This window comes from Rhizobium sp. BK008 (genome assembly GCF_014197345.1).
GTDB classification, from domain to species: Bacteria; Pseudomonadota; Alphaproteobacteria; order Rhizobiales; family Rhizobiaceae; genus Rhizobium; species Rhizobium anhuiense.
On the sequence record NZ_JACIFK010000001.1, the window covers coordinates 566,127 to 681,469 of the forward strand.

Below are 115,343 nucleotides of genomic sequence, written 5' to 3' on the forward strand. Positions count from 1 at the left end.
ATCCGAACGCCAAGTCCGACGATATCGACACGCACACCAAGACCTCCGTGATCCGTCTGCACACGGCCGAAACCGGCGCGGACGGCAAGTTCATCCGGCCAGACCAGGATATGAGGATGACCGGCGAGCCCGGCCATCAGGCGCTCTGTGACCTGGAACAGGCCTTCATGCTGAGGGCGATCCGCGAGGATCTGAACCTCGACCGCCACATGGCGGATGCGGTGGCATCGCTGCGCATCTGCCTTGCCGCCGACGAGAGCGTGCGTACCGGCCAGCCGGTCAGATTGTAAGGGAAAGACAGTGGGATCGCTTCAACTCAAATCCATCCGCAAGACCTACGGCACGCATGAAGTGCTGAAAGGCATCGACCTCGAAGTCAAGGACGGTGAATTCGTCATCTTCGTCGGTCCGTCGGGCTGCGGGAAGTCGACGCTGCTGCGCAGCATTGCCGGTCTCGAGGACGTCACGTCGGGCGCCGTCGTCATCAATGGCCGCGACGAGACGCTGACGCCGCCGGCCAGGCGCGGAATCGCCATGGTGTTCCAGTCCTACGCGCTCTATCCGCATCTGACGGTCAAGGACAATATGGGGCTCGGCCTCAAGCAGGCCGGCACCGCAAAGGACGAGATCGAAAAGCGTGTCAGCAAGGCATCCGGCATGCTGTCGCTGGAGCCATATCTGGCGCGGCGGCCGGCCGAGCTCTCCGGCGGCCAGCGCCAGCGTGTCGCGATCGGCCGCGCCATCGTGCGCGAACCGGAACTCTTCCTATTCGACGAACCGTTGTCGAACCTCGATGCGGCGCTACGCGTCCAGACCCGCCTCGAAATCGCCCGGCTGCACCGCAGCCTGAAGGCGACGATGATCTATGTGACCCACGACCAGGTCGAGGCGATGACGCTTGCCGACAAGATCGTCGTGTTGAATGCCGGCGCGATCGAACAGATCGGTTCGCCGATGGAGCTTTACAACCGTCCGGCCAATGTCTTCGTCGCCGGCTTCATCGGCTCGCCGCAGATGAATTTCATCGCGGCCGAGAAGGTCGGCGATCACAGCGCCAAGACGATCGGCGTGCGGCCCGAACACATGACGCTGTCGCGTGAGCAGGGGAGTTGGGCGGCGAAGGTCGTGCATGTCGAGCATCTCGGCGCCGATACGATCATCTATCTGGAGTCCGACCAGTGCGGTCTGCTGACGGCACGCCTGTTCGGCGAGCATCAGTACGAGCCCGACGAGATCGTCTATGCGACGCCGGATCAGGCGCGTGTCCACCGCTTCGATGTCGACGACCAGGCGATCCGCTGAGGGCATGATAGAACGAAAAAGCCCCGTGTTGCGAGGCTTTTCACTTCCCGTTGGCGTGCAGGAGTTCGATCAGCCAAGCACGGGCCGCATGAAGCTACGTTCATAGCTGACGATACTGCGGTTGCGTTTGTCGAGTTCGAAAGCGGCCTGACATTCCGGATCATTCGCCATGCGCGTGCGATAGTCCTCATAGGCGGCAAGGCTCGGGAAGGAAAACAAGGCAACGGCAATGTTGTTGGCGCCTTCGGATGGCAGGAAATAACCATGATGGGTGCCGCCCATCCTGTTGACGATCGGAATCCAGAGACGGGCATATTCCTCGAATTCGGCAAGCTTGTACGGATCGATCACATAACGCAGGTGGCAGGTAATCATTGACATATCCCATTGCGTAAAACACCGAGCGGAGGGCTGCGGCTCATTTGGTTTGCTCACCTTCTGGCATCGCGTTGAGAGAGTTCAAGTGCTTTGCAGTGATGACAGCATCACGATTGCTGACGTGTCGGCCAGCCTGAAATGAAAAAGGCGCCGTTTCGCGGCGCCTTTTGCGTGAACGGTATCGGCGAAATCAGTCGCGGATGATCAGCAGGTCGGCCGCCATGAAGCGCAGCGTCACCGTTTCGCCGGCCTGCGGCGGGGTGATGCCCGGGCTGTTGAACATGTCGAAGGAGATGACGTTGCCGCCGACATTCATACGGGTGCGGATGACCGATCCGAGGAAGTGGGCCGAGACGACCTGGCCGGTTAGCGCCGTATCGCTTTTGACGTTGTCAGAGAGGGAACCGGCTTCCGGACGCAGCGCCAGCGAAATGGTTTCGCCAGCCTTGTGGGCGGCGACCGACTGCTTGAGCGTCACGCCCTGATCGCCGATCTGGATGCGGTTGGCGCCGGGGTCGATGACCTTGGCCTCGATGAGGTTCAACGTGCCGACGAAGGAGGCGACGAAGCGTGTCGCCGGCGTGTTGTAGATCTCGAAGGGCGAACCGATCTGGTCAGCCTTGCCGGCATTCATGACGACAATGCGGTCGGAGATCGACAGAGCTTCTTCCTGGTCGTGGGTGACGAAGACCGTGGTGATGCCGAGCTGCTGCTGGATCTGGCGGATTTCCTCGCGCAGCGACACGCGGATCTTGGCGTCGAGCGCGGAGAGCGGCTCGTCGAGCAACAGCACCTGCGGCTTGACGGCAAGCGCGCGGGCAAGGGCGACACGCTGCTGCTGGCCGCCCGATAGCTGATAGGGGAAGCGGTCGGCCAGGTGATCGAGTTTGATCAGGCCGAGCATTTCTTTGACGCGGGCGTCAATCTCAGGCTTCGGCGCGGCGGCGACCTTGAGGCCGAAGGCGACATTGTCGTGCACGGTCATGTTGGGGAACAATGCATAGGCCTGGAAGACCATACCGATATTGCGCTGGTTCGGCTTCAGGGCGCTCTGGTCCTTGCCGTTGATGGTCAGCGTGCCGCCGGTCGGTGTCTCGAAGCCGGCGATCATGCGCAGAACAGTCGTCTTGCCGCAGCCTGACGGGCCGAGGAAGGAGATGAACTCACCCCTCTCGATGTTCATGTTGAAGTTCTTGACGACCTGAACCGGGCCGAAGGATTTCTGAATGTTGGTCAGTGTGAGAAAGGACATGAGCCAGTTACCTTAAGCCTTTGCCGGGCGGGCTTTACCGAAGCGGGAAACGAGGTTGAGCAGGCCCATGCTGAGCCAGGTGATAGAGAAGGCGATGACGGCGAGCGCCGAAGGCTCATAGGCCTTGTTTGCACCGACGAGCTGCAGATAGGGACCGAAGGCCGGACGGTTGAGCAGCGCGGCGAAGGTGAATTCGCCCATGACGATTGCCAGCGTGATGAAGGCGCCGGAGAGCACGCCGCTCATGACGTTGGGGAAAATGCATCTGAACATGATGGTCGTCCAGCGGGCGCCGAGACTTTCGGCGGCTTCCGTCAGCGTGCGGACGTCGATGGCGCGCATGGCGGTATCGACGGCGCGGTACATGTAGGGCAGGGATAGCGTGATATAGGAGAAGACCAGCAGGGCGTTGGTGCCGGTCGTCGAACCCGTCAGGGGCAGGTAGGACGACGAATTATACATCCTGAGGTAACCGAAGACGATGACGATCGCCGGAATGACAAGCGGCAGCAGCGTGATGAATTCGACGACGGGACGCATCTGCGGCAGGCGCAGCCGCACCCAATAGGCCGTCGGCACGACGAGCAGCATGCCGAAGACGATGGTGAATAACGCCATCAGCATGGAATAGCCGAAGGTCTCGCGGAACTGAATGTCTGAGAAGACCGACTCATAGGCATCGAGGCTGTATTCGCCGCGGCGCATGCGCAGCGAAAATTCGATCGTGCCGATCAACGGAATGACAAAATAGGATGCGCCCAGGATGACGGCGATCCAGGCCCCAAGACGTTGAGCTTTCATTTCTGCCACCGTTCGGCGCGCATGCGCAGCATGAGATAAAGGACGTTGGAGACGCCTGTAATGACGATCATGCCGAGCGCGATGGCGTAGCCGAGGTTGGCATTGTGCAGAACGTCGCCGCGGATCTGCGCATAAAGCAGGATCGGCACGATGTTCAGCGAGCTGCCGGTCAGCGCAAAGGCGGTGGCGATGGCACCGAAGGCATTGGCGAAAAGCAGCAGCGTCGTGCCGAGCAGGCTCGGCCAGAGGATCGGAAGGGCAACCATCGTCCAATATTGGCGGTTGGTGGCGCCGAGGATCTGCGATGCCTCGCGCCATTCCTTCTTCATGCCGTCGAGGGCCGGCGTCAGGATCAGCACCATCAGCGGGATCTGGAAATACATGTAGGTGATGGTGAGGCCAAAGAAGGACAGCAGGTTGAAACCGGTGCCGTAGAGATTGAAGCCGAACCATTCGCGCAGGAAGATCGTCACAAGACCGGTACGGCCGAGCGTTGCGAGAAAGGCGAATGCGAGCGGCACGCCGGCGAAATTCGAGGCGACGCCGGAGAAGGTCAGCAGCGTCGAGCGCACGGAGGCGGGCAGGCCGCCGAGCACGACGGCCCAGGCGAGGAAGAAGCCGATCAGCGCGCCGCCGAGAGCGGAGGCGACCGAGACGCGGATACTGATCCAGTAAGCGCTCATGATCGATGGCGTAAAGAGATCGCCGATATTCTTCAGGGTGAAATCGCCCTCGGGCGTCAGGAATGCGCCCGCCACAAGATAAAGCGTGGGGATGATCAGGAATAGCAGGGAGAAAATGATGAAGGGTGCAATGCCCAGCCAGTCGATCACACGGTCTTTGTTGATCAAGGGGACACTGCTCGCCATCGGCGTTGAAACGGTGCTCATGGAAAAGCTCATCCTGGGGCGTCGGAGTAACAAAACCTCCCCGCCTTGCGGCGGGGAGGCAGGAGCAGAGATTACTTGACGTTGGCGCCGACGACGGAATCCCAGTTCTTGGTGATGGCTTCCTTGCCGGCGGCCTGCTCTTCGAGCGTCGGGAAGACGGCCTTTTCGTAGGCCGCTGCCGGCGGCAGCTTGTCGAGCAATTCCTTCGGGATCTTGTTGTTCTTGGCAAGATCGTTGAAGCGGATCGGGTGGCAATAGCCCTTCAGCCAGCCGAGCTGACCTTCGTCGGAATAGAGGTATTCCATCCAGAGCTTGGCAGCGTTCGGGTGCGGAGCGAAGGCAGAAATCGCCTGAACGTAAACGCCGGCAACGACGCCGGTCTTGGGAACGACAACCTCGAACGGAGGATTGCCCTTCAGACCTTCGCCCCAGGACATCGCGTTGTAGTCCCAGGCGACGATGATCGGCGTGGAGCCCTGCGCGAAGGGAGCGGCCTTGCCGACGACCGGCACGAAATTGCCGTTCTTGTTGAGCTCGGCGAAGAACTTCAGACCTTCTTCACCTGCCTTGGCTGCGTCACCGCCAGATGCGGAAAGACCGGCGGCATAGACGCCCTGGACGGCCTGGTTGGCCGTGCGCGGGTCGCCTGCCAGCGCGACGCTGTTTGCGTAGTCGCTCTTTTTCAGATCGGGCCAATCGGCCGGCGATTCCTTGACGAGATCCTTGTTCACGAGGAACGAGAGAACGCCGTAATAGTCGCCATACCAATAGCCTTCGGCATCCTTGGCGGTATCCGGGATGGAATCCCAGGTGGAGACCTTATAAGGCTGGATCAGGCCGTCTTTCTTGGCGGACGGGCCGAAGGAGAGGCCGACGTCGATGACGTCAGGAGCCTGTGGGCCGGTATTGCCCTTGTTGGCCTTGATCGCTTCGATTTCGTCGCCGGAGCCGGCATCCGGGTTCAGTTCGTTGACCTCAAGACCGTATTTGGCCTTGAAGCCGGCAATGACGTCGCCATAGCCGCACCAGTCGTGCGGAAGTGCGATGGTCGTCAGGGTGCCTTCCTTCTTGGCGGCGGCGATGAGTTCAGCGCTCGGCTCAGCGGCGGCAATCGCGGTCGAAGCCACGATCATCGCAGTAGAAAGCGACAGCAGTCGAGAAATGTTAGAGATCACTGTTGTTCTCCTTCGGGTTTTCAGTGTCTGGCGATGCTGTTAATGAGCTTACATGAAGCTTGTATGACGTTTGGATGACGTTCATTTCACCCTGAATATCAGGCCTTTGCGACAAACATTCTATTTGCGACAGCGCGGTCTGTTTCCGTGAAAATCCGTCATTGTCTTTCTTCTGTTTAGTCTTGTCCTCCTAACCCGGTTTACGGAAAAGCCTGGTCTGCTCGAACAGGCCTTCCAGCGTCTTCATGCGCTCCTTCGTTTCGTCCCAGGTCGAATTCTGAACGGCCTCGATCAGCGCTTCGACGATGAACAGGGTGACGACGGAGGAATCCCAGGCCGATGGCGCTTCGATCCGGACGCGGAAGGTATGTCTGGCGAGCTTGGCCGCGGGCGAGCCCCACTGGTCGGTGAAGACGACGATCTCGGCGCCGCGTTTGCGGGCGGCGGTGGCAAGGCTCACCATTTCCTGCTCGTAGCGGCGGATGTCGAAGATGATCAGGATGTCGCCGGCATTCATGTTGAGGACATATTGCGGCCAGCTGCTGGAGTTCGACGACAGCAGGGTCGTTGCCGGCCGGATCACCTGCATGTGGGTGAAGAAATACTCGGCAAGCGCGCCGGTGATGCGGCCGCCGACGAAATAGAGGCCGCGTTTGCGGTCGGAGAGCAGCGAGGCGACGCTGTCGAAAGTCGCGGTGTCGAGATCGGTCAGCGTCTGGCGCAGATTGCCCATGATGGCATCGGCAAAGCGATTGAGGATATGGGTGCCCGGCGCGTTCTGCGCCCAGCGATCATGCTTGGCGATCGGATTCGAGATCGTCGCCTCGACCTCCTGATGCAGATGCGCCTGAAAGTCTGGATAGCCCTTGAAGCCGAGTTTCTGCACCATGCGCACGACCGTCGGAGTCGAGACGCCGGCATTCTCGGCGATCGTGGTGATGCTTCCGAGACCGGAAACCGGATAATTGTCGAGAAGGCTTTCGGCCAACTGCTTCTCGGCGCGCGTCAGCACCCCCAAATGCGAATGTATGACGTCCGAAACCGTCTTCGACGCAACTGTCACGTAACTATGCTCCCCGGGATGGTCTGGCGCCACTTTCCCACTCAAAGTTAACAACGCTGTCATAATCCATGTCAACTACTGTCATGAAAAGAAATTTTCAGTCGACGCTTGACAGTCATCGAAACCTGAAGAATTCTTTTCTTATAAGAATTTATTAATGGATAAGGAGTGGCGCTTTTGGTGCTGGCTCGACCGAACATCCTCAGCGAAGCGGACGGCGACTGCGTCGGGATCGAGCGCATCCGTGGCGGGAGCCCGGTGCTCTTCGTCTGTGAGCATGCCTCCAGCACTCTTCCTGAACGTTTCGGTGATCTCGGTCTTTCGCGTGAAGCGCTCTCCAGCCATATTGCTTGGGATCCAGGCGCACTTGCGGTTGCCCGCATCCTATCCGACGCCCTTGACGCGACGCTCATCTATCAGCGGTTTTCACGGTTGATCTATGATTGCAACCGCCCACCCAGCTCGCCGGGGGCGATGCCCGAGACAAGCGAGATCTATGCCATTCCCGGTAACAAGGATTTGACCCCGGAAGAGCGGCTGGCGCGCACCGGGGCGCTCTACGTGCCTTTTCACGATGCCGTTCGTGGATTGATCCGTGACCGTCGGGCGCGGGGCCAAGACAGCATCATCGTGACGATGCACAGTTTCACGCCGGTCTATCACGGCCGCGAGCGGGCCGTCGAACTCGGCATATTGCACGACAAGGACAGTCGGCTGGCCGACGGCATGCTGAAAGCTGCCGCTGAGGCACCGCTCTTCAGGACGGAACGCAACGAGCCTTACGGACCCGAGGATGGCGTGACCCATACGCTGATCCTGCACGGGATTTCGAACGGCTTGCGCAATGTGATGATCGAGGTCCGCAACGACCTCATCGCAGACGATATCGGCCAAGGGGTCATGGCCGACTATCTAAAGGGGCTGCTCCAGCAAAGCCTGGACGCCCAATAAAAAGACCCGAGGGAGCAGTCTAACTGCGAACGTCTGTACGGCGCAAATGCCGCGGACAATTGGCACTGAACCGGCCCGCAATCCCGCGGCCGATCGTGAACAGGGGGAAGTCATGTCGGATTATACCGAACTGGACAAGAAGCAGGATGTGCACATCCTGCATTCCATGGGCTATGCCCAGGAACTCGAACGACGCATGAGCTCGTTCTCGAATTTTGCCGTATCATTCTCCATCATCTGCATTCTGTCCGGCGGCATCAATTCGCTGGCACAGGCGACCTCCGGTGCCGGCGGAGCGGCCATCGGCATCGGCTGGCCGGTCGGGTGCTTCATCTCGCTGGTCTTCGCCGTTGCCATGGCGCAGATCAGCTCCGCCTATCCGACGGCCGGTGGGCTCTATCACTGGGGCTCGATCCTCGGCAACCGCTTCACCGGCTGGCTGACCGCCTGGTTCAACCTGCTCGGTCTCGTCACCGTGCTCGGCGCCATCAATGTCGGCACCTATTATTTCTTCATGGGTTCGTTCGGCACCAGCTATCTCGGGCTGACGGATACCACGACGGTTCGCATCGTCTTCCTTGTCATCATCACCGGTGCGCAGGCGCTCGTGAACCACATGGGTATCGGACTGACGGCGAAGCTGACCGACTTTTCGGGTTATCTCATCTTCGCGACCTCGATCGCACTTGCAGTCGTCTGCCTTCTCGCGGCACCCTCGTATGAATTCGGCCGTCTCTTCACCTTCGCCAACTATTCCGGCGAAGCCGGCGGCAATGTCTGGCCGTCCACCTCGGGCGCCTGGGTCTTCCTCGTCGGCCTGCTGCTGCCGATCTACACCATCACCGGCTATGACGCCTCGGCACATACGTCGGAAGAAACCGTCAAAGCCGCCGAGTCGGTTCCGCGCGGCATGGTCGCATCGGTGCTGTGGTCGGCGCTTTTCGGCTATATCATGCTGTGCGCCTTCGTCCTGATGCTGCCGAATATGGACGATGCGGCAAAGCAGGGCTGGAACGTGTTCTTCTGGGCGATGGACAGCCAGGTCAACCCGATCGTCAAGGACATTCTCTATCTCGCCATCCTGGTCAGCCAGTGGCTGTGCGGTCTTGCGACCGTCACCTCGGTCTCGCGCATGATCTTCGCCTTCTCGCGTGACGGCGGTCTTCCGGCGTCGAAGGCGCTGTCGAAGGTCAGCCCGCAGTATCGCACGCCGGTGGCTGCGATCTGGACCGGTTCGATCCTGTCGGTGCTTTTCGTTTGGTTCACCTCGCTCGATTTCATGAAAATCGGTGAGACGCCGGTTTATACGATCGTTGTTTCGTGCACCGTCATCTTCCTGTTCTTCTCCTTCGCGATCCCGATCACGCTCGGCCTGTTCGCCTGGGGCACATCGAAGTGGGACAAGATGGGTCCGTGGAATCTCGGCGAAGGCGCCTTCAAGCTCTTTGCCGTGCTCACGATCATCTCGATGGTCCTGATCTTCATTCTCGGCATTCAGCCGCCGAACGGTGCTGCGCTTTACGTTACCGTTGGCTTCCTCGTGCTGACCGGGATCGTCTGGTTCGGCTTCGAAAGCCGGCGCTTCAAGGGACCGCCGATCGGCGCCGAAGTGGCAAAGCGCCAGGCCGAGATCGCGGCCGCCGAAGCGGCGGTCGGCGAGAGCGGCGAAAAATAAGCATCGAGGCTTCCCTCTCAAATGGCGGGGCCGCATCCTGCGGCCCCATCACCGGTTCAACGAAAAGGCATCAGGTCATCATCCGGCCGAGCGCATGCGATTTCGTTGCCCCGATTTCTCAATCCCAATTCAGGCGGATCAATCATGAGCAGCTACACAATCGACGATCTCAGGAAGGATGTTGCCGAAGGGCGCATCGATACGGTTCTGGCCTGCCAGGTGGATATGCAGGGCCGGCTGATGGGCAAGCGTTTCCAGGCGGAATATTTCGTCGAGAGCGCCTGGAAGGAAACGCACAGCTGCAACTACCTGCAAGCGACTGATATGGAGATGGAGACCGTCTCCGGCTACAAGGCGACGAGCTGGGAGAAGGGGTACGGCGACTATACGATGAAGCCGGATCTGGCGACGTTGCGCCGCATTCCCTGGCTCGACGGCACGGCGCTGGTGCTCTGCGACGTGCTCGACCATCATACGCACGAGGAGGTCGCCCATTCGCCGCGCGCGATCCTGAAGAAGCAGGTGAAGCGCCTCGAGGATATGGGCATGAAGGCCTATATGGCCTCCGAACTCGAATTCTTCCTGTTCGACCAGACCTACGAGGCGGCGCAGGCGTCCGGCTACCGCAACCTCAAGCTCGCCAGCGCCTATAACGAGGACTACCACATCTTCCAGACCACCAAGGAGGAAGAGGTGATGCGGGCGATCCGCACCGGGCTGCAAGGCGCCGGCATCCCGGTCGAGAACTCCAAGGGCGAGGCTTCGGCCGGCCAGGAGGAGATCAACGTGCGCTACGCCGATGCGCTCGCCATGGCCGACCGGCACGCGATCATCAAGAACGGCTGCAAGGAGATCGCCTGGTCGAAGGGCAAGGCCATCACATTCCTCGCCAAATGGAACTACAACGCCGCCGGCAGTTCCTCGCACATCCACCAGTCGCTTTGGAGCCTGGAGGAGAAGCCGCTTTTCTTCGACCATACCGGCAAATATGGCATGTCGCCGCTTATGCACAATTACGTCGCCGGGCTTCTCGCCCATGCCAGCGAGATCACCTATTTCCTGGCGCCCTACATCAACTCCTACAAGCGCTTCATGGCCGGTACCTTTGCGCCGACCAAGGCGATCTGGAGCAAGGACAACCGTACCGCCGGCTACCGGCTCTGCGGCGAGGAGACCAAGGCAATCCGTATCGAGTGCCGCGTCGGCGGCTCCGATCTCAATCCCTATCTCGCCTTCGCCGCGCTGCTTGCGGCCGGCATTGACGGCATCGAGAACAAGCTGGAGCTCGAAGCCCCCTTCGTCGGCGACGCCTATGGCGGCAAGGGTGTCCGCGAAATCCCGCGCACGCTGCGCGCAGCCACGATTGAGATGACGGAATCGGCAATGCTGCGCAAAGCCTTCGGCGACGACGTGATCGACCATTACACCCGCGCTGCCGAATGGGAGCAGGAAGAATACGATCGCCGCATCACCGACTGGGAAGTGGCGCGCGGTTTCGAAAGAGCTTAATAGGCATTCAGAGGCGGCTTGCCCCTCACCCTAACCCTTGCCGGGGTCGAGCCACTGGTCTCGACCCTCCTTCGGACCCCCGCGCTTGCGGGGAGAGGGGGACGTGCCCTGTGCGGGGTTTGCGGTTGGGGGAAACGGTGCTGTGTATTCCCTTCTCCCCGCGAGCGGGGAGAAGGTGCCGGCAGGCGGATGAGGGGCTATGGCCCTCGACGAGATTTTTGATCAATACGAGGACGGAAATCGATCATGGCAATGATCCAATGCATTTCACCGGTTGACGGGTCGGTCTATGCCGAACGCGCCGCACTTTCTCTCGATGCCGCGAAGGATGTGGTGGCGCGCGCCCGCAAGGCGCAGAAAGCCTGGGCGAAACGGCCGCTCGAAGAGCGTGTGCAGCTGGTGCTGAAGGGTGCTGCGCGGCTGAATGAGATGTCTGATGTCGTCGTCCCGGAGCTTGCCTGGCAGATGGGCCGGCCGGTCAAGTATGGCGGCGAATACAAAGGCTTTAACGAGCGCTCCAACTATGTCGCCTCGATCGCGGCGGATGCGCTGGCGCCTCTCGTCGTCGAGGAGAGCGAGCGTTTCGAGCGCCGCATCGAGCGCCAAGCCCATGGCGTCGTCTTCGTCGTCGCGCCGTGGAACTATCCCTATATGACGGCGATCAACACGATCGCGCCGGCGTTGATGGCCGGCAATACCGTGGTGCTGAAACATGCCTCGCAGACGCTTCTTGTCGGCGAACGGCTGGTGCAGGCTTTCATCGAGGCAGGCGTTCCCGAGGATGTGTTCCAGAACGTCTTTCTCGACCATGAGACCACATCGGCGCTAATTGCCGCCGGCAGCTTCAATTTCGTCAATTTCACCGGATCGGTCGAAGGCGGGCGGTCGATGGAGCGGGCGGCCGCCGGCACCTTCACCGGCCTCGGTCTCGAACTCGGCGGCAAGGATCCGGGTTATGTCATGGAAGACGCCGATCTCGATGCGGCCGTCGATACGCTGATGGACGGCGCGACCTACAATTCCGGCCAGTGCTGCTGCGGCATCGAGCGCATCTATGTGCATGAATCGCTCTATGACGCCTTCGTCGAGAAATCGGTTGCCTGGGTGTCGAACTACAAGCTCGGCAATCCGCTCGATCCCGATACGTCGCTCGGGCCGATGGCAAATAAGCGCTTCGCCAAGGTGGTGCGCGAGCAGATTGCTGACGCGGTTTCCAAGGGCGCCAAGGCGCTTGTCGATTCCAAGCTTTTCCCTCAGGATGACGGCGGCGCCTATCTCGCACCGCAGATCCTCGTCAATGTCGACCACTCCATGGCCTTCATGCGCGAAGAGACGTTCGGTCCGGCAGTCGGCATCATGAAGGTGAAGAGCGACGATGAGGCACTCGCTTTAATGAACGACAGCCAATACGGGCTGACGGCCTCGCTCTGGACCGGGGATGTCGAGCGGGCAGCGCGGCTCGGCCGCGAAATCGAAACCGGCACCGTTTTCATGAACCGCGCGGATTATCTCGACCCGGCGCTTTGCTGGACCGGCGTCAAGGAGACCGGCCGCGGTGGCTCGCTGTCGATCATCGGCTTCCAAAATCTGACGCGTCCGAAATCCTTCCATCTCAAGAAAGTCACAGCATGAGCAGCAACATCACCGCAAACTGGAGCTATCCGACATCGGTCAAGCTCGGCCGGGGCCGCATCACGGAACTGGCCGACGCCTGCAAGAGCCTCGGCATCAAGAAGCCACTGCTCGTCACCGACCGCGGCCTCGCCTCAATGGCGATCACCAAGACTGCGCTCGATATCCTCGAAGATGCCGGTCTCGGCCGGGCGATCTTCGCCGATGTCGATCCGAACCCCAATGAGAAGAACCTCGACGCTGGCGTCAAGGCTTTCAAGGACGGCGGACATGACGGTGTCGTCGCCTTCGGCGGCGGCTCCGGCCTCGATCTCGGCAAGTGCGTCGCCTTCATGGCCGGTCAGACGCGGCCGGTCTGGGACTTCGAAGATATTGGCGACTGGTGGACGCGTGCGAGCCTCGAGGGCATCGCCCCGATCGTCGCGGTGCCGACAACGGCCGGCACCGGTTCGGAAGTTGGGCGCGCCAGCGTCATCACCAATTCCGAAACCCATGTGAAGAAGATCATCTTCCATCCGAAGTTCCTACCTGGCGTCGTCATCTCCGATCCGGAACTGACGGTCGGCATGCCGAAGATCATCACGGCCGGCACCGGCATGGACGCCTTCGCCCATTGCCTGGAGGCCTATTCCTCGCCCTTCTATCACCCGATGTCGGCCGGCATCGCGCTTGAAGGCATGCGGCTCGTCAAGGAGTTCCTGCCGCGCGCCTATAGGGAAGGCACAGACCTGGAAGCCCGTGCCAATATGATGTCTGCGGCCGCCATGGGCGCGGTTGCCTTCCAGAAGGGGCTCGGCGCCATCCACGCGCTGTCGCACCCGATCGGCGCCGTCTACAACACCCATCATGGCATGACCAATGCAGTCGTGATGCCGGCAGTGCTGCGCTTCAATCGCAAGGCGATCGAGGAGAAGATCGGCCGCGCCGCCGCCTATCTCGGCATTTCGGGCGGTTTCGACGGCTTTTACGACTATGTGCTGAAGCTCCGCTCCGAACTCGGGGTGCCGGAGACGCTGTCGGCGATGGGAATCGCGCCTGATCGTATCGATGAATTGTCGGCCATGGCGATCGAAGATCCGAGCGCTGGCGGCAACCCGGTCGCAATGACGCTCGAAAATACCAAAACTCTGTTCAAGGACTGCTTCTGACAATATGAGCGGACCAACTGACTGGCCGGAAAACCTTGGTTTTCCGGCCTTTTTTCATTCCGGCGGCATCCCCAATTTTAGGGATGTGAAAAATACCGGCTGCAATTTCGCCGCGCGTGTTTGGAATTTGTTAACCATGATTAGAAAGGATGGATTAACCGCACGATGCTCCCGAGGGTGCGTAAAAGAGCGATTCCGGCTCGCACCATCTCCTTCCGAGGACCGAACATGCCTGTCATCACATTCGCAAATACCAAGGGCGGCGCCGGCAAGACGACCGCTGTTCTTCTGCTCGCCACCGAGCTTGCCCGTAAAGGCTATCGCGTCACCATTCTCGACGCCGATCCGCAGCACTGGATTTCGCGCTGGCACGAAATATCGGGTCATGTACCCAATCTTTCGGTGATCGATTTCGTGACCACCGCCTCGCTGCCGCAGCATATCAGCGAGAACAAGCACAATACCGACTATTTCATCGTCGACCTGCCGGGTGCGCGCAATCCGCTGCTTGCGACAGCCGTCGGCCTTTCCGACCATGTGCTGATCCCGATCCAGGGCTGTGCGATGGATGCGCGCGGTGGCGCGCAGGTGCTCGAGCTGCTGCAATATCTGGACGAGAAGGCCGGCATCAAGATCGGCCATTCGGTGGTGCTCACCCGCGTCAACTCGATGGTGACGACGCGGGCGCTGCAACTCGTCAAGTCGCTGCTCAGCGAACGGCATGTGCCGGTGCTGGACACCGCAATTATCGAACGCTCCGCCTTCCGCGACATCTTCGACTGTGGCGGCACGCTGCACACGATCGACTCCACGCGCGTCAGCAATCTCGACAAGGCGCGTGAAAACGCCACCTGTTTTGCCGAGGAAATGATGCGCAAGCTGCCGGTCAGGCTGACCGCCTCCGCCCGTATGGGAAACCCGCTGGTCCGCTCGGCGGCCTGATTTCCCCGTGATGAAACGAAAAGGCCGCCGGAGCGATCCGGCGGCCTTTTCTATCAGCGAAATGAAGCGGCTCAATCGACGAATTCGACCGTGACGCCCGGCTTGACCATCTTGGCCAGCTCGGTGGCATCCCAGTTGGTCAGCCGGATGCAGCCGTGGCTCTGGGTGCGGCCGATCTTCGAAGGCTCGGGCGTGCCGTGGATGCCGTAGGTGGGCTTGGAAAGCGCCATCCAGACGGTGCCGACGGGGCCGTTCGGGCCGGGCGGGATGTTGAGGATCTTGTCGTTTGCGCCCTGTTGGAAATTGATCTTCGGATTATAGGTGTAACCGGGATTGAGGGCGACACGCTCGACATTTACCAAGCCCGACGGAGAGGGAGTGTCGGTGGAGCCGATCGATGCCGGATAGGCGGCGAGGAGATTGCCGGCGCCGTCATAGGCGAAGACCTGCTTGCGGCCCTTGTCGGCGATGATGCGAGCGACTTCACCGGTCTTCGGCTCGCCGGGATTGACGACCTTGATCACCGTGCCTGGAACGCTGAAATCGGCGCCGGGGTTCATCTCCTTGAGGAAGGCTTCATCCATATGGAAGCGCTCGGCCAGCATTTCGGTGGTCGAGGTATAGGCAAGCGACGGCAGCAGCGCCTTCTGCGAATAATCTTCCGGGATCTCTGCGACGAAGGGACCGGCGGCATCGGCCGGCGTGATCGTGTAGCTGACGACGGGCAGGCCGCCGTTCAAGCGCAGCTCTTCGAGAATGGCATCGGTGTCGTTGGGATCGAGCTTCGACCCGGTCATCTGGTCATAGGCATAGATGCCCTTGGTGACGTTCGAGCCCATATGGCCGTCGATGACGCCGGGGGAGATGCCGGCGCGATCGAGGAAGACCTGCAGCGCGACGATCTCCGGCTTCGACTTGTTCTTCAGCGTGATGACGGGCTCTTCGGGTGCGGCCTTCGGCTGATCGGCAGGCGGGATCTGCTGGTCGGGGTCGATCGAGGCGTAGTCGTCGCCGGGCTGCGGATTGCCGATGCTGTTGTCATCAGGATAGGGCTGGTCGTCGAGCGGCTGCCGTTCGATCGCGGCATCGCGTGGAACGCCGCCGGTCACGGCGCCGCGCTCGGAATAACGCGTATCGCCATAGGGATTGTTGTCGGAATAATAGGGGTCGTTGCCGCCCTGGTCGTTATAGACTTCGCGCGGGCCGGGTCGCGGCGGATAATAGCCGCGGGCGCGCATCTCGGTGGCAACGACGTTGCCGTAGTCGTCGATCAACACACGATTGCCGCTGCGGTCGCGAGCATAGATATAACCTGCTGGTACATAGTCGAGGATTTCGCCGGTCGGCGTCACGAGCACGATATCGCTCTGGCGGCGATCGCGGAATTGCTGCGCGCCTGCCTCCGGCGCTGCAGCTGCAAGCGCAGCCAGGACGGCCGTAAGGCAAAATGCCGATCTCAAAAAGCGATTCACGTCTCACACCTCGAACAGTGACTGGGCAGACACACACCTGCGAATTTTGACGCTAGTGTGGAATTTATGAAAGCGTACTGAACAAAATATGAAAATCACTAAGATTTCCTTTTACTCATAAACGTTTGCGCCCTTCTGTCCGTTCCGCAAAATCCACGGTTGCTGCAAAAACACAAGATGAGAGCGGCGGCGATTGACGAATGGAGGCGTGAAACCTAACGCTACAGGCCGATAATTCCCTCAAGGAGACCGTGATGATCGAATTTGCCGCCGCAAGCGGGCCGCGCCTGATGCTGGACCAAACATCGGTGCTGGATATCGGCGGATGCATCGTCGACGGCGTCGATATCGCGCCGAAACGCGCCATTCCCGACGACGGCGATCCGCGAATCGATCACTCGCTCGAAGGCTTCCTCTTTACCTGCGGGCCGGATCACATCCGCCACCGTCAGCCGATTCCCGACCGGGGCGACGGCAAAGTCTATCCGCTGCACGGATCGGCCTCTGGCCATGCGGCAAAGGTGCTGTGGACGAAATTCGAGAACGGCAATGCCGAATGTCGCGCCGATATCGACATCACCACTGTCGAAGGACTGCCGCAGCGCATCGAACGGCTGTGGCGGATCGACGGGGCGACGGGCGAGGTGCTGCTCGAAGACCGGGTCGTCAATACCAGCGATCGGACGGTGCCGACCTTCCTGATGTATCACATGAACGTTGGCGGCAAATGGCTGGACGACGGCACGCGGCTCGAAGGCCGGATGCTGGAGAATGGTGGTTTCCCCTGGGCATTCGGCGAGGAGCCGGGCGGCATCTTCTGCGTCGCGGCGCCGGCGGTGGAGGAAGGTTTCGCGGAGGTCCGCCTCGGGCCGATCGCCGCAATCGGCGGCAGGACGCTCAGCGTGCGTTTCCGCGCCGACACGCTGCCCTATCTTCAGGTCTGGCGGAACCAGAAGCCGCCGGCCCATATCATCGGCATCGAGCCGGTGTCGCATCGCTGGGTGCTGCGCGACGAGCTCGAGGCAGCCGGTGAGTTCAACATGCTGGCGCCAGGCGAGAGCCGCAGCTATGCGCTGACCTTTACCTTTCTGTGAGCGAAGTGTTGTTGACGCTGGCAGACCTCCGTCGTAGACCTTCACCCCACGATTTTTGAGGAGACAAGACGATGGATATTCGCCAGATCGACGATGAATATTCGGTTTCGGGCCAGATCACGCTCGAGGAACTCGACGAGATCAAGGCGCTGGGGTTCAAATCGATCGTCTGCCACCGTCCCGACCACGAAAGTCCCGACCAGACGTCGTTTTCCGTCATCGAGGCGCGCGCCAAGGAGATCGGCCTCGAGATCGCCCACGTGCCTGTCGGGCCGATGGGCGTGACCGAAGAAGCCGTGCAGGGCATGGTCGACGCGCTCGACGAATTCCCGCGGCCGATGTTGGGCTATTGCCGTTCCGGCGCACGCTCGACGGCGATTTACCAGAAGACCCACCATATCCGTAACTGAGCCCCATTCCCGGGCGCAGATTTTCCGGCGCTGACCTTCAGCGCCGCCACCTTCCATTCACTCAGGAGACTATGATGAGCATTAAGCGTATCGACGTCGGCGCGCGCATGAGCGGCGCCGTCATTCACGGCAACACGGTCTATCTCGCGGGCCAGGTCGGCGAGGGCGAAAGCGTCACCGATCAGTGCAAGTCCTCGCTTGCCGAAGTCGACCGCCTGCTGGCTGCATCAGGCAGCAACAAGTCGAAAATCCTGCAGACGATCATCTACCTTGCCGACATCGCCGATTTCGCCGAGATGAACGCCGTCTGGGAAGGCTGGATCGATCCTGCCAATCCGCCGGCCCGCGCCACCAGCGAAGCCAAGCTCGCTGCGCCGAAATACAAGGTCGAGTTCATCGTCACGGCGGCCATCGACTGAAGTCGCAGCGTCCCTATCCTTCAAGGCCGGTGAGTTTTCTCACCGGCTTTTTGTTTGCGCGATTTCCGAGAGCGTACGCGTCGGCGTGATCGCCTCAGGATCGAGCTTGACTTCGATGATCGAGGGTTTGCCGCTGGCGCGCGCCCGCTCGAAGGCCGGGGCGAATTCGTCCGTCCTTTCCACCGTCTCGCCATGGCCGCCATAGGCGCGGGCAAGGGCTGCGAAGTCGGGATTGGTCAGATCGGTGCTGCTGACACGACCCGGATATTCACGCTCCTGGTGCATGCGGATGGTGCCGTAGATGCCGTTGTTGACGACCACCGCGATGATCGGCAGATCGTGGCGGATGGCGGTGGCGAATTCCTGGCCGTGCATCAGGAAGCAGCCGTCGCCGGCAAAGCAGATGACCTCGCGCTCGGGAAAGAGACGCTTGGCGGCAACGGCGGCCGGCAGGCCGTACCCCATCGAGCCGGAGGTGGGGGCGGCTTGAGTGTTGAAGCGCCGGAAACGATGGAAGCGATGCACCCAGGTGGCGTAGTTGCCCGCACCATTGGTGAAAATCGTCTCCGGCTTCGTATTGGCCTCCAGCCATTCCATGATCGGCCCCATGTGGACGGCACCTGGCCCGGTCGCCGGCGGGGTCGACCAGGTGAGATAGGCCTGGTGCAGGCGCGCGGTGCGCTCGGTCCAGTGCGGTTCGGCCGGCGCTTCCAGGTCGGCGAGTGCTGCGACGAAATCGGCCGGCGCGGCGCAGATGGCAAGATCCGGGCGGTAGATGCGGCCAAGCTCGGAAGCGTCGGGATGGATGTGCACCAGCGATTGCTGGGGGTAGGGGATATCGATCAGCGTATAGGACGAGGACGGCATTTCCGACATGCGGCCGCCGAGGAGGATCAGCAGGTCGCTCTCCTTAATCTCCTTTGCCAATGCCGGATTGATGCCGATGCCGACATCGCCGGCATAAGAGGGATGGAGGTGATCGAACAGCATCTGCCGGCGGAAGGAGCAGCCGACGGGGAGCTGGAAACGCTCGGCGAAGCTCTGAAAATCGGCGACGGCATCGGCATCCCAGCGCGTGCCGCCAAGGATCACCATCGGCCGCTCGGCCTTCAGCAGCCTTATATAGAAATCGTCGATCTGCCGGCGGCCGGGATGGGCCTCGACATTGGCATAGTGCCTGGCGCGGGGTGCCTCGACCTCGTCGCGCAGCATGTCTTCCGGCAGCGTCAGCACGACCGGGCCGGGACGGCCGGAGGTGGCGACCGCAAAGGCGCGGGTGACGAATTCGGGAATACGGGCGGCATCGTCGATCTCGCCCACCCACTTGGCGAATTCGGTGAAGGCGCGGCGGAACTCGACCTCCTGGAAGGCCTCGCGCTCGCGTGCTTCCCGCTGCACCTGGCCGATGAACAAGATCATCGGGATCGAGTCCTGCTTGGCGATGTGCAGGCCGGCGGAAGCGTTGGTGGCGCCGGGGCCGCGAGTCACCATGCAGATGCCGGGTTCGCCGGTCAGCCTGCCCCAGCAATCCGCCATCATCGCCGCGCCCCCCTCCTGGCGGCAGACGAGAACGTCGATATCGCTGTCACGCAGCGCATCGAGAACGGCGAGGAAGCTCTCGCCGGGAACGCAGGAAAGCCGCTTGACGCCATTCGCCTTCAGCGCCTCGACGATCAGTTCTCCGCCGGTCTTCTTCATGACAATGCCTTCTTCATGATGATCTCTCCCCATCACGCTCAGCGAGTTCCGCCAGAATTTCCGCCTGGTGTTCGCCGAGGCGCGGGCTCGGCCTGTCATAACGCAGCGGCGTCTCCGACAGTACGACAGGCGTCCTCACTCCGGGGATCACGGTGCCGGCGGCGTCCGCAAGATCGATGCGCAGGCCGCGGGCCTGCACCTGCGGATCGGCGAACATTTCCTCGATCGTGTTGATTGCGCCTGATGGAACGGCATTCTCCTCGCAGGCCTTCAAGAGATCCGCCTTCTGCCATTTCAGCGTTTCGGTGGAGATGAGGCGGCGCACCTCGCCGCGATTGCCGACCCGAGCCTTGTTGGTGGCGAAACGCTCGTCGCAGGCCACGGTCTCCAGGCCGAGGAGGGTGCAGAGGCGACGGAACTGGCCGTCATTGCCGACCGCGAGGATGAGATAACCGTCCGCCGTCGGCACGACCTCATAGGGCGAGATATTGGGATGGGCATTGCCAAGGCGGGTCGGTGCGGCGCCGGAGACGAGGTAATTCATGTTCTGATTGGCGAGCACGGCCGATTGCACATCGAGCAGGGCCATGTCGATCAATTGGCCTTCGCCCGATTTGAGGGCGTGGATCAGGGCGGCTTCGATTGCCGAGACGGCATAGATGCCGGTGAAGATATCGGCGATGGCGACACCCGCCTTCATCGGCTGGCCGCCCGGTTCGCCGGTGATCGACATGAAGCCCGACATGCCCTGGACGATGTAATCATAGCCGGCGAGGCTGGCATAGGGGCCGGTCTGGCCGAAGCCGGTGATCGAACAATAGACGAGCTTCGGGTTGATCTTGCGCAGGCTGTCGTAATCGAGCCCGTATTTGACGAGGCCGCCGAGCTTGAAATTCTCGATCAACACATCGGCGGTGGAAACGAGGCGGCGGACGAGATCCTGGCCTTCGGGGCTTTTCAGGTCGGCGGTGACGGAGCGCTTGCCGCGATTGGCGGCGTGGTAATAGGCGGCCGAGAGGTTCTCGCCATCGGCGCCCTCGACGAAGGGCGGCCCCCATTGGCGCGTGTCGTCGCCGCCCTCGGGATTTTCGACCTTGATGACGTCGGCGCCGAGATCGGCGAGCATCTGTCCCGCCCAGGGGCCGGCGAGCACGCGGGCAAGCTCGATCACCCGGATTCCGACAAGCGGCGGCTTCTTCGTCACGGTCTCTGTCATGTTCCTCCCGGCAATGTCTACGGCGCCATCGTCACCTCAGATGTATCGGATACTGGCTTTGAAGCAAAGCGGCGCTCGCGCCAGAGGATGTAGATGCCCGATGCCACGATGATGGCAATGCCGAGCCATTTGACGGCATCCGGAAAGTCGCCGAAGACCAGCCAGGCGAAGATCGTCGCCGAGACGATCTCGAAATATTGCAGCGGCGCCAGCGTCGAGGCCGGTGCTGCGCGATAGGCGTAGACGCCGACGATGCCGGTGATTGCGGCCATGGCGCCGACGCCGGCGACATAGAACCAGGCGCGGCCTTCCGGCATGACGGGATCGAAGAGGTCGGAACCGGTTCCCTGACCGAGGAAAAGCAGGAGGACGCAGAAGAGCAGGCCCCAGATGCTCATCTGGAACTGCATCGACCAGGGGTCTTCCCTGCGCGAGAGGGCGCGGGTCATCAGCACGAAGATGGCGATGCAGAGCGCGCTGACGACAGGCAGAAGCGCGATGTAGCCGACCTCTTCGAAACTTGGCTGAATGATCAGCATCGCCCCGAAGAAGCCGACGCCGCAGGCGGTATAACGTCGCCAGCCAATCGTCTCCTTCAGGAAGATGCCGCCGAGGATCGTCACCATGATCGGCTCGACGAAGAAGATCGCGATCGCGTCGGCGACCGCCATATATTTCAGCGTGGTGACGAAGGAGATCATCGAGATGGTGATGATCGCGCCGCGGATGGCATGGAAGAGGCTCTGGCGCCAGGCGAAATCGGCGAAGCTGCGCCGCCATATCACAAGCGGCAGCATGCAGAGCGCCTGGACGACGAAACGGCCGGCGGTGATCTCCCCGGATGGCACGGTGGTGATGGCAAGCTTGGCGAAGATATCGATGAGCGGCGAGACCATCACCGAAAGAACCATCAGCGCAAGCCCCGTCGTCACGTCGGAGGCGGACGAAACGGGGCGGGCGGAGGTGCTGCTCATGATGAAATCCCCGTACTCAGCATATTGGTCGCTCAGGATCTTGCGACCACCTCGTCGCACCAGTCGGCGAAAGCTGCGATCGCCGCATCCGCGCCGATCTCATTCAGCGTCTCGTGTCGCAAGTCCTGATATATCTGAGTGCTGATACGGGAGAAGCCCAGGCCTTTCAAATGGTTTGACAGCCAGAGCACGGCTTTTCCCCGCTCCGTCGCCGGGTCTTCTCCGCCGCCGACCAGATGAACCGGCATATCGCGCGGCAGCCGGTCGAGATGGATTTTCTGCGGTCCGCGGAAGGTCAGCTCGAAGAGATCGAGCCAGAGAGAGACCGACGCGTCGAAGCCGCAAAGCGGATCGGCGACATATTTGTCGACTTCATCAGGTCTGTGCGACAGCCAGTCGAACTCGGTGCGGCGGCCGGGAATGGATTTGCCCCAGGCGCCGAAGGTGAGCTTCGGCAGCAGGCCGCTCGGCACGTCGGAGCCCTTCAGCATGCGCTCGGCCAGCAGGATCGCCTGGGCGGCGCGGCCGGCGAGGCCGACGGCGAAATTCGAATTCCAGACGGCGACGGCGTCGAAGTCGGCCGGAGCGGTGACGGCTGCATTGAGGGCGATGAGGCCGCCCATCGAATGGCCGAAGAGGATGATCGGCAGGCCGGGATGGCGGGATGCCGCATGGCCGCGCATGGCGATGAGGTCGCCGATCACCCTTTCGACGCCACCTCGTCGGGCGAAGCGGCCGATCGGCGCATCGGGCGCCGTCGTTTCGCCGTGGCCGCGGTGATCATGGGCATAGACATGATAGCGGCGCGCCGCCATCGTCTCGGCAAAGGCGCGATAGCGTTTCGAATGTTCGGCGAGGCCATGCGATATCAACAGGATGCCGCGGGCCGGACCAGCAGCTTCAGCATGGTGATAAGCCAGCGACGCCCCCGCTACGGCGAGCTTCTGCGTTTCAGCAAACATATGGATCCTCCCTGCGGCAACAGACCAGATTGCCTGATAAAAGCAACATGGGGGTTTGGTTTATCCGATAACAAAATACGACGTTGCTGCGATTCAGGGTTGCGCCCGTTTGAGCTTCATGCTTATTTGTTCCCGTATTGTTCTTTTGGGGGTTGAAATGAGCAGCATGCAATTGCGTACCCTGGCGTTTGCCTTGTCGATGGTTGTTTCCGGCGCCGCTACGGCCCAGGAGGGCGGTGGGCGCACCCGTTTCATTCTGGCGGCGAGCTGGCAGCCCACCTTCTGCCAGACGAACCAGAAAAAGGCCGAATGCGCGACGCAGGCCGTGGAGCGCCATGATGCGACGAACTTCTCGTTGCACGGGCTCTGGCCGATGCGCCAGGATTATTGCGGTGTCAGCGCCGACCAGAAGGCCGCCGATAAGGATGGCAACTGGAACACATTGCCGGAGGTCGTGCTTTCGGCCGAGACGAAGACGGCTCTGGCAAAAGCGATGCCCGGCACGCAATCCGGCCTGGAACGGCATGAATGGACGAAGCACGGCACCTGCACGAAAATGAGCGCGGACGACTATTTCGGCGTCGGCGTGCATCTGGTCGGCGCGCTCAACGCCTCGGCGGTGCGCGAGCTCTTCGCCGCCAATATCGGCAAGCCTGTCAAGGCCGAGGCGATCAAGGCGGCTTTCGACAAGAGCTTCGGGCCTGGCGCCGGCGACCGCGTTAAGATGAGCTGCCGGCGGGCCGGCAATATCCGGATGATCAGCGAGCTGACGATCGGGCTTTCGGAAGCCGCCGGGGCGGTATCGGCGAAAAGTGCCGGGCTTGCCGATCTGATCCAGGGCGCGGGAAAAACCTCCTTCGGCTGCGACGAAGGTGTGGTCGACGCTGCGGGCTTTTGACCGGAAATCCGGAGTAAACCGGGTTTCGGCGTTGCCCGCAGGCGCTGTTTCGCCTACATAGCGGCACAATCGAAGTTTCCCGCCCGGAGCAGCGCAGTATGGCACGTCAGTTCATCTATCATATGTCCGGCCTCAACAAGGCCTATGGCAACAAGAAGATCCTGGAGAACATCCATCTTTCTTTCTACCCCGATGCCAAGATCGGTATCCTCGGACCGAACGGCGCGGGTAAATCCACCGTGTTGCGCATCATCGCGGGCCAGGACAAGGAGTATACCGGCGAAGCCTGGCTCGCCGAAGGTGCGACGGTCGGCTACCTCGAGCAGGAGCCGCACCTCGATCCCAACAAGACGGTGTTCGAGAACGTCATGGAGGGCGTTGCCTCGAAGACGGCGATCGTGGATCGCTACAATGAATTGATGATGAACTATTCCGACGAGACCGCGGAAGAGGGCGCCAAGCTTCAGGACGTCATCGACAGCCAGAACCTCTGGGACCTGGAAAGCCAGGTCGAAATGGCGATGGAAGCGCTGCGCTGCCCGCCGCGCGATTCCGATGTCACCAGCCTATCCGGTGGTGAGCGCCGCCGCGTCGCGCTCTGCCGCCTGCTGCTGTCGCAGCCGGATCTGCTGCTGCTCGACGAACCGACCAACCATCTCGACGCCGAAACCATCGCCTGGCTCGAAAAGCATCTGCGCGACTATCCGGGCGCCGTGATGATGATTACCCACGATCGCTACTTCCTGGACAACGTCACCGGCTGGATCCTCGAACTCGACCGTGGCCGCGGCATTCCCTACGAAGGCAACTACTCGGCCTATCTGCAGGCGAAAGCCAAGCGCATGCTGCAGGAAAATCGCGAAGAAGCATCCCGCCAGAAGGCGATCAGCCGCGAGCAGGAATGGATCGCTTCCAGCCCGAAGGCCCGCCAGGCCAAGTCCAAGGCGCGTATCAAGTCCTACGAGCAGCTGGTGGATGCCGCCGAAAAACAGCGTCCCGGCGATGCACAGATCATCATCCCGGTCAGCGAGCGCCTCGGCCAGGTGGTCATCGAGATGGAAGGCATCACCAAGGGCTTCGAGGGCCGGACGCTGATCAATGACCTGTCGATCAAGCTGCCGCCGGGCGGCATCGTCGGCATCATCGGCCCGAACGGCGCCGGCAAGACGACGCTGTTCAGGATGATCACCGGCCAGGAAAAGCCGGATGGCGGCTCGATCCGCATCGGCGAGACCGTGCATCTCGGCTATGTCGACCAGAGCCGCGACGCGCTCGCGGCCGACAAGACGGTCTGGGAGGAAATCTCCGGTGGCGCCGAAATCATCAAGCTCGGCAAGTTCGACATGAACTCCCGCGCCTATTGCGGCGCGTTCAACTTCAAGGGTGGCGATCAGCAGCAGAAGGTCGGCAATCTCTCCGGTGGTCAGCGCAACCGCGTTCACCTCGCCAAGATGCTGAAGGCCGGCGGCAACGTTCTGCTGCTCGACGAACCGACCAACGACCTCGATACCGAAACGCTGGGTGCGTTGGAAAACGCGCTGGAGAATTTCGCCGGCTGCGCCATCATCATCAGCCACGATCGCATGTTCCTCGACCGTCTGGCGACGCATATTCTCGCTTTCGAAGGCGATGGCCATGTCGAATGGTTCGAAGGCAACTTCGAGGATTATGAACAGGACAAGGTGCGCCGCCTTGGTCCCGATGCCCTCAACCCGGGCAGCCAGGCCCATAAGCGCCTGACGCGCTGATCCATCTTTTTTCCTTGCGAAAGCCCCGGTTCGGCCGGGGCTTTTTCATGTCGATCTCTGTCGCAATTTGAGCAGGCAATTTCGCGGAGAGTGCGAATTGTCGCTTGCCACGGCATTTCAAATCACATAAAGATATCTTTATATCTTGATTGGATCGAAGATGAGCGAACCTCTGAAGCTTGGACTGGATGCGCTGGTAGACGTCTTGAAGGCGGCTGGCGAACCCACGCGCCTGCGTCTTCTGGCTCTTCTTGACGGTGGCGATCTGACGGTGACCGATCTTACCGAAATTCTCGGCCAATCCCAACCGCGCATCTCCCGTCACCTGAAGCTGCTCGGCGAGGCCGAACTGATCGAACGATACCAGGAGGGTGCCTGGGCCTATTTCCGTCTCAAGCAGGACGGCAAGGCGGCCTTGCTGGTGCGGGCGCTGCTGAAGCATGTCTCCGAGAACGATCCGACCATCCTTCGCGACGGCGAGCGGCTGTCGCAGGTCAAGCGCCAGCGGGCCGAGCGGGCGCAGGCCTATTTCAGTCGCAACGCGGCCGAATGGGACGAGCTTCGCCGCCTACATGCCGCCGATGAGGAAGTCGACGCCGCCGTCATCCGGCTGCTCGGCAACCAGCCGATCGATTCGCTGCTCGATCTCGGCACCGGCACGGGCCGCATCCTCGAACTGCTGTCCGGGCTTTACCGCCGCGCCATCGGTGTCGATGCCAGCCGCGACATGCTGAGCGTGGCGCGCGCCAATCTCGACAAGTCCCGCATCACCAAGGCCACCGTGCGCCATGCCGATATCCTGAACCTGCCGTTCGAGGGGCAGGATTTCGACCTGGTGACGATCCACCAGGTGCTGCATTTCTTCGATCAGCCGGAAATTGCCATCGCGGAAGCGGCGCGCATGCTTCGGCCGGGCGGCCGGCTGGTGGTCATCGACCTGGCGCCGCACACGCTCGAATATCTCCGCGACGAACATGCGCATGTCCGTCTCGGCTTTTCGCACCAGGCGATGTCCGACTGGCTGCGCAAGGCCGGGCTCGACGTCGAGCAGGCCGTCGATCTTCATCCGGGTCAGCAAAGCGGGCAGGGCTTGACGGTCACCGTCTGGCTCGCGCGCGATCCGAGGCGCCTCATGGCTTCGCAGACGAACGAAGGCGCCGAACCTACATTTGCCGGGAGGATATGACATGGCTTTGAAAAACGAAGCACGCGGCCGCAACATCAGGATCTCGTTCGAATTCTTCCCGCCGAAATCGGAAGAGATGGAAGGGCAGCTCTGGCATACTGTCAGCCAGTTGCAGGATTGGGACGCGGATTTCGTGTCGGTGACCTATGGCGCCGGCGGCACCACCAAGGCGCCGACGCTGTCGACCGTCACGCGTTTCCTGTCGCAGACGCCGTTTGCCACCGCCTCTCATCTCACCTGCGTCGGCGCGACGAAGGAGGAGACGCATCAGGTGGTCGACACCTTCCGCAAAGTCGGCGTGACGCATTTCGTGGCGCTGCGTGGCGATGCGCCCGGCGGCGCCGGCGCGCCCTACCAGCCGCATCCCGGCGGTTACGCCAATGCGGCGGAGCTGGTGGCCGGCCTCAGGGAAATCGGCGATTTCGAGATTTCGGTCTCCGCCTATCCGGAAAAACACCCGGAAAGCCGCGATACGGCCGCCGATATCGACATGCTGAAGCGCAAGGCCGACAATGGCGCCAACCGGGCGCTGACGCAGTTCTTCTTCGACAACGACAATTTCGAGCGTTACCTGGAGCGGGTGCGCGGCGCCGGCATCTCGATCCCTGTTGTGCCCGGCATCATGCCGATCCAGAACCTGACGCAGTTGAAGCGTTTTGCTGGGGCCTGCGGCACGATCATCCCCGCCTTTCTCGACGAGCGCTTCGCCGGCTTTGACGACAAGCCCGAGGAGCGGGCGAAGGTGGCAGCCGATGTCGCTGCCGAGCAGATCGAGGATCTCGTCCGGCGTGGCATCCATGATTTCCATCTCTATACGATGAACCGTGCGCCGCTGGTTTCCGCCGTGCTCGACAATCTCGGCGTGTCGCGCCGGGAAACAAAAAGTGCGGGCGCAGCCGCCTGATCCTTTCGGGATGTTCAAAAGTAAAAGCGCATGTCGGGCGGGACATGCGCTTTTTCGTTGGCGGATTGATCAGCTACTGGGGAGTTTAGGCACTATCAGTCGTTACGCTTTCGTCGGCCGGCTCAGATGAAGAGCATGGACAAAACGAAAGCAAACGCTGCACTGACCAACAGAACATTCAAGGATTGCGTGAGTCCCATGTCTGTCTCCTCGCGTTAACCGGCCAATAATATGTCTGAAATATGTCGGTTGGAAAGCGGATTTTATGCTGCGCTGCAGAAGGGATCAGTGGATAAGTCGAGTGCAGTTTCGGTAAGCCTCTGAAATAAATCGATAATTTTCGATGAATTTTTGTTCACAGATTTTAACATGCCGTTAAATCAGGCGATTTCGGATTTACTTATGCGCCCAAAACATGGCGGACCGGCAACCGGTTGAAAACATGCGGAATTCGCAACCGGTTCAGGCGGTTCTCAGCAGCAGGCGATAGGCGCGGCCGTCGAGAATGACGAGGCCGAAACCGATCAGCGCCATACCGGCAAATTCGCCAAGTGCAAGCCTTTCGCCAAGGAAAAGCACGCCGAGCAAGATGGCGCTCGGCGGCACCAACAGGGTGACAAGCGAGGCGTTGGTGGCGCCGGCCGCCGCCATGATCCGGAAATAGAGGATATAGCCGAAGGCGGTCGACAACAGCGCCAGCGCCAGGATGGCAAGCAGCGCTTCAAGCGGCGGTGCGGCCAGCGCCCAGGGGCGATCGGTGAGCAGCGACAGCGGCAGTGCAATCAGCGAGGACGCGGTCAACTGGCCGGCTGCGGTGACAGGGGCTGGAACATCCCTGAAGCGTTTGCCATAGGTGGCGGCGAAGCCATAGGAGATGGCGGCAAGCACGGGAAGCATCAGCGCCCAGAGCGGCGCTTCGCCACCAGCCGAGATGCCGGGGCCGATCAGCACGATCGTGCCGAGGAGGCCGACGAGGCAGCCGACGATCTTTGCCGGGGACAGTTTCTCGTCCGAGGTGAAGTGGTTGGCGATGAGCACGGTCCAGATCGGCGTCGTCGCATTCAGGATCGCCGCAAGGCCGGCGCCGATGCGGGTCTGGCCGAAGAAGATCAGCGCGTGCGGCAGAGCATTGTTGATGAGCCCGAGGATCAGGAACTCGCGCCATCGGGCCTTCAGGATCGCATAGAGGTCGAAACGGCCGGCGACATAGACATGCAGCGCCAGCGCTGCCAGCAGCAGCCTGAGGAAGACGAGGGTCAGGGGCGGCACGTGCTGGACGGCAATGCGGGCAAAGAAGAAGGAGGCGCCCCAGATCAGGCCGAGCAGGACCAGCAGGCCCCAGGTCCAGGCATTCATTCTGCTGTCCACGCCGGTTCCTCCACCGCAAGCCGTTCGTTTCGCCGAAAACCGGCACCGGTTTTCGGCGTGAAGCTTTAGCGCAGCAGGCGGATCGCGCCACCCGTTTCTTGCGAAACGGGCGGCAAGGTGTCAGCGGGGATCAGAGGGCGTTGAGAAGGGCAGGCGTCGCCCAGCCGTCGGCCGGCATGCCGAGGCGCTGCTGTTCCTTCTGGATCGCGACACGCGTGCCGGAGCCGAGGATGCCGTCGATCTCGCCGACATCATGGCCGAGCGACTGCAGCTTGGTCTGCAGCGCCTTCATCTGGTCGCTGGCGAGCCCCTGTTCCGGCACGCCCTTGAGATAGGGCTCGGCGCCGGAAAGACGCGTGCCGAAATAGGCGGCAGACGTCGTGTAGATAAACGACTTGTTCCATTCGAGATAGATTTTGAAATTCGGATAGGCGATGAAGGCCGGCCCCATGCGGCCCTGCGGCAGGACGAGGTCGCCTTCGAGGTTGCCGAAGGCGGTATTGCCGTCACGCGGCTTGACGCCGAGCGCAAACCATTCTCCCGCTTTCATCGTGCCGCCGAGGCCGGATTTCTCCCAGGGCAGGTTATCGGGCAGGGTCACTTCCTGCAGCCAGGGCTGGCCGCGCTCGAAGCCGAGATGCTGGATGAATTTGGCCGCCGTCAGAATGGCGTCCGGGCTGCTCTGCTTCAGGCGGATATGGCCATCACCATCGCCGTCCATGCCATAGGCGATGATGTCGCGCGGCAGCATCTGCACCTGGCCGATCTCGCCGGCCCAAGCGCCGGTATTGGTGGCGGGGTCGAGGTCGCCGTGTTGAACCATCTCGACCAGGGCGATCAGCTGCGGGCGAAAGAGTTCCGGGCGGCGGCAGTCATGCGCCAGCGTCACCAGGGCGTTGCGGGTGTTGAAATCGCCTTGGACGGCGCCGAAATCGGTCTCCATCGCCCAGAAAGCGGTGATGACGCCCGGGGGAACGCCGAATTCCTGCTCGGCGCGGGCAAAGACGTCGGCATATTGCTTCATCTTCTGGCGGCCGATGTCGAGGCGGCCCTGGCTGACGGTGCGCTGGGAGAATTCGAGGAAGGTCTGCTTGAAGACGCCCTGGGCGCGATCCCGGCTCAGCACCTTGGGGTCGATCTCGGCGCCGGCAAAAGCCTCGTCGGCGGCCGCCGCGCTGGCGCCGGCTGCGACCGCATCTTTCTTGACACCTTCGAGGAAGGCGGAGAGATCGCCGCCGCAGGGCGCTGCCGGGGCTGCGTCCGTGGCCTGCTGGGCGGCCGCGCCGCCTGCGAGGGCGAGGACAAACAGAAGGGCGAGTGCAGAGCGGCTTGCGAGCGAGCGGTGCATGGATACGGTCCTTATATCAAAAAGATTGCCGTCGCTTTCACAGATGAATGTGACGGAAGCAAGAAACATCGCAGGACGTTACTAAGAATTTCTATCCTTGGAAACGGCCGCGACCCAGTTGTTCCAGTTCTTTGCGCTGCCGGCAAAGACATTGATATCTGTGGGACCGCTGATGCCGGGGATAACGCCGGTGGAGGTATATTGCCAGAAGGCCCAGCGGCGGTCGGTATAGGTCACCTCAGGGTGTTTTGCCACCGAACGGACCCAGAAATGATAATCCTGGAAGTAGCCGGCGAGATTGTCGCGGTGGAAATCGACCGAGGTGTAGATGATCGGGCGCTTGCCGTAATAGGCCTCCAGCCGGTCCATGAAACGCTGCATTTCGGCGCGTACGGTTTCCGGATCGGGACGGTAGCGGCAGGTCTTCGATTCGGCGTTCCATTCGACGTCGAGCACCGGCGGCAGGCGCATGGCCTCCTTCGGCACGTTGCGGATGAACCAGTCTGCCTGCTGATCGGCCGAAGAGCAGAAATAATAGAAATGATAGGGAGCGTGCGGGATGCCGGCGGCGCGGGCTTCGCGCCAATATTCGTCGAAGCGCGGATCGACCCTGTCCTTGCCTTCGGTCGCCTTGATGAAGGCGAAGGCGACGCCGGAATTCTTGACCGTGCCCCAATCGATATCGCCCTGCCATTTGGAGATGTCGATGCCGTGGATCTGGTTCTGCTGCGGATGCTTCGGGCCGAAATCCTGCGGATCGGTGTCCTTGAAACGCGTCTTCGGCTTGATCGACGCCGTTTCGAGATAGTCGTAACCGGAAGAGGTGCAGCCGGCCAGCATGATAGCCAGGGGCAAAACGCAAAACAAAAGCCGGCGCATGGGCGTCCCGTCGTAACTCGAATGATCTCTTTGCCCCACAGCCTGACCTTCGAAAAAGACGAGTCGGCAGAGGAATAACCCTCTTTTCACCATATCAACGTAAAAAATCGGTTAGTTTCAAGCGAATTATCAGCGCTTGCTGATAATGGCCGCCCGCCAGGCATAACCGCCGCCAACGGTATCGAACAGCAATCTCGCGCTGTTTTCATGGGCTTGCGCTTCCAGGACCTCGCGCAAATCGGGCCGTGGAGTGACGTGGAATTTCGCAAGCCAGGCCTGCAGCATGCGCCGGAACCAGCCCGGCAGGCCTTCCTGCTGGCCGAAATCGACGATGTGCAGCTGGCCGCCGGGATTGAGTGCGGCGATTGCTGCATCGACGGCGCGTTCCCAGTCGGGGATCATCGACAGGGCATAGGAAATCAGGATGCGGTCGAAGCCGCTGACACCGAATTCGCGCGGCGTGAACGCCGTGGCGTCGGCGACGCGGAAGTCCGGGATCGTCGCCTTGGTGGCGAAGGTCTTGCGGGCCGAAATCAGCATTTCCTGAGAAATGTCGAGGCCGAACAGCTTGGCGGTCGGGAAATGCCGATGGGCGAAGGCCATGTTGCGTCCGGTGCCGCAGCCGACTTCGAGCAGCGTGCCGCCCTCCGGCACGTCGAGCTTGCGGATCGTGCTGTCGCGGCCGAGAAGGTAATATTTGCGGGTGAGGTCGTAGATATGGCGCTGATAGCGGTACATGCCATCCATCAGGCTGGCATGTTCGTCGCTCTTTCCTGCCGTCTCAGTGCCGACCTTGCTCACGCCTTCTTCCCGTAAATGTGGAAGCCGCCATAGATTGCCGAGCGATCGAGCGCCGTCAGCTCACGCGACTTCTCCTCGAAATAATCCCACTGGTCGCGGATCACCGGCGCCAGGCGGCCTTCGATGATGCTCTTTTCAGCGGCGGTGCGGAAAATCACGCGGGCGCCTTCGCGCGCCGTGCGAGTGATTTCCCGCCAGACGTCGTTCAACTGCTCGTCCGTCATCCAGTCCTGTGCGTCGAGCAGGATATAGCGGTCGCGCGAGGCGGCCGGCTCGCGGGCGAGCAACTCGGTGAAGCTGGCGTGGTGGACGTTGACGCGGTCGACATTGGCGCGGATCACCTGATAGTGTTCCGACTTCAGATAGGTCGGCAGCGGGCCTTCCTCTTCGGTGCCGTAGCGGCGGCCGAAGGCCTGCCAGGCGAAATAGTTGTCGCTCATCGGGAAATGACAGGCGAGCTTTTCCAGGCGGTGCTTCAGCACCGGCGCGATCGAATGATCGGCGGCAAGGCTTGCGAGTTCGTCATATTGCTGCGGCGGAATGCCGAGGCCGAAGAGCGAGCTCTTGCGGCCGGTAATCCAGCGCACGACCGGCTTTTCGAACAGCGGCGCGATCTGCTCGTCGAAGAACTGGCGCTGCTCGCGGATCGAGCGGGTCTTGGTCATCTCGCGCAGCTTGACGCCGTGCAGGCGGGCAAGAAGATGGGCCGCGCCGATGAAGCGGCCGAGCAGGCCGGTTTCGTAGATGTTGCGGTCGAAGACGGTGACGCGGCGACGGCCGAATTTGCGGCCGTTCCAGTAGCTGCGGGTCGCCTCATCGAGGCGGGCAGCGAGATGCTGGTCATAGGCGCGGCTGTTCGACTTCTCGTTCGGCATGGCCAGGAAGCGGACGAGATCGGCGTGGCCGGGAAGATGTTTGAAGGCCGCAAGCTTCAGGCGGTTCAGAGCGATATGGTGCGGGTTGAGGTCGACGACGTCGATCGAGGCCGGCGCCTTGGAGAGATAGGCGAGCATGTTGCAGCCGCCGGAGCCGATGGTGACGATGCGATGGTTGGGCTTCAGCTCCATCGCCTGCATGTCAAGATCCGGATCCTCCCAGATCTGCGGGTAGACGAGGCCGGAGAAGAGAAGACCGAAGAGACGTTCGGAAAAGCCGTCCTTCGAAAAAGCCTTGTGGCGGAGAAGGGCGTCCTTGAGTTTCCGGTTCTTGCGGAAGCCGGCATCCGGTGCAAATTCTGACATGAGTCTGTCACCTTTTTAGCGTTCAGGGCGTGTAGCGCGCCTCTGCTACAGTTTGATGACGTGGGCTGTGGGGCGCCGTTCTTCGGAGACTTCGACCGGCTCGGAAGACCGACCGGGATGGCTCTCCTGGGAAAGTGATCGGGACGACAGGCCTTCTTGGCTTTGGCCCCTTTTCGGCGCCTGCGATTCCTGCTTCTCTCCCGGCATGGAGGAATGCCATGCGATTTGTCCTGCGTATCCTGAAGGCGCTTGCTCTCCTTGTCGTTCTCGTCGTCTTCGTCGCCGCCGGCTGGCTTTTTATTCAGCCGCCGGAACTGCTGCGTGTCGGTGACGGTTACGCCGCCAAGATCGTCTGCTCCAACGTCTTCATCGCCGGTCGCGGCGCCGAGGATGTGCTCCATGACGACGTTCAGGCGCCCGGAAATCCGCTGCTGCGGCTGATACGCGTCAGCGTTGACCACGACAAGGAACGGGTGACGGCGCGCTTCATGGGGCTGTTTGCGCCAAGTTATGCGCTCTATCGCGGCGCCTTCGGCTGTACGAGCGTGCCGGACGGCGATTTCGAGGCGGCGGCGAAGGCCGTGCCCTTCGATGCGCCTGTTAAAATGGAGACGAGCGACGCCTTGTGGCCGGAGGGCGAGGGCACCGGCAATCCGGCGGACGGGAAGATTGCCGCACTGCTTGCCGATCCCGGAATTGCCGGCCCGGCAATGCGGGCGATCGTGGTGGTGCACAATGGCCGCGTCGTCGCTGAAGCCTATGGCCCCGGTTTCTCGGCGAAGACTCCGCTGATCGGCTGGTCGATGACGAAGACGGTGAACGCTGCGATTCTCGGCCGGCTGATGCTCGACGGCAAAATCTCCTTCGACGACGACGAACTGCTGGCGCAGTGGCAGAAGGATGCGCGCGCCAAGATCAAGGTGTCCGACCTGCTCGGCATGGAGAGCGGCCTTGCCTTCAACGAGGATTATGGCGATGTCGCCGATGTGACGCGCATGCTCTATCTCGATCCAGACATGGTGTCGCTGCCGGCCAATGCACCGATGGAGGCGCCGCCCGGCCAGCGCTTCCGCTATTCGAGCGGCACGGCCGTGCTGTTGTCGCGCATCTGGATGGACAGGGTCGGCAATCCACAGGCGGGCTTTTCCTATCCGCACGACGCGCTGTTTTCGCCGCTCGGCATGACGAGTGCGGTATTCGAACTCGATGCGCGCGGCACGTTTGCCGGCAGCTCCTATCTCTATGCGACGGCGCATGACTGGGCGCGCTTCGGGCAGTTCCTGCTGCAAGACGGCGTGTGGAATGACCGGCGACTGTTGCCGGAAGGGTTCGTCGGCGCCATGCGCACTCCGACGGTGGCTTCGAACGGACGTTATACGCAGGGCCAGGCCTGGCTCGCTCCTGGCGGCTCAAGCGCGGCGTTCGGACTGCCGGAGGATACGTTTTGGTTGACGGGGCATGACGGGCAGAGCATGGCGATCGTGCCCTCCGCCAATCTGGTCGTCGTCCGGCTCGGCCTGACGCCGAGCTGGCTCGGCTATCAGCCGCAGGTGCTTCTCAAGAAGATCCTGGCGGCCTTGCCGCAAGCGGGGGAGCCACAACAGCAGGCTGGGTCGCAGCAACAGGCGCAGCCGCAGCCATAGGCTGCGATCGCCGTCTCAGCAATGCTCGATGTCAGTAATTACCCTGGGCGATGTCGGTCATGCCCTTGCGCTTGGCGTCGTAATAATAGCCGCGCGCATAGAGGCGGACGGCATCGTCTTCCTTGCTGTCGGAGACGAGCCAGGCGCCACGCAGATATTTGGCGGCATATTTGATGTTGGTTTCGGCATCGAAGAGCCCGCCCGGGGCGCCGTCATAACCCATTGATTTGGCGGTGTTGTATTTGATCTGCATCAGGCCGAAATAGCCGCGCTTGTTGTAGGCCTTCGGATTGTAGCGGCTCTCGCGATGGACGATGCGGTGGAGCAGCGTCTCGGGAATTTCGTAGATCTTCGAGTATTTCTGGATGAGCTTGGTGACGAAGCTCTTCTCCACTGTCGGCGCGTCGTCTTTGTCGTCGTCGCTGAACATCGGGGGTGCCGTCGGCGGATCGATCGGCCCGGATTCGTCGAAACCGTAGTCCATGCTGGCACGCGGCGTGGTGTCGACGGCGGCAAGTGCTGCAAGCGCGCTGTTCTGCGGTGTCGCGGCAAAGGCAAGCTGCGTCGTCGGCTGTGCCGGCGTTCCCGGACGCGGCGTCGGCACGACGGACTGGATTGCCGTCATCTCGGGCGTCAGCGGGATCTGCGCATAGGCTGCAGGCTGTATGCCTGCCTGCATGGCGAGGTCGGTAGACTGAGAGGCTGTTACGGTTGGCATCGCCGTCGCAGTCAGGGAGGGGGATGGCTGGGGAATGGTGGCGCCGGCAACCGCCTGACCGGCAGCACCTTCGGCTGTCGGGATCGCGGCGAGTGTTTCATCTTCGCCGGGTTTCGGCATCGGCACCACGGTCTGGGCGGCAGTCAGTTCGGCCTGCGATGTGTATTCGACGCTCGTGCATCCCGTCATCACACCGCAGAGTATCGTGGAAACGACAAGACTGCGTTTCAGGCCGGATAATCCGATCGCTACCATTCCGCCACTTTCGTGAAATCGCGCCGCCCCGGCTGCGTATAAAAGTTACCAAAAACCTTAAGCCCTGGTGACCCCATTAACCTATTCGTGGCATTCCGGCAACCACGCAATATTTCTATGCTGCAATACGGCGATACCCGGCGGTTACGGCGCCTGCAGCGATCAGCAGGGTGCCTCCCGTTCGGTTTACGGCGCGCTGGATGCTCGCCTTGCGAATCAGTCCGCGCGCGGTATGGGCGAGAAACGCGTAGGTGGAGGCGTTGAGGATCGCCAGCACGAGGAAGGTCGCTTCCATGATCGCCATCTGGCCGACGAAGGGCAGGGCCGGATTGAGGAACTGCGGCACGAAGGCGACGAAGAAGATGATGCTCTTCGGATTGAGGGCGGTGACGACATAGGCGTGGAGGAAGATCTTGAGCGACTTTTCCTCCGGCAGATTGTCGTTGTCGGCAACCGGTTCGCCGATGATGGGAGCCCGCCAGAGCTTGACTCCCAGATAGATCAGGTAGGCGCCGCCGATCCACTTCAACACGGTGAAGAGGGTGGCGGAGGCGGCCAGAACGGCACCGAGACCGAAGAGGGAAGCCGTCATCGCGGTGAAGTCACCAAGCGCCACGCCGCTCACCGTCGCAAACGCCGTCCTGCGCCCATGACCGAGCGCATAGGAAACGACGAGCAGTATCGTCGGCCCCGGTATGGCCAGCATGATGGCCGATGCCGCCGCAAAAGCGAGCCAGGCTTCAAATGACATGGTGTCTCCTCCTATTCCTCAGGAACAAGCAAAGACATCATATTAACCATCCGTCAATCACGCTTCTTTGTATTTCTGACCTATATTGTCCATGACTTCGGCAAACCATGCCGTCGACAGGTCAAAAGCCTTGCCGCCCTTGATGCGCGGGAATTCTATAGTGCGCAACTTACCGTTCTGCGCTTCGTCATGGCCGGTGACGCCGGAGACTTTATTGAGCGCGCTTTCGACGGCGAGATCGACCATGCTCTGGATCAGCCTGAGGTCGTCGCCGTTGGCCGGCGCCGAGCGGGCGAAATAGCCTGATTTCTGCACAAGGGAACGTTCGGCATTCAGGAGGTTGGCGAACTGCTTCTGGAACCAGGCGCCGACATTGATCGTGTCGATCTTCACATGGCCGAAGGCGTCACGCTTGACGGTTTCGCCGGCGGCTTCCCGCTCGGCGACGATGGCGTCGAGGCAGGCGCCTTCCGAGACGAAGACCGTGGCGTGGCCGTTGCGGTCCATGCTTTCCTTCAGGCGGGCGGCCTCGGCGTCGAGGTCGAAGGCCATCTCAGGCAGGTAGACGGCGTCGATGCTCTTCAGATGCGCATCCATCATCAGGCCGTCGACATACTGGTTGCGGCTGGTGCGCTGGAGATAGGCGCGGGCGGTGGCGGCCGTCAGCCAGCCGCAATGGCGGCCCATGACTTCGTGGATGACGAGGGTGCGGGGTGCGGCCGTCTGCTCGTTGCTGACATTGTCGAAGAAATGCGCGCCGACTTCGGCGGCCGTCCAGGCGCCGAGCGACTGGCGGATCGGGACGACGTCGTTGTCGACCGTCTTCGGCAGGCCGACGACGGTGAGATTGTAGCCGTTGGCGGCGAGGTAGGCGGCAAGGTCGGCGGCTGTGGTGTTGGTGTCGTCGCCGCCGATCGTGTGGAGAATGGTGATGCCGTCATTGGCGAGGCGTTCGGCGGCGACCCGCAGCGGGTTCTCGCCTTCCTTGACCAGGCCGCGCTTGACGCAGTCGGCGGCATTGGTGAGCTTGACGCGGCTGTTGCCGATCGGCGAGCCGCCGTAACGGTGCAGCAGCGGCGCCTTTTCGCGCATCTCGCGGGTGATCGCGATGCTGTCGCCGGTGAGCACGCCCTGGTATCCGGACTTGTAGGCGACGATATCGAGATCGGGCGCGACGTCGCTATAGCGTTCGATGAGACCGCCGACGGCGGAAGAAAGACAGGGTGCCAGGCCTCCGGCGGTCAGCATTGCGACTTTCTGCTTGGCCATGATCCCTCCTATGGCGTTTCGGTGCGGTGGCGTTAGCTAACGCATGGATGCGGCAGGGAAAGGGGCCTGTAAAGTAAAGAATTTACGAAAAATGCGCCTTTATGCCGAGTTGGGCCGCGAAGATGGCAGGAAGTAATGATATAATCGTTTCAAGCCCGATCTGCGTGTCGGGAACTGTTGTGGAAATTTCCGTCGCGCACTCCGGATTCACCTGCACGGGCGATGCGCCGGCGATCGTCAGCCGTTGCCATACGAGATGAAAGCGGGCGCCGTGAATCGTTTGCTGCGGTGCGACAATTACCAAATCGTGAAAACTGTGTTCGGCCCTACGACCAATAGTCGCCTTGCAAAGGCTGCGATTCTTTGGTCAAGCTGTTTGCTATAAGTTGACAAGTCTGTGAGATTTTCGATGTCCTTCTGGGAAAAACTGTTGAATGCCATTGGCAATACCGCGGGCAATGCGTTGTCTGCGGTGGTCGAGGCTATCCGTACGGTTTTCGAAGGCGATCCCGAGACCCGGCGTAAGGTGGCTTTCTCCGTGGCGATCATCGCGCTGTCGGCCAAGATGGCCAAGGCCGACGGCATCGTCAGCGAGAAGGAGGTCGAAGCCTTCCGCGAAATCTTCGAATTCCCTGAGGATCAGGCCAAGAACGTCGCCAGGCTTTACAACCTCGCTCGCCAGGATGTCGCCGGCTACGAAGCCTATGCCGAACGGCTCTCCACGCTCTGCGTTACCTGTGCGGCCAATTGCCCGGTGCTGGAAGACGTGCTCGACGGCCTCTTCCACATCGCCAAAGCCGATGGGCTGATCCACGAGAAGGAACTGAATTTCCTGCACCATATCGGCGAGATCTTCCAGATGAGCGAAACCCGCTTCGAGCAGATCGCCGCCCGCCACGTCTCGTCCGGCGGCGATCCCTATAAGGTGCTCGGCGTCTCGCCTTCGGATGATTTCCCGACCATCCGCCGCCGTTACCGTGGCCTCGTCAGCGAACATCATCCCGACAGGCTGATCTCGCGCGGCGTGCCGAAGGAATTCCATGTCATCGCCAATGAACGCATGGCGGCGCTGAATGCGGCCTATGCGGCGATCGAGAAGGAACGCCGCGCCGCATGACCTCTTTCGAGGCCGATTGCAGGAGCGCCCGCGTGCAGCCTTCGCCGAACCACGGCGAGCGGGCAGACGGGCGCCGTCCGGATATGATCCTGCTGCATTATACCGGCATGCCGACGGCAGATGGTGCGCTCGACTGGCTCTGTCGCGCCGAGAGCCAGGTTTCCAGCCATTATTTCGTGCATGAGAACGGCGAGGTGGTGCAGCTCGTGCCGGAAATACGGCGTGCCTGGCACGCGGGAAAAAGCAGCTGGCACGGCGAGACGGATATCAATTCGCTGTCGATCGGCATCGAGATCGCCAATGCCGGCCATCCCGGCGGGCTCCCGGATTATCCAAAAGAGCAGATCGCCGCGGTGATTGAATTGTGTCGCGACTGTGTCAAACGTTGGTCGATCGCGCCGGAACGGGTGCTTGGGCATTCCGATGTCGCCCCGATCCGCAAGGTCGATCCGGGCGAGAAATTCCCCTGGGCCGAGCTCCACCGGGCGGGTGTCGGGCACTGGGTCGAGCCGGCAAAGATCACCGGTGGGCGGTTCTTCCAATGCGGCGATGCCGGCCAGCCTGTCGAAGCGCTGCAGTCGATGCTGTCGCTCTATGGTTACGGCACTGAAATTACAGGCGAATTTTCCGAAAAAATGGCGGGCGACGTGGAGGCTTTCCAGCGCCATTTCCGGCCCGAAAGGGTGGATGGCATCGCCGATTTCTCGACGATCGACACGCTGCACCGGCTGCTATCGACGCTGCCGCGTTATTCCTGATCGGAACAGCCTGATATCAGGAGCGGATTCCTCGCGGCCGGCGAGAAAACCGCCTCGCCACATCATTTCCCTATTATCTCCTCATTGCGATGGTCTAAGGACGCCCGCTGAACAGCGCTCACGGCTGTTTTCAAGTGTAACCATGAGCGCCAAATGAAACGATAAGAATTGCTACGGAACGCGATCAGTCCTTGCTCGCGTGTGACCGAATGACGGCGAGGCGCGCAGTCCTGCAATTCTTTGGGTCGGAGTGAAGAGACTATATGAAGAAGTTGATTGTTGGCGCTGCGGCGTGCTTCGGCATGCTGCTGGCGGGGTATAACTTTGCCTCGGCGAATGATGATTGGGGCGTCAGGGCGCAAACCATCCCGCTGAAGACCGTCGACCGCCAGAGTGGCTATGCCATGCCCGACTTTTCCGCCAGCATTCCCTATGCCGCGCTGATCAATAAATATGCCGCCGAATACGACGTGCCCGTCGCACTCGCCCAGGCTGTCGTACGCGTCGAGAGCAATTTCAATCCGAATGCCCGCGGCAGTGCCGGCGAAGTCGGCCTGATGCAGATCAAGCCGGCGACGGCGCGGATGATGGGATATTCCGGCACGAGGAAGGGCCTGTTCGATCCCGAGACCAACATCAAATACGGCATGAAATATCTGGCGGCCGCCCATCAGCTCGGCGGCGGGCAGACCTGCAACACGATCCTGAAATACAATGCCGGCCATGCCGCCACGCGCATGAACCCGGTGTCGAAGACCTATTGCGGCAAGGTCCTGGCGATGCTCGACTGAGCATAGCTCGGCGCGTCCCGGCAAAATTGCCTTGCGGCAATTTTGCCGTATGATGGAGCGCACTTGCCGTGATATTCCGCCTTGAAAACAAGGTGGGACATGGCAGTCGATTTCAGCTTCATCATCATCGGACGCGGCATGATGGGTGCCGCCGCCGCACGGCATCTCTCCTCAATGGCCGACGGCATCGCGCTGATCGGCCCGCGCGAGCCGGAAGAGCGCAAGGCCCATCATGGCGTCTTCGCCAGCCATTACGACGAAGCCCGCATCACCCGCACCTTCGATGGCAATCTGGCCTGGGGAAGCTTCGCCGCCCGCGCGCTCGACCGCTACCGCGAGATCGAGGCAAAGAGCGGCATTTCCTTCTATTCTGAGGTCGGCTGCCTTTTTGCCGGCCCGACCCCGACGGATGAGCAGGACTATATCAACCGGGCGCTGTCCGTCAGCCGGACGCTCGGCAGCGATATCGAGACCATCGCGCCGTCGGAACTTCGCCAACGTTTTCCCTATCTTGCCATCGATCCTGATTTCACAGGATATTTCGAGCGCAGACGCGCCGGCTACATCAACCCACGGGCGCTGGTGCGGGCGCAGGTTACGCTTGCCGAGCAGGGCGGCGTCTCGCTGATCGAGGCAATCGCGACATCCGTGCGTGATGCCGGTTCCCATGTCGAGGTGACAGCCGGCGGCAGATGCTACAGCGCCGAGCGCGTGCTGGTGGCCGCCGGCGGTTTCAGCAATTTCCATGCCCTGCTGCCGCGTCCGGTCGATACCAGGGTCATGGCGCGCACGGTGGCCTTCTACGAGATCGGTGAACGCGAGATGGCTGTTTTCGCGGACATGCCGTCGACGATCGTGCTCGGTGACCGGGAAGAGGATCACATCTATATCCTGCCGCCGGTGCGTTATCCCGATGGCAAAACCTATCTGAAACTCGGCGGCGACACCGAGGCGCTTTCTTTCGAGCGGTTGGAGGATGCCGGCGCGTGGTTCCGTTCCGACGGCAGCGCCGCTGAGCGCGATCATCTCTCGCGTGTCGCCTTGCAGTTGATGCCGGAGCTTGCCGGCTGCCGCGTGACCTCGGCGCCCTGCGCGGCGAATTTCACGCCGACCGGTTATCCCTATGTAGGATATACGCAGTCGCCGCGTATTGCGGTGCTGACCGGCGGCAATTTCGTTGCAGCCAAATCCTCCGACGAACTCGGGCGCCTCGGAGCGGTGCTGCTGGCGGAAGGGCAGCTCGGGGATGAGGATTTCGGCCGCGAACTGACGCCCGTTTTCGCCTAGGAGGACATTATGGCAGTCGATTTCAAATATATCGTCGTCGGCCGCGGGCTGATGGGGGCGGCGGCGGCGCGGCATCTGGCGCGGCAGGCGGACGGCGTCGCGGTGATCGGCCCGGACGAGCCTGGTGATCGCAAGGCGCATCAGGGCGTCTTCGCCAGCCACTACGACGAGGGGCGCATCACCCGCACCATCGATCCCGACCGCAATTGGGCGCTGCTCGCCAACCGCTCGATCGGCCGTTATGGCGAGATCGCCCGCGACAGTGGCGTCGACTTTTATCGCGAGGCAGGCTGTGTTGTCGTCGCGCCGAGGGCAAGCGATTATCTCGAGAGAACCCGGCAGGCGGCCGTCTCGCTCGGCGTCGAGACCCGCCTTCTCGATGGAGCGGGCCTGAAGGCTGCCTTTCCCTTCTTCGCCTTTCCTGATGATGGCGCCGGTGTCTTCGAGGTGAGAGGGGCCGGCCATATCAGCCCGCGCAAGCTGGTGAAGGCGCAGTCGCTGCTGGCGGAAAAGGCGGGCGCCACCATCATTCGCGACCACGTCGTCTCGATCCGCAGCGAGGGCGGCTTTGCCGTCGTCAAGACATCAGGCGGCCTGACCTATCGTGCTGAAAAGGTGCTGCTGGCGGCGGGCGGATTTTCCATTGCCGAGAATCTGTTGTCGCGGCCGGTTGCCATGACGGTTTATGCCCGGACCGTGACGCTGTTCGAGGTGAGCGAGACGGAGGCGGCGCGCCTAGCCGCCATGCCGTCGCTCATTGTCGATACGCCCGACATCCATATCTACCTGCTGCCGCCGATCCTTTATCCCGACGGCAAATATTACCTGAAGATCGGTGGCGACCCTGACGATGTGACACTCAGCGACGATACGGAAATGCGTGCCTGGTTCAAGACGGAAGGGCGCGACAGCGTGCGCGCGCATCTTCAACGCATCGTTGCCGGTCTGGTGCCTGATCTGGCGCCGCTTTCGATATCGACGGCGGCCTGCGTCGTGTCGCAGACGGAAAGCGGCTATCCGATGATCGGCTACACCTCGTCGCCTGAGATCGCGGTGTTGACGGGCTGCGCCGGCACGTCGGCCAAGAGCTCCGACGAAATCGGCCGGCTTGGGGCTGAGCTGCTTTTGTCGGGCAGAATCAGCGAACAAGGCTACTCCACGGATTTCACACCGCAATTTCGATAAATAATTTTTGATTTCGATAGCAATTGCCATCTCTCTCGTTTATGGGACCCCTGCCAGTTGGCCGGGCAGCCGCGCTTTACCAATGCCGAAAGGCGGTAGGGTGAGGAAAGTCCGGGCTCCACGGAAACACGGTGCCGGATAACGTCCGGCGAGGGCGACCTCAGGGAAAGTGCCACAGAAAGCAAACCGCCTGTCATGACAGGTAAGGGTGAAAGGGTGGGGTAAGAGCCCACCGCATCTCCGGCAACGGAAATGGCACGGTAAACCCCACCGGGAGCAAGACCGAATAGGGATGACGCGGCGGGCCGAAAGGCCTTCCGGCCGGTTTCCAGGCCAGTCATCCGGGTGGGTTGCGCGAGGCAGCGTGCGAGCGCTGTCCCAGAGGAATGGCTGCCACGTTCCGGTTCACGCCGGAGCCATACAGAACCCGGCTTACAGGCCAACTGGCGATTAACTTTTGTGGCGCGGAAAACCCACGATTTCAGACATCACTTCCATATAAGCCTCTGAAATCGAATGATTTCAAGCGGATGCTCATGCAACCCCGCGAGTGGAAATTCTTTTTGCGAAAGTGTGGTTGCGCGCCTCCTGCGGGAGGGTGATCCTAACCCTTTGTTAAACTTAACGGCTTATAAATTTTTGATCATGCGTCTATTGCAAAACGGGCGCATCCCATTGACGCCCATATGGTCCCATGCTATCCCAAATGCGCACTGCACCAGGGCAATCATTTGCCCATTCATCGCAAAGCAAAGGCGTCTTCCTCTCCGGAAGCGTCGGACGGGTTTTTGCTCATCCGGCTTGCGAAGCTGTGTCTGATATTGGGAGTTTCGGGCGTCTTTTTGTCCGGATCCCTGCGGGAACGGATGTTTCGTGTAATGAGCCGCTTCCTATCGAACGCGACCAACAGGATCGATGCCAAGGGCCGGGTTTCCGTGCCGTCGGCGTTCCGTTCCGTGCTGGCGCAGCGCAATGTCCAGGAGCTCTATTGCTTTCAGGATTTTGTGTTTCCGGCGATCAGCGTCGGCGGTCCGGATCTTCTCGAGAGATTCGAACGGCAGATTGCTGCGGAGGATCCGTTTTCGCCGGATGCGAACGAGATGTCGCTTCTCATTCATGGAGGCGGGGTCTTCATGAAGCTCGACGCCGAGGGGCGGCTGATGGTCACGGATTTCATTCGCGGCTTTACCGGCATCTCGGACGAAGTGACTTTCGTCGGTCGGGCGGATCATTTTCAGCTGTGGCAGCCGCAGGCTTTTGTGGCTGCGCAGGCGCAGGCACGAGGGGAACGCAAGCTGGCGGGCAAGCGTTCCTGAAAGAACGAGGAAGCGGAATGGTGGCGAATCCTGGCGGAGGTTCAACTGATGCCGGTGGCGGATCGGTTCGTCACATTCCCGTTCTTCTCGAAGAAGTCCTTGCGGCGCTGGCGCCGGCTTCCGGCAAACTCATCCTCGACGGTACATTCGGTGCGGGCGGTTACAGCTCGGCCATCCTGGCGGCCGGCGCCGAGGTGATCGCGCTCGACCGCGACCCCACGGCGATTGCGGCTGGTCAAGCAATGGTCGCGGCCCATGGCGGCCGTCTCAAGCTTATTCATTCGCAGTTCTCGCATCTTGCCGATCATGCGCCGCGAGGCGGGCTCGACGGCGTCGTGCTCGATATCGGCGTCTCCTCCATGCAGATCGACGAGGCGGAACGCGGCTTCTCCTTCCAGAAAAACGGACCGCTCGACATGCGCATGTCGGCGACAGGCGTTTCGGCCGCCGATGTCGTCAACCGCGCCAAGGTCGCCGATCTCATCCGCATCTTCCATTTTCTCGGCGAGGAAAGCCAGGCGCCGCGCATCGCCCATGCGATCGAGAAGCGCCGCGCCGAAAAGCCGTTCGAGACGACACGCGATCTCGCCGGTCTCATCGAATTCGTCACGCCGCGCAAGATGAAGGACAAGATCCATCCGGCAACGCGCGTCTTCCAGGCGCTGCGCATCTTCGTCAACGACGAGCTTGGCGAGCTGGCGCAAGCGCTGTTTGCGGCGGAGACGGCGCTGAAACCCGGCGGACGGCTCGTCGTCGTCACCTTTCATTCGCTCGAAGACCGCATCGTCAAGAAATTCTTCTCCGACCGCGCCGGCAAGGCGTCGGGTTCGCGGCATCTGCCGGTCGCGCATGAACGGGCGGCAACATTTGCGGCCATCGGCAAGCCGATGGTTTCGGCAAGCGAGGCGGAGGCGGAGATCAATCCGCGCGCCCGCTCCGCCAAGCTGCGCGCCGGCCTGAGGACGGACGCCGAACCCGAAGCCGCGGATATGTCGCTCTTCGGGTTTCCCAATCTTGCCAGCCTCGGAAAGCTTGGTGGTTGATATGCTGAAAACCTTTGATCTCGTGCTCATCGGCGTCATGACGGCCACCGCGGCCGTGACCTACACGATCAAACATCGCGCCGAATTGAAGCTCGAGGAGGTTCATCGCCTCGAAGCCGAGATCAAACTCGAGAAGGATACGATCGACCTCCTCAAGGCCGACTGGGCGCTGCAATCGCAGCCGAACCGGCTGGAGCGGCTGGTCAAGGCCTATAATGACGAATTGCAGCTGCAGCCGACGGCGTCGACGGCGCTGGTGCATGCCAAGGAATTGCCGATGCTGAAATCCGAGGTTCCCGTGCCCGACGTGACGGAGGCCAAAGCCAACGGCGCGGCCGGAGCGGGCGCCAAGGGCGCGACCGTGGCCAGCGCCAAAGGCGCGACTGGTACCTCCAAGATACAGCCCATTCCCCAGCCTGCGCCGCGTGGCGCGGCGGAGCCGCACGGCGCAGTGGCGCCTGATGGCGGGGCGGAGGACGACGCAGGCGCAGACGAGATCGAAACGGGGTCGGTGGAATAATGTCGTTTCTTTCCCGCATCATGGTTTTGAAGAGCCAGGCGCATTTCTCCGCCGGCGTCTATAACCGGTTCGGCGGTCCTTCGCCCGCCGGCCTGGCGATCGAGGGGTCGCGCAAGAAGAAATCAGGACAGGCGAAAAGCCGCGTCGGCCTGCTGATCCTGGGCTTCATGGGTGTCTACGTCATTATCGGCGGACGTCTCGTCGAATATGCGATGAAGGATCAGGAGGTCGTGTCCAGCATCCTGCCGCCCGACCGGCTGATGGCCTCGCGCCCCGATATTCTCGACCGCAACGGCGAGGTGCTGGCGACCGACATCCGCACCGTCTCGCTGTTTGCCGAGCCCAACAAGATCGTCGATGCCGATGAGGCGGTCGAGAAGCTTGCAACGGTGCTGCCCGAACTTGACGTCAGGGACACCTATAAGAAGCTCTCGGTCAAGACCTCGCATTTTGCCTGGCTGCGCCGGCAGCTGACGCCGAAGCAGCAGAGCCAGATCCTGGCGCTCGGCATTCCCGGCATCGGCTTCCGGCCGGAGAAGCGCCGTTTCTATCCGGGCGGCTCGACCGCCGCGCATATCCTCGGCTACGTCAACATCGACAACCGCGGCGTCGCCGGCATGGAGAAATATATCGACGACCAGGGGCTTGCCGATCTCGCCTCGGTCGGCATGACCAGCGACCAGCCGCTCGAGCCGGTGCGGCTTTCGATCGACCTGCGCGTGCAGAACATCGTCCGCGACGCGGTCGTCAACGCCGTCAACAACTTCCAGTCCAAGGGGGCGGGAGCCGCAGTCATCGACGTGCATACGGGAGAAGTGCTGGCGATGGCGTCGGCGCCGGATTTCGATCCGAACGATCCGCAGGAAGGCGCCAAGGAAGGTTGGCTCAACCGGATGACCAACGGCACCTTCGAAATGGGCTCGACGTTCAAGACCTTTTCGTTGGCTATGGCGCTCGACACCGGCAAGGTCAAGATGACCGACAGTTTCGACGCCAGCAAATCGATCTATATCGGCGGTTTCACCATCCATGATTTTCACGGGCAGCGCCGCTGGCTGACCGTTCCCGAGATTTTCCAGTATTCTTCGAATATCGGCACGGCGCGCGTCATCGACATCGTCGGCATCGACGCGCAGAAGGACTACCTGACCAAGTTCGGCCTGTTGACGAAGATGCAAACCGAGTTGCCCGAAGTGAAGATGCCGAGCCAGCCGCGTGTCTGGAAGAAGATCAATTCGATCACGATTTCCTTTGGCCACGGCGTCTCGACGACAGCCCTGCAGACAGGGGTCGCCGCCGCCGCCCTCGTCAATGGCGGCAAGCTGATCGAGCCGACGTTCCTGCCGCGCACGCGCGAACAGGCCGATCAGATCGCCACGCAGGTGATCAAGAAGTCGACCAGCGACAACATCCGCTATCTCCTCGACTTCAACGGATACAAGGGATCCGGACGTGTCGCCCGCGTGCCGGGCTTTGCCGTCGGCAGCAAGACCGGTACCGCCGACAAGGTGGTGAACGGGCGTTATTCGGCGACGCTGAATTTCAATTCCTTCATTGCCGCATTCCCGATCAATGATCCCAGATACGCCGTGATCACCTTCTGCGACGAGCCGAAGACCGGTGAGAAGCAATATGGCGGAACGATCTCTGCCGGTACTGCCGGCCCGATCGCTCGTGAGATCATCAGCCGCGCAGCCCCCATTCTCGGCATCGAGCCGAAATTCGGGGAGGGCGGTTCGGCCTTGCTGGTGTCTTATTGAGTGTGAATGAATATCGACGCCGATTCGCGAGGGGTGAACCGGCTTCAAGAGAGAAAAGTGCATTCGATGAAATTGCGAGACCTGGCCGGAGATCAGTTTCCGGAACTTGAAGCACAGCTCGAAGGCCCGGCAGGCTTGATTGATATCTCAGGCCTGTCTTCGGATAGCCGCAAGGTGACGCCGGGCAATGCCTTCGTCGCAGTCGCCGGCACCAAGGCGGACGGCGTGGGTTTCATCGCGGATGCCGCCGGCCGCGGCGCTGTTGTCGCGATCGCCTCTCAAGCTATCGATGCTTCCATCCCGGTGCTTGCGGTCAAGGAACCGCGCCGCTTCCTTTCCATCGCCGCCTCGCGTTTCCACGGCAGGCAGCCCGATACCATGGTCGCCGTCACCGGCACGGCGGGCAAGACTTCCGTTGCCTCCTTCGTCAGGCAGATCTGGGCGCATGCGGGCCATGCGGCCGCGATGATCGGTACGACGGGGGTCGTCTCGCCGACGCGCAACGAATATGGCTCGCTGACGACGCCCGATCCGGTGTCGTTGCACGAGCTGCTGGCGGAACTCGCCGAAGAAGGCGTGACGCATGCCGCGATGGAAGCTTCCAGCCACGGCCTCGACCAGTGCCGTCTCGACGGCGTCAAGCTTGCCGCCGCCGCCTTCACCAATCTCGGCCGCGACCACATGGATTATCATCCGACCGTCGAAGCCTATATGGCCGCCAAGATGCGGCTTTTCGATACGCTGCTGCCGAAGGGGTCGCCGGCGGTGATCTTCGCCGACGATCCGTGGTCGGCGCAGGCGATCAAGTCGGCGACCGATGCCGGTCACGACGTTCGTACCGTCGGGCGAAAGGGCAATTATCTTTCCTTGAAGCGCGTCGAGCACTTCCGCTACAAGCAGACGGCCGAGATCCATATCGGCAGCGAGATCTTCGAGGTGGACATTCCGCTGGCCGGCGATTTCCAGGTCGCCAACGCGCTTGTTGCGGCAGGGCTTGCCATGTCGACTGGGGTGGCCGCGAAGGTTGCGATGGCGGCGCTGGAGAAGCTCGTCGGCGCCTCCGGCCGTCTCGAACTCGTCGGCCATACGAAAGATGGCGCTCTCGCCTATGTCGACTATGCCCACAAGCCGGATGCTCTGGAAAACGTGCTGGGCTCGGTGCGACCCTTCACCACCGGCCGCGTCGTCGTCGTCTTCGGCTGCGGCGGCGACCGTGACCGCGGCAAGCGGCCGATCATGGGCGAAATCGCCTGCCGGCTTGCCGACGTCGTCATCGTCACCGACGATAATCCGCGTTCGGAGGAACCGGCTTCGATCCGGGCGGAGATCATGGCGGCAGCAGGCTGCGCCTCGGAAATCGCCGATCGCGCCACGGCGATCCGCGAGGCTGTGGGCATGCTGAGATCCGGCGATACGCTGATCGTCGCCGGCAAAGGGCATGAGGAGGGGCAGACGATCGGCGGCGTCACCTTGCCGTTTTCCGATCATGCGGAGGTGCGCAAGGCCTTGGAGGAACTGAAATCTTGAGCTGGCTCTGGACGACCGAAGACATGATCGCAGCGATGGCGGGGCGCCCCTTCGGCACTCTGCCCGAAGGCATCACCGGCATTTCCATCGACAGCCGCTCGATTACTCCAGGAGAGGCTTTCTTCGCGATCAAGGGTGATCGTGTCGACGGTCACGATTACGCGTCGATGGCGATGGCGAACGGTGCCTCCCTTCTTGTCGTCAGCGAGGCGAGGCTTCCGGCCATGGGTCGGCTGACGGTGCCGATGATCGTCGTGGAAGATGTGCTTGCGGCACTCGGCCGTCTCGGCCTTGCCTCGCGCGAGCGCTCGAAGGCCCGGATCATCGCGGTGACGGGATCTGTGGGCAAGACGACCACCAAGGAAATGCTGCGGCATGTGCTGTCGCCTTCCGGCAAGGTGCATGCTTCCGTCGCCTCCTTCAACAATCATTGGGGCGTGCCGCTGACGCTGGCGCGCATGCCTGCGGATACGGATTACGGCGTCTTCGAAGTCGGAATGAACCATCCCGGCGAGATCCGGCCGCTGGTGGCGATGATCCGTCCCGATGTCGCCATCATCACGACGATCGCGCCGGCGCATCTCGGCAATTTCAAGAACATCAAGGAAATCGCCGCCGCCAAGGCCGAGATCTTTGAGGGACTTGAACCCGGCGGCCATGTTGTGCTCAACCGCGACAACGACCAGTTCAATTTCCTCGACCGCACGGCGCAGTCGCTCGGCATCGAGCATATCCATTCCTTTGGCCAGCATGCCAAGGCCGAATTCCGGCTCGCAGAGTTCAATGGCTCCGACGAGAATTCGACGCTGTGGCTGACGATCGGCGGCGAGACGCTGGAGGTCGCGATCGGCGCGCCCGGCCGCCATATCGCCGAGAATGCGCTGGCAGCCCTCGGGGTCGTCAGGATCGTCGGCGCCGACATGGAGAAGGCGATCGAAGCGCTTGCGACGCTGAAGCCGGAAAAGGGCAGGGGCAAGCGCCACCGGCTTTCGATCGGCGGCGGCAGCTTCACGCTGATCGACGAGAGCTACAATGCCAATCCGGCCTCGATGCGTGCGGCGATCGCACTCTTGGCTGCCTCCGAGCCGACCGGCCGCGGACGCCGTATCGCCGTGCTCGGCGACATGCTGGAGATGGGCGACTATGCGCAGAAGGTCCATACCGACCTCGCCGTGCCGCTGCTTGCTGCCGGCATCGAATATGTCTGGCTCGCTGGAGCCGAGATGGCTGCGCTCAAGGAATCGCTGCCGGAGAGCGTCCATGTCGAATATCGCGAGAACACGAGCGAATTGACGGATTATGTATTGAACTCGGTCGCGCCAGGCGACGTGTTGATGGTGAAATCGTCTCTGGGCATCGGTTTCGGCAAGATCGTCGCCGCGCTCCTTGACAAGTTCCCGTCATTTGCCGACACGCAACGCGAACTTTGATCGGGTAAACAAGGGGCCCTGAATGCTGATCTGGCTTGTCGAACTGTCGGAATATTTCAAATTTCTGAACCTGTTCAGATATATTACCTTCCGCACAGGGGCCGCTCTCTTCACCTCAGCGCTGATCGTCTTCCTGTTCGGACCGACGATCATCAACTCGCTGCGCATCCGGCAGGGCAAGGGCCAGCCGATCCGCGCCGACGGGCCGCAGACGCATTTCAAGAAGGCCGGCACGCCGACCATGGGCGGGCTGATGATCCTCGCCGGCATCGTCGGCGCGTCGCTGCTCTGGGCCGATCTTTCCAACGTCTACGTCGTCGCCACCTTGCTGGTGACGCTGGGCTTCGGTGCGATCGGCTTCTATGACGATTATCTGAAGGTCACGAAGCAGAGCCATATGGGCTTTTCCGGCAAGGCGCGTCTCGGCATCGAATTCGTCATTGCCGGCATCGCCGTCTATTTCATGATGCGCACCGCTCTTGCCTCGGGGATTGCCGGTTCGACCTTCGGCTCCTCGATCGCGTTTCCCTTTTTCAAGGACTTCATGATCAATATCGGCATCATGTTCGTCGTCTTCGGCGGTTTCGTCATCGTCGGCGCCGGTAATGCCGTCAACCTGACGGACGGCCTCGACGGGCTTGCCATCGTGCCTGTCATGATTGCCGCCGCCTCCTTCGGCGTCATCGCCTATCTCGCCGGCAACGTGGTGTTTGCCAACTACCTGCAGATCAATTTCGTGCCCGGCACTGGCGAGCTTGCCGTCGTGCTTGGCGCCGTCATCGGCGCCGGCCTCGGCTTTCTCTGGTTCAATGCGCCGCCGGCCGCCATCTTCATGGGTGACACCGGGTCGCTGGCACTCGGCGGCACGATCGGCACCGTCGCCGTCGCCACCAAACACGAGATCGTCATGGCGATCATCGGCGGCCTCTTCGTCATCGAAACGCTTTCGGTCATCATCCAGGTCGGCTTCTTCAAGATGACCGGCCGGCGCGTCTTCCTGATGGCGCCGATCCATCATCACTTCGAGAAGAAGGGCTGGACCGAAAGCCAGGTGGTGATCCGCTTCTGGATCGTCGCCGTCGGCCTTGCCATGCTCGGCCTCTCGACGCTGAAGCTGCGGTGAGGCGGCGATGATCGCGGTCACGACGCTCAAGGACAGGAAGGTCGCGCTCTTCGGGCTCGGCGGCTCCGGCTTTGCCACCGCCCGGGCGCTGATATCAGGCGGCGCCGACGTGACCGCCTGGGACGACAATCCCGACAGCGTCGCCAAGGCCGCGGCCGAAGGCATCCGGACGGAAGACCTGCACACCATCGATTGGAGCCAGCAGGCGCTGTTCGTGCTGTCGCCCGGCGTGCCGCTCACCCATCCGAAGCCGCATTGGACCGTCGATCTTGCGCGCGCGGCGGGCGTCGATATCGTCGGCGACGTCGAGCTCTTCGTGCGCGAGCGCCGCGCCCATGCGCCGGATTGCCCCTTCATCGCCATAACAGGCACCAACGGCAAGTCGACCACCACGGCGCTGATCGCCCATATCCTGAAATCATCAGGCTACGACACGCAGCTCGGCGGTAATATCGGCACGGCCGTGCTGACGCTCGATCCGCCGAAGACCGGGCGTTACTACGTCGTCGAATGCTCCTCCTACCAGATCGATCTGGCGCCGACGCTGAACCCTTCGGCCGGAATCCTGCTCAACCTGACGCCCGATCATCTCGACCGTCACGGCACGATGCAGCATTATGCCGATATCAAGGAACGGCTGGTCGCCGGCAGCGATGTCGCGATCGTCGGTGCCGACGACAGCCATTCTGTCTTGATCGCCGACCGCGTCGAGCGGGCGGGTGTCAAGGTGGTCCGCATTTCGCGCCGGAACGTGGTGGCTGACGGCATTTATGCCGAGGGCACGAGGCTCATCCAGGCCGCCGGCGGCGCCATGCTGCCTTTCGCCGATCTCGACGGCATCCAGACGCTGCGCGGCAGCCATAATGCGCAGAATGCCGCCGCCGCCGTCGCCGCCTGCCTTGCCGTGGGAGTTTCCGCCGCCGACATCCGCGCCGGGCTCACCTCGTTTCCGGGACTGAAACACCGCATGCAGCCGGTCGGCCAGCGTGGCCGCGTCGTTTTCGTCAACGATTCCAAAGCCACCAATGCCGATGCCGCCGCACCCGCGCTCTCGAGCTACGATCGCATCTACTGGATAGCCGGCGGTCTGCCGAAGGCAGGTGGCATTACGACGCTTGCTCCCTATTTTCCACGCATCGCCAAGGCCTATCTGATCGGTGAGGCGGCGGCGGAATTCGCTGCGACGCTCGGCGAGGCCGTGCCTTACGAGATCTCGGGTACGCTGGAGCGCGCCGTCGCGCACGCTGCAGCCGATGCCGAGCGCGACGAAAGCGGTGCTTCGGCCGTGATGTTATCCCCGGCTTGCGCAAGCTTCGATCAGTATAAGAATTTCGAAGTCAGGGGCGATGCCTTCGTCGGCCACGTGGCAGCGCTTGACGGGATTGCGATGCTGATCGGTCCGGCAACAGGAGAGAAATGACATGGTAAGCCGTGCGGAGCGTGGGCCTCTGGCCGATTGGTTCTGGACCATCGACCGTTTCTTCCTGGCGATGTTCATCTTCCTGATGGGCATCGGTTTCATGCTGTCGTTCGCGGCTTCTCCAGCGGTTGCCGAGCGCATCGGGCTCGAACCCTTCCATTTCGTCAAGCGCCACGCAGCCTTCATGATCCCCTCGATCGCCGTCATGCTCGGGCTGTCGTTCCTGACGCCACGCCAAGTGCGGCGAACCGCGATCCTGATCCTGATCATCTCGATCGCCATGATGGTGCTGGTGCTGTTCGTCGGCCAGGAGGTCAAGGGCGGCAGGCGCTGGATCTGGATCGCTGGCCTTTCCATCCAGCCGTCGGAATTCATGAAGCCGGCCTTCGTCGTCGTCTGCGCCTGGCTGTTTGCCGAACATGCGCGCCAACCGGAAATCCCCGGCAATCTCTTCGCCATCATCCTGTTCGGCATCGTCGCCGCCCTTCTCATCGCGCAACCCGACCTCGGCCAGACCATCCTGACGACGGCCGTCTGGGGCGGGATGTTCTTCATGGCCGGCATGCCGTGGATCTGGATCATGCTGCTCGGCATCGGGGGCGCCGGCGGCCTGCTCAGCGCCTATTACGTCTTCCCGCACGTCGCCGGCCGAATAGACAAGTTCATGACCGGCGAGGGGGACACGTTCCAGATCGATACCGCCCGCGAAGCGATCATCCGCGGCAGCTGGTTCGGCCAGGGACCGGGCGAAGGTATCGTCAAGCGCATCATCCCGGATGCCCATACCGACTTCATCTTCTCGGTCGCGGCCGAGGAGTTCGGCATCGTCTTCTGCATGGCGCTCGTTGCGCTGTTTACGGTGCTGGTCTTGCGCGGCCTCTCGCATGCCTATCGGGAGCGGAACGATTTCAACCGTTTCGCCGTCGCCGGCCTGGTGCTGCAGATGGGCATCCAGTCGATCATCAATATCGGCGTCAATCTCGAACTGCTGCCGGCCAAGGGCATGACGCTGCCGCTGATTTCCTACGGCGGCTCGTCCATGGTGGCGATCTGCGTCACTGCCGGCTTCATTCTGGCGCTGACGCGCCATCGACCGGAAAAGCGTGCGCAGGACCGGAGCCTCTTCCGCGTCCCGCACGGCATGCCGGCGGAGTAGAGGACTATGAGCAAAGGCATCGTGCTGCTTGCCGCCGGGGGAACCGGCGGCCATGTATTCCCGGCTGAGGCGCTGGCCTTCAAGCTGAAGGAGCGCGGCTATTCGGTGCATCTCGTCACGGATAGCCGGGCCGAGCGTTACGCCGGCAAGTTCCCGGCCGAGGAAATCCATGTCGTGCCGTCGGCGACGATCGGCTCGAAGAACCCGGTTGCCGTCGCCCGTTCGCTGTGGACGCTGTGGAGCGGCATGCGCGCGGCGAAGAAGCTGATCCAGCGGCTGCGGCCTGTGATCGTCGTCGGTTTCGGCGGTTATCCCACCGTGCCGCCGCTGCTTGCCGCCACCCGGCTCGGCGTGCCCTCGATGATCCACGAGCAGAACGCCGTGATGGGCCGCGCCAACAAGGCCTTAGCAACCCGCGTGCAGGCCATCGCCGGCGGCTTTCTGCCCGAAGGCGGCGCCGCTTTCCCGGACAAGACGGTGACGACGGGCAATCCGGTCCGCCCGGCGATCATCGCCGCGGCCGAGGTACCTTACACGCCATCGCATCCCGGTGAGGCCTTCAACCTCGTCGTCTTCGGCGGCAGCCAGGGCGCGCAATATTTCTCCAAGGCGCTGCCGACGGCGATCAGCCTGCTCGACGATGCGCTTCGCGTGCGGCTGCGTATCACCCAGCAGGTGCGTCCCGAAGATATGGAAATGGTCAGCGGCTGCGTCGCCAAGCTGGAGATGGGGGCCGATATCGCTCCCTTCTTCACCGACATGGCGGAACGGCTGGCGAAAGCGCATCTCGTCATCTGCCGTTCGGGCGCCTCGACGGTTTCGGAAATCTCGGTCATCGGCCGGCCGGCGGTGCTCGTGCCTTACCCGCATGCTCTCGATCACGATCAGGCGGCCAATGCCGCAGCACTCGCTGCGACCGGCGGGGCGAAGGTGATTGCCCAGTCGGAACTATCGCCGGAGAAAATCGCGGCGATCCTGACGGCTGTCATGAACGATCCGGAAAAGCTTTCGCACATGGCAGCGGCGGCGAAACTCGCCGGCAAACCCGATGCCGCGAACTTGCTTGCCGACATGGTTGAGGCTATTGCCGCCGGACGGACAATTGCGGAATTCAAGAGGACACGCGCATGAAACTGCCAAAGGCGATCGGTCTCGTCCATTTCATCGGCATTGGCGGCATCGGCATGAGCGGCATTGCCGAGGTGCTGCACAATCTCGGCCACAAGGTGCAGGGATCGGACCAGGCCGACAGCGCCAATGTCCAGCGCCTGCGCGAGAAGGGCATCGAGGTGTCCGTCGGCCATCGGGCGGAAAACCTGGGTGACGCCGAAGTCGTCGTCGTCTCGACGGCGATCAAGAAGAGCAATCCGGAGCTCATCGCCGCGCGCGAAAAGCTGCTGCCGGTGGTGCGCCGCGCCGAAATGCTGGCAGAGCTCATGCGCTTCCGCAATGCGATCGCCATCGGCGGCACGCATGGCAAGACGACGACCACCTCGCTGGTCGCGACGCTGCTCGAAGCCGGCGGGCTCGACCCGACCGTCATCAATGGCGGCATTATCAACGCCTACGGCACCAATGCCCGCATGGGCGAGGGCGAGTGGATGGTGGTCGAGGCCGATGAATCGGACGGCACCTTCCTGAAGCTTCCGGCCGATGTCGCCGTCATCACCAATATCGACCCGGAACATCTCGACCATTACGGCAATTTCGATGCGGTGCGCGCCGCCTTCCGGCAGTTCGTCGAGAATGTGCCGTTCTACGGTTTCGGCGTCATGTGCCTCGACCATCCGGAGGTGCAGTCGCTGGTCGGCCGCATCGAGGACCGCAAGATCATCACCTATGGCGAGAATCCGCAGGCCGACGTGCGCTTCACGAATGTGCGCATCGACGGCACGCGCTCGATCTTCGACGTCGAAATCCGCCGCCGCCGCACCGGCCAGGTGATCGAGCTCAAGGGGCTGGTCATGCCGATGCCCGGCCGGCATAATATTTCCAACGCCACGGCGGCGATTGCCGTTGCCAACCGGCTCGGCATATCGAGCGCCGATATCGCCAAGGGGCTTGCTTCCTTCGGCGGCGTCAAGCGGCGCTTCACGCTGACCGGCGAATGGAACGGAGTGCAGATCTTCGACGATTACGGCCACCATCCCGTCGAGATCAAGGCGGTGCTGCGCGCTGCCCGCGAAGCCTGCAAGGGGCGCATCATCGCGGTTCACCAGCCGCACCGTTATAGCCGTCTTGCCAGCCTCTTCGAGGAATTCGCCGCCTGCTTCAACGATGCCGACAGCATCTTCCTCGCGCCTGTTTACGCAGCGGGCGAGGATCCGATCGAGGGTATCGATTCCGTGTCGCTGGTTTCGCGCATAAAATCGGGCGGCCATCGCGACGCCCGCTTTCTCACCTCGGCGGAACTTCTGCCTCAGATGGTCTCGGAGGTTGCAAAGCCTGGCGATTTCGTGGTTCTGTTGGGGGCTGGGAGCATCACATCCTGGGCAGCGGCGCTGCCCAAACAACTGGAAGGCCTTTCGGGAAAGTCCGTATGAAACAGGTGAATGGGGAAAAGCTTCTCGCGTCTCTCGGAGACGGTGTAAAGGATATCCGCGGCCGTATCACGCCGGATGCCCCCATGGACCGCGTCACCTGGTTCAGGGCCGGCGGCCTGGCCGAATTGATGTTCCAGCCGCATGACATCGACGATCTCATCGCCTTCCTGAAAATATTGCCGGAAGAGGTGCCGCTGACCGTGGTCGGCGTCGGCTCCAACATCCTGGTTCGCGACGGCGGCATTCCCGGCGTCGTGCTGCGCCTGTCCGCCAAGGGGTTCGGCTTCGTCGAGCTTGCCGGCGAAAACCGCATCCTGGCCGGCGCCATCTGCCCTGATAAACATGTGGCGGCGATGGCAATGGATAACGGTATCGGCGGCTTCCATTTCTTCTACGGCATTCCGGGCAGCATCGGCGGCGCGGCGCGGATGAATGCCGGCGCCAACGGCGTGGAAACGCGCGAGCGGCTGATCGAGGTCCATGCATTGGATCGCAAAGGCAACAAGCATGTGCTCAGCAATGCCGAGATGGGTTATTCCTATCGCCATTCGACCGCATCCAGCGAGTTGATCTTCACCTCCGTGCTGTTCGAGGGCTATCCGGAAGAGCGGGCGCAGATTCGTGCCGAGATGGATGCTGTGCGCAATCACCGCGAGACGGTGCAGCCGGTGCGCGAAAAGACCGGCGGCTCGACCTTCAAGAACCCGCCTGGCCATTCGGCCTGGAAGCTGATCGACGAGGCAGGCTGCCGCGGCCTCGTCATCGGCGGAGCGCAGATGTCGTCGCTTCACTGCAACTTCATGATCAATATGGGGCAGGCGACCGGCTACGATCTCGAATATCTCGGCGAACAGGTGCGCCGCGAAGTCTTCGAGAAAGAGGGCATCAAGCTCGAGTGGGAAATCAAACGCTTCGGCGTCTTCATGCCCGGCCGGGAAGTGCGCCCATTCCAGGGTGTCACGAGCGAATAACGGTTAGTTCACCGCAAGCTTCAGGCCCTCGCGCGGCGTGACGACGGGCGACCAGCCGAGCACGTCGCGGGCATGGGATATGTCGACCTGCAGGGAGCCGCAAAGACGCTGGTAGACGGCGCTCTTTCCCGTCACTCTCGCCCCCATCTGTAACAAGGCGGGAGGGAAGGGAAGCAGCATCGGCTTGACGCCCAAGCCTGCTGCAATTCCTTCGATAAGCCCTGGGGTCGACAGATCTTCCCCATCGCCTGCAAGAAAGGTCTGGCCGGCAGCGTCCGGATGCGTCATGCCCGTGACGATCAGATCGACGAGATTGGGAAGCGCGACCAATGTCCGGCGGTTCTTCAGCGAGGCGAAGGGGAGCGGTATCTTCTTCCGGACAAGTCCGACGAGCAGGGCGAAGTTGCCCCTGGCGCCGGGCCCATAGACGAGCGGCGGTCGAATGACGACGATTTCGATGCCTGTTCGGGCGGAGATTTCATGCAGCCCGATTTCGCATTCCAGCTTCGAAATACCATAGGGATCAACCGGCATCGGCGTGTCGTCGTGCCGGAAAGGCCGGTCGTTCTCTTCACCATTGACCTTGATGCTGCTGATGAAGACGAGCCTTTTTACGCCCGCGCGGGCGGCTTGCTCGGCGAGATTCAGCGTGGCGGCAGTGTTGATTTGGCGGAATTCCGTCAGAGGATCGGCCGCGCGGTCATTCATGATGTGAACGCGGGCAGCGAGATGGACAATGACATCGACACCGTCGAGAGCTGCCGTCCAGTCGGTTTCGCTGGTTATCTCGATGGGAAAATGCCGCACATCCGCCGGGAAGCTGGCGGCGGCCGAGCGGGTGGTTACCGCAAGCTCCCATATCCGCTCTTTATGCAGCCTTTCGACGAGGGGGCCACCGACAAAGCCGGCCGCGCCGGTAATGAGGCATCGCATCATCTGTTCCCCGTTTTGCCGTGACTGCTCCGGTTAGCCTGAAGTGCCCACGGTATCAATAAAAAAGCCGCGACGGTGGCCGTCGCGGCTTTTCGTTGATTGGTTATCCGAGGCTCAGACTTCTTCGCGGCCCGACAGCAGGATGCAGACCAGCGAGATCACAGCCGAGGCGGCAAGGTAGTAGCCGACATAGTTCAGGCTGTAGTGGGTGGCGAGCCAGGTGGCGATATAGGGGGCGAGCGAGGCGCCGAAGATGCCACCGAGGTTGAAGGTCATCGAGGCGCCGGTGTAGCGCACCATGGTCGGGAAGGGCGCTGCAAGAGCCGCGCCGATCGGACCATAGGTGAAGCCCATCAAAGCGAGGCCGATGATCGAGCACAGGAAGGCGCCGGTCAGACCGCTGGTCAGCAGCGGCGCGTAGAAGAAGCCGAAGATTGCGATGGCAATCGTCGTCAGCGACAGAATGATGCGGCGCGAATAGAGGTCTGAAAGCCAGCCGGAAAGCGGGATCGTCAGGCCAAAGAAGACGACGCCGACAAGCTGGACGACCAGGAACTGCTCTCTGGTATAACCGAGCCCGCCCTTTTCCAAAGGTGTCGTGCCCCAGGAGAGCGTGAAGACCGTCATCAGGTAGAACAGCACGAAGGTCGCCACGGCGATGAAGGTACCGAGGATCAGGCTGCGCAGGTGGCCGCGGAAGACCACCTCGATCGGCACGGCGACGCGCTCGTGCTTTTCGACGGCTTTGCGGAACTCCGGCGTTTCGGCGATCTTCAGGCGGACATAGAGGCCGACAGCGACAAGGGCGAGGCTGGCGATGAAGGGAATGCGCCATCCGTAGTCGAGGAAATCCTCGTTGCTCATCGTTTCCGCCAGGATGAGGAAAAATCCGGAGGAAAGGATAAAGCCGATCGGCGCGCCGAGTTGCGGGAACATGGCGTACCAGCTGCGCTTGCCGGGAGGAGCGTTTTCGGTGGCGAGCAGAACGGCGCCGCCCCATTCGCCGCCGAGGCCAAGCCCCTGGCCGAAGCGGCAAAGCGCCAGCAGCAAGGGTGCTGCGATGCCGATCGAATCATAGCCCGGCAGCATGCCGATCAGGACGGTCGAAAGCCCCATCGTCATCAGCGCGGCGACGAGCGTCGCCTTGCGGCCGATGCGGTCGCCGAAATGGCCGAAGACCACGGCGCCGATGGGGCGGGCGAAGAAGGCGATCGAGAAGGTGACCAGCGACTGCAGCGTTGCGGCGTTCGAATCGCTTGCCGGGAAGAAGAGATGCGGGAAGACGAGGACGGCTGCCGTCGCGTAGACGTAGAAGTCGAAGAATTCGATGGTGGTGCCGACAAGGCTGGCGATGAGAACGCGAGCCGGAGAATTGACTTGCGCGCTGTTCGAGGCAGGTGTCGGCGATGCGGAGATCGCGTCTGTCATTTTCATTCCAATCAGTCTGTCTATGGAACGCCTTGGGAGGCCGGCGGGTCTTAACGCAATTTCAGATCTAAGAAAACGTCTCCTCGCGTCGCACGCATCGCGTCTCGAACCTGCGGTTTCTCGCTCCTTGCGTGAAGCTTGCTGCGCGCATGCCGGCGCGCTTGACCGGAATCAAATTGTGGCTGAAGCATTATTAACCCTTTGGTTGAAATGGAGGAGGCGCGCATGCAAAAGAGTCTTGCTGCCGAGTTTCTTGGCACATTCTGGCTGGTCTTCGGCGGATGCGGCAGCGCGGTGCTGGCTGCGGCCTTTCCCGAACTGGGGATCGGTTTTGTCGGCGTGGCCTTTGCGTTCGGCCTGACCGTGCTCACCATGGCCTATGCCGTGGGCGGCGTTTCGGGCGGTCACTTCAATCCCGCCGTTTCCCTCGGTCTGACGGTTGCCGGCCGGTTTCCCGCCGCGCGCCTTGTTCCCTATATCGTCGTCCAGGTTGTCGGCGCCGTCGTCGCGGCCGCAGTGCTCTACCTTATCGCCAGCGGCAAGGCGGGTTTCGAGCTCGGCGGTTTTGCCGCCAACGGTTATGGCGATCATTCTCCGGGCGGCTATTCACTGCTTTCGGCGCTGCTGATCGAAGTGCTGCTGACCATGTTCTTCCTGATCATCATCCTGGGATCGACCAGCAGCCGGGTGCCTGCCGGCTTCGCGCCAATTGCGATCGGCCTCGGGCTGACGCTGATCCATCTCATTTCCATCCCGGTGACGAACACCTCGGTCAATCCGGCGCGTTCCACCGGCCAGGCGCTTTTCGTCGGCGGCTGGGCGCTGCAGCAGCTCTGGCTGTTCTGGATTGCGCCGCTTGCGGGTGGTGCGCTCGGCGGACTGGTGTGGAAATTCCTCGACGACGCCGACTGACTACAAGATATCGAACTATCCCATTGAGCCCGCGTGGTTTTTCCGCGCGGGCTTTTCTCTTTCCGCGGATCGGCGGGCATCCTCGCTCGACATTTCCGAAGAGGTGAAAGTTAAAAAATGGAGGGCGCAGCAAGACGGAGTTAACGAAAGTAAACACTTCATTAACCATAATGATGCTCTAATGCGTGCAGGTCGGACAAAGGCCTGAAACGGAGCAGACAGCTTCGCGCAAGCGTCGCTTTCGAGAATGGAAGTTATTTTTGGGGGTGTTGATGAGTCGCAAGCATGTCGCTGTCCTGATGGGCGGATTTTCCTCGGAAAGGCCGGTCAGCCTTTCCTCGGGAAAGGCTTGCGCAGAAGCCCTCCAAGCTGAAGGCTTCGACGTGACGACGATCGACGTCGCGCGCGATGTTTCCGAGAAACTCGCCGCGCTGAAGCCTGATGTCGTCTTCAATGCGCTTCATGGCCCGTTCGGCGAGGACGGCACCATCCAGGGCATCCTCGAATATCTGGAAATTCCCTATACGCATTCCGGCGTGCTTGCCTCGGCGCTGGCGATGGACAAGGACAAGGCGAAGCTTGTTGCAGCCGCCGCCGGCATTCCGGTCGCCGAATCGCAGGTGGTCAATCGTTTCGCCTTCCCCGCGACGCACCCGATGAAGCCGCCCTATGTGGTGAAGCCGGTCCGCGAGGGCTCGAGCTTCGGCGTCGTCATCGTCACCGAAGACCAGGCGCATCCGCCGCAGGTCGTCAGCTCCCCCGAGTGGCGTTACGGCGAGGAAGTACTCGTCGAGCGCTATGTCTACGGCCGCGAGCTCACCTGTGGTGTCATGGGCGAAACGCCGCTCGGTGTCACGGAAGTGGTGCCGCAGGGACACAATTTTTATGATTACGACTCCAAGTACGCGGCGGGCGGTTCAAAACACGTCATCCCTGCGAAAATTTCACCGAATATTTACCAAAAAATACAAACATTGGCCCTAAGGGCGCATCAGGCAATCGGTTGTCGCGGCGTCAGTCGGTCCGACTTTCGTTACGACGATCGTTTCTCCGAAGACGGCGAAATTATCTGGCTGGAGGTCAATACCCAGCCAGGCATGACTCCAACCTCGCTCGTGCCCGAAATGGCCGGTCATGCCGGCTATTCCTTTGGTCAGTTTCTCCGGTGGATGGTGGAGGACGCGTCTTGTTTGCGTTGACGGTCAAGAGGTTAGGGCGTCCCAGCCATCATGCCGTGCTTCCGATGATGGAAGCCGAAGAGCGGTTCGTGCTGCCGCGCCCGCTGCGCCGGGTCACGCGCTTCCTGATCAGCCTCTGCAGCGGCCGCATCTACATTCCAGCCCATACCGGCACGGTCTCGGCGCTCGCTTTCCTGGCTGCGACAGGGTTTTACGGCATGTCGCTCGGCGGCCACACCGAAGCCGTCGCCCAGGCGACAACGACGGCGGCAGGCTTTGCGATCGAGGACGTGAAGGTCTCCGGCAATTCGGAGACGTCCGAAATCGAGATCCTGCAGCTGATCGGCCTCGACGGCACGACCTCGCTGGTCGCTCTCGACGTCGATGCCGCCCGCCGGAAGATCGCCCATCTTCCCTGGGTCGAAAATGTCGAGGTTCGCAAGATCTATCCGAAAACGATCGAAGTGAAGCTCAAGGAGCGCCAGGCCTATGCGATCTGGCAGCACGGGCAGGAGCTTTCCCTGATCGAGAAGAACGGCAGCGTCATTGCGCCGCTGCGCGACAACAAGTTTTCGGCGCTACCGCTGGTCGTCGGCCGCGATGCGGAAACGGCGGCGGCATCACTCGACGACGCCTTCTCGAAATGGCCCGACGTGAAGGCCCGCGTGAAGGCCTACGTCTGGATATCCGGCCGTCGCTGGGACCTGCATATGGACAACGGCGTCGTCGTCAAGCTGCCGGAAGACGGTATCGACCAGGCACTGGCGACGCTTTCGACGTTCGACAAGGAGCATCAGCTGCTCGAGCGGGACATCGCTGCGGTCGATCTGAGATTGCCTGACAGAACCGCGATCCAGCTGACGCCGGAAGCGGCGGTTCGCCGGCAGGCGGTTGTGACGGAGCGTACGAAAGAATTGAAGAAGGCGGGGCAGAATATATGAGCTTGTTCGGTTCGTCCCATTTCGGATTGCCGCGCCTGAAGCCGCTTTCGTCGAAGCGGTCGCATATCGTTTCGGTGCTCGACATCGGCTCGACCAAGGTCGTCTGCATGATCGGCCGGCTGACGCCGCGCGAGGAAAGCCAGATCCTGCCGGGCCGCACCCATAATATCGAGATCATCGGCATCGGTCATCAGCGTTCCCGCGGCATCAAGACCGGCGTCATCGCCGATCTCGACGCGCTGGAAGGCGTCATCCGTCTTGCCGTCGACGCGGCCGAGCGCATGGCGGGGCTGACCGTCGAGAGCCTGATCGTCAATCTGACGGCCGGCCGCCTCGGCAGCGATATCTACACCGCGACCATCGATCTCGGCGGTCAGGAAGTCGAACTCAACGATCTGAAGAAGGTGCTGTCGGCCGCCTGCCAGCAGTCGCTGCGTCAGGACCGTTCGGTGCTGCATTCGCTGGCGACCGGCTTCTCGCTCGACGGCGAGCGCGGCATCCGCGATCCGCTGGCGATGTACGGCGACGCGCTCGGTGTCGACATGCATGTCGTCACGGCGGAGCGCTCGGCGCTGAAGAACCTCGAACTCAGCGTCAACCGCGCGCATCTGTCGGTCGAGGGCATCGTTGCGACGCCCTATGCATCCGGCCTTGCGGCTCTCGTCGACGACGAGGTCGAGCTCGGCTGCGCGGCGATCGACATGGGCGGCGGCACGACGACGATCTCGGTTTTTGCCGAAGGCAAGCTCGTTCATACGGATGCCGTTGGCCTTGGCGGCCATCACGTGACCACGGATCTCGCGCGCGGCCTTTCGACCCGCATCGAGGATGCCGAGCGGCTGAAGGTCGTGCATGCCACGGCCCTTTCGAATTCTTCCGACGAGCGAGAGCTGATCTCGATCCCGCCGATCGGCGAGGACGATCGCGACCAGCCGTCGCAGGTGCCGCGGGCGCTGGTTTCGCGCATCGTATCGGCCCGAATCGAGGAGACGATGGAACTGATTCGCGACCGTATCCAGCGCTCCGGCTTCAGTCCGATCGTTGGCAAACGCGTCGTGCTGACGGGCGGGGCGAGCCAGCTGACCGGTCTTGCCGATGTGGCGCGGCGCATCCTTGCCCGCAACGTCCGCATCGGCCGCCCGATGGGCGTCTCGGGGCTGCCGACGGCGGCCAAGGGCCCGGCCTTTTCGACGGCCGTCGGCCTGATGATCTATCCGCAGGTCGCGGACATGGAGACACATGCGTCACAGAGCGGTCTGCTCATGTCGCTTGGGGGAAATAACAGCCGGATAGCCCGCATGGGCCAGTGGCTGAAGGAAAGCTTCTGAAATTGAGTAATTGGCCGGCGTGGCGATGCGGCCAGAGAGAGAAGGAACAGGTACCATGACCATCAAGCTGCAAAAGCCTGACATCACAGAGCTGAAGCCGCGCATCACCGTGTTCGGCGTTGGTGGCGGTGGCGGCAATGCCGTCAACAACATGATCACCGCCGGCCTCCAGGGCGTCGACTTCGTCGTCGCCAACACGGATGCGCAGGCGCTGACGATGACGAAGGCCGAGCGCATCATCCAGCTCGGCGTCAACGTCACCGAAGGCCTCGGTGCCGGCTCGCAGCCGGAAGTCGGCCGCGCGGCTGCCGAGGAGTGCATCGATGAGATCGTCGATCACCTGAACGGCACGCATATGTGCTTCGTCACCGCCGGCATGGGCGGCGGCACCGGCACGGGTGCGGCTCCCGTCGTCGCGCAGGCAGCCCGCAACAAGGGCATCCTGACGGTCGGCGTCGTCACCAAGCCGTTCCATTTCGAAGGCGGGCGCCGCATGCGTCTGGCTGAGATGGGCATTCAGGAACTGCAGAAGTCTGTCGATACGCTGATCGTCATTCCGAACCAGAACCTCTTCCGCATTGCCAACGACAAGACGACCTTTGCCGATGCCTTCGCCATGGCCGACCAGGTTCTCTATTCCGGCGTTGCCTGCATCACCGACCTGATGGTGAAGGAAGGCCTCATCAACCTCGACTTCGCCGACGTCCGCTCGGTGATGCGCGAGATGGGCCGCGCGATGATGGGCACAGGCGAAGCCTCCGGCTCCGGCCGCGCATTGCAGGCCGCAGAGGCTGCAATCGCCAATCCGCTGCTCGACGAAACCTCGATGAAGGGCGCTCAAGGGCTGCTGATCTCCATCACCGGCGGTCGCGACCTCACCCTCTTCGAAGTCGACGAAGCCGCGACCCGCATCCGCGAGGAAGTCGATCCGGACGCCAACATCATCCTCGGCGCCACCTTCGACGAATCGCTCGAAGGCATCATCCGCGTCTCGGTCGTCGCAACCGGCATCGACCGGGCGATGAACGAAGCCGCCGAGCGGAACCTCCAGCCGGCAGCAAGGCCCGCTATCCGTCCCTCCGCGGCTGTTGCTCCGGCAGCGGCCGCAGTTCAGCCTGCCCCCGTGATGCAGGCACCGAAGGCCATGGATCCGATCGCGCAGACCATCCGCGAAGCCGAGATGGAACGCGAGCTCGAAATTCCGGCCCCGCGTGCTGCCGCACCGCTGCAGCAGCCGGCTCCACAGCAGGAAACCTTCCGTCCGCAGAGCAAGATCTTCGCACCTGCGCCGGAAGCTCCGGCAATGCGTCCTGCCCCTGTGCAGCAGCAGGCTCCGGCACCCGTCATGAGCCAGCCGGTGATAAGCCAGCCGGTTCAGCAGCAGCCGGTCCGGCAGGAGCCGATCATCCGCCAGGCGCCCGAACCGGTGCGCATGCCGAAGGTCGAGGATTTCCCGCCGGTCGTCCAGGCCGAACTCGACCACCGCACGCAGCCGGCCTCCGCGCATGCGGCGGAAGAGCGCGGTCCGATGGGCCTGCTCAAGCGAATCACCAATTCGCTTGGCCGCCGTGACGACGACGCCGTTGCCGCCGACATGACCGCCGCACCGCCGGCTGCTTCGCAGCAGCGCCGTCCGCTGTCGCCGGAGGCAAGCCTCTACGCACCGCGTCGCGGCAACCTCGACGACCAGGGCCGCGCGGTTCCGCAGGCCCGGATGATGCAGGAAGACGACCAGCTGGAAATCCCGGCATTCCTGCGTCGCCAGTCGAACTGATACCGTGCTTCGGCACCGTTCATGCCCGGGATCAAGGTCCCGGGCATTGCCGTTTTTCTGGCTGCGATTCGCAAGTGATTTCAATTGCGTGACTTCGTAACAAAGCGAAAGAAACAGTGATTTGGATTGGAGCGCTGGCGCACGTAAGTATGGTGCAAGGAAACTGCCCTAGGAGACCTTTCGACAGGCTCCTGCTGCAGAATGAACGATGACCGTGCCGATCGGACAGGCCGCCGGTACGGAAGAATAAAAGGCAGAATTTATGGCAATTGGCTTGCTGGGTTTTCAAACGACGGTATCGCGTCCCGTAACGCTCTCAGGCATCGGAGTGCATTCGGGCGCTGATGTCTCGATCACCCTGAACCCGGCCGAATCGGGCACCGGCGTCGTTTTCCAGCGCCTGCATGACAATGGCGACATCACCGAACTCAAGGCCGTCTCCTCGCAGGTCGGCAATACCGACCTTTGCACCGTGCTCGGCTTCTCGCCCGCCCATTCGGTGGCGACGATCGAGCATGTCATGGCCGCCATCTATGCGCTCGGCCTCGACAATGTGGTGATCGAGGTGCAGGGCTCCGAAATGCCGATCATGGATGGCAGTTCGCTGCCCTTCGTCGAGGCAATCGAGCAGGTCGGTCTCGTCTCGCTCGGCGTCAAGCGCCGCTATATCCGTATCACCAAGCCGGTCAGAATCGAGCATGGCGGCTCCTGGAGCGAATTCCGTCCCTATGACGGGACGCGCTTCGAAGTCGAAATCGATTTCGAGTGCCCGCTGATCGGCCGGCAGAAGTGGGCCGGGGACATGAACGCCGCCGTCTTCAAGGCAGAGCTTTCCCGTGCCCGTACCTTCGGTTTCATGCGCGATGTCGAGCGTCTCTGGGCGTCGGGCCACGCGCTCGGCTCCTCGCTTGAAAATTCCGTCGTCATCTCGGACGACAATACCGTCATCAATGTCGAAGGGCTGCGTTACGCCAAGGACGAATTCGTCCGCCACAAGACGCTCGATGCCGTCGGCGATCTGTCGCTTGCCGGCGCGCCGTTCATCGGCTGCTACCGTTCCTATCGCGGCGGTCACAAGATGAACGCCAATGCGCTGAAGGCGCTGCTCGCCGACCCCTCCGCCTACGAGGTCGTGGAGACGTCGACGCCGCGCCAGCGCGTCGCTGCCCGCGAATTGATCGCAGTTAGCGCTTCGGAATTCGCTCCCTGGTCGGCATGACCTCCAGCACATTCTCAAGACCAGGCCGCCTCTTTCCCGGAGGCGGTTTTTTTATATCCGCCGCGTCGTCGGCAATAGGCAGATGCATGACTGCCACAGGTCGGGAAGAAGATGAAAAGCCCGGTCATTCTGCGGCGGCTGCCACAAAAATGCGTTAATGCCTTATCATTGCGTTGCTCTTGATGCACATTTGTGGCTAGAAACGCCAGCGAGGCGTGGCTGCCGTGGAGCGAGCGGCGGCAGTGGGGTTCTTTCGAATGGGTTATGCAGGATCTGAAGGTATGATGAAGACAGCGCGTGCTTTGTTCGCATCGCTTCTGGTGCTCAGCGCAGGCGCCGCGATCTCCGGTTGCCAGTCGGACCCTGATATCGACATCACCAAGCTCGGCCTCGAAACCGATCCGCCTGATGTGCTCTATACCCAGGGCCTTGCCAATATGAAGGCCGGCAACATGGCGGAAGCGGCGCGCAAGTTCGACGCGATCGACCGCGAAAACCCATTCTCCGAATGGGCGCGCAAGGCGCTTGTGATGAGCACCTTCGTCAAATACCGCCAGGGCCGCCTGGACGATGCGCTTGCTTCGGGCAACCGCTACATGTCGCAATATCCGAAGTCCCAGGATGCCGCCTATGTGCAGTATCTCATCGGTCTCACCTATTCCAAGCAGATCGTCGACGTGACGCAGGACCAGCGCGCCTCGGCCAAGACGATCGAGGCGATGCAGGCTGTCATCGACAACTATCCGAACTCCGAATATGTCGACGACGCGCAGGCGAAGATCCGCTTCGCGCGCGACCAGCTCGCCGGCAAGGAAATGCAGATCGGCCGCTACTACATGGAGCGGAAGGAATATCTCGCCGCGATCTCACGCTTCCGCATCGTCGTCGAGAAATATCCGAACACCAACCAGATCGAAGAGGCCCTAGCGCGTCTCGTCGAAGCTTATTACGCCATGGGCATCGTCGACGAGGCGCAGACGGCGGCTGCCGTTCTCGGTCACAATTATCCCGACAGCCAGTGGTACGCCGATTCCTACAAGCTGCTGCAGACCGGTGGTGCCGAGCCGCGTGAGAACAAGGGCTCGTGGATCGCTGCGGCAGGCAAGAAACTTCTTCTCGGTTCCTGAGGCCAATGCTGATCCAGCTTTCGATCCGCGATATCGTCCTGATCGAGCGGCTGGATCTTGCCTTCGAGACCGGCCTCTCTGTGCTGACGGGCGAGACCGGGGCGGGCAAATCCATCTTGCTCGACAGCCTGTCGCTGGCGCTCGGCGGGCGCGGCGACGGCGACCTGGTGCGCCATGGCGAGGACAAGGGCCAAGTGACGGCGGTGTTCGACGTCGGCATGGATCACGGCGCCCGCACACTCCTGCGCGAAAACGGCATCGATGACGAGGGCGATCTGATCTTCCGTCGCCAGCAATCGGCGGACGGGCGCACCAAGGCCTATGTCAACGACCAACCGGTCAGCGTGCAGCTGATGCGCCAGGCCGGTCAGATGCTGGTCGAAATCCACGGTCAGCATGACGATCGCGCTCTTGTGGACACCAATGCCCACCGCACTCTGCTCGATGCCTTCGCCGGCCTCACCGACGAGGTTTCGGAGGTTTCCCGGCTCTATCGCCTGTGGCGCGACAGCGAGCGGACACTGAAGAAGCACCGCGAGAAGGTGGAAAGTGCGGCGCGCGAAGCCGACTATCTGCGCTCTTCCGTCGAGGAACTCGAGAAGCTCTCGCCGCAGGATGGCGAGGAGGAAGAACTCGCCGACCGCCGGCAGAAAATGATGAAGGCCGAACGAATCGCCGGCGATATCGCCGAGGCCTCCGAGTTCCTGAACGGCAATGCCTCGCCGGTGCCTCACATCGCCTCGCTGGTGCGCCGGCTGGAGCGCAAGAGCCATGAGGCGCCGGGATTGCTCGAAGACACGGTGGCGCTCCTCGATGCCGCGCTTGATCAGCTTTCCAACGCACAAATGGAAGTCGAGGCGGCGCTGCGCAAGACCGAATATGATCCGAGGGAACTGGAGCGGGTGGAGGAGCGGCTTTTTGCGCTCAGGGCCGCCTCTCGCAAATATTCCGTGCCCGTTACCGAACTGCCGGCGCTTGCCGTCCGCATGATCGCCGATCTCGCCGATCTCGACGCGGGTGAGGAGCGGCTTGCGCGGCTCGAAGCCGAGGTCGGCCTGGCGCGGGAAAATTACGATACGGCGGCGCGCTCGCTCTCCGACAAGCGCCATCATGCCGGCACGGCACTGGCTGCGGCCGTCATGACCGAGCTGCCGGCGCTGAAGCTCGAACGCGCCCGTTTCATGGTCGAGATCACCACCGATGCGCACGAGGCTCTGGCTGAAGGCATCGATGTGGTCGAGTTCCATGTCCAGACCAATCCCGGCACGCGGCCGGGCTCGATCATGAAGGTTGCCTCCGGCGGCGAACTCTCGCGTTTCCTGCTGGCGCTGAAGGTGGCGCTCGCCGATCGCGGATCGGCCCCGACGCTCGTCTTCGACGAAATCGACACCGGCGTCGGCGGTGCGGTGGCCGATGCGATCGGCCAGCGGCTGAAGCGGCTGTCGGAGCGTGTGCAGGTGCTGTCGGTCACGCATGCGCCGCAGGTCGCAGCAAGGGCGGCGACGCATCTTCTGATCTCCAAGGGGCCGTCGGCCGACGGATCCGAAAAGATCGCTACGCGCGTCGCGACGATGGCGCAGAAGGACCGCACCGAGGAGATCGCCCGCATGCTGGCCGGGGCATCGGTGACCGAAGAGGCGAGGGCGGCGGCAAAGCGGCTGCTGGCCGGCAACGGCTGATCGCAACTCGGCTGTCGGTAAGGCCGACGGCGGTGACGAACATCTCGCTTTGCGCTATCCGTAACATTCCGATCCGCGCCGATCCGTTGCCATGCGCCTTTTCCATTTCAGCGACGATCCCGACATTGCGGTGTTCGAACCGCACCCGGTTCGCGTACCCTCGATTCGCCCGGCGGGCCGGGAATGGCTGAACGGTCCGCTCGTTTGGGCAATCGATGGCGACCATGACTTCATGTATCTCTTTCCGCGCGACTGCCCGCGGATACTGATCTGGGCCACACCCGAGACGCCGGAGGCCGAGCGACGGCACTGGCTCGGGGATTGCAGGGCCGCGGCCTATGTCGAGCGTCACTGGTTGGAAAGGCTCTCGGCGGAGACGATCCATCGCTACGAGCTGCCGGCTGGGGATTTCGAGGATCTGGATGATGCCGGCATGTGGGTGGCCCGCAGACGCGTTGTTCCCATCGAGCGCACCGCCGTCTCGCGGCTCGACCGGGAGTTTGCGCCGCGCGGCGTGGAGCTCAGGGCGGTCGATAGTTTGCGGCCGTTGAAGAGCCTCTGGGACACCGGCCTGCATGTCAGCGGTATTCGGTTGCGCAATGCGGGGGATTGGGAATAGGTCGGGTGGGTTTTGTTATGCGCCTGCATGATGCTCCGGTCTATCTATACAATTCGCCGGCATGAAATTGGGCGCGAACGCTCACCCCGATCTCCGTCATTCCTGCGCTCGTCACAGGAATCCAGCCACGGCGCGTCTGCGCCGTGAATGACGTCGAATGAAGAGTCTCCCGTGCCCAAGGACTTGGTGAGGGCCGAGAGACGAGTGCTCGTGCGTATGTCCGCGGCATCCGGCTGCGCAATTTTAACCCGCAAAATCACATGGCACTAACCGGAGATCGCTAGGAATTGCCGAGAAATAGTGGTGAAAGCCCTTAAACGCAGGGGTTCGGGTGGATTTCGCGGCGAGAGATGCGACAATAGCGGCGCAAGTTCAAATGGCACCTCAGTCGCGCAGCGGTATTTGCTTTAGATCGCCTTCGCGTTCAGCCTTTTCGTGAAAAAAGCGACTTCATAATTTTAAAGAAGTCTATGAATGCCTTGATCTCTCTGCCGCCTCTAAGCTCAAGATAATATTCGATTTCCTGCTTTTTCTCGGGAGGCTTCTCGCCCTCATCGCGCTTTGTCATCAGATTTGATGCCTTTTACAAGCCGTTCTTCGTCGATCTGACGATTTGCCTATATATAAGGTACTGCGACGATGTATTCTCGGCCGGAAATCTGCAATACGGGCGGCGGCTGCATTATTGCTACGCTCGCGCAGCCAGTTTCGATTAAAGCCAAGAATATCAACGGTATCTTCGCTAACAACCAGGGCACCGGTCCCTGCAGACGCCTGGACGTCCAGACGCTGAATAAAAGCAATTTCATTCATTATTCGACCACGATTATCAATTGCGCCGCCGGCAAAACTCTGTGCGTCAGGCAGCCTTCTTTAGAACCGATCCCTCCTACTAACCAGTCAAGGTTGACGTCAAGTTTAGTTGCAATCGTGAAGGCTTTGTCAGTTGTCGGAAAGCGACCTTTGAAGTATCCACGCATCGTGGCTTCGGGGATATCGCAACGTTTCGCGACCGAGTTCACTGATTCGTCACCAGCCGCCAATCTGAGCCGCTCAGCGAACCGGAAGCTGCGGCACGCTTCATATAAGGGACTTCGCGACCTGCAAGATCACGAAGCAGCGTTTAAGGTCGAGTAGTTTGGCTAACAACATTAATCGAAGGCGCGCTTGAAATTAAAGCGGACCGCTTGTTGCGTGGCAATATCGGCCTTTACCTTTGTTATCTGATTCTGGCGTGGCACCACCACGTATTGTACGGCGTTCTTGCCCTGGAGGCCATTTAGATAGCTCATCGCGTCAACCGAAAGCTCCAGCGGCGTCGGAAGCGTCTTTCCGCAGGTGCCTGTTGTGGCGTCCTGGTCAGTGTGCAGATAGAGGATGTGGCGAGGCGATATGGGTAGGAATACATCGCTACCACGAGCGGAAACCAGAAATGCAGCATAAACATTTTCAGGGAGCTCGCGATCAGAGAGCGCTATAACGGGATTGTCGCCAACAACCGCTAAGTCCCCTGGCGCTAATGCCAGCGCCAAATGGGCGCGGCGGAGTACGTTGGCCAAACCTTCAGCATCGATAGGAATGCCCAACAGTCCGACGTCACGTAACGGATCTGGAGTGCTTGGCGTGCCAAACACTTTGAGATTTCTCGCCGGTTCTTCTTTTCCAGACATCCGGGCCAGTCCTGAACGCATGTTGAAGATTCGACCCGGCGTACGCACCCACTGCAGCGCAACGAACCGAATGATCACCTGTCGGTCGTCTGGAGAGAGGGCGCTCAACGATGAGCTCTCGACCACTCTTTCAAAGAGTGGAGCCGCCAGATCCTCGAATTCTAAATTCAATAGGTCTTCAAGTTGCGGCAAATCCTCGTCTGGGAATTCTCTTCGCATATTCAACGAGAGGGTATGGAAGTCCTTAATACTACCAAAGTCCCTAACCGCAGGATGGAACATCTCGCCGGAGAGCTTGTCCAAGACATTTAGGTTTCGCCCCTTGTCGCGTTCGACAAAGCGTCTCAGCAAGCTTTGTGGGATAAAGTGATCTTTCGCCATTGATCTGAGTCCAACGAATCTCGTCGGTCAGCAAAGTAACGGCTGTAGAGAAAACTTGCTACCTGCTCAAATCGAACCGCGCGCTCCTTCCCGGTTAATTAACAGCTCGCTTAAGCAACAATCACAAGGCAATTTCAGTTGCCGTTTGATCTTGCGCGAATTGCCATTCGATTTTGTGCGCTACACATCCGGCTGCGCAATGCGCGGGATTGGGAATAGGCCGAGGTGAGCAATCTTGCCGATGGAGGATGTCCGGCCTCTCTTTTCATCCGGCGATTTTGCTCTAAAAACAATCCAGATTTCTGGCCAGATTCCCTGGAGTGTTATTCCATGTCCACCGAAGGTTCCGCCGTCGACACGTTGACGATCGAAGAGGCTGCCGCCGAGCTCGAACGGCTGGCAAAGGAGATCGCGCATCACGATGCGCTCTATCACGGCAAGGACCAGCCGGAGATTTCGGATGCCGATTACGACGCGCTGAAGCGCCGCAATGATGCGCTGGAAGCACGCTTTCCCGAGTTGATCCGCGAAGACAGCCCATCGCGGCATGTCGGTGCAGCGCCCTCCGTGACGTTTTCGCCTGTCGTCCATGCGCGGCCGATGCTGTCGCTCGACAACACCTTCTCGCAGGAGGACGTGCAGGATTTCGTCGCCGGCGTCTATCGCTTCCTCGGCCGTCTGCCGGACCAGTCGATCGCCTTTACCGCCGAGCCGAAGATCGACGGTCTCTCGATGTCGATCCGTTACGAGAACGGCAGGCTGGTGACGGCTGCGACGCGCGGAGACGGGACGACGGGGGAGAACGTCACCGCCAACATCCGGACCATCTCCGAGATCCCCAACGAGCTGCCGAAGGGCGTGCCCGCCGTCGTCGAGATCCGCGGTGAAGTCTATATGGCCAAAAGCGATTTCCTGGCGCTGAACCGGCAGATGGAGGCGGAGGGCAAACAGACCTACGTCAATCCGCGCAACACCGCGGCCGGGTCGCTGCGCCAGCTCGACGCCAAAGTGACGGCGAGCCGCAAGCTGAAATTCTTCGCCTATGCCTGGGGCGAGATGTCGGAGATGCCCGCCGATACACAGTTCGCCATGGTGCAGACCTTCAGAGACTGGGGTTTTCCGGTCAACCCGCTGATGAAGCGGTTGAATTCGGTCGCCGACATCCTGGCGCATTATGACGAGATCGGCCTCGAGCGCCCGGATCTCGACTACGACATCGACGGCGTTGTTTATAAGGTTGACAGTCTCGAACTGCAGCAGCGCCTCGGCTTCCGCTCGCGTTCGCCGCGCTGGGCGACGGCGCATAAGTTTCCGGCCGAACAGGCCTTCACCGAGGTCGAGAAGATCGAGATCCAGGTCGGCCGCACCGGGGCGCTGACGCCGGTGGCGCGGCTGAAGCCGATCACGGTCGGCGGCGTCGTCGTCACCAATGCGACGCTGCACAACGAGGATTACATCAAGGGCATCGGCAATAGCGGCGAGCGCATCCGGCCGGAGGAACACGATATCCGCGAAGGCGATACCGTCATCGTCCAGCGCGCCGGCGACGTCATTCCGCAGATCCTCGATGTGGTGATGGAAAAACGCGCGGCCGACGCCCGGCCCTACGAATTCCCGAAGACATGCCCGGTCTGCGGTTCGCATGCGGTGCGCGAGGTCAACGAGAAGACCGGCAAGATGGATTCGGTGCGCCGCTGCACCGGCGGCTTCATCTGCCGAGCGCAGGCGACGGAGCATCTGAAGCACTTCGTTTCGCGCAACGCTTTCGATATTGAAGGGCTCGGTTCGAAGCAGATCGACTTCTTTTTCGAAAATGAAGATCCGTCGCTGCAGATCCGCACTGCGCCCGATATCTTCACGCTGGAGGAGCGCCAGCAGCAATCGCTGACCAAGCTCGAAAATATCGACGGCTTCGGCAAGGTCAGCGTCGGCAAGCTCTATGCGGCGATCAACGAGCGGCGCAGTATTGCGCTCCACCGCTTCATCTACGCGCTCGGCATCCGTCATGTCGGCGAGACCACGGCGAAGCTGCTGGCGCGCTCCTATGGCACCTATGCGGCCTTTGAGACGGGGATGCGGGAGGCCGAGACGCTTGCCGGCGACGCCTGGAACGATCTCAATGCCATCGAGGGCATCGGCGAGGTCGTGGCGCGGGCTATCGTCGAATTCTACAAGGAGCCGCGCAATGTCGAGGTGATCACCCGGCTTATCGAGGAGGTGACGCCCGAGGAGGCCGAACAGCCGGTGACGGCGGGCAGCCCGGTCGCCGGCAAGACCGTCGTCTTCACCGGGTCGCTGGAAAAATTCACCCGCGACGAGGCGAAGGCGAGGGCGGAAAGCCTCGGCGCCAAGGTGGCGGGATCGGTCTCCAAGAAGACCGACATCGTCGTTGCCGGCCCCGGCGCCGGCTCCAAGCTCGACAAGGCGCGCGAGCTCGGCGTGCAGACGATGGACGAGGATGGATGGCTGGCGTTGATCAGCGGGTGAAGGGCTGAGGGCAGGCCGCCAGCCTCCCGCTCGCTCATAGCCTGAGCCGTGCCATCGTATAGGCGTCGACATATTGACCGGCGCGATATCCGAAAGCCCTTAGCAGGCCTTCCTGTTCGAAGCCGAATTTGCGGTAGAGACCGATGGCGACATCGTTGTCGGCATAGACGGTCAGTTCCAGCCGTCTGATATCGAGCCAGTCATCGGCAGCGTCGACAAATGCGCCGAGCAGGATCCGTCCGAAGCCGCGGCCGGTGAAGTCGTCATGCACGCCCATGCCGATGCTGGCGACGTGCTGCCTGCGGCCGGAAAGACGGTTGAGGCCGCCACTGCCGACGATCTTGCCATTCAGGGTGACGACAAGGTTGAGCGCGCCCGGGGAGGGATTTTCCATGTGCTTGCGAACCTCCTCGACTGCCTGGTATGGCGGCCGCAAGGTACCTGCCCGGTAGCCCGGCAGATTTATGAGATCGGTGATCTCCTCGGCATCGGAAAGGCGGACGGCACGCACCAGGACGCCGTCCGGCAGGGGCGCTCGGCCGCGCGATTCATTCTCTTCGTTTTCGGACATTCATGCTCTCCATCGGTTTTACGAGGAGAGCCGGTTTCCGAAAACCCTGCTCGCCTCGGCAGGGTTTCGGGATGATCGGATCGCTGCTAACGCGCCATCGCTCCCGCGTACCCTTCCAGGGTCGTGGTGTGATGAATAAGCGTTGCCATGGTCACGAAGCCGATCATGGCAGGTAGGTTTCGATATGCGGGTTAAAAAGTCAACCATGCGTCGTGCCGAATTTGCGCGGTGGGAAGCGGGGCGGTATTCCTGTGCCTGGAGAAACGATTCGGGTTGCTGCATTGAAAACCATCGCGATTGACTTCGAGACGGCGAACGAACAGCGCGGCAGCGCCTGTTCGGTCGGCCTTGCCTGGATCGAGGATGGCAGGGTGACGCGCGTCGAAGAGCGACTGATCCGGCCGCGAGACATGCGTTTTTCCGGAATGAACATCGCAATTCACGGCATCCGGCCGGAGCATGTCGAGGATGCGCCCGAATTTCCCGAGGTGATGGACGAGTTCCACGAGGATTTTCGCGGCGCCACGATGATCGCGCACAATGCCGCCTTCGATTTCAGTGTCTGGCGAGCGTGCCTCGATCTCTACCGGCAATCCTATCCGGAGCTTACCTATCTCTGCAGCCTGAAGATGGCGCAGCGGATCTGGCCGCACTTCCTCTCGCACCGGCTGAACCTGATCGCCGAGCATCTCGGCCTGCGTTTCGTGCATCACAACGCCGCCGAGGATGCCGCGGTCTGCGCGGCGGCGGCGATCGAAATGGCGAAGGCGGTCAAGGCGAACGCCGTTCACGCCATACCGGCGCTGATCGGCATGAGGCCCGGCCGGCTGACGGCGCGGGCCTACGAGCCCTGCACCTGCCGGAAAGGCTGAGCGTTCTCGCAACGGCGATTTCTTGCAAAGCATGGGTGCATGCTTATCTAGAATCCGGATCATTCAGGGAGCCGCCATGTCCAAGCTGCGCAATCTTCTCCTCGCCGCCTTCTCTTTCTCCGTCCTTTCCGGCGGTGCTGTCTCGGCCGAGGTGGTCGGCAAGGTCGGGGTCGACTGGATCGGCAACGACATCATTGTCGAGGCGGTCTCCGACCCTGAGGTCAAGGGCGTTACCTGCCACGTCACCTATTTCGACCGCAGCCTGATCGACCGGTTCAAGAACGGCAACTGGTTCGAAGACCCGTCCAACAATTCCATCGCCTGCCGGCAGACGGGGCCGATCGAGATCGGCAATATCGACCTGTCCAAGGACGGCAGCGAGGTGTTCCGCCAGGGCATGTCGCTGATCTGGAAAACGCTGGTCGTCAACCGCATCTACGACAAGACCAACGACACGCTGATCTATCTCGCCCATTCGCGCGAACTGACGGACGGTTCGGCGAAGATGTCGATCTCGACCATTCCGCTCTATGGGCAGAATGTTGTGTGGAAGAACGGGAAGCCGTAGGGGCGGGAAGGTTCCTGGATTTTTCGCGTTCGTTATTGAAAAGCCCACCCCACAAGGGGGAGGGGCTTAACTTGTCGCACCCGCTTTCCAGATCTTTGACGTTTCGGGAGGAGCGAGGCGGGGCCTGAGCTTAGTCCCTCCCTAAAGCTGATCCGATGCTGGCTTATGCTCCACACCAAACGGAAAAGGCCCGGACGAGCCGGGCCTTCCAATACGCAAACGGAAATCAAGCCGCCTGCGTCAGCTCGTCGGCAATGACCGTGTCGAGGTTCAGGAAGCAGACCATGGTCTTTTCGAGCGCGACGATGCCGCGGCAGAAGGCGCGCTGGGCTTCCGGGATGATTTCCGGCGGCGGCTGCAGGTCTTCGCTCTTGATGGTCATCATGTCGGAAACCTGCTCGACCAACAGGCCGACCAGCTTGCCGGCGATATCGGTGACGATGATTGCCGAGCGCTCGGAGGGCTCGGTCATCTTCATGCCGAGACGGCAGGCCATGTCGATGACGGGGATCACGGCGCCGCGCAGGTTGATGAGACCCAGCACGTAGGGCGGGGTGTGCGGCATCGGCGTCACCGGCGCCCAACCGCGGATTTCGCGGATGGCCATGATGTCGATGCAGAACTCCTGGTCGCCCAGGTGGAACGAAACGATTTCGAGATAGGCGCCCGATTGCTTGATGGCGTTGTTGTTCATGGTCAGAATTCTTCCCAGTTGTCCCCGGCGGGAGAGGCGATGACTTTGGCGGCAGAACCGCCGTTGAATGCGCCCGCGACTTTGCCGATCAGGTTGCGCGCGGGAGATGGTCTCGAATGCGAGGCGGCATTTGCCTCTCGCGGCGTTTGCCGGGCGCTCATGCCCTCGCCGGTCTTGAACTGCTTGACCAGTTGCGTCAGGTTTTCCGCGTCGATGGCGAGCGTATGGCTTGCAGCGTTCGTCTCTTCCACCATGGCCGCGTTCTTCTGCGTGACCTGATCCATCTGGCTGATGGACGTATTGATTTCATTCAGTCCCACTGATTGTTCGCGCGCAGAGGTTACGATTGATTTAACATGTTCGTCGATGCGCAGAACATCTTCGCCGATCTGGCGAAGCGCTTCGCCGGCGGCCGTCACCAGTTCGCCGCCGATCTTCACTTCGTCGCCGGATTTTCCGATCAAGGTCTTGATATCCTTGGCAGCGCCGGCGGCGCGGCCGGCGAGTTCGCGTACTTCCTGGGCAACGACGGCGAAACCCTTGCCGGCTTCGCCGGCGCGTGCTGCCTCGACGCCGGCGTTGAGCGCCAGAAGGTTCGTCTGGAAGGCGATCTCGTCGATGACGTTGATGATCTTGCCGATCTCGCGGGACGCGCCTTCGATTCGCTGCATCGCCGCCATTGCGTCGCCGACGACGATATCCGACTTCGCCGTGTTCTCACGGGTATGGGTGACCATATGGCCGACTTCCTCGGCGCGGTTGGTCGCGTTGCGGACGGTGGCGGTGATCTGGTCGAGGGCGGCTGACGTCTCTTCGAGCGACGCGGCCTGCTGCTCGGTACGCTTGGCGAGGTCGTCGGCGGCAGCGCGCATCTGGCGGCTGTTCGCCTCGATCGAGCTGCTGTTGACGGCGATGTCGCTCATCGCCTTGCGCAGCGTTGCCGTCGTCTGGTTGAAGTCGCGGCGCAGGCGCTCCAGTTCCTCGCGGAAAGGCTGGTCGATCGTAACGGTCACGTCGCCTTCCGACAGGCGGGTAAGGCCGTGGCCGAGGGCGGTGACGGCGGCGTTCAGAGCTTCGGCGTCGGCGAGCTTTGCGGCTTCGCGCTCACGGTGCTCGGCATCGCTGCGCTGCCTGTCGGTCTGGTTCTGCGTCTCGAGGTTACGCTTCTCGATGGCGGCGAGACGGAAACTGTCGGCGGCGCGGGCCATTTCGCCGATCTCGTCGCCGCGGCTCTTTTCGGCAACGTCGCTGGCGAAATCGCCGTTCATGATGCGCTGCATGCTTTCGCGCACGGCGCCGATGCCGCGGCGGATCGAGCCGCCATGGACATATTGCAGAATACCCATGCTGAGGATGGCGAAGATGCCGAGGCCGATCTGGAGAATAAGGGCTTCCCGCGATACGGCATTGGCAAGATCGACATGCTGCTGGGCAAAGACGGTGCCGTCAGCGGCGAGCTTGTCGAGCGTTTTGGTCAGCTCCTCGCCGGCGCCGTCGATCGTGTCGTCGATCTTGTCGAACTCGGCATCGGGCGCACCCTGTTGAACCAGAGCGACGAGATCGACCTGGATCGCCTTGCCCATTGCGGCGACGTCGGCGTCATAGCTTTTCAACAGACCATCGTCATGCATTTCTTCGGCAAGCCGGCGCATTTCCTTCGAGCCGCCGGAAAGGGCGGTGAGCGAATCGCCGATCAGCTCGATGCGCTCCGGCTCCACCGTCTTGTCGTCCTTGTCGACGATGATATCCATGGCGGCCAGCACCATCGTCAGGTTCGCAAGGCGCATGTCGTCGATATGGTTGACGCTCGTCTGGATCTCGCTGGCGCTACGCAGGCTGGCATCGACCCGCATGTTCTCGTACCAGCCGACGCCAAGCATCGTTCCGAAACCAAGGAAGGCCGCGCCACCGAGCGTCCAGAGCCGCTGGCTGACTGACAGGCTCTTGCGCACTGCTGAATTCGTCATGAAAAGACCCCTCCACAAACCGCTCGGGTTTATGTTCTCCTACCCTCATGCGGACGTCCGGGGTTTTTGCCACTCGGCAGACTTCATGTCAGAACGGCTCGATGGAGCCGCACGCATTGCTAAATATAGATATGACGGCTTAAGTCTTTCCTAACGATATGTGCCTTGAGATTGTCTGTTCGCTTCAAAAGCAAATTATTCAAAACACGATGTTTTTCGATCCATGGCAATTTCGGCGGGCAGATTTTCCGCTGTGGATGGCCTCTATCAGTGAGACAATCAATCACGGGTCAGAAAACATATTGTTGAATTGCGCGCGTCCGGTCGGGGCTATAATCACGCGGGGCACAAGGGGTGGGCGGCAGATATCCGCCTGGATCGAGGATCATCCAATGAAGACTTTCCGCATCGCCGTCTGGGTCGGTGTCCTGATACTGGCCGGGTTTCTCGGCGGGTTCTCGTACTATCTCAGCAGATCGGGGAATGTAGTGGCGGAGGCTCCCTTCGGTGTGCCCTTTACCCTGGTCTCCCAGACGGGCCAGCCGATCACCGAGCAGGCGCTGCGCGGCAAGCCGACGGCGCTGTTTTTCGGCTTCACCCATTGCCCGGAAGTCTGCCCGACGACGCTTTTCGAGCTGAACGGCTGGATGGAGAAGGTCGATCCGAAGGGCGACAAGCTCCAGGCGTATTTCGTCACCGTCGATCCGGAGCGCGACACGCCCGAGATCATGAACCAGTACGTTTCCAATGTTTCCAAGCGGATCACCGGCATATCAGGTGCGCCTGACAAGGTCGCCGAGGTCATCAAGGGGTTCCGCGTCTACGCCAAGAAGGTGCCGGTCGACGAGAAGGATCCGAATGGCGACTATACGATGGATCACACCGCCTCGGTCTTCCTGCTCGATTCGGCCGGGCGGTTTTCAGGAACGATCGCCTATGGCGAAAACCCGGACACGGCGGTAAAGAAGCTGGAGAATCTCGTCAGCAAGGGGTGATGGTTTCAGCGTGATGGGGCGTTGGCCCGACCGGCGGCGGGCAACGGAAACGGGAAAGACCGCCTATCGTGAGTGAAATCCGCCTTTACGTGACGACGACCGAAAGCAAGGCCGAAGAGATTCTCGACCTTCTGAGCACGGTCTTCGGCGAAGAAGACTTTGCCATCGGCACCACCGAGATCGATGAGAAGAAGGATATCTGGGAAGCCTCGATCTACATGATGGCCGAGGACGAGGCCGAAGTGCGTTCCCGCGTCGAGGATGCATTGAAGACCACTTTCCCCGATGCCCGGTTGGAGCGGGAGGTCATCCCCGAGGTCGACTGGGTGGTGAAATCGCTGGAGGGGCTGAAGCCCGTCAGGGCAGGGCGCTTCCTGGTGCATGGTTCGCATGACCGCGACAAGGTCCGCCCCGGCGATATCGCCATCGAGATTGATGCCGGCCAGGCCTTCGGCACCGGCCATCACGGCACGACTGCCGGCTGCCTCGAAGTGATCGATGCCGTGGTGCGCTCGCGCCCGGTCCGCAATGCGCTCGATCTCGGGACCGGCAGCGGCGTGCTGGCGATTGCGGTGCGCAAGCTCAAGAACATACCGGTGCTGGCGACCGACATCGATCCGATCGCGACACGGGTGGCGGCCGAGAACGTGCGCCGCAACGGCATCGCGTCGGGCATCGTCACCAGGACCGCGCCGGGCTTTCATTCAACGGCCTTTTCCGAACACGGTCCCTTCGATCTGATCATCGCCAACATTCTCGCCCGGCCGCTGATCCGCATGGCGCCGAAGCTCGCGACGCATATTGCGCCGGGTGGATCGGTGATTCTTTCGGGCATTCTAGCCGCGCAGCGCTGGAAGGTGATTGCCGCCTATAGCGGCGCACGGCTTCGCCATGTGCGGACCATATGGCGCAATGGCTGGGTGACGATCCACTTCGATCGACCGTAATTTTGCTGGGTTGTTTCTGGGTAGGTGAGCGCCCTAGCCTACGTCACGCTTGCTTGGGGCACCAGGTTCCTTCCCCGCCCCAATGCTGTGCCTGTCACAGGAATGAGCGAGGAGGGGCTTGCGCTCCATCCCCGCGACGCCACGACTTGCACTCTTCCTAAGACAAGAAAAAAGGCGGCGCCGATGGCACCGCCTTGGACCGGTCTATCCGGCCAATGCCCGCGAGCTCAAGGGGAGGAGCGCTCAAGCGGGCTCTACTGCATTCCAATAGGCCGGTCCGGGAGGGAGGAGACGGACGGGCTTTCAGGCTTAGAACGCGTAGCTGAGGGCGCCCTTGTGGCGCGTAGCGCGCTGGCCGGCGCCGAGCAGCTTGAGGCTGTCCTCGTTCTGCGGGCGGCGGGCGCCGATCACGTGACGCACGGTCTGGCGTTCGCCAGCCTGCACCGGGCTGCTATATGCGAAGCGCGAGAGAGAGGCGGTCATTTCAAGAATTCCTTTGTTTCGGGTTCATCGCGAACCGTTCGATGGCGTCTATATAGCTATTCTGAAATGCGGAGGCAGAGGGTTTTGCTCATGGGAGCCATGCGGCCAATGCATAAAGCGTGCCAAATTACGATTTCGTGTCACAGTTCTGTCAAAATGTTGAGCGGCCCCAAGGGTTTCGACTCGTTTCGTCGCTTTTTCTCCCCATCGGTTGAAATTTCGCTAACATGGCAGCTATCCCATTAACCGGATTCGTCTCAACCATTCGGATTTCCAGCATGTTCCAGTCTTTCGAGGTCACTTCCACGCCGCAATTCGGCAGGGATCGTGTATCGGCGTTGCGCGCCGGTTTCGATTCGCTCGGCATCGACGCCTTCCTCGTACCGCGCGCCGACGAGTTCAACGGTGAATACGTTCCCGCAGGTTCGGAGCGTCTCGCATGGTTGACGGGCTTTACCGGGTCGGCGGGTATTGCGCTGATCCTGCGCACGCAGGCGATCGTTTTCGTTGACGGGCGCTATGTGACGCAGCTTGCCGAACAGGTCGACGGTTCGGTCTTTTCGGGCGGCGATCTTGTCAATGAGCCGCCGCATGTCTGGCTGGCCGCAAACGGCGCTAAGGGCCTGCGGCTCGGCATCGATCCCTGGCTGCATGCGGGTGCCGAGGTGCGTCGTCTGGAAAAGGCGCTTTCGCAGATCGGCGGCACGCTGGTCTTCCTGCCGCACAATCCGCTCGACAGGCTTTGGAGCGACCGGCCGGCCGAGCCGCTCGGCGCGGTCAGCATCCAGAACGTCGCGCAGGCCGGCGTGCTGGCCAGAGAGAAGATCGCGACAGTTGCGGCCGATCTTTCGAAGAAGAACCTCGCTGCGGTGCTGATCGCCGATCCCTCTTCGGTCGCCTGGATCTTCAATATCCGCGGCGCCGACGTGCCGCACACGCCGCATCCGCTGGCGCGCGCCATCATTCATGCCGACGGCCGAGCCGAGCTCTTCCTCGACAAACGCAAGACCGGCATCGAGCCGGAGGCCTATCTCGGGCAGATCTGCATACAACTGCCGCCCTCGGCGCTGGAGGAGCGGCTCGCTGCCGTTTCCCGGAATGGCGGCCGCGTGCTGATCGATCCCGATATCGCTTCCTATGCGCTGGCGGAAATCATCCGCCGGGCGGGCGGCGAAGTGGTGGAGGGCGCCGATCCCGCCAAGCTGCCGCGCGCGGTGAAGAATGACGTCGAAATCAACGGCTCGGCCGCTGCGCATCTGCAGGACGGGGCAGCGATGGTGGAATTCCTCTACTGGCTGTCGCAGGAAAAACCCGGCACGGTGAGCGAGATTGTCGCGGCCGAGCGTCTCGAAGCGGCGCGCGCCCGTGTCGGCCAGAGCATGCAGAACCCGCTGAAGGACATTTCCTTCGATACGATTTCGGGTGCGGGCGAACATGCGGCGATCATGCATTACCGCGTGACGACCGAGACCAACCGGATGATCGAGGCCGGCGAACTCTTCCTGATCGATTCCGGCGCGCAATATATCAACGGCACGACCGACATCACCCGCACGGTCGGCATCGGCAGGGTAACCGAAGAGCATCGGCGCTTCTTCACGCTGGTGTTGAAGGGCATGATCGAGATCAGCACGGCGCGTTTCCCGAAAGGCACGCGCGGCTGCGACCTCGATCCGCTGGCGCGCATCGCGCTGTGGCGGGCAGGCGCCGATTTCGCCCACGGCACGGGCCATGGCGTCGGCTCCTACCTCTCGGTGCATGAGGGGCCGCAGCGCATCTCCAGGCTTTCGACGCAGGAACTGCTGCCCGGCATGATCCTTTCGAACGAGCCGGGCTATTACCGGCCCGGCAGCTTCGGCATTCGCATCGAGAACCTGATCTATGTGCGCGGCGCCGAGGAAATCGAGGGCGGCGATATGGCGATGCTCGGTTTCGAGACGCTGACCTTCTGCCCGATCGACCGCAGCCTCGTCATTCCAGAGCTTCTGACCCATGACCAGCTGCATTGGTTCAACGACTACCACCGCCGCACACGCGAGGCGCTGATGCCGCTGATCCACGATCACGATGTCAGGGCATGGCTCGAAAACGCGACGCTGCCGCTGGAATATTGAGAACGGCGTCGACGCGCCGGCGCTACAGCCCTCAGGCGCCGACCGTGTGGCGCCAGGTCATCACGACGATCCAGGCGGCGACCAGCATCCATGTATGCGAAACGCGCAGGCCGACGAAGAGGGCGACGATCAGCGCCAGTTTCGATTCCCAGCCGCCGATGAAGAAGGCGGGGGCGACCAGCGTCGTCAGCACGGCGGCCGGCACGGCATTCAGCGCCGCCTCCATGCGCGGCGGAATGCTCTTCATTCGGGTGATGAGGATATAGCCGCCGATGCGGGTGGCGAAAGTGGCGACCGCGGCGGCGAAGATGACGAGCGCCATGTGAAGATCGAATTCCATGGCTCAAACCTCGTGCACTTCGGATTGCAGGGCGTCGGCTTCGAGATCCGGCGCTTGCGGCGGCAGCGGCAGCAGGGCGGCAAGCACGATGCCGACGGCGGCGCCGAGGCTGACATGCCAGGGCGAGCCGACATAGCGATAGGCGAGGACTGATGCGACGGCGCTGACGAGCGCCACGGGCAGAAAATTGTCGCGCTTGCGGAAACCAAGGACGATGCCGAGGAAATAGGCCGGCAGCAGGATATCGAGGCCGATCGCCTTGGGATCGCCGATGAAGCCGCCGAGCATGCCGCCCAGGACGCTGATCAGCACCCAGGGAACGTAGATGATGATGCCGAAACCGAAATACCAGGCGAAGCTGACCGGCAGACCCGACTCGCCGCGTTTCACCGCTGCGGCAAATTGCGGATCGACGAGCAGGAAGAAGGTGAAAAATTTCTGGACCGGCGTGAACTGGCCGATATAGCGCGCCATCGCCGCCGAATAGAGCACGTGGCGGAAATTGACGGCGAGGATCGACAGCACGATCAGCCAGGCATGGACATTGTGGCCGAAGAGTTCGATGCCGACCATCTGGCTGGCGCCGGCATAGACGGTGGCGCTCATGAAGGCGGCTTCGGAAAGCGACATGCCGTTTTCGACGGCCAGCGCTCCGAACAGGGCGCCAAAGGGCGCCGATGCCAGCGCAACGGCAAAGCCGCCCCGCAAACCTTCAACAAAGTCGGCGCGATTCATGTGATCTTGTCCGGTTGGAATTCAGGTTTCCCCTTATGGTCTATGGCTTGCAACGGCAATTGAATTTCCTTGATTGACCAATCGATTTCGCTGAACCATCAAACTTCCGAGTGCATTCGGCCAAGAGGAAACCATGAAGAAGATCGAATTTTCTAAGGAGGCGAAGGCGGCGATCGTTTCAAGCATCCGCCGCTATTTCGAGGCGGAGCTCGACCAGCCGATCGGCGTGCTGCCGGCGGAGTTCCTGCTCGATTTCTTCGCGGACGAGATCGGCGCCCATTATTACAATCAGGGTCTTCGCGATGCGCATGCCGCCCTTCTGAGGAAGATGGAGGACCTGGCGGAAGACATCTATCTGTTGGAGCGCGAGGAGAAGAACAAGGGCATTACCGCATAGTTCTACAGCGTTCCCTACGCATCTGAGAAGGAGCACGGCGCTGTCGCCATAACGGGACGCGGCGGCGCCGCGGCCCGCCAAGATCGCAGAGGATCAGCCCTCGCGCTTCATCCGCTCCCGGCGAGCGATTTCGGCCTCCGAGGGCTGCGCCAGCTCGAACGTGCCTGTCTTGATTGCGCCCGCACGCTCATAGACGCTCATGATGACGCCCGTCGTCGATACGCTATTGGCGGTCAGCTTCAGCGCCTCCGGCTTGGCGCCTTGACCGAAGAGGCGTTTGCCCGGGCCAAGCACGAGCGGGAAGGTCAGAAGCCGGAATTCGTCGATCAGGTCGTGCGCCAACAGGGTCTGCAGCAGGCCGCTGCTGCCCTGCGTCAGGAGGGCGGGACCGTCCTCCTGCTTCAGCCGGGCGATTTCGGCAGCGACGTCGCCACGCAAGGCGATAGAATTCTCCCAGTCGAGCGGTTCCGTGGAGCTGGTCGCGACATATTTGGTCACGGCGTTGAAGACCTGGCCGATCGGATCGTCCTTCTCGACGAAGGGCCAATGCGCGGCAAAAATCTCGTAAGTCCTGCGGCCGAGCAGCAGTTCGAAGGGGTCGGTAAAGATCCCGCCCATGAACTGGCCCATCGGCTCGTCCCAATAATTGACGGTCCAACCGCCAAGCGTGAAGCCGCCGGTCGGATCCTCCTGTGGCGCGCCCGGCGCCTGCATGACGCCATCCAGGCTGACGAAGGCTGCAGCAACAAGCTTTCTCATCTCTCAACTCCCATTGTTGGTGTGTTCAGAGCCAAGGACGGATCGGCTTGCACCGATCCGACATTCGACGCGTGGTTTTTTAGGCGCGATCTGACTTAATCTGACAAGACCTTGGCGCTGTCGATGATCGCGATGCCATGCGCCCGCATCTCCTCGATGGCGGCGGCGACACCTTCGGGCGTGATGCCGCGGCTTGCATCCTCGATGAAGCGCACGCGGACACCCGGCATCATCTCCAGCGCGTCGAGCGCGGAGAATTTGACGCAATAGTCGGTCGCGAGCCCGCAGACGTCGAGGTCGGTGATGCCCTGGTCCTCGAGGAAATCGGAAAGGCCGGTCGAGGCATCGCGGTCATTGTCGCGGAAGGCCGAATAGCTGTCGATATAGGGATGCTCGCCCTTCTGCTGGATCAGATCGATCTCTTCCGATCTGAGCGCAGGATGCAGTTCCGCATCGAGCGTACCCTGAATGCAGTGGTCGGGCCACATCATCTGCGGTTTGCCGGAGAGTTCACCCATCTCGAAGGGGGCCGCGCCCGGATGGGCGGAGGCGAAGCTGCCGTGGCCCGGCGGATGCCAGTCCTGCGAGGCGACGATCAGATCGTATTTACCGCTGTCGATCAGCCTGTTTGCGACGGGAACCACCTTGTCGCCATCAGGTACCGGCAGATTGCCGCCCGGACAGAAGCCGTTCTGAATGTCGACGAGCAGCAGCGCTTTCATCAACCCCAATCCCTTCGCTTTATTGCAGTGTAAGACGCCAAGCACACTCAATGCATCAACTAGTGGATTTCCAGGCGCGGCGGCGCAAGTGTTAATTCTGGTACTAGCGGTAGTAAGTCATCAAAGTAGAGAGCTCTAATGCAATCTATGCGATAGTATCCAGCGGCGCTCGTGTTGAAATGGAACCGGCGGGAAGGTTCGTGGATGATTTCCGGATCGCAGACGCGGCCAAACACGGCGGCGATTGCCGGCAAATCGATTTGACCGCGAAGACGCTTTCGCGCGGCATCGTTGGATCGAGGCTCCCCCGGCAGAGCCCGGATCTCGGCCGGCTAGATCGCAACCGCTGTGTCGGCTGCGGAATCACCTGCCGCGGCGGAAGCGCCGTAGGTATTGCGGTAGGCCTGAAGCGCCGTCTGCATGTCGCTCAGCACCTTGGTGAGCAGCGGATCGCTATCGCCTGATGTACTGATTTTGCTCGGATCGGCGGCGAGGAATTCCGACTCGGTCAACTTGCCGTCGCCATTCGTATCCATCGCGGCGAAGACCCCTTTGGAAGTGTCGTCGTTCTGATCGCTGCCGTCGCCCTGATCGTCGCTGTCGTCGGTTTTCTGCATGGATAGCATCAGCGACAGGATGTCGGCGGTGATCTTCTTGACGATGTCGGTACTGCTGTCGTCGCTATCGCCGTCGGTCGCGACCGTGCTTGATGTCGAGGACTGCGATGCGGCGGCGAGCTCGTCCGCCGAAATGACGCCGTCACCGTTCTTGTCCAGGCTTGAAAGCGGAGACTGATACTGTGTCAATGTGCTGCCGAGAGATGAAACACTGGTCACTTGAACCTCCTTCGAAAAGTTCGTCGTGAAGCCCGCCTTTCATGGACGGGCAGTCTCCGGGCTAAGCTGATTTGCGCAAAGCGTCAAAGCGACGTTTTGTCATCTGCTGAATGGCGCGCCGAAGGGCCATCCAGCAGTTGAATACGCCGAATCGACGGCGTTGATCCTATCGTCATCATTCAAACAGCAGAATACCTGGTAGAAAAACAGAAAATGCAAAGTCGTTGGTCGACCCGCGGCGCTTTAACTTTAAGAAATTATCAATAAAAAACTACTTATAATTGTGAATCTGGCAAGTGGGCTTTGTTGTATGATTAGCAAGATACGTATCCGCAATTTTCGTTCGATTTCAGATTTGACAGTTGATCCTGCCGATCTGAGTATCCTCATTGGAAAGAATGACACCGGAAAAAGCAACATCCTTCGCGCTCTCAATTTATTCTTCAATGATCAAACGGATTTCCGGCAGGCCTTTGATTTTTCGAGAGATTTCTCAAGGCAGGCAAAGACCGGTCAGGGTAAGGCTCCTGAGATACGCATAGATATTCAATTTAATATTCCGAGCAATTATCAATCTCCAGAGGGGTCTCGATCAATTGAATGGACGCGTCGTTGGCGCGCAAATGAAGTAATTACTGATGATCCTGTATTCGTGTTGAAGGGAAACAAAAAGGAAGAAATAAGTGGAAGATCTAAGCTGTGGACATACCTAAATAATATTGATTACCATTATATTCCGGCCTTGAAGGGGAAGGAATATTTTTCCGAATTGCTTTCGGATATTTACGATGTTTTATCTGACGTGTCGGAAGAGGATTTGGTTTCAGCTTCGAAATCGCTTCAAGATCAGGTTGAGATGATCCTTGGAGATGTCGCTGCAGAACTGAAGGAAGTGCTCCAAAGCAGCAGTATTCCAAAGCTACCGCAGAACCTTCGCTCGATATTCCGCCTGATTCAGTTTGAGTCAGAAGGGATTGATCTCGATAGAAGAGGTGATGGTATTCGAGTCAGGCATGTTCCTAGCCTAATGAAATTTCTATGTGATCTCAAATCTACTCGATCGGGACATTATCAAACTTGTCACATATGGGGTTTCGAGGAACCCGAAAATAGCGTTGATTTCATTTCAGCTTTTGAACTCCGTGGGCAAATCCTTAACATCGCCAAAAAGCGCGATTTTCAAATATTTATGTCCACTCATTCACCGGTTTTCTTCAAGCTGGAGGAACATGAACAAGCGAGTACGTTCTTTTTTAAAAAGGAGGACGGAGCCACCATCCTTTCAAGTGTTGAAGGCGATATTTCGGACGAAATGGGTGTTTTACGGGTTGTTTCCCCCTATGTGGAGGAGAGCCTTGCGGTCGTGTCTGAACTTAAGGCGAAGGTTGATCATTTAACCAACAGGTTGAGCAAGGATGTTATAGATCCATCGCAGAAAATTGTATTTGTTGAAGGTGATACTGACGTAGAAATATTGACAACTGTTAAAGATATATTCGAATTCTTTAAAGATGTGAAATTCGTTTCAAGTATCGCTAACGGATATTCGTCTGCTAACGCAGTTGTTGACAATATAATAGCGTGGCATCATTTGCAAAAGAGTCGAGCCATGCCGAAAGTCATCGGCGTCGGGCTCGTTGATCGCGATAAGGCAGGAGAAATAGCTAAGACGACCTTTGTCGACAAGATGGTCTCTGAGAAATCTAAAAATGCTCGACTGCTATGGTTTCAACCGAGTTCGGAAATGGCGAAGGAATGTATACGAGTTGGTTTTAGGCCAAATTCGAGTCTCGAAAGCTTCGCGCCTCTCGATGTCTGGAAGACTGCTCTTTCCAAGGATTGGCTCGCACGAAAATCAGCTGACGTCATACTTGATAATGCCGTAGAGAGGCTCAGACGCGACTTGCTTGACAGCGGGACAAAGACGCTTTTCGAGCGCGATGAAGCTGAGTTGTTGCCTCACCTGTATGATGTAAGAATGGAGAAGAAACGCCACTTCTGCACGGCCTTCAATTCCGCGATTGCAGCTGATAATAACTTGAATCTAAGGTTTTCAACTACATTTTCGGAGATTAGGTCGGCGTTTTCCGGTGCTATAACATAGATCCGGATCACACATGCTAGACAAGCGCCTCCACCACACGCTTCTGCCCCTCCCGATTGAAAGCACTGTCAACTTATCGCCTTCGACCCCGACAATGTTGCAGCCCCGAATTTCAGATGGAACACACGCTGGCGCGCAAGGTGACGCTGACGATTCAGGCTTGTTTATTGAAGTAGGACTGCCGTAGCAGCAGCCACAGCTATCGTAGCTTCGGGCCTGGGAGGACCTCAATGTGGAGTTCTGCTAATTTGTCGGGGAAATTTGGCGCTAGGTCGATCTTGCTCGCGGCCGCGATTTCTGCCTTTCTTGCCTCAGAAGCAGGAAGCGAAGCCATGTCCGAGCCCGAGCCAGACGAAAAGATCGATGCGACCTTCCGCAACGGATCGCTGACGGCGACCGGGATCATCCTCGGTTTCTCCCTCAATTTCATCAGTCTCTGGGTATCCAATCCGAATGACTGGAGCCGCATCGATCTTCTGCCGATGTCGTTCCTGACGGTCGGCATCGCCATTCAGGTGAAGGTGTTTGCCGATCTTCTGGCGCGGGACTCACTGGTGGCTGTCAAATATGACCGGGCTCGCCGGCTTTTCCTGATCGGATTGTCGATCGTCGCCACCGGGATGGGAATTGCCCTGATGAACGATATTCTCGGGCTTGGAAGCATGCGGATGCTCGGCTGAAGGTGCTGACGCAAGGTCAGACGCGTTCGACGAACCCGTCCAGCACCCGCTTCTGTCCGGCCCGGTCGAACTCGATCGTCAGCTTGTTACCTTCGATGCCGGTGATGTTGCCGTTGCCGAATTTCAGATGGAACACGCGATCGCCGAGGGTGAATCGCGACGGTTCCGACGAGGTCGATTTCGCCACCAGCTCGCCGTCGATCGTGCGCCCTTTCGGACCGCTTTCGCCATAGCCGATGCGTTCGACGGCGTGGCCGGAGCGGGTGCCCCAATTGTCGCGGGTGGCGTCGGTCTTGTTGGCCTGGGCGCGTTTCCAGCCTGGGGTGGAATAGGAATTGGCGAAGGGCTCGGCCTTGTCGAAGCGGGACTGGCCGTAGCCGCCGCGGCCGTAACCGCCATAGCTCTGCTCCATTTCGGCGACCTCGACATGGGTTTCCGGCAGTTCGTCGAGGAAACGCGAGGGCAGGGTCGACTGCCAGAGACCGTGGATGCGGCGGTTGGAGACGAACCAGATATGGCAGCGGTGCTTGGCGCGGGTGATGCCGACATAGGCAAGGCGGCGTTCCTCCTCCAGGCCGGCGCGGCCGCTCTCATCCAGCGAGCGCTGGTGCGGGAAGAGGCCTTCCTCCCAGCCGGGCAGGAAGACGGTGTCGAATTCCAGGCCCTTGGCCGAGTGCAGCGTCATGATCGAGACGGCGTCGAGGTTCTCGTTGGTCTCGGCATCCATGACGAGGGAGACATGTTCAAGGAAGCCGCGCATCGACTCGAAGCTCTCCATCGAGCGGATCAGTTCCTTAAGGTTCTCAAGGCGGCCGGGAGCTTCGGCGCTTTTGTCGTTCTTCCACATGTCGGTATAGCCGGACTCTTCGAGGATCTGCTCGGCAAGTTCGGTATGCGGTGTGTTTTCAAGCAGTTCCTGCCATCGGCGGAAAGATTGAATCACGTCGAAGAGGGCTTTTCGCGCCTTCGGTTTCAGCTCGTCGGTCTCGATGATGTCGGCCGCTGCCGCAAGCATCGGGATGTCGCGAGCGCGCGCGTAGTCGTGCAGCGCACGCACCGTCGTATCGCCGAGGCCACGCTTTGGCGTATTGATGATGCGCTCGAAGGCGAGGTCATCGGAGGCTTGAGCGACCAGGCGGAAATAGGCCATGGCATCGCGGATTTCCAGGCGCTCGTAGAAGCGCGGGCCGCCGATGACGCGGTAATTGAGGCCGAGGGTGACGAAGCGGTCTTCGAATTCGCGCATCTGGAAGGAGGCGCGTACAAGGATCGCCATGTCGTTCAGCAGATGCTTGCTGCGCTGGAGCTGCTCGATCTCCTCACCGATGGCGCGGGCTTCCTCCTCCGAATCCCAGGAGGCGTGGACCTGAACCTTGACGTCGTCCGGATCGGAGCGGTCGGTGAACAGCGTCTTGCCGAGCCGGCCTTCATTATGGGCGATCAGATGCGCCGCGGCGCCGAGAATATGTTCGGTCGAGCGGTAATTGCGCTCGAGCTTGATCACCTTGGCGCCGGGGAAATCCTTCTCGAAGCGCAGGATATTGTCGACCTCCGCGCCGCGCCAGCCATAGATCGACTGATCGTCGTCGCCGACGCAGCAGACATTCTGCGGCTCGCCCTTGGCGCGCTGGGCGAGGAGCCTCAACCACATATACTGGGCGGTGTTGGTGTCCTGGTACTCGTCGACCAGGATATAGCGGAAGCGGCCGTGATATTCCTTCAGGAGATCCGGATTCTTGCGGAAGATCGCGATCGGATGCATCAGCAGATCGCCGAAGTCGCAGGCGTTCAGCGTCGTCAGGCGATTCTGATAGGCAAAATAGAGATCGCGGCCGCGGCCATTGGCAAAGGCGCGGGCGTCGCCCTCGGGAATATCGGCAGGCCCGAGGCCTTTATTCTTCCAGGTGTCGATCATGCCGGCGAACTGCTTGGCCGGCCAGCGCTTGTCGTCGAGGCCTTCGGCCTGGATCAGCTGCTTGATCAGGCGGACGACGTCGTCGGTATCGAGAATGGTGAAATCGGAGCGCAGGCCGACGAGTTCGCCGTGGCGGCGCAGCAGCTTGACGCCGATCGAGTGGAAGGTGCCGAGCCAGGGCATGCCTTCGACGGCGCCGCCGACGAGCAGCGCAATGCGCTCCTTCATCTCGCGGGCGGCCTTGTTGGTGAAGGTGACGGCGAGGATCTGCGAGGGGAAGGCGCGGCCGGTGTTGAGAATATGGGCAATGCGGGTGGTGAGCACCCGTGTCTTGCCGGTGCCGGCGCCGGCGAGCACGAGGACCGGGCCCTCCAACGTTTCGACGGCATCTGTCTGCTCAGGATTCAGCCCGGCGAGATAATCCGGCCGCTTGCCGCCGTCGCGGGCCGCCATGGCGCGCGCGGCGAGGCCTCCAGCTGCAATGCTCCCTGTTGCAGGCGCCTTTCCCAACGAAGCCTGAGGCGGCTGCGGCTTGCGCGCCATCTCGCCCGGCTCTTCATCAAAGAAGGGAATATCGTCGAAACTATTGCTCATGGCGCGTAATGTAGTGATTCGGGAAGGAAAGACCAGAAAAGATGTTCTGCTTTCATTCCCAAGTGGCCGCTATCCCAAGCGGGATGCTCTGGGCACTAAGGGCGCCGCGAGCGCGGCTGCGATCGCCATGCCGGCGAACCGGGCGAAAAAATTCAGATCGCAGCCTGTCGGAAGCGATGCCGGCGCGACGTCCTTGAAGCATCGGGCTTCGATCATCGGACGGGGTCCGGATCAATACTCGTCAACAAGGAGGCCGTTTCATGCCGAAGGTCGTTTCAAATCTCTGGTTCGCCGAGCAAGCGCGCGAAGCCGTCGAATTCTACACATCCGTTATCCCCGACTCCCGGATCGGCCGCATCACTATATTGCCGGCGGAAACGCCGAGCGGGCCTCCCGGCAGCGTCGAGCTGATCGAGTTCACGCTCGGCGACCAGGCCTTCCTGGCGATGAAAGCCGGGCCGCTCGATAGCTTCAACCATTCCTTCTCGATCGCGATTCTCCTGGAAAGCCAGGCCGAGATCGATCGGATATGGGAGGCATTCCTCGCCAATGGCGGCACGCCGGAGGCCTGCGGCTGGCTGAAGGATCGCTGGGGCCTTTCCTGGCAGATCGTGCCGCGCATGCTTTCCGAGATGGTCGCCGATAGCGACCGCGAGCGGGCGAGGCGGGTGACCGAGGTGATGCTCGGCATGATCAAGATCGATATCGCCGCGCTGGAAAAGGCGTTCAACGGCTGAGTCGCGCCGGTGGCATATCGTTACGAAAAACGGGCGCATGGCTGTGATGCGCCCGTCTTTATCATGTCAGGCGCGGATGGGTATGCGCTGTCCAGCATCGACTTTGCGCAGATTGGCTGCCAAGCGTCGATTTTTCCAGGGCTCGAATCACGGGCGACATTGCACACCCTTTTCATCTTTCTGTCACGTCGCGAAATGTGCTGATACCGCAAAAGCCCTTTTCTCAACTACAATAAGAAACAGTTTCGTAGAGTAAAAAAATAACCGGTGCATGCACGTTTTTGTGCATTGCCAGAAACAGCCGGTGAGCGTGGAATATACCTGCGAAACTATTGATTCTTAGGAATGTCGTGGCCATCTCCTTTGGTATGACGACCTAGAGCCTGTGGCAGTAACCTTGAATGGAGGGCCCATGCTGAGCGAATCCGTATTTGATGCGTTCACCCGCAGTTATGATGCGCGCCGCGAGACCGATATGTCGATCGCGGAGTATCTCGACCTTTGTAAAAAAGAACCGCTTGCCTATGCCAATGCGACCGAGCGGCTGCTCGCCGCGATAGGTGAGCCGCAGATGGTCGATACCGCCAGGGACGCGCGCCTCGGCCGGATTTTCATGAACCGGACCATCCGGATCTATCCCGCCTTTGCCGGCTTCCACGGCATGGAAGAGACAATCGAACGCATCGTTTCCTTCTTCCGGCACGCAGCCCAGGGGCTCGAAGAGCGCAAGCAGATCCTCTATCTGCTCGGCCCGGTCGGCGGCGGCAAGTCGTCGCTGGCGGAGCGGCTGAAGCTGCTGATGGAGGTTCATCCGATCTACGTGCTGAAGGCCGGTGACGAGATCAGCCCCGTTTTCGAAAGTCCGCTCAACCTCTTCGACCCGGACACGATGGGATCGCTCCTGCAGGAGCAATACGGCATTCCCCTGCGTCGCCTGAACGGACTGATGAGCCCGTGGTGCCTGAAGCGACTCGACGATTTCGGCGGCGATATCTCCCGCTTCCGCGTCGTCAGAGTACAGCCTTCGCGGCTGCGCCAGATCGCCATCGCCAAGACCGAGCCTGGAGACGAGAACAATCAGGATATCTCGTCGCTGGTCGGCAAGGTCGATATCCGCAAGCTGGAGACCTATTCCCAGAACGATCCCGATGCCTACAGCTATTCGGGCGGCCTCAACCGCGCCAATCAGGGCGTGCTCGAATTCGTCGAGATGTTCAAGGCGCCGATCAAGATGCTGCATCCGCTGCTGACGGCGACGCAGGAGGGGAACTATATCGGCTCCGAGAATATCGGCGCCATACCCTTCTCCGGCATCGTTCTTGCGCATTCGAACGAGGCGGAATGGCAGACCTTCAAGGCCAACAAGAACAACGAAGCGTTCATCGACCGTATTTGCGTCATCAAGGTGCCCTATTGTCTGCGCGTGACGGAAGAGCAGAAGATCTACGAGAAGCTGATCGAGGGATCCGAACTCGCCGATGCGCCATGCGCCCCGGCGACGCTCGAAATGCTGGCCCGCTTCTCCGTGCTTTCACGCCTGCGCAAGCATGAGAATTCGACGTATTTCTCGAAGATGCGCACCTACGACGGCGAAAGCCTGAAGGAGACGGATCCGCGCGCCCGCAGTGTCCAGGAATATCGGGATGCCGCCGGCATCGACGAGGGCATGGACGGCATATCGACCCGCTTCGCCTTCAAAGTGCTCGCCTCCACCTTCAACCACGACACCACGGATATCGGCGCCGATCCGGTTCATCTGATGTATGTGCTGGAGCAGTCGATCCGCCGCGAGCAGTTCTCCGACGATGTCGAGAAGCGCTATCTGGAATTCATCAAGGCCGATCTTGCGCCGCGTTACGCAGAGTTCATTGGAAATGAAATCCAGAAGGCCTATCTTGAATCCTATGCGGACTACGGACAGAACCTGTTCGACCGCTACGTGGACTATGCCGATGCCTGGATCGAAGATGTGGACTTCAAGGATCCCGATACTGGCCAGCTTCTCGACCGCGAGCTCCTCAACCAGGAACTGACGAAGATCGAAAAGCCGGCGGGAATCGCCAATCCGAAGGATTTCCGCAACGAAATCGTCAAGTTCTGCTTGAGATCGCGGGCAGCCAACGGCGGAAAGAATCCGTCATGGACGAGCTACGAGAAAATCCGGGAAGTCATCGAAAAGCGAATGTTCTCGCAAGTCGAAGATCTATTGCCGGTCATTTCCTTCGGATCGAAGAAGGATTCCGAAACGGAAAAGAAGCACAGCGAATTCGTCTCGCGCATGGCCGCGCGGGGTTACACCGAGAGGCAGGTTCGACGCCTTGTGGAATGGTACATGCGCGTCAAACAGGCAAGTTAATGCGGAGCCATTATGCACATTGTCGACCGGCGGCTGAATCCGCGCGGTAAAAGTCTGGAAAATCGGCAGCGGTTCCTTCGACGCATGAAGGGCGCCGTGCAGCAGGCGGTCAAACGTTCTCTGCAAAACCGCAACATTCGCGATGTGCTCGACGGCGGGGAGATCAGCCTGCCGATCGATGGGATGGCCGAACCGAACTTGCGAAGGGGCGACGGCGGCATCCGCGATCATATCCTGCCTGGAAACAGGGCCTTCGTCGAAGGCGACATTCTTCCGCGCCCGCCGGGGAGCAGGGGCGGAAAACCCAAGGATGCGGGCGAAGGCGACGGCGAGGACGGCTTCCGTTTCGTGCTGACGCGCGAAGAATTCCTCGATGTGTTCCTGGACGATCTGGAACTGCCCGACCTTGCCAAGCGGCGCCTGGCTGAAACCGAGGAGGAAACGCCCTTCCGTGCCGGCTATTCCGTGTCGGGATCGCCGTCCAACATCGCCGTCGGCCGCACGACCAGGCTCGCGATGATGCGCCGTGTCGCGCTTGGCCGTCCGCGCCGCGAAGAAATCGAAGCCCTGCAGCGGCAGATCGAGGAATGCGAGGACGACGAGAGCCGCCTGACGCTTGAGGCAAAACTCAAATCCCTGACGGAAAAAAGCCGGCGCATTCCCTATATCGATCCGCTCGACGTGCGGTATCGCCGCTTCGAAAACGAGCCGAAGCCTGTGGCGAAGGCCGTCATGTTCTGCCTGATGGACGTCTCCGGCTCGATGTCGGAACACATGAAGGACCTGGCGAAGCGGTTCTACCTGCTGCTCTACCTCTTCCTGTCGAAGCGTTACAAGAAAGTGGAGATCGTCTTCATCCGCCATACCGACAAGGCCGAGGAAGTCGACGAGGAAACCTTCTTCTATGGCCCGGCAACGGGCGGCACGCTGGTCTCCAGCGCGCTGGCGGCAATGCGGGCGATCATCACGGCGCGTTTCGATCCGGCAGAATGGAATATCTATGGCGCCCAGGCCTCGGATGGCGACAATGCCCATTCGGACGGGAACCTGAGCGGGCAGCTGCTGCGCGAGATTTTGCCGCTGTGCCAGTATTTCGCCTATATCGAGGTCGGTGAAGAGGGCGGCGACTCCTCGGTATCCCGCTCACCGCTTTGGATGCTCTATGACGGGATCCGTTCCGAGCTGCAGCCGCTTTCGATGCGCAAGGTCTGCCGGCGAAACGAAATATTCCCGGTTTTCCACGATCTCTTCCAGAAACGTGACGCACAGTCGAAGGTAACGCCATGACCATGACGATGAGGCCACGAGAGCGGCTATTGTTCGAGGGGGCCGACTGGGACTTTTCAACACTCCAGCGCATCCACGACGCCTGCGAGGACATCGCGCTTAACGAACTCGGCCTCGACGTCTATCCGAACCAGATCGAAGTCATCACCTCCGAGCAGATGCTGGATGCCTATTCCTCAACCGGCATGCCGCTCTTTTACCGCCATTGGTCCTTCGGCAAACACTTCGCGCATCACGAAACTTTCTATCGCCGGGGGATGCGCGATCTTGCCTATGAGATCGTCATCAACAGCTCTCCCTGCATCTCCTACCTGATGGAAGAGAACACGGCGACGATGCAGACGCTCGTCACCGCGCATGCGGCCTTCGGCCACAACCATTTCTTCAAGAACAATTATCTCTTCAAGCTTTGGACCGATGCGGAGGGCATCCTCGATTACCTTGATTTCGCCAAGGGTTATATCACCCGCTGCGAGGAGCGTTACGGCGAGACGGCCGTCGAGCGTACGCTCGACGCTGCCCATGCGCTGATGTCGCACGGGGTGCATCGATACGCGGGCAAGACCACCATCGATCTTCGCCAGGAGGAGAAGCGGCAGCAGGAGCGCCGCGCCCACGAGGAACAGATGTTCAACGACCTGTGGCGCACGGTTCCCGTTGGCAAGGCCAAAAAGGCGAGCGACAGCGGCCTGGATAAGCGCCGCGCCGCCCTCGGTCTTCCGCAGGACAACATCCTTTACTTTCTCGAGAAAACGGCGCCGCGGCTGCAGCCGTGGCAGCGCGAAATCCTTCGCATCGTCCGCCACGTCGCGCAATATTTTCATCCGCAGCGCCAGACCAAGGTGATGAACGAGGGAACCGCCACCTTCGTCCACTACCAGATCATGAACCGGCTTCACGAGCGGGGGCAGATCAGCGACGGAAACTTCCTCGAATTCCTGAAGTCGCACGCCAATGTGGTGTTCCAGCCGAGCTATGACGACCGGCGGTTCTCGGGCTTCAACCCCTATGCGCTTGGTTTTGCGATGATGCAGGATATCGAGAGGATCGTCACGACGCCGACGGAAGAGGACCGCGCATGGTTTCCCGATATCGCCGGACGAGGCGATGCGATGGCGGTGTTGCGCGACATCTGGGCCAACTACCGGGACGAGAGCTTCATCAGCCAGTTCCTGAGCCCGAACCTGATCCGGCAGTTGCGGCTGTTCCATCTCTACGACGATCCGGAGCAGACCGAGGGGATACTGGTTTCGGCGATCCACAATGAGCGCGGATATTTGCGCATCCGCCGCCAGCTCTCCCGCGAATATGATATCGGCTGGACCGACCCGGCAATCGATATCGTCGATGTCGACCTCGCCGGCGACCGCCGCCTGTTACTGCAGCACATCGTCGTGAATGGCTGCTACCTTCAGGAAAATGACACGAAACTCGTCCTGCAGCATCTCGCCGATCTCTGGGGCTACGACGTCTTGCTTCAGGAAATCGACAGCTCCAGCACGGTGGCGAGAGAACACACGGCGAGCCCGCGCAAAATCGGTCAATAATCACCCGTTATGCTGACGGGCGATAATCAACAATTATCGGTGGCAACAAACACAGAGCCTTAGTAGTTTATCGCCGTTGCAATCGCCCCCCTGATCTCGGCCAGTTTCACCCTTTGCAGCGATCTTTCCCGGCGGGCGGACAGCGCGGAGACGAGAGACCATGAGTGAAACGCGGCGCAAGCTGACGACGATCTTCTGTGCTGACGTGCAGGACTATACGCGGCTGATGGGGGCTGACGAAGAGGGCACGCTTGCGAGCCTGAAGCGCTGCCGGGAGGCGATGGGGCGCCTGATCGAAAGCCATGGCGGCCGCATCATCAATACCTGGGGCGATGGGCTGATCGCCGATTTCCCGAGCGTGGTCGAAGCGGTGCGCGCGGCCGTCGACACTCAGAACGAACTCGCGGGCTTCAACGCCCGCCGCCCGGCCGACGGGCGCATGCTCTTCCGCATCGGCATCAACCTCGGCGACGTGATCGTCGAAGACGACGATATTTATGGCGACGGCGTGAATATCGCGGCGCGGTTGCAGGCTTCGGCGACGGCCGGCGGCATCGTCATATCGAGCACCGTTTACGACCAGGTCCGCAACAAGGTGGCTGTGGGTTTCGAGTTTCTCGGGCCGCTGATGGTGAAGAACGTCGATGAAGGCGTGCCGAGCTATGCGGTGAAGATCGGCGACGCCAGGGATGAGACGCCGCCTGCCGGAGGATCCGGTCCGGCGCGACCGCAGCCGGCGGCGGTTATGCCGGCTGGTATGGCCGAGGTAAGGCCGGCACCGGGCAGACGCAGGCTGTACGGGGTGCTCGGCGTTATCGCCGTGGTCCTGATCGGCATCAACCTTCTATCGTGGCAGGGCGTTTTCTGGGCGCGCTTTCCGGTGCTTGCGCTCGCCGTCGTCGCGGCACTCGCCTGGAATCGCGACCAGAGCCGGTTCAACCGCAAGCTCACCTCGCTGGCGATCCTGGCGCTCGGCTTTGTCGGCATCAACCTCTTCACCTGGACGGGGCAGTTCTGGGCGGTGTGGCCGATCCTCGGGATTGCCGCCGCAATGGGCCTGCGATGGTCGATGCGCCGATAGACGTCCGACCCGCATCGCCAGAGATTGGATACGGCATCTCGCCCGAAATCGACGGTGTCAAAGACATGCGTGAGTGTCCGTTCAAGCAAAAGTGAGCGTCCGGGTTATTTCCATTCTTTGTTGATATTACAAATCGGTAATGCCGGCTGCTTATGCTTGCCGGTAAACTGTAAACGCGCGATATTGTCGCATCAGACGGGACTCTTGATCCCGCAGCGCCTCTTTCGACCGACCCTGGTCCAACCTCGAGTCCCTCCGGAGACGTGAATGGCCTTTTGGAAGCAGTTTATACTGTCGCTCATCGTCATTATTGCCGGCTTTGCCGCGTGGGTTTTCCTTGTGCCCGGCGCCGGCGATACGATGCGCGATGCAGGTATTCCAGAGAGCATCGTTTCCAAGATCGCGCCGAAGGCCGAGGAGACAGCGGATGCCGACGCTCCCGGCCGGGCACAAGGTCAACAGCGCGGCGAGGGACAAGGCCAGGGCCAGAACCGCCGCAACGGCGGCGGGCGTAACAGCGCCATCCTCGTCGCGACGCAAGCCGTCGTCCAGGGCGTCGTCAACGATCGGCTGAATGCCATCGGCACAGGTGACGCGATCCGTTCGGTTGCGGTCACGCCGCAGGCATCGGGCACAATCCGCGAAATCCTCATCAAGTCGGGCGACAGGGTGAAGGCCGGGCAGGTGCTGGCCAAGCTCGACAGCGAGGAGCAGGTGATCGCCCGCGGCCAGGCGGATGTGGCGGTCAAGGCCGCCGTCGAGAAATCCAATCTCTATCACAACATCAAGTCCAGCGTGTCGCGCATGGATGTCTTCGATTCCGAGATCGCCGAGCAGGGCGCGCGGCTGCAGTTGCAGGCCGCCGAGCTCAATCTCGCACGGCGCAACATCACAGCCCCGATCGACGGCATCGTCGGCATCGTGCCGGTCAATATTGGTGACAACGTCACGACGAGCATCCCGATCGTCACCCTCGACGACCGTTCGGAAATCCTCGTCGACTATTGGGTGCCGGAGCGCTTCGCCAATACGGTGTCGGTCGGCCAGCCGGTCGAGGCGATGTCGGTCGCAAGGCCGGGACAGGTGTTTTCCGGTGTCGTCGAAGCCGTCGACAACCGCATCGACGCGGCAAGCCGCACGCTTCGCCTGCGCGCCCGGATCGACAACAGCTCCGATGAGCTGCGTGCCGGCATGTCCTTCAGCGTCAGCATGAAATTTCCCGGCGACAAATATCCGGCCGTCGACCCGGTCGCCGTGCAGTGGGATTCGCAGGGTTCCTTCGTCTGGCAGGTGACCGACGACAAGTCGCATAAGGTGCGTGTCAGCGTCGTGCAGCGCAATCCCGATTTCGTGCTCGTCAAAGCCGACCTTAAGGACGGCGACAAGATCGTAACGCAGGGCCTGCAGCGCGTGCGGGAGGGCGGGGCGGTGCGTATCAGCGCCGATGTCGCATCCACTGCGGAGGTCGCGACCCAATGAGCGTGACCGAGATTCATCAGGACAGGGCCTCGGGCAAGCAGAGCTTCACCGCACTTTTCGTTCGCCGGCCGATCCTGGCGCTGGTGTTCAACACGCTGATGGTCGTAGCCGGCCTTGCGGCTTATGTCGGCGTCGAGGTGCGCGAACTGCCGGATGTCGACCGTCCCGTCGTCACCGTGCGCACCACCTTCGACGGCGCATCGCCGCAGACGATCGACCAGGAACTGACCAAGGTGATCGAGGGGGCGGTTGCGCGCGTCAGCGGCCTGAAGTCGATCTCGTCGACCTCTTCCTTCGGCCAGAGTCGGGTGACGCTGGAATTCTCCGATGCGATCGATCTGGCGGTCGCCGCCAACGACGTGCGCGACGCGATCGGCCGCGTCACCCAGAACCTGCCGGATGAGGCGGATGCGCCGCAGATCGTCAAGGCGGATTCGGATTCCTCGGCGATCATGCGCCTTGCCGTCACCTCCACCAAACTCAACATGGACGACCTGACACAGCTCGTCGAAAACGAGGTGATCGATCGCCTCGCCTCCGTCGATGGCGTTGCCGATGTCGAGGAATATGGCGACCAGGAGAAGGTTTTCCGCGTCGATGTCGACCAGGGCGCGCTGGCCAGCCGCGGGCTGACCATCGGCGACCTGACGAAGGCGCTCGACAATGCGGCCCTCGACGTGCCGGCCGGCTCGCTGAAAAGCAAGACGCAGGATATCGTGGTGCGCGCCACCGCCAATCTGCAGACGCCGGCGGATTTTTCCAACGTCATGCTGCAGGATCGTATTCGGCTCGGTGATGTGGCGACGGTGACGCTTGGGCCGCGCGACGGTGAAACGGCGCTGCGCTCCAACGGCAAGCCGGGCATCGGCCTCGGCATCATTCGCCAGGCGCAGTCGAATACGCTGAACATCTCGACCGGCATCAAGGCCGCTGTCGACCAGCTATCGAAGACGTTGCCCGAGGGCACGAGGATCGCCATAACCAGCGACGACGCCGTCTTCATCCAGGGCGCGATCCACGAGGTGGTGCTGGCGCTGGTGCTCGCCGCCGTCATCGTCACCGCCGTCATCTATCTCTTCCTGCGCGACTGGCGCGCGACGCTGATCCCGGCGGTCAGCATGCCGGTGGCGCTGATCGGCACGCTGGCGGCAATTTATATGGTCGGCTTCTCGATCAACATCCTGACGCTGCTTGCCATCGTGCTGGCGACCGGCCTCGTCGTCGACGATGCGATCGTCGTGCTCGAAAATATCGTGCGCCGGCGCGCCGAAGGCATGGGGCCGCGCGCGGCCGCCGTGCTCGGCACGCGCGAGGTGTTCTTCGCCGTCATCGCCACGACGGCGACGCTGGCGGCGGTGTTCATTCCGCTCTCCTTCCTGCCGGGACAGGTCGGCGGCCTTTTTCGCGAATTCGGCTTCGTGCTCGCCTTCTCGGTCGGGCTGTCGTCGATTGTGGCGCTGACGCTGTGTCCGATGCTTGCCTCGCGCATGCTGACCAAGCCGGTTCTCGAGGATCACGGCGCGCTCGGCCGTTTCGGCGGGGCGCTTGCCGGTCTCTATAAATGGGCGCTGCACGGCTGCCTCAACGCGCCCTTCGTCGTCATCCTGTTTTCGGTAATCTTTGCCGGCGCGGCGGTCATCGCCTTTTCCACAGTCAAGAGCGAGCTGACGCCCGAAGAGGACCGCTCGATGGTGATGATGCGGCTGACGACGCCGCAGGGATCGAGCCTCGAATATACTCGCGACAAGATGCAGCTCGTCGAGGAATATCTGCAGCCGCTGGTCGACAGCGGCGACATCCGCAACGTCTTCTCGATCTCAGGCCAGGGCGGTTCTTTGAATAGCGGCTTCATGGTGCTGACACTTGCTCCCTGGGGAGAGCGTCAGAGGACGCAGGCGGAGATCGTCGGCGACATCAACCAGGCGGCATCAAGGGTGCCGGCGCTGCGCGGCAATGCCATCTCCTCCAACAGCCTGCGCATCCGCGGCGCCGGCAGCGGCGTGCAGATGGCGCTGATCGGCAATGATCACGAGGCGCTGACGGCGGCAGCCGCCAAGCTGGTTCAGGCGCTCGAGGCCACCGGCCAATACGATACGCCGCGCCTGACCAACGAGCCGAGCCAGGCGCAGGTATCGGTGGCGATCGACCGCGAGCGTGCCTCCGACCTCGGCATCGACATCACCGGGCTTTCGACGGCGATCCAGTCGCTGCTCGAAGGGCGCTCGGTGGTCGACGTCTTCGTCGACGGCGAATCCTATCCCGTGCTTCTGACCTCGACGACGCGGCCGATCGACGATCCGACCGACCTCGAGAACGTGTTCCTGAAGACCGGCGACGGCAAGATCGTGCCGATGTCGGTCATCGCCACGATGAAGGAAGGTTCGGTTGCGCCGCAGCTAAACCGCGAGCAGCAGCTCGCTTCGGTCGCGATCACGGCCGGCCTCAGGAACGGCATGTCGCTCGGCGATGCGGTCAAGCAGGTCACAGCGCTCGCCGAGCCGCTGTTGCCGGCAGGCTCCCGCCTGTTGCCGCTTGCTGAAGCGGCGACGCTCGAGGAGAATTCGAGCGGCATGGCGCTGACCTTCGGCTTCGCCATCGTCATCATCTTCCTGGTATTGGCCGCGCAGTTCGAAAGCGTGCTGTCCTCGCTGATCATCATGTCGACGGTGCCGCTCGGCCTTGCCTGCGCCGTTTTCGCGCTGGTGATCACCGGCTCCAGCCTCAACATCTACAGCCAGATCGGTCTCGTGCTGCTCGTCGGCGTCATGGCCAAGAACGGCATCCTGATCGTCGAATTCGCCAATCAGCTGCGCGACCGCGGCGAGGACGTGCGGTCCTCGATCGAAAAGGCCTGCGCGCTACGCCTTCGCCCGGTGATGATGACGATGATCGCCACCATCCTCGGCGGCGTGCCGCTGGTTTTTGCCCATGGCGCGGGCGCCGAAGCGCGCGTTGCGCTCGGCTGGGTGATCGTCGGCGGTCTCGGTTTCGCGACGCTGGTGACGCTGTTCATCACGCCGGTCGCCTATCTGCTGCTTGCCCGCTTCGCCAAGCCGCACGCCCATGAGGAAGCGCGCCTGCACGAAGAGATGGCGGTCGCCACACGGTCGCGCACTGCCCCCGATGATGAGCAGCTACAGGCTGCCGAATAAGGCTTCCATCCGATTTTGCAACGCCGCCGTACCTCGTTCGGCGGCGTTTCTTATGGTGTACGAAACCTTGAAAAATAAGATGAATTACTTCTGAAGTTTAGCCGTTTGTTAAGCATAAACGGCAATGATTGCTCCAGACACCGACTGGTCTTCTTCGTTTCTTGAAGGCCGCAGCGCTGAAGCGTCAGCGACCCCGGACATGAGCGTCCGCGCGGCACGGTTCATTTTTGTACAGTTTGCGTCTGTTGAGTTTTTGGAGTCTAGTTCCCGTGAGTATTTATCAGCGCGTTTCCGTGGACGCGGCGCTTCATGTGCTGCGCGATATCAATCGGAACATGGCCGTCACTCAAAATCACATCACGACGGGCATGCGTGTTGCAAAAGCCAGCGACAATGCCGTCTACTGGTCGGTCGCCACAACCGCGCGAACCGATAACAAGGCGATTTCAGCGATCCAGGATGCGCTCGGTATGGCGGCGGCGACGATGGGAACGGCCTATACCGGCGTTCAGGACGTCATCGACGTCGTCTCCGAGATCAAGGCGAAGCTGGTCGCCGCAACGGAAGATGGTGTCGACAAGAACAAGATCAACGAAGAGCTCAAGCAGTTGCAGGAGCAGTTGCGCAGCGTCTCGGAAGCGGCGACCTTCAACAGTGACAACTGGGTGGTCCTCAATAACGATGCGACCCCGACGCGGCCGCGCCAGATCCCGGCTTCCTTCATTCGCAATGCCGACGGCACTGTCTCGGTCGGCATGCTGAGCTACCATATCGATACGACGCCGAGCGGAAGCACGTCCTCCAAGGATGCGCGCTATCTGATCGACGATCGCGCCACCGGTTCGGGTGAATACGGTGTGCTGACGTCGGCCTATTTCGCCACCGAACTCGGCGCCTCGCAGAACTACGTGCTGATGACGAGCAAGAATGGCACCACCACCGGCCAAGTGGTGATCTCGCTTTCGGACACCACGACGAAAGGACAGGTCAGCGAAATGATCAGCGTCGTCGATGCAGCGCTGACGCAGCTGACGACGGTCGGCTCGGCTTTCGGCGCGCTGGAGAAACGCATCAACCTGCAGAACGATTTCGCTGGCAAACTGCACGATAACATCACCGCCGGCATCGGCCGGCTCGTCGATGCCGACATGGAAGAGGAGTCCAGCAAGCTCAAGGCGCAGCAGACGCAGCAGCAACTCGGCCTGCAATCGCTGAACATCGCCAATGCGACTTACGATACGGTCAGGCAGTTGTTCCAGAATTTCTAAGAGTGCGATCCCACTCTCCCTCATTCCGGTGACGAGCACAGGAATGAGGGAGGAGAAGTGGCGGCTCCAACAACGCACTATGCGACGGCCGATGACGGCAATCACAGGCGCGCTACTCGCTAAAACTGGTGATATCCGCGCATTCCCGCAACATGGCTTCTGTTTCGGCGCCTGAAATTCCCCTATCAAGAGAGCATCTTCATTTTCTTGCCGCAATCCTTGCCATTTGCTCGCATCAGTTCGAACGGAGACCGTCCTGTCCATGATCAAGAAATTCATACTTCTGGCTGTTGCAGCAAGTTATCTCAGTGCCTGCACGACGACCGATCCCTATACCGGTGAGCAGAAGGTTTCCAATACGGCCGGCGGCGCTGCGCTTGGCGCCCTCGGCGGTGCCCTCGTCGGTGTGGCTGTTGGCGGCGGCGGCCACGGCAAGCGCAATGCGGCATTGATCGGCGCAGGCGTCGGGGCTCTCGCCGGTGGCGCGATCGGCAATTACATGGACCAACAGGAAGCCGAGCTTCGTGCCCAGCTCGAAGGCACGGGCATTTCGGTGACCCGCAACGGCGACAACATCATCCTCAACATGCCCTCGAACATCACCTTCGACGTCGACCAGGATGCGGTGAAGCCGGGCTTCTATCCGACGCTGAATTCGGTGGCGATCGTACTGCGCAAGTTCAACCGGACGCTGATCGACGTCAACGGCCATACGGATTCGACCGGCAGCCTGCAACACAATCAGGACCTGTCGCAGCGCCGCGCGCTTTCGGTTGCCGATTATCTCGGTGGCCAGGGCATCGACCAGCGCCGCGTCTCCGCCGTCGGTTTCGGCCCGTCGCAGCCCGTCGCCTCCAATGCGAGCGAGGCCGGCCGCGCACAGAACCGCCGCGTCGAAATCCAGATCGCGCCGATCACGCAGGGCTGATCGCACGCTTTCCCAGACAACACGAAGGCCGGGTCATTGCCCGGCCTTTTTCATTCCAATCTTTACGTCAGTGCTGCATCGTCGCGCCCTTGGTGATCTTGTCGACGATCTTCTTTTCGGCGCGCAGCGCGATACCGACCACCTTGGCATCTTCGGGCGCGAATTCGGCGAAGACGGCGCGGTTGGCGGCGTCGTGGCCGGTTGCAAACATTTCCTCGATGAACAGCGAGGCGGTGACATCGCGCTCCAGCGCACGGCGATGGATGGCTGACATCGTCGCCTCCTCGGCGGAGAGCACGATGATCGGTTGGATCGACAGCGGATTATAGAGATTGCCGGCGCGGTCCTTGTAGGGTTCACCGATGATTTCGGGGTGTCCGCCGGCGATGCCTGTCATCAGGAAGGCGGTGACGTTCAGTTTCTGCCAGCCGGCAAGATTGTTTCGCAGGACGACGGCAATTTTGGTATCAAACATCGGATGGTCTTTCACCTCGGGTTAAGGAGTATCGGGCGCGTTGAGCCAGGATTTACATCCGCAGGCCTTCGAAGGTCTTGAACGTTTGTGCGCGGGACCATCCGGCAACGCCATCCTGGCCGCGCCGGCCTTTCCCGGCATCGAGCGCATCGAGGCGCAATTCTCGGGCAATGCCTTCGAACCGCACCGGCACGACACCTATGCACTCGGGGTCACACTGAAGGGCGTGCAGACCTTCCGCTATCGCGGCGAACAGCGCTTCAGCCTGCCGGGGCAGGTGATCGTGCTGCATCCCGACGAGGAACACGACGGTGGGGCGGGGACGGAGGATGGGTTGCAGTACCGCATGCTCTACCTGGAACCATCGCTGCTTCTCGAATGCCTGGAGGCGGATGGCGCCGGCCTGCCTTTCGTCGACGAACCTGTCATCGGCGATCCGGCGCTGGCGGGCGTGTTGCTCGCGGCGCTCGGCGAACTCGATCGCGAACTGGACGAACTTTTCGTTGACGATTTCCTGTCGCGGGTGACGGGCGGGCTGTCACGGCATGCGCGTATGCCGCGCCGACCGCTCGGCCTCGTCGCCTGGCGGCAGGCGCGGGCGGCGCGGGATTATCTCGAGGCGCATGCGACCCGGGCGGTGCGTTCAGGCGAGCTGGAAGCGGTGACGGGGCTCGACCGTTTCGCGCTGTCGCGGCATTTCCGGGCGGCCTTCGCCACCAGCCCGCATCGCTACCTCTTAATGCGGCGGCTGCAGCAGGCGCGGGCGATGATCGGCGCAGGCGAGGGGATTTCCGATGTGGCGGCGGCGACCGGCTTTGCCGACCAGAGCCATCTCAATCGCCATTTCAAGAAAGCCTACGGCATGACGCCCGGCCAGTGGGCAGCGCTCGCGCATAATTCCGCGCAGCGTTCTATGCGGGATTTTCCGCAAGGCCGGAACGGCGTGCGATGAAGCGGGCGAGCATCGGCCCGATCATCAGGATCACCAGGAAACGGCCGGTCTGCATCGCCATCACGAAGGGTACGTCGACATCGCTGGAGGCGGCGATAATGGCGACTGAATCGGCGCCGCCAGGGCTTGTGGCGAGATAGGCGGTCAGCGGATCGATGCCAGCGAAGACGTGAAGCGCTGCGGCCATGCAGCCGCAGAGCGCCATCAGCAGCACGATGCAGGCCGATACCCTCGGCAGGGCACGCGCAACGTGCTTGAGGATCGAGCGGGTGAAACGCAGGCCGATGCTCCAGCCGACCAGTGCATAGGCGATGGCGAGCAGCCACATCGGCAGCTCGATCTTCAGGAGACCCATGCCCTGGAGCAAGGCGCCGAGAAAGAGCGGTGCGATGATCGTGCCGCCCTGGAGGCGCAGGCGCCGGACGCCATAGGCACAAAAGGCGGCAAAAGCCATCGTCGCAGCGAAGGCCGGCCAGTCAATCTCGGGAAAGAGGACAAGCGGCGGCGGCTCGCCGCCGTCGGCCGCCACCCACAGGCGCGAGATCACCGAGGCGCCGACGGCGACGAAGACGACGCGGAGATATTGCATGAAGGCGACGAGGCGGGCATCGGCGCCATAGGCTTCCGACATGATGACCATGGCGGAAGCGCCGCCCGGCGAGGAGCCCCAGACGGCAGTCGTTCCCGGCAGCACCTGCCAGCGCGTCAGCAGCCAGCCGAGGCCGGTGGCGATAGCGATGACCGAGAAAATGAACAGCAGGAAGAGCGGCGCGTCCTTCGCCATGGTGCCGAGAATATCGGCGGTGATGGTGCGCGCCATCATCAGGCCGACGAGGACCTGGCCGAATTGCAACGGCCAGAAGGGCACACGAAGCTTTCCCTTGCCGACGGTCAGCGCCAGAAGAATGGCCGCGACCATCGGCCCGATCAGCAGCGAGGCGGGCAGGGCGAAGAGTTCGAGGAAGATGACGAGAGCTGTGGAAAGCGCCAGCAGCAGCGCCCATTTCGGCAGGCCGGCATCCCGCAGCAGGCGGCTCGCGTCGCTGAATGACATGATCCCCGTGTCTTTTTCTGGCCGGCGCCAAGCCCTGAGGTTGAAGATGGGAGGGGCTCCGGCATGACGAAGAGAGGCCGGCTGCAAGAGCCGGCTGGCGCGGGTCCGATATAGGCGGGTGGAAGACGAACGGTCAATTGCGAAATCTGGCTTCTCGGCGCCTGGGAACGCGAAATTGATTCATATAACTTTTGTAAGCTATTGTTTTCATGGAGGTTTACTTCCGAAGCCACTGAGCGGTTTCGGTTGATCTGCCCTCAAAAACGCACGTGGCTGACGAGGAAATCGAGCAGTGCGCGGACCCGTGTCGGCAGCGGCCCACCCTGGCCCATGTAGAGGGCGTAGAATTCCTCGAGATCGCCGGGATTGGCCTCTTCGAGCACCGGCACCAGACGCCCGGCATCGATATCGGCGCGCACGGTGAAGGCGGCGAGGCGGGCAAGGCCGGCGCCTGACAGAGCGAGGTGCCGCATGGCTTCGCCGTCTGTCACCTGCACGCCGGGGGTGATCGGGATGGTTACGGTCTCGCCGTCTTCGTGCAACGGCCAGCCCTCGACGGCGCGGGCGTAGGAAAAGCCGATGCGGCAATGGCGGCGGAGATCGGCGACAGTGCGTGGTTCGCCATGACGCGAGAGATAATCCGCCGATGCGACGATGATCTTGCCGGTGGCGCCGAGCTTTCGGGCGATCAGACTGGAATTCTTCAGGGGGCCGGCGCGGATCGCGACATCGGCGCGCTCCTCCATCAGGTCGACTATTCTGTCGGTATGGGAAATATCCAGCGTCACGGCCGGATGAAGCGCCATGAAGGCGGGCACCAGCGGCGCCAGCACATGATTGCCGAAGGAGCCGCTGGTGTTGATGCGGATGCGGCCCGAAGCCTGCTCGCCTGTCGAGGCCTGACGTTCGGCCTCGGCGATATCGGCAAGGATGGCGATGCTGCGCTCGTAGAAGGCGCAGCCTTCCGGCGTCAGCTGCAGCTTGCGGGTCGAGCGGTTGACCAGGCGGGCGCCGAGGCGCGTCTCCAGCCGGGCGACGAGCTTGCTGACGGCCGACGGCGTCATACGCCGGGCCGTGGCGGCCGCGGAAAAACCGCCGCGCTCGACGACGCTGACGAAGACTTCCATTTCGCCGGAGCGGTTGATGTCCTGACGGCTCATGATGAATTCAAGTCACAGATGATTTTCTTTCAGGCAATCTATATCACAAGCTGGCCAAGGTCTATCTCAGAGGAAATACAGGAGACAGATCGATGGATTACAGAAATCTCGGTGCATCCGGCCTCAGGGTGCCGGTGTTGAGCTTCGGCGCAGGCACATTCGGCGGCAACGGTCCGCTGTTCGGCGCCTGGGGCAATACCGATGCGGAAGAGGCGCGCCGTCTCGTCGACATCTGCCTCGAAGCCGGCGTCAATCTCTTCGACACGGCCGACGTCTATTCGGCCGGCGCTTCCGAAGAGGTGCTCGGCCAGGCGATCCGTGGCCGGCGCGACGCGGTGCTGATCTCGACGAAGACGGCGCTGCCGATGGGCGAGGGGCCGCAGGACTGGGGAACGTCGCGGGCGCGGCTGATCCGCGCGACCGAAGATGCGCTGCGCCGGCTCGGGACCGACTATATCGATCTCTTGCAGCTTCACGCCTTCGATGCCTCGACGCCGATCGAGGAGGTGCTGTCGACGCTCGACGGCCTCGTCGCCGCAGGCAAGATCCGCTATGTCGGCGTTTCCAATTTTGCCGGTTGGGAGCTGATGAAGTCGCTCGCCGCCGCCGAGCGTCACGGTTATCCCAGCTATGTCGCCCATCAGGTCTATTATTCGCTGGCTGGGCGCGATTACGAATGGGAACTGATGCCGCTTGGCGCCGACCAGGGTGTGGGAGCTCTCGTCTGGAGCCCGCTTGCCTGGGGACGGCTGACCGGCAAGATCCGCCGCGGCCAGCCGCTCCCCAAGGCAAGCCGGCTGCACGAGACGGCGCAATACGGCCCGCCGGTCGATGACGAGAAGCTGTTCGACATCGTCGAGGTGCTGGACGCCATCGCGGCCGAGACCGGCCGGACGGTGCCGCAGATCGCCATCAACTGGCTGCTCGGCCGGCCGACGGTGTCGAGCGTCATCATCGGCGCCCGCAATGAGGAACAACTCCGGCAGAACCTCGGCGCGGTCGGCTGGAGCCTGTCGAAAGAACAGATCGAAAGGCTCGACGCCGTCAGCACTGTCACTGCGCCCTATCCCTATTTCCCCTATCGGCGGCAGGAGGGTTTTGCGCGGCTCAATCCGCCGCTCGTCTGAGGTGTCGGAAGGCGAACTTGACTATAACAGCCGGCCTATAACAAAAGGGGAATGAAATCTTCTGCCAATCTTAACTGGACAGCCGCTTTGACTTGCCGCATACCCAGCCTGCTGCATAATTCCTTAAATCGGAATTGAATTAAGGATGAAATTATGCAGCAATTTTAAAGTCCTACAGCGTCCTTTGCGCGTCTGAAAAGGCCGCGGCGCTGTAGCCTGCGAGACATGATAGGGTTTCTGCGGAATAGCAGGGAGATCAAAGGAATGGCGCTGAAGGACGCGAAGGCCGGCACACGCAACGAGGCGGGCATAGCTGCCGTGCTCGGCATTCTCAAACAGAGCTTCGGCGAGCGCTTCCAGACCGGCCAGTCGTTCCGCGAGCAGCATGCCCACACGACCACCTATATCCCGTCGCAACTGCCGGACGGGGTGCTCTTTGCGGAGAGCGCCGAGGATGTGAGGGCGGCGGTCAGGGCGTGTGCGACCCACAAGGTGCCGGTGATCGGCTTCGGCGTCGGCACCTCTCTGGAGGGGCAGGTCAACGCCGCCAATGGCGGCATTTCGATCGATTTCAGCCGCATGAACCGGGTGCTCGAGGTCAATCCCGAAGATCTCGACTGCACCGTTGAGCCGGGTGTGACGCGCGAGGCGCTGAACATCCACCTTCGCGATACCGGCCTGTTCTTCCCGATCGATCCCGGCGCCAACGCCTCGATCGGCGGCATGGCCTCGACGCGGGCTTCCGGCACTAATGCCGTGCGCTATGGGACGATGAAGGACAATGTCCTTGCCGTCACCGCGGTCACCGCCAGTGGCGAGGAAATCCGCACGGCCCGGCGCGCCCGCAAATCTTCCGCCGGCTACGACCTGACGCGGCTCTTCGTCGGCGCCGAGGGCACGCTCGGCATCCTGACCTCGGTGACGCTGCGCCTGCAGGCGATCCCGCAGAAGATCGCCGGCGGAGCCTGTGCCTTCCCGAGCATCAAGGCTGCCTGCGATGCCGTCATCATGACGATCCAGATGGGCATTCCGGTGGCGCGCATCGAGTTGCTCGATACGGTGCAGATGCGGGCCTGCAACGCCTATTCCAAGCTCTCCTATGCCGAGAGCCCGACGCTGTTCCTCGAATTCCACGGCACCGATGAGACGGTGCCGCTGCAATCGGCGGCCTTTGCCGAGATCGCGGCGGAATGCGGTGGCGGCGAATTCCTCTGGACCGCCAACGCCGAGGAGCGGACGAAGCTCTGGAAAGCGCGCCACGACGCCTATTGGGCCGCAAGGGCCCTGGCGCCCGGGCTTGCCGCACTTTCGACCGATGTTTGTGTTCCGATATCGAAGCTCGCCGATTGTGTTTCCGAAACGCAGGCGGATATCGAGGAACACGGGCTGCTGGGGCCGATCGTCGGCCATGCCGGCGATGGCAACTTCCATGTGCTGCTGCTGTTTGACGACAGCAGTGCCGAGGACATCGCCAGGGCCGAGAGCTTCGTGCATCGGCTTAACCGGCGAGCGCTCGACATGGACGGGACATGCACCGGTGAACACGGGATCGGGCAAGGCAAAATGGCGTTTCTGGAACAGGAGCTCGGAGGCGCGGTGGATCTGATGCGACAGGTGAAACAGGCGCTCGATCCGGACGATATCTTCAATCCCGGCAAGATTTTCCACCATGGCTGAAAACGGAATATTCTCATGAAGTTGGGCCTTGCCCCCGGCATGAACGGCGCTAGAGCATTTCCGTTTTTTTCCAAGCTGCGGAAATGCTCTATCTTTTTGTTTTTCCGCAACTCCGGACGCAAAACCGCTGTGCACTTGTGCTGGAATTGCTCTAGTGTCGGCAACAGAATCCCGAATGGAGACTCCTTGCATTGGTAGGCCGGTTCCTCGTCTTTCTGGGGGGAGTGATCGTCGTAGTGCTGTTTGTGGCGCTGCTTGCGCCACTGTTCATCGACTGGACGGATTTCCGCAAGAATTTCGAGGATCAGGCAAGCCGCATCATCGGCAAGAAAGTCACCGTCTACGGCACGGTGGACGCGCGCCTGCTGCCGTTTCCGTCGGTCACGCTGCACGACGTGCGCGTTGGCCAGGAAGTGGACGGCACGCCGATCGTCAAGGTCGAGCAGTTCTCCATGGATGCGGAACTCGCGCCTTTCCTGTCGGGCGAGGCGCTGATCTTCGACATGCGTGTCGTCAATCCGAAGGTGCGCCTGAGATTGCTCAAGGATGGCACGCTCGACTGGATGCGCGGCAGCCGCGCTGAAATACCGGCAAAGACCGTCGTTCTCGAAAATGTGCATGTCAGCGGCGGTGAAGTCGAGTTCGTCGACGACCAGTCGGGCCGCTCGCGCCGCATCACCGGCCTCAATGCGGAAATGTCGGCGAAGTCGCTGGCCGGACCCTGGCGCATCGAAGGCGATGCGGCGCTCGACGGCGAGCACGGCAGTTTCTCGATCTCGAGCAGCCAGCCGGATGAGAAGGGCGTGCTGCGCATGCGCACGAAGCTTTCGCCGGACAAGCACCCCGTCAGCGTCGATCTTGACGGCGAGCTAAAGCTCGTCGACAGCAAGCCGAATTATCAAGGCCAGCTTTCGGCGGCGATCGAGACCCGCAACAGCGCCAGGCCGGCCGACAAGAATGAGCAGCCGCCGCGCGTCAAGGGCCGCTTCGAGCTGACCAACGAACGCATCCGCATTCCCGAATACCGGATGGAGATCGGCCCGACGGACGATCCCTATGTCATAACTGGCGAGGCGACGCTCGATACCGGCAATGCGCCGGAATTCCTGTTGACCGCCGACGGCCAGCAGATTGACGTCAACCGTATCGGCAATCAGGGCGCGGCCGGCAAGACG

101 protein-coding genes and 1 other RNA gene (2 of these 102 cut by a window edge) are annotated in these 115,343 nt (G+C 61.4%); 65 read left to right on the forward strand and 37 right to left on the reverse strand.

The genetic code is table 11. The annotated features are described in order from the left end of the window. Window positions 1–290: the final stretch of a Gfo/Idh/MocA family protein gene (locus FHT69_RS02655; protein ID WP_183904875.1), read on the forward strand. The gene continues 769 nt to the left of window position 1, outside the view; 290 of the gene's 1,059 nt are visible here — the last part of the coding sequence; its start codon lies beyond the left edge, outside the window; the stop codon is at window positions 288–290. A 10-nt stretch (window positions 291–300) separates the two neighbouring features. After that, window positions 301–1,302, forward strand: a complete 1,002-nt coding sequence (locus tag FHT69_RS02660; protein WP_028755807.1) for an ABC transporter ATP-binding protein — start codon at window positions 301–303, stop codon at window positions 1,300–1,302. A gap of 69 nt (window positions 1,303–1,371) precedes the next feature. Here the strand turns inward: FHT69_RS02660 and FHT69_RS02665 are convergent, their stop codons facing one another. The 6 genes from FHT69_RS02665 to FHT69_RS02690 form a co-directional block, all read right to left on the reverse strand. After that, complete coding sequence (locus FHT69_RS02665) at window positions 1,372–1,677, reverse strand: NIPSNAP family protein (RefSeq protein WP_018074098.1); 306 nt, start codon at window positions 1,675–1,677, stop codon at window positions 1,372–1,374. A 193-nt stretch (window positions 1,678–1,870) separates the two neighbouring features. Next, window positions 1,871–2,932 carry an ABC transporter ATP-binding protein gene (locus tag FHT69_RS02670; protein ID WP_183903180.1) on the reverse strand — a complete coding sequence of 354 codons (1,062 nt, stop codon included), beginning with the start codon at window positions 2,930–2,932 and terminating at the stop codon, window positions 1,871–1,873. 12 nt (window positions 2,933–2,944) lie between these two features. After that, window positions 2,945–3,733, reverse strand: a complete 789-nt coding sequence (locus FHT69_RS02675; protein ID WP_029867940.1) for an ABC transporter permease — start codon at window positions 3,731–3,733, stop codon at window positions 2,945–2,947. Continuing rightward, window positions 3,730–4,623, reverse strand: coding sequence for an ABC transporter permease (locus FHT69_RS02680; protein WP_183903179.1), 894 nt, complete (start codon window positions 4,621–4,623; stop codon window positions 3,730–3,732). Before FHT69_RS02680 ends, FHT69_RS02675 begins: the two co-directional genes overlap by 4 nt. Window positions 4,624–4,694: 71 nt before the next feature. Next, the gene (locus FHT69_RS02685; RefSeq protein ID WP_028755811.1) at window positions 4,695–5,798 is read right to left on the reverse strand and encodes an ABC transporter substrate-binding protein; all 1,104 of its coding nucleotides are present in this window, start codon (window positions 5,796–5,798) and stop codon (window positions 4,695–4,697) included. Window positions 5,799–5,988: 190 nt separating this feature from the next. Continuing rightward, entirely contained in the window at window positions 5,989–6,861 is an 873-nt protein-coding gene (locus FHT69_RS02690) for a MurR/RpiR family transcriptional regulator (protein ID WP_028755812.1), read from the reverse strand. A gap of 177 nt (window positions 6,862–7,038) precedes the next feature. Here FHT69_RS02690 and FHT69_RS02695 point away from each other — a divergent pair, with 177 nt between their 5' ends. The 6 genes from FHT69_RS02695 to FHT69_RS02720 all read left to right on the forward strand — a co-directional run bounded on the left by FHT69_RS02695 (window position 7,039) and on the right by FHT69_RS02720 (window position 14,718). After that, complete coding sequence (locus tag FHT69_RS02695; RefSeq protein WP_183905365.1) at window positions 7,039–7,812, forward strand: N-formylglutamate amidohydrolase; 774 nt, start codon at window positions 7,039–7,041, stop codon at window positions 7,810–7,812. 112 nt (window positions 7,813–7,924) lie between these two features. After that, complete coding sequence (locus tag FHT69_RS02700) at window positions 7,925–9,487, forward strand: amino acid permease (protein ID WP_047614204.1); 1,563 nt, start codon at window positions 7,925–7,927, stop codon at window positions 9,485–9,487. 144 nt (window positions 9,488–9,631) lie between these two features. Continuing rightward, a complete protein-coding gene (locus FHT69_RS02705) occupies window positions 9,632–10,996 on the forward strand; it encodes a glutamine synthetase family protein (RefSeq protein WP_183904876.1) in 1,365 nt (454 codons plus the stop codon). Between the two features lie 246 nt (window positions 10,997–11,242). Then, complete coding sequence (locus tag FHT69_RS02710) at window positions 11,243–12,628, forward strand: aldehyde dehydrogenase family protein (protein ID WP_183904877.1); 1,386 nt, start codon at window positions 11,243–11,245, stop codon at window positions 12,626–12,628. Next, window positions 12,625–13,776, forward strand: a complete 1,152-nt coding sequence (locus FHT69_RS02715; RefSeq protein ID WP_029867941.1) for an iron-containing alcohol dehydrogenase — start codon at window positions 12,625–12,627, stop codon at window positions 13,774–13,776. The genes FHT69_RS02710 and FHT69_RS02715 overlap by 4 nt, the downstream gene beginning before the upstream one ends. Before the next feature lie 228 nt (window positions 13,777–14,004). Further along, complete coding sequence (locus FHT69_RS02720; protein ID WP_168333428.1) at window positions 14,005–14,718, forward strand: ParA family protein; 714 nt, start codon at window positions 14,005–14,007, stop codon at window positions 14,716–14,718. Window positions 14,719–14,789: 71 nt separating this feature from the next. Here FHT69_RS02720 and FHT69_RS02725 read toward each other — a convergent pair whose 3' ends face one another. Then, window positions 14,790–16,190, reverse strand: a complete 1,401-nt coding sequence (locus FHT69_RS02725; protein WP_047614197.1) for a L,D-transpeptidase — start codon at window positions 16,188–16,190, stop codon at window positions 14,790–14,792. Between the two features lie 254 nt (window positions 16,191–16,444). Between FHT69_RS02725 and FHT69_RS02730 the strand changes: the two genes are divergently transcribed. The 3 genes from FHT69_RS02730 to FHT69_RS02740 all read left to right on the forward strand — a co-directional run bounded on the left by FHT69_RS02730 (window position 16,445) and on the right by FHT69_RS02740 (window position 18,113). Then, window positions 16,445–17,284 carry an aldose 1-epimerase family protein gene (locus FHT69_RS02730; RefSeq protein WP_183844622.1) on the forward strand — a complete coding sequence of 280 codons (840 nt, stop codon included), beginning with the start codon at window positions 16,445–16,447 and terminating at the stop codon, window positions 17,282–17,284. Window positions 17,285–17,355: 71 nt separating this feature from the next. Then, on the forward strand, window positions 17,356–17,694 hold the full coding sequence (locus FHT69_RS02735) for a TIGR01244 family sulfur transferase (protein ID WP_047610991.1): 339 nt from the start codon (window positions 17,356–17,358) through the stop codon (window positions 17,692–17,694). Between the two features lie 74 nt (window positions 17,695–17,768). Next, on the forward strand, window positions 17,769–18,113 hold the full coding sequence (locus FHT69_RS02740) for a RidA family protein (protein WP_028755822.1): 345 nt from the start codon (window positions 17,769–17,771) through the stop codon (window positions 18,111–18,113). Between the two features lie 39 nt (window positions 18,114–18,152). On the opposite strand, the gene FHT69_RS02745 is transcribed toward FHT69_RS02740, so the two are convergent. Genes FHT69_RS02745 through FHT69_RS02760 form a run of 4 tightly spaced genes read right to left on the reverse strand, consistent with a single transcriptional unit; the run spans window position 18,153 to window position 22,963 of the window. After that, window positions 18,153–19,811 carry a thiamine pyrophosphate-binding protein gene (locus FHT69_RS02745; protein ID WP_029867943.1) on the reverse strand — a complete coding sequence of 553 codons (1,659 nt, stop codon included), beginning with the start codon at window positions 19,809–19,811 and terminating at the stop codon, window positions 18,153–18,155. Between the two features lie 13 nt (window positions 19,812–19,824). Continuing rightward, a complete protein-coding gene (locus FHT69_RS02750) occupies window positions 19,825–21,027 on the reverse strand; it encodes a CaiB/BaiF CoA-transferase family protein (RefSeq protein ID WP_183844623.1) in 1,203 nt (400 codons plus the stop codon). A gap of 17 nt (window positions 21,028–21,044) precedes the next feature. Continuing rightward, the gene (locus FHT69_RS02755) at window positions 21,045–22,001 is read right to left on the reverse strand and encodes a DMT family transporter (protein WP_183904878.1); all 957 of its coding nucleotides are present in this window, start codon (window positions 21,999–22,001) and stop codon (window positions 21,045–21,047) included. Window positions 22,002–22,033: 32 nt separating this feature from the next. Beyond that, a complete protein-coding gene (locus FHT69_RS02760; protein WP_183844625.1) occupies window positions 22,034–22,963 on the reverse strand; it encodes an alpha/beta fold hydrolase in 930 nt (309 codons plus the stop codon). Between the two features lie 157 nt (window positions 22,964–23,120). Between FHT69_RS02760 and FHT69_RS02765 the strand changes: the two genes are divergently transcribed. The 4 genes from FHT69_RS02765 (at window position 23,121) to metF (ending at window position 27,699) form a co-directional block, all read left to right on the forward strand. After that, entirely contained in the window at window positions 23,121–23,861 is a 741-nt protein-coding gene (locus FHT69_RS02765) for a ribonuclease T2 family protein (protein WP_183844626.1), read from the forward strand. Between the two features lie 98 nt (window positions 23,862–23,959). Further along, entirely contained in the window at window positions 23,960–25,609 is a 1,650-nt protein-coding gene (gene ettA / locus FHT69_RS02770) for an energy-dependent translational throttle protein EttA (protein ID WP_028755828.1), read from the forward strand. A gap of 160 nt (window positions 25,610–25,769) precedes the next feature. After that, window positions 25,770–26,795 (forward strand): ArsR/SmtB family transcription factor, encoded by a 1,026-nt coding sequence (locus tag FHT69_RS02775; RefSeq protein ID WP_183844627.1) that lies wholly within the window; start codon window positions 25,770–25,772, stop codon window positions 26,793–26,795. Window position 26,796: 1 nt separating this feature from the next. Then, the gene (gene metF / locus FHT69_RS02780) at window positions 26,797–27,699 is read left to right on the forward strand and encodes a methylenetetrahydrofolate reductase [NAD(P)H] (RefSeq protein WP_028756318.1); all 903 of its coding nucleotides are present in this window, start codon (window positions 26,797–26,799) and stop codon (window positions 27,697–27,699) included. 462 nt (window positions 27,700–28,161) lie between these two features. On the opposite strand, the gene FHT69_RS02785 is transcribed toward metF, so the two are convergent. The 5 genes from FHT69_RS02785 to FHT69_RS02805 all read right to left on the reverse strand — a co-directional run bounded on the left by FHT69_RS02785 (window position 28,162) and on the right by FHT69_RS02805 (window position 33,336). Further along, the gene (locus FHT69_RS02785; RefSeq protein ID WP_183844628.1) at window positions 28,162–29,067 is read right to left on the reverse strand and encodes a DMT family transporter; all 906 of its coding nucleotides are present in this window, start codon (window positions 29,065–29,067) and stop codon (window positions 28,162–28,164) included. A 130-nt stretch (window positions 29,068–29,197) separates the two neighbouring features. Next, window positions 29,198–30,415 (reverse strand): lytic murein transglycosylase, encoded by a 1,218-nt coding sequence (locus tag FHT69_RS02790; RefSeq protein ID WP_183844629.1) that lies wholly within the window; start codon window positions 30,413–30,415, stop codon window positions 29,198–29,200. A gap of 81 nt (window positions 30,416–30,496) precedes the next feature. Next, entirely contained in the window at window positions 30,497–31,294 is a 798-nt protein-coding gene (locus FHT69_RS02795) for a GH25 family lysozyme (RefSeq protein ID WP_047610975.1), read from the reverse strand. A gap of 129 nt (window positions 31,295–31,423) precedes the next feature. After that, complete coding sequence (locus FHT69_RS02800; RefSeq protein WP_183844630.1) at window positions 31,424–32,095, reverse strand: class I SAM-dependent methyltransferase; 672 nt, start codon at window positions 32,093–32,095, stop codon at window positions 31,424–31,426. After that, window positions 32,092–33,336 carry a DUF3419 family protein gene (locus tag FHT69_RS02805; RefSeq protein ID WP_132572603.1) on the reverse strand — a complete coding sequence of 415 codons (1,245 nt, stop codon included), beginning with the start codon at window positions 33,334–33,336 and terminating at the stop codon, window positions 32,092–32,094. The genes FHT69_RS02800 and FHT69_RS02805 overlap by 4 nt, the downstream gene beginning before the upstream one ends. A gap of 218 nt (window positions 33,337–33,554) precedes the next feature. Here FHT69_RS02805 and FHT69_RS02810 point away from each other — a divergent pair, with 218 nt between their 5' ends. Next, window positions 33,555–34,979 (forward strand): serine hydrolase domain-containing protein, encoded by a 1,425-nt coding sequence (locus tag FHT69_RS02810; protein WP_132572600.1) that lies wholly within the window; start codon window positions 33,555–33,557, stop codon window positions 34,977–34,979. Between the two features lie 31 nt (window positions 34,980–35,010). On the opposite strand, the gene FHT69_RS02815 is transcribed toward FHT69_RS02810, so the two are convergent. The 3 genes from FHT69_RS02815 to FHT69_RS02825 all read right to left on the reverse strand — a co-directional run bounded on the left by FHT69_RS02815 (window position 35,011) and on the right by FHT69_RS02825 (window position 37,972). Beyond that, complete coding sequence (locus FHT69_RS02815) at window positions 35,011–35,952, reverse strand: lytic transglycosylase domain-containing protein (protein ID WP_063474582.1); 942 nt, start codon at window positions 35,950–35,952, stop codon at window positions 35,011–35,013. 115 nt (window positions 35,953–36,067) lie between these two features. Continuing rightward, complete coding sequence (locus FHT69_RS02820; RefSeq protein ID WP_029867949.1) at window positions 36,068–36,703, reverse strand: LysE family translocator; 636 nt, start codon at window positions 36,701–36,703, stop codon at window positions 36,068–36,070. A gap of 57 nt (window positions 36,704–36,760) precedes the next feature. Further along, entirely contained in the window at window positions 36,761–37,972 is a 1,212-nt protein-coding gene (locus tag FHT69_RS02825; RefSeq protein ID WP_029867950.1) for a pyrophosphate--fructose-6-phosphate 1-phosphotransferase, read from the reverse strand. A gap of 409 nt (window positions 37,973–38,381) precedes the next feature. Between FHT69_RS02825 and FHT69_RS02830 the strand changes: the two genes are divergently transcribed. The 18 genes from FHT69_RS02830 to murB all read left to right on the forward strand — a co-directional run bounded on the left by FHT69_RS02830 (window position 38,382) and on the right by murB (window position 57,919). Beyond that, window positions 38,382–39,089 (forward strand): J domain-containing protein, encoded by a 708-nt coding sequence (locus tag FHT69_RS02830; protein ID WP_029867953.1) that lies wholly within the window; start codon window positions 38,382–38,384, stop codon window positions 39,087–39,089. Further along, entirely contained in the window at window positions 39,086–39,847 is a 762-nt protein-coding gene (locus FHT69_RS02835) for an N-acetylmuramoyl-L-alanine amidase (protein WP_029867954.1), read from the forward strand. The genes FHT69_RS02830 and FHT69_RS02835 overlap by 4 nt, the downstream gene beginning before the upstream one ends. Before the next feature lie 263 nt (window positions 39,848–40,110). Further along, window positions 40,111–40,638 (forward strand): lytic transglycosylase domain-containing protein, encoded by a 528-nt coding sequence (locus tag FHT69_RS02840; protein ID WP_029868443.1) that lies wholly within the window; start codon window positions 40,111–40,113, stop codon window positions 40,636–40,638. A 99-nt stretch (window positions 40,639–40,737) separates the two neighbouring features. Beyond that, window positions 40,738–41,925, forward strand: coding sequence for an NAD(P)/FAD-dependent oxidoreductase (locus FHT69_RS02845; RefSeq protein WP_029868444.1), 1,188 nt, complete (start codon window positions 40,738–40,740; stop codon window positions 41,923–41,925). 9 nt (window positions 41,926–41,934) lie between these two features. Then, window positions 41,935–43,110 carry an NAD(P)/FAD-dependent oxidoreductase gene (locus FHT69_RS02850; RefSeq protein ID WP_097542143.1) on the forward strand — a complete coding sequence of 392 codons (1,176 nt, stop codon included), beginning with the start codon at window positions 41,935–41,937 and terminating at the stop codon, window positions 43,108–43,110. Window positions 43,111–43,163: 53 nt separating this feature from the next. Next, window positions 43,164–43,561: RNase P RNA component class A (gene rnpB, locus FHT69_RS02855), an RNA gene on the forward strand. Window positions 43,562–43,988: 427 nt separating this feature from the next. Further along, window positions 43,989–44,426 carry a division/cell wall cluster transcriptional repressor MraZ gene (gene mraZ / locus FHT69_RS02860; RefSeq protein ID WP_024320776.1) on the forward strand — a complete coding sequence of 146 codons (438 nt, stop codon included), beginning with the start codon at window positions 43,989–43,991 and terminating at the stop codon, window positions 44,424–44,426. A gap of 17 nt (window positions 44,427–44,443) precedes the next feature. Continuing rightward, window positions 44,444–45,469 carry a 16S rRNA (cytosine(1402)-N(4))-methyltransferase RsmH gene (gene rsmH / locus FHT69_RS02865; protein WP_097542144.1) on the forward strand — a complete coding sequence of 342 codons (1,026 nt, stop codon included), beginning with the start codon at window positions 44,444–44,446 and terminating at the stop codon, window positions 45,467–45,469. A 1-nt stretch (window position 45,470) separates the two neighbouring features. Continuing rightward, window positions 45,471–45,989, forward strand: coding sequence for a hypothetical protein (locus tag FHT69_RS02870; protein WP_063474585.1), 519 nt, complete (start codon window positions 45,471–45,473; stop codon window positions 45,987–45,989). Continuing rightward, window positions 45,989–47,749: a peptidoglycan D,D-transpeptidase FtsI family protein gene (locus tag FHT69_RS02875; protein WP_047610954.1), complete on the forward strand. Its 1,761-nt coding sequence runs from the start codon at window positions 45,989–45,991 to the stop codon at window positions 47,747–47,749. Before FHT69_RS02870 ends, FHT69_RS02875 begins: the two co-directional genes overlap by 1 nt. Before the next feature lie 6 nt (window positions 47,750–47,755). Continuing rightward, window positions 47,756–49,276, forward strand: a complete 1,521-nt coding sequence (locus FHT69_RS02880) for a UDP-N-acetylmuramoyl-L-alanyl-D-glutamate--2,6-diaminopimelate ligase (protein WP_183904879.1) — start codon at window positions 47,756–47,758, stop codon at window positions 49,274–49,276. Beyond that, window positions 49,273–50,706, forward strand: coding sequence for a UDP-N-acetylmuramoylalanyl-D-glutamyl-2,6-diaminopimelate--D-alanyl-D-alanine ligase (locus FHT69_RS02885; RefSeq protein WP_063474587.1), 1,434 nt, complete (start codon window positions 49,273–49,275; stop codon window positions 50,704–50,706). Before FHT69_RS02880 ends, FHT69_RS02885 begins: the two co-directional genes overlap by 4 nt. A 22-nt stretch (window positions 50,707–50,728) precedes the next feature. Beyond that, the gene (gene mraY, locus FHT69_RS02890; protein ID WP_003541415.1) at window positions 50,729–51,829 is read left to right on the forward strand and encodes a phospho-N-acetylmuramoyl-pentapeptide-transferase; all 1,101 of its coding nucleotides are present in this window, start codon (window positions 50,729–50,731) and stop codon (window positions 51,827–51,829) included. 7 nt (window positions 51,830–51,836) lie between these two features. Next, window positions 51,837–53,249 carry a UDP-N-acetylmuramoyl-L-alanine--D-glutamate ligase gene (murD, locus tag FHT69_RS02895; RefSeq protein WP_183904880.1) on the forward strand — a complete coding sequence of 471 codons (1,413 nt, stop codon included), beginning with the start codon at window positions 51,837–51,839 and terminating at the stop codon, window positions 53,247–53,249. Between the two features lies 1 nt (window position 53,250). After that, a complete protein-coding gene (gene ftsW, locus FHT69_RS02900; RefSeq protein WP_047610942.1) occupies window positions 53,251–54,405 on the forward strand; it encodes a putative lipid II flippase FtsW in 1,155 nt (384 codons plus the stop codon). Window positions 54,406–54,411: 6 nt separating this feature from the next. Beyond that, window positions 54,412–55,536 carry an undecaprenyldiphospho-muramoylpentapeptide beta-N-acetylglucosaminyltransferase gene (gene murG / locus FHT69_RS02905; RefSeq protein WP_047610941.1) on the forward strand — a complete coding sequence of 375 codons (1,125 nt, stop codon included), beginning with the start codon at window positions 54,412–54,414 and terminating at the stop codon, window positions 55,534–55,536. After that, entirely contained in the window at window positions 55,533–56,948 is a 1,416-nt protein-coding gene (gene murC, locus FHT69_RS02910) for a UDP-N-acetylmuramate--L-alanine ligase (RefSeq protein WP_063474589.1), read from the forward strand. The genes murG and murC overlap by 4 nt, the downstream gene beginning before the upstream one ends. After that, entirely contained in the window at window positions 56,945–57,919 is a 975-nt protein-coding gene (murB, locus tag FHT69_RS02915) for a UDP-N-acetylmuramate dehydrogenase (protein ID WP_063474590.1), read from the forward strand. The genes murC and murB overlap by 4 nt, the downstream gene beginning before the upstream one ends. A gap of 3 nt (window positions 57,920–57,922) precedes the next feature. Here the strand turns inward: murB and FHT69_RS02920 are convergent, their stop codons facing one another. Then, on the reverse strand, window positions 57,923–58,852 hold the full coding sequence (locus FHT69_RS02920; RefSeq protein WP_047611765.1) for a UDP-glucose 4-epimerase family protein: 930 nt from the start codon (window positions 58,850–58,852) through the stop codon (window positions 57,923–57,925). Between the two features lie 114 nt (window positions 58,853–58,966). Continuing rightward, entirely contained in the window at window positions 58,967–60,280 is a 1,314-nt protein-coding gene (locus FHT69_RS02925) for an MFS transporter (protein WP_168333418.1), read from the reverse strand. Window positions 60,281–60,490: 210 nt separating this feature from the next. Between FHT69_RS02925 and aqpZ the strand changes: the two genes are divergently transcribed. The 9 genes from aqpZ (at window position 60,491) to FHT69_RS02970 (ending at window position 71,057) form a co-directional block, all read left to right on the forward strand. Then, on the forward strand, window positions 60,491–61,192 hold the full coding sequence (aqpZ, locus tag FHT69_RS02930; protein ID WP_409527530.1) for an aquaporin Z: 702 nt from the start codon (window positions 60,491–60,493) through the stop codon (window positions 61,190–61,192). A 272-nt stretch (window positions 61,193–61,464) separates the two neighbouring features. Next, window positions 61,465–62,391, forward strand: coding sequence for a D-alanine--D-alanine ligase (locus FHT69_RS02935; RefSeq protein ID WP_183905366.1), 927 nt, complete (start codon window positions 61,465–61,467; stop codon window positions 62,389–62,391). Next, complete coding sequence (locus tag FHT69_RS02940) at window positions 62,379–63,311, forward strand: cell division protein FtsQ/DivIB (protein ID WP_047610933.1); 933 nt, start codon at window positions 62,379–62,381, stop codon at window positions 63,309–63,311. Before FHT69_RS02935 ends, FHT69_RS02940 begins: the two co-directional genes overlap by 13 nt. Further along, entirely contained in the window at window positions 63,308–64,639 is a 1,332-nt protein-coding gene (ftsA, locus tag FHT69_RS02945) for a cell division protein FtsA (RefSeq protein WP_047610931.1), read from the forward strand. The genes FHT69_RS02940 and ftsA overlap by 4 nt, the downstream gene beginning before the upstream one ends. Window positions 64,640–64,694: 55 nt before the next feature. Further along, entirely contained in the window at window positions 64,695–66,413 is a 1,719-nt protein-coding gene (gene ftsZ / locus FHT69_RS02950; protein WP_047610929.1) for a cell division protein FtsZ, read from the forward strand. Window positions 66,414–66,675: 262 nt separating this feature from the next. Beyond that, window positions 66,676–67,632 (forward strand): UDP-3-O-acyl-N-acetylglucosamine deacetylase, encoded by a 957-nt coding sequence (gene lpxC, locus FHT69_RS02955; protein WP_047610927.1) that lies wholly within the window; start codon window positions 66,676–66,678, stop codon window positions 67,630–67,632. A gap of 257 nt (window positions 67,633–67,889) precedes the next feature. Continuing rightward, window positions 67,890–68,759, forward strand: a complete 870-nt coding sequence (locus tag FHT69_RS02960; RefSeq protein WP_174824440.1) for an outer membrane protein assembly factor BamD — start codon at window positions 67,890–67,892, stop codon at window positions 68,757–68,759. A 5-nt stretch (window positions 68,760–68,764) separates the two neighbouring features. Continuing rightward, window positions 68,765–70,438: a DNA repair protein RecN gene (recN, locus tag FHT69_RS02965; protein WP_183904882.1), complete on the forward strand. Its 1,674-nt coding sequence runs from the start codon at window positions 68,765–68,767 to the stop codon at window positions 70,436–70,438. 91 nt (window positions 70,439–70,529) lie between these two features. Then, the gene (locus FHT69_RS02970; RefSeq protein ID WP_183904883.1) at window positions 70,530–71,057 is read left to right on the forward strand and encodes a DUF6886 family protein; all 528 of its coding nucleotides are present in this window, start codon (window positions 70,530–70,532) and stop codon (window positions 71,055–71,057) included. Between the two features lie 424 nt (window positions 71,058–71,481). Here the strand turns inward: FHT69_RS02970 and FHT69_RS02975 are convergent, their stop codons facing one another. The 3 genes from FHT69_RS02975 to FHT69_RS02985 form a co-directional block, all read right to left on the reverse strand. Continuing rightward, a complete protein-coding gene (locus FHT69_RS02975) occupies window positions 71,482–71,625 on the reverse strand; it encodes a hypothetical protein (protein ID WP_183904884.1) in 144 nt (47 codons plus the stop codon). 244 nt (window positions 71,626–71,869) lie between these two features. Continuing rightward, a complete protein-coding gene (locus FHT69_RS34760; protein WP_183904885.1) occupies window positions 71,870–72,079 on the reverse strand; it encodes a helix-turn-helix transcriptional regulator in 210 nt (69 codons plus the stop codon). A gap of 129 nt (window positions 72,080–72,208) precedes the next feature. Continuing rightward, entirely contained in the window at window positions 72,209–73,108 is a 900-nt protein-coding gene (locus tag FHT69_RS02985; RefSeq protein ID WP_183904886.1) for a DUF4238 domain-containing protein, read from the reverse strand. Window positions 73,109–73,438: 330 nt separating this feature from the next. Here FHT69_RS02985 and ligA point away from each other — a divergent pair, with 330 nt between their 5' ends. Beyond that, window positions 73,439–75,595, forward strand: coding sequence for an NAD-dependent DNA ligase LigA (ligA, locus tag FHT69_RS02990; protein ID WP_183904887.1), 2,157 nt, complete (start codon window positions 73,439–73,441; stop codon window positions 75,593–75,595). Between the two features lie 34 nt (window positions 75,596–75,629). Here the strand turns inward: ligA and FHT69_RS02995 are convergent, their stop codons facing one another. Continuing rightward, entirely contained in the window at window positions 75,630–76,166 is a 537-nt protein-coding gene (locus tag FHT69_RS02995) for a GNAT family N-acetyltransferase (RefSeq protein WP_183904888.1), read from the reverse strand. Between the two features lie 281 nt (window positions 76,167–76,447). Between FHT69_RS02995 and FHT69_RS03000 the strand changes: the two genes are divergently transcribed. Together FHT69_RS03000 and FHT69_RS03005 are read left to right on the forward strand one after the other, a co-directional pair. Beyond that, entirely contained in the window at window positions 76,448–77,038 is a 591-nt protein-coding gene (locus tag FHT69_RS03000) for a 3'-5' exonuclease (RefSeq protein WP_047610917.1), read from the forward strand. A gap of 76 nt (window positions 77,039–77,114) precedes the next feature. Continuing rightward, entirely contained in the window at window positions 77,115–77,606 is a 492-nt protein-coding gene (locus tag FHT69_RS03005) for a CreA family protein (protein ID WP_183904889.1), read from the forward strand. Window positions 77,607–77,832: 226 nt separating this feature from the next. Here FHT69_RS03005 and FHT69_RS03010 read toward each other — a convergent pair whose 3' ends face one another. Beyond that, complete coding sequence (locus tag FHT69_RS03010; protein WP_017965084.1) at window positions 77,833–78,300, reverse strand: chemotaxis protein CheW; 468 nt, start codon at window positions 78,298–78,300, stop codon at window positions 77,833–77,835. A gap of 2 nt (window positions 78,301–78,302) precedes the next feature. Continuing rightward, window positions 78,303–80,267, reverse strand: a complete 1,965-nt coding sequence (locus tag FHT69_RS03015) for a methyl-accepting chemotaxis protein (protein ID WP_183904890.1) — start codon at window positions 80,265–80,267, stop codon at window positions 78,303–78,305. Window positions 80,268–80,659: 392 nt separating this feature from the next. On the opposite strand from FHT69_RS03015, the gene FHT69_RS03020 reads away from it, so the two are divergent. Both FHT69_RS03020 and FHT69_RS03025 read left to right on the forward strand, forming a co-directional pair. Then, window positions 80,660–81,262: an SCO family protein gene (locus FHT69_RS03020; RefSeq protein ID WP_047610910.1), complete on the forward strand. Its 603-nt coding sequence runs from the start codon at window positions 80,660–80,662 to the stop codon at window positions 81,260–81,262. Between the two features lie 68 nt (window positions 81,263–81,330). Beyond that, complete coding sequence (locus FHT69_RS03025; RefSeq protein ID WP_183904891.1) at window positions 81,331–82,209, forward strand: 50S ribosomal protein L11 methyltransferase; 879 nt, start codon at window positions 81,331–81,333, stop codon at window positions 82,207–82,209. Between the two features lie 309 nt (window positions 82,210–82,518). Here FHT69_RS03025 and FHT69_RS03030 read toward each other — a convergent pair whose 3' ends face one another. Next, window positions 82,519–82,692, reverse strand: a complete 174-nt coding sequence (locus tag FHT69_RS03030; RefSeq protein WP_012758267.1) for a hypothetical protein — start codon at window positions 82,690–82,692, stop codon at window positions 82,519–82,521. A gap of 278 nt (window positions 82,693–82,970) precedes the next feature. Here FHT69_RS03030 and FHT69_RS03035 point away from each other — a divergent pair, with 278 nt between their 5' ends. Further along, complete coding sequence (locus FHT69_RS03035; RefSeq protein ID WP_183904892.1) at window positions 82,971–84,806, forward strand: aminopeptidase P family protein; 1,836 nt, start codon at window positions 82,971–82,973, stop codon at window positions 84,804–84,806. Between the two features lie 31 nt (window positions 84,807–84,837). Here the strand turns inward: FHT69_RS03035 and FHT69_RS03040 are convergent, their stop codons facing one another. After that, the gene (locus FHT69_RS03040; RefSeq protein ID WP_183903151.1) at window positions 84,838–85,146 is read right to left on the reverse strand and encodes an AzlD family protein; all 309 of its coding nucleotides are present in this window, start codon (window positions 85,144–85,146) and stop codon (window positions 84,838–84,840) included. A gap of 3 nt (window positions 85,147–85,149) precedes the next feature. Beyond that, a complete protein-coding gene (locus FHT69_RS03045; protein WP_063474603.1) occupies window positions 85,150–85,881 on the reverse strand; it encodes an AzlC family ABC transporter permease in 732 nt (243 codons plus the stop codon). Between the two features lie 133 nt (window positions 85,882–86,014). Between FHT69_RS03045 and FHT69_RS03050 the strand changes: the two genes are divergently transcribed. Next, window positions 86,015–86,278 carry a DUF2164 domain-containing protein gene (locus FHT69_RS03050; protein ID WP_183904893.1) on the forward strand — a complete coding sequence of 88 codons (264 nt, stop codon included), beginning with the start codon at window positions 86,015–86,017 and terminating at the stop codon, window positions 86,276–86,278. Between the two features lie 93 nt (window positions 86,279–86,371). Here the strand turns inward: FHT69_RS03050 and FHT69_RS03055 are convergent, their stop codons facing one another. The 3 genes from FHT69_RS03055 to FHT69_RS03065 form a co-directional block, all read right to left on the reverse strand. Then, window positions 86,372–87,037 (reverse strand): dihydrofolate reductase family protein, encoded by a 666-nt coding sequence (locus FHT69_RS03055; protein WP_047610896.1) that lies wholly within the window; start codon window positions 87,035–87,037, stop codon window positions 86,372–86,374. A gap of 95 nt (window positions 87,038–87,132) precedes the next feature. After that, window positions 87,133–87,759: a bifunctional nicotinamidase/pyrazinamidase gene (pncA, locus tag FHT69_RS03060; RefSeq protein ID WP_132572565.1), complete on the reverse strand. Its 627-nt coding sequence runs from the start codon at window positions 87,757–87,759 to the stop codon at window positions 87,133–87,135. 332 nt (window positions 87,760–88,091) lie between these two features. Next, a complete protein-coding gene (locus FHT69_RS03065) occupies window positions 88,092–88,595 on the reverse strand; it encodes an EF-hand domain-containing protein (protein ID WP_183904894.1) in 504 nt (167 codons plus the stop codon). Between the two features lie 310 nt (window positions 88,596–88,905). Here FHT69_RS03065 and FHT69_RS03070 point away from each other — a divergent pair, with 310 nt between their 5' ends. Together FHT69_RS03070 and FHT69_RS03075 are read left to right on the forward strand one after the other, a co-directional pair. After that, entirely contained in the window at window positions 88,906–90,699 is a 1,794-nt protein-coding gene (locus FHT69_RS03070) for an ATP-dependent nuclease (protein ID WP_183904895.1), read from the forward strand. 332 nt (window positions 90,700–91,031) lie between these two features. After that, on the forward strand, window positions 91,032–91,379 hold the full coding sequence (locus FHT69_RS03075) for a hypothetical protein (protein ID WP_183904896.1): 348 nt from the start codon (window positions 91,032–91,034) through the stop codon (window positions 91,377–91,379). A gap of 16 nt (window positions 91,380–91,395) precedes the next feature. Here the strand turns inward: FHT69_RS03075 and FHT69_RS03080 are convergent, their stop codons facing one another. Then, on the reverse strand, window positions 91,396–93,888 hold the full coding sequence (locus FHT69_RS03080) for an ATP-dependent helicase (protein WP_183903145.1): 2,493 nt from the start codon (window positions 93,886–93,888) through the stop codon (window positions 91,396–91,398). Between the two features lie 260 nt (window positions 93,889–94,148). On the opposite strand from FHT69_RS03080, the gene FHT69_RS03085 reads away from it, so the two are divergent. The 9 genes from FHT69_RS03085 (at window position 94,149) to FHT69_RS03125 (ending at window position 107,723) form a co-directional block, all read left to right on the forward strand. Beyond that, window positions 94,149–94,625: a VOC family protein gene (locus FHT69_RS03085; RefSeq protein ID WP_047610889.1), complete on the forward strand. Its 477-nt coding sequence runs from the start codon at window positions 94,149–94,151 to the stop codon at window positions 94,623–94,625. 412 nt (window positions 94,626–95,037) lie between these two features. Further along, on the forward strand, window positions 95,038–96,981 hold the full coding sequence (locus FHT69_RS03090; protein WP_047610888.1) for a PrkA family serine protein kinase: 1,944 nt from the start codon (window positions 95,038–95,040) through the stop codon (window positions 96,979–96,981). 12 nt (window positions 96,982–96,993) lie between these two features. After that, window positions 96,994–98,268 carry a YeaH/YhbH family protein gene (locus FHT69_RS03095; protein ID WP_183904897.1) on the forward strand — a complete coding sequence of 425 codons (1,275 nt, stop codon included), beginning with the start codon at window positions 96,994–96,996 and terminating at the stop codon, window positions 98,266–98,268. Further along, entirely contained in the window at window positions 98,265–99,815 is a 1,551-nt protein-coding gene (locus tag FHT69_RS03100; RefSeq protein WP_183904898.1) for a SpoVR family protein, read from the forward strand. The genes FHT69_RS03095 and FHT69_RS03100 overlap by 4 nt, the downstream gene beginning before the upstream one ends. A 160-nt stretch (window positions 99,816–99,975) precedes the next feature. Continuing rightward, the gene (locus FHT69_RS03105) at window positions 99,976–100,896 is read left to right on the forward strand and encodes an adenylate/guanylate cyclase domain-containing protein (protein WP_097542161.1); all 921 of its coding nucleotides are present in this window, start codon (window positions 99,976–99,978) and stop codon (window positions 100,894–100,896) included. A gap of 267 nt (window positions 100,897–101,163) precedes the next feature. Continuing rightward, complete coding sequence (locus FHT69_RS03110) at window positions 101,164–102,375, forward strand: efflux RND transporter periplasmic adaptor subunit (RefSeq protein WP_132572562.1); 1,212 nt, start codon at window positions 101,164–101,166, stop codon at window positions 102,373–102,375. Then, entirely contained in the window at window positions 102,372–105,527 is a 3,156-nt protein-coding gene (locus FHT69_RS03115) for an efflux RND transporter permease subunit (protein ID WP_127430214.1), read from the forward strand. The genes FHT69_RS03110 and FHT69_RS03115 overlap by 4 nt, the downstream gene beginning before the upstream one ends. 269 nt (window positions 105,528–105,796) lie before the next feature. Continuing rightward, window positions 105,797–106,795 (forward strand): flagellin, encoded by a 999-nt coding sequence (locus FHT69_RS03120; RefSeq protein WP_183904899.1) that lies wholly within the window; start codon window positions 105,797–105,799, stop codon window positions 106,793–106,795. Between the two features lie 262 nt (window positions 106,796–107,057). Beyond that, window positions 107,058–107,723: an OmpA family protein gene (locus tag FHT69_RS03125; protein ID WP_047610874.1), complete on the forward strand. Its 666-nt coding sequence runs from the start codon at window positions 107,058–107,060 to the stop codon at window positions 107,721–107,723. Between the two features lie 67 nt (window positions 107,724–107,790). On the opposite strand, the gene FHT69_RS03130 is transcribed toward FHT69_RS03125, so the two are convergent. Beyond that, window positions 107,791–108,198: a DUF2000 family protein gene (locus FHT69_RS03130; RefSeq protein ID WP_063474611.1), complete on the reverse strand. Its 408-nt coding sequence runs from the start codon at window positions 108,196–108,198 to the stop codon at window positions 107,791–107,793. Window positions 108,199–108,238: 40 nt separating this feature from the next. Here FHT69_RS03130 and FHT69_RS03135 point away from each other — a divergent pair, with 40 nt between their 5' ends. Next, the gene (locus FHT69_RS03135) at window positions 108,239–109,150 is read left to right on the forward strand and encodes an AraC family transcriptional regulator (protein ID WP_047610872.1); all 912 of its coding nucleotides are present in this window, start codon (window positions 108,239–108,241) and stop codon (window positions 109,148–109,150) included. Here FHT69_RS03135 and FHT69_RS03140 read toward each other — a convergent pair. Then, window positions 109,110–110,204: an AbrB family transcriptional regulator gene (locus FHT69_RS03140; protein WP_047610870.1), complete on the reverse strand. Its 1,095-nt coding sequence runs from the start codon at window positions 110,202–110,204 to the stop codon at window positions 109,110–109,112. The genes FHT69_RS03135 and FHT69_RS03140 overlap by 41 nt on opposite strands. Before the next feature lie 257 nt (window positions 110,205–110,461). Continuing rightward, complete coding sequence (locus tag FHT69_RS03145) at window positions 110,462–111,364, reverse strand: LysR family transcriptional regulator (protein WP_168333409.1); 903 nt, start codon at window positions 111,362–111,364, stop codon at window positions 110,462–110,464. A gap of 92 nt (window positions 111,365–111,456) precedes the next feature. Here FHT69_RS03145 and FHT69_RS03150 point away from each other — a divergent pair, with 92 nt between their 5' ends. From FHT69_RS03150 to FHT69_RS03160, 3 genes are all read left to right on the forward strand, one after another. After that, the gene (locus FHT69_RS03150; protein WP_132572556.1) at window positions 111,457–112,491 is read left to right on the forward strand and encodes an aldo/keto reductase; all 1,035 of its coding nucleotides are present in this window, start codon (window positions 111,457–111,459) and stop codon (window positions 112,489–112,491) included. Between the two features lie 264 nt (window positions 112,492–112,755). Beyond that, a complete protein-coding gene (locus FHT69_RS03155) occupies window positions 112,756–114,168 on the forward strand; it encodes an FAD-binding oxidoreductase (protein WP_183904900.1) in 1,413 nt (470 codons plus the stop codon). A 191-nt stretch (window positions 114,169–114,359) separates the two neighbouring features. Further along, window positions 114,360–115,343, forward strand: partial view of an AsmA-like C-terminal region-containing protein gene (locus FHT69_RS03160; protein ID WP_097542166.1) — the start only. Its footprint extends 2,727 nt past the window's final position; 984 of the gene's 3,711 nt are visible here — the first part of the coding sequence; its start codon is at window positions 114,360–114,362; its stop codon lies off the right edge, out of view.

Coding starts and splice junctions, on each gene's coding strand:
- FHT69_RS02850 (WP_097542143.1), top strand. CDS start 41,935: ATGGCAGTCGATTTCAAATATATCGTCGTCGGCCGCGGGCTGATGGGG.
- FHT69_RS03115 (WP_127430214.1), top strand. CDS start 102,372: ATGAGCGTGACCGAGATTCATCAGGACAGGGCCTCGGGCAAGCAGAGC.
- FHT69_RS03035 (WP_183904892.1), top strand. CDS start 82,971: ATGTTCCAGTCTTTCGAGGTCACTTCCACGCCGCAATTCGGCAGGGAT.
- FHT69_RS03085 (WP_047610889.1), top strand. CDS start 94,149: ATGCCGAAGGTCGTTTCAAATCTCTGGTTCGCCGAGCAAGCGCGCGAA.
- FHT69_RS02740 (WP_028755822.1), top strand. CDS start 17,769: ATGAGCATTAAGCGTATCGACGTCGGCGCGCGCATGAGCGGCGCCGTC.
- FHT69_RS03070 (WP_183904895.1), top strand. CDS start 88,906: ATGATTAGCAAGATACGTATCCGCAATTTTCGTTCGATTTCAGATTTG.
- FHT69_RS02810 (WP_132572600.1), top strand. CDS start 33,555: ATGCGATTTGTCCTGCGTATCCTGAAGGCGCTTGCTCTCCTTGTCGTT.
- FHT69_RS03075 (WP_183904896.1), top strand. CDS start 91,032: ATGTCCGAGCCCGAGCCAGACGAAAAGATCGATGCGACCTTCCGCAAC.
- FHT69_RS02720 (WP_168333428.1), top strand. CDS start 14,005: ATGCCTGTCATCACATTCGCAAATACCAAGGGCGGCGCCGGCAAGACG.
- FHT69_RS03055 (WP_047610896.1), bottom strand. CDS start 87,037: ATGAGAAAGCTTGTTGCTGCAGCCTTCGTCAGCCTGGATGGCGTCATG.
- pncA (WP_132572565.1), bottom strand. CDS start 87,759: ATGAAAGCGCTGCTGCTCGTCGACATTCAGAACGGCTTCTGTCCGGGC.
- FHT69_RS02665 (WP_018074098.1), bottom strand. CDS start 1,677: ATGATTACCTGCCACCTGCGTTATGTGATCGATCCGTACAAGCTTGCC.
- FHT69_RS03005 (WP_183904889.1), top strand. CDS start 77,115: ATGTCCAAGCTGCGCAATCTTCTCCTCGCCGCCTTCTCTTTCTCCGTC.
- FHT69_RS02765 (WP_183844626.1), top strand. CDS start 23,121: ATGAGCAGCATGCAATTGCGTACCCTGGCGTTTGCCTTGTCGATGGTT.
- FHT69_RS03050 (WP_183904893.1), top strand. CDS start 86,015: ATGAAGAAGATCGAATTTTCTAAGGAGGCGAAGGCGGCGATCGTTTCA.
- FHT69_RS02700 (WP_047614204.1), top strand. CDS start 7,925: ATGTCGGATTATACCGAACTGGACAAGAAGCAGGATGTGCACATCCTG.
- FHT69_RS02680 (WP_183903179.1), bottom strand. CDS start 4,623: ATGAGCACCGTTTCAACGCCGATGGCGAGCAGTGTCCCCTTGATCAAC.
- FHT69_RS03040 (WP_183903151.1), bottom strand. CDS start 85,146: ATGGAATTCGATCTTCACATGGCGCTCGTCATCTTCGCCGCCGCGGTC.
- FHT69_RS02920 (WP_047611765.1), bottom strand. CDS start 58,852: ATGCGATGCCTCATTACCGGCGCGGCCGGCTTTGTCGGTGGCCCCCTC.
- FHT69_RS03045 (WP_063474603.1), bottom strand. CDS start 85,881: ATGAATCGCGCCGACTTTGTTGAAGGTTTGCGGGGCGGCTTTGCCGTT.
- ligA (WP_183904887.1), top strand. CDS start 73,439: ATGTCCACCGAAGGTTCCGCCGTCGACACGTTGACGATCGAAGAGGCT.
- FHT69_RS02755 (WP_183904878.1), bottom strand. CDS start 22,001: ATGAGCAGCACCTCCGCCCGCCCCGTTTCGTCCGCCTCCGACGTGACG.
- FHT69_RS02970 (WP_183904883.1), top strand. CDS start 70,530: ATGCGCCTTTTCCATTTCAGCGACGATCCCGACATTGCGGTGTTCGAA.
- FHT69_RS03090 (WP_047610888.1), top strand. CDS start 95,038: ATGCTGAGCGAATCCGTATTTGATGCGTTCACCCGCAGTTATGATGCG.
- recN (WP_183904882.1), top strand. CDS start 68,765: ATGCTGATCCAGCTTTCGATCCGCGATATCGTCCTGATCGAGCGGCTG.
- FHT69_RS02790 (WP_183844629.1), bottom strand. CDS start 30,415: ATGCACCGCTCGCTCGCAAGCCGCTCTGCACTCGCCCTTCTGTTTGTC.
- FHT69_RS03010 (WP_017965084.1), bottom strand. CDS start 78,300: ATGAACAACAACGCCATCAAGCAATCGGGCGCCTATCTCGAAATCGTT.
- FHT69_RS03145 (WP_168333409.1), bottom strand. CDS start 111,364: ATGAGCCGTCAGGACATCAACCGCTCCGGCGAAATGGAAGTCTTCGTC.
- FHT69_RS02935 (WP_183905366.1), top strand. CDS start 61,465: ATGAGTCGCAAGCATGTCGCTGTCCTGATGGGCGGATTTTCCTCGGAA.
- FHT69_RS02705 (WP_183904876.1), top strand. CDS start 9,632: ATGAGCAGCTACACAATCGACGATCTCAGGAAGGATGTTGCCGAAGGG.
- ftsW (WP_047610942.1), top strand. CDS start 53,251: ATGGTAAGCCGTGCGGAGCGTGGGCCTCTGGCCGATTGGTTCTGGACC.
- FHT69_RS03080 (WP_183903145.1), bottom strand. CDS start 93,888: ATGAGCAATAGTTTCGACGATATTCCCTTCTTTGATGAAGAGCCGGGC.
- FHT69_RS02795 (WP_047610975.1), bottom strand. CDS start 31,294: ATGCGCCGGCTTTTGTTTTGCGTTTTGCCCCTGGCTATCATGCTGGCC.
- FHT69_RS02820 (WP_029867949.1), bottom strand. CDS start 36,703: ATGTCATTTGAAGCCTGGCTCGCTTTTGCGGCGGCATCGGCCATCATG.
- murD (WP_183904880.1), top strand. CDS start 51,837: ATGATCGCGGTCACGACGCTCAAGGACAGGAAGGTCGCGCTCTTCGGG.
- FHT69_RS02805 (WP_132572603.1), bottom strand. CDS start 33,336: ATGTCAGAATTTGCACCGGATGCCGGCTTCCGCAAGAACCGGAAACTC.
- ftsA (WP_047610931.1), top strand. CDS start 63,308: ATGAGCTTGTTCGGTTCGTCCCATTTCGGATTGCCGCGCCTGAAGCCG.
- FHT69_RS02775 (WP_183844627.1), top strand. CDS start 25,770: ATGAGCGAACCTCTGAAGCTTGGACTGGATGCGCTGGTAGACGTCTTG.
- FHT69_RS03130 (WP_063474611.1), bottom strand. CDS start 108,198: ATGTTTGATACCAAAATTGCCGTCGTCCTGCGAAACAATCTTGCCGGC.
- FHT69_RS02845 (WP_029868444.1), top strand. CDS start 40,738: ATGGCAGTCGATTTCAGCTTCATCATCATCGGACGCGGCATGATGGGT.
- FHT69_RS02760 (WP_183844625.1), bottom strand. CDS start 22,963: ATGTTTGCTGAAACGCAGAAGCTCGCCGTAGCGGGGGCGTCGCTGGCT.
- FHT69_RS02925 (WP_168333418.1), bottom strand. CDS start 60,280: ATGACAGACGCGATCTCCGCATCGCCGACACCTGCCTCGAACAGCGCG.
- murC (WP_063474589.1), top strand. CDS start 55,533: ATGAAACTGCCAAAGGCGATCGGTCTCGTCCATTTCATCGGCATTGGC.
- FHT69_RS02880 (WP_183904879.1), top strand. CDS start 47,756: ATGAATATCGACGCCGATTCGCGAGGGGTGAACCGGCTTCAAGAGAGA.
- FHT69_RS03155 (WP_183904900.1), top strand. CDS start 112,756: ATGGCGCTGAAGGACGCGAAGGCCGGCACACGCAACGAGGCGGGCATA.
- FHT69_RS02745 (WP_029867943.1), bottom strand. CDS start 19,811: ATGAAGAAGACCGGCGGAGAACTGATCGTCGAGGCGCTGAAGGCGAAT.
- FHT69_RS03110 (WP_132572562.1), top strand. CDS start 101,164: ATGGCCTTTTGGAAGCAGTTTATACTGTCGCTCATCGTCATTATTGCC.
- FHT69_RS02825 (WP_029867950.1), bottom strand. CDS start 37,972: ATGGCCAAGCAGAAAGTCGCAATGCTGACCGCCGGAGGCCTGGCACCC.
- FHT69_RS02670 (WP_183903180.1), bottom strand. CDS start 2,932: ATGTCCTTTCTCACACTGACCAACATTCAGAAATCCTTCGGCCCGGTT.
- FHT69_RS03150 (WP_132572556.1), top strand. CDS start 111,457: ATGGATTACAGAAATCTCGGTGCATCCGGCCTCAGGGTGCCGGTGTTG.
- FHT69_RS03100 (WP_183904898.1), top strand. CDS start 98,265: ATGACCATGACGATGAGGCCACGAGAGCGGCTATTGTTCGAGGGGGCC.
- FHT69_RS02960 (WP_174824440.1), top strand. CDS start 67,890: ATGGGTTATGCAGGATCTGAAGGTATGATGAAGACAGCGCGTGCTTTG.
- FHT69_RS02875 (WP_047610954.1), top strand. CDS start 45,989: ATGTCGTTTCTTTCCCGCATCATGGTTTTGAAGAGCCAGGCGCATTTC.
- FHT69_RS03125 (WP_047610874.1), top strand. CDS start 107,058: ATGATCAAGAAATTCATACTTCTGGCTGTTGCAGCAAGTTATCTCAGT.
- FHT69_RS02870 (WP_063474585.1), top strand. CDS start 45,471: ATGCTGAAAACCTTTGATCTCGTGCTCATCGGCGTCATGACGGCCACC.
- murG (WP_047610941.1), top strand. CDS start 54,412: ATGAGCAAAGGCATCGTGCTGCTTGCCGCCGGGGGAACCGGCGGCCAT.
- lpxC (WP_047610927.1), top strand. CDS start 66,676: ATGGCAATTGGCTTGCTGGGTTTTCAAACGACGGTATCGCGTCCCGTA.
- metF (WP_028756318.1), top strand. CDS start 26,797: ATGGCTTTGAAAAACGAAGCACGCGGCCGCAACATCAGGATCTCGTTC.
- FHT69_RS02815 (WP_063474582.1), bottom strand. CDS start 35,952: ATGGTAGCGATCGGATTATCCGGCCTGAAACGCAGTCTTGTCGTTTCC.
- FHT69_RS03020 (WP_047610910.1), top strand. CDS start 80,660: ATGAAGACTTTCCGCATCGCCGTCTGGGTCGGTGTCCTGATACTGGCC.
- ettA (WP_028755828.1), top strand. CDS start 23,960: ATGGCACGTCAGTTCATCTATCATATGTCCGGCCTCAACAAGGCCTAT.
- rsmH (WP_097542144.1), top strand. CDS start 44,444: ATGGTGGCGAATCCTGGCGGAGGTTCAACTGATGCCGGTGGCGGATCG.
- ftsZ (WP_047610929.1), top strand. CDS start 64,695: ATGACCATCAAGCTGCAAAAGCCTGACATCACAGAGCTGAAGCCGCGC.
- FHT69_RS03015 (WP_183904890.1), bottom strand. CDS start 80,267: ATGACGAATTCAGCAGTGCGCAAGAGCCTGTCAGTCAGCCAGCGGCTC.
- FHT69_RS02995 (WP_183904888.1), bottom strand. CDS start 76,166: ATGTCCGAAAACGAAGAGAATGAATCGCGCGGCCGAGCGCCCCTGCCG.
- FHT69_RS03140 (WP_047610870.1), bottom strand. CDS start 110,204: ATGTCATTCAGCGACGCGAGCCGCCTGCTGCGGGATGCCGGCCTGCCG.
- FHT69_RS02985 (WP_183904886.1), bottom strand. CDS start 73,108: ATGGCGAAAGATCACTTTATCCCACAAAGCTTGCTGAGACGCTTTGTC.
- mraZ (WP_024320776.1), top strand. CDS start 43,989: ATGAGCCGCTTCCTATCGAACGCGACCAACAGGATCGATGCCAAGGGC.
- FHT69_RS02840 (WP_029868443.1), top strand. CDS start 40,111: ATGAAGAAGTTGATTGTTGGCGCTGCGGCGTGCTTCGGCATGCTGCTG.
- FHT69_RS02730 (WP_183844622.1), top strand. CDS start 16,445: ATGATCGAATTTGCCGCCGCAAGCGGGCCGCGCCTGATGCTGGACCAA.
- FHT69_RS02830 (WP_029867953.1), top strand. CDS start 38,382: ATGTCCTTCTGGGAAAAACTGTTGAATGCCATTGGCAATACCGCGGGC.
- FHT69_RS02735 (WP_047610991.1), top strand. CDS start 17,356: ATGGATATTCGCCAGATCGACGATGAATATTCGGTTTCGGGCCAGATC.
- FHT69_RS02975 (WP_183904884.1), bottom strand. CDS start 71,625: ATGACAAAGCGCGATGAGGGCGAGAAGCCTCCCGAGAAAAAGCAGGAA.
- FHT69_RS03095 (WP_183904897.1), top strand. CDS start 96,994: ATGCACATTGTCGACCGGCGGCTGAATCCGCGCGGTAAAAGTCTGGAA.
- mraY (WP_003541415.1), top strand. CDS start 50,729: ATGCTGATCTGGCTTGTCGAACTGTCGGAATATTTCAAATTTCTGAAC.
- FHT69_RS02835 (WP_029867954.1), top strand. CDS start 39,086: ATGACCTCTTTCGAGGCCGATTGCAGGAGCGCCCGCGTGCAGCCTTCG.
- FHT69_RS02715 (WP_029867941.1), top strand. CDS start 12,625: ATGAGCAGCAACATCACCGCAAACTGGAGCTATCCGACATCGGTCAAG.
- aqpZ (WP_409527530.1), top strand. CDS start 60,491: ATGGAGGAGGCGCGCATGCAAAAGAGTCTTGCTGCCGAGTTTCTTGGC.
- FHT69_RS03030 (WP_012758267.1), bottom strand. CDS start 82,692: ATGACCGCCTCTCTCTCGCGCTTCGCATATAGCAGCCCGGTGCAGGCT.
- FHT69_RS02710 (WP_183904877.1), top strand. CDS start 11,243: ATGGCAATGATCCAATGCATTTCACCGGTTGACGGGTCGGTCTATGCC.
- murB (WP_063474590.1), top strand. CDS start 56,945: ATGAAACAGGTGAATGGGGAAAAGCTTCTCGCGTCTCTCGGAGACGGT.
- FHT69_RS02675 (WP_029867940.1), bottom strand. CDS start 3,733: ATGAAAGCTCAACGTCTTGGGGCCTGGATCGCCGTCATCCTGGGCGCA.
- FHT69_RS02750 (WP_183844623.1), bottom strand. CDS start 21,027: ATGACAGAGACCGTGACGAAGAAGCCGCCGCTTGTCGGAATCCGGGTG.
- FHT69_RS03105 (WP_097542161.1), top strand. CDS start 99,976: ATGAGTGAAACGCGGCGCAAGCTGACGACGATCTTCTGTGCTGACGTG.